This window comes from Streptomyces sp. NPDC001970, assembly GCF_053594115.1.
The window spans coordinates 1-88548 of sequence record NZ_JBSFDW010000037.1; the positions used below are offsets into that span (position 1 = coordinate 1).

Annotated in this window: 78 protein-coding genes and 1 pseudogene; 32 read left to right on the top strand and 47 right to left on the bottom strand. The window is 71.4% G+C overall.

The genetic code is table 11. The annotated features are described in order from the left end of the window. Window positions 1–118: 118 nt before the first annotated feature. The 5 genes from ACWCP0_RS33095 to ACWCP0_RS33115 all read right to left on the bottom strand — a co-directional run bounded on the left by ACWCP0_RS33095 (window position 119) and on the right by ACWCP0_RS33115 (window position 5977). Window positions 119–2647, bottom strand: coding sequence for a Pls/PosA family non-ribosomal peptide synthetase (locus ACWCP0_RS33095; RefSeq protein ID WP_451082446.1), 2529 nt, complete (start codon window positions 2645–2647; stop codon window positions 119–121). A gap of 456 nt (window positions 2648–3103) precedes the next feature. Beyond that, on the bottom strand, window positions 3104–3268 hold the full coding sequence (locus ACWCP0_RS33100) for a hypothetical protein (RefSeq protein WP_451082447.1): 165 nt from the start codon (window positions 3266–3268) through the stop codon (window positions 3104–3106). Window positions 3269–3327: 59 nt separating this feature from the next. Beyond that, window positions 3328–3726, bottom strand: coding sequence for a hypothetical protein (locus ACWCP0_RS33105; protein ID WP_451082448.1), 399 nt, complete (start codon window positions 3724–3726; stop codon window positions 3328–3330). A gap of 56 nt (window positions 3727–3782) precedes the next feature. Further along, window positions 3783–5270 carry a sensor histidine kinase gene (locus ACWCP0_RS33110; RefSeq protein WP_451082449.1) on the bottom strand — a complete coding sequence of 496 codons (1488 nt, stop codon included), beginning with the start codon at window positions 5268–5270 and terminating at the stop codon, window positions 3783–3785. Then, window positions 5267–5977 carry a response regulator transcription factor gene (locus tag ACWCP0_RS33115; RefSeq protein WP_451082450.1) on the bottom strand — a complete coding sequence of 237 codons (711 nt, stop codon included), beginning with the start codon at window positions 5975–5977 and terminating at the stop codon, window positions 5267–5269. Before ACWCP0_RS33115 ends, ACWCP0_RS33110 begins: the two co-directional genes overlap by 4 nt. A gap of 360 nt (window positions 5978–6337) precedes the next feature. On the opposite strand from ACWCP0_RS33115, the gene ACWCP0_RS33120 reads away from it, so the two are divergent. The 5 genes from ACWCP0_RS33120 to ACWCP0_RS33140 all read left to right on the top strand — a co-directional run bounded on the left by ACWCP0_RS33120 (window position 6338) and on the right by ACWCP0_RS33140 (window position 11318). Then, window positions 6338–8134, top strand: a complete 1797-nt coding sequence (locus tag ACWCP0_RS33120; protein ID WP_451082451.1) for a pectate lyase — start codon at window positions 6338–6340, stop codon at window positions 8132–8134. 119 nt (window positions 8135–8253) lie between these two features. After that, window positions 8254–8790 carry a hypothetical protein gene (locus tag ACWCP0_RS33125; protein WP_451082452.1) on the top strand — a complete coding sequence of 179 codons (537 nt, stop codon included), beginning with the start codon at window positions 8254–8256 and terminating at the stop codon, window positions 8788–8790. 124 nt (window positions 8791–8914) lie between these two features. Beyond that, on the top strand, window positions 8915–9361 hold the full coding sequence (locus tag ACWCP0_RS33130; protein WP_451082453.1) for a DUF7144 family membrane protein: 447 nt from the start codon (window positions 8915–8917) through the stop codon (window positions 9359–9361). 11 nt (window positions 9362–9372) lie between these two features. Next, a complete protein-coding gene (locus ACWCP0_RS33135; RefSeq protein ID WP_451082454.1) occupies window positions 9373–10803 on the top strand; it encodes a gluconokinase, GntK/IdnK-type in 1431 nt (476 codons plus the stop codon). A gap of 161 nt (window positions 10804–10964) precedes the next feature. Beyond that, window positions 10965–11318, top strand: a complete 354-nt coding sequence (locus ACWCP0_RS33140; protein WP_451082455.1) for a hypothetical protein — start codon at window positions 10965–10967, stop codon at window positions 11316–11318. Window positions 11319–11363: 45 nt separating this feature from the next. Here the strand turns inward: ACWCP0_RS33140 and ACWCP0_RS33145 are convergent, their stop codons facing one another. The 7 genes from ACWCP0_RS33145 to ACWCP0_RS33175 form a co-directional block, all read right to left on the bottom strand. After that, window positions 11364–12719, bottom strand: coding sequence for an LLM class flavin-dependent oxidoreductase (locus ACWCP0_RS33145; RefSeq protein ID WP_451082456.1), 1356 nt, complete (start codon window positions 12717–12719; stop codon window positions 11364–11366). Between the two features lie 82 nt (window positions 12720–12801). Continuing rightward, window positions 12802–13758 carry an ABC transporter permease gene (locus ACWCP0_RS33150; protein WP_451082457.1) on the bottom strand — a complete coding sequence of 319 codons (957 nt, stop codon included), beginning with the start codon at window positions 13756–13758 and terminating at the stop codon, window positions 12802–12804. A gap of 14 nt (window positions 13759–13772) precedes the next feature. Continuing rightward, window positions 13773–14609, bottom strand: a complete 837-nt coding sequence (locus ACWCP0_RS33155) for an ABC transporter ATP-binding protein (RefSeq protein WP_451082458.1) — start codon at window positions 14607–14609, stop codon at window positions 13773–13775. A gap of 4 nt (window positions 14610–14613) precedes the next feature. Next, window positions 14614–15648: an ABC transporter substrate-binding protein gene (locus ACWCP0_RS33160; RefSeq protein WP_451082459.1), complete on the bottom strand. Its 1035-nt coding sequence runs from the start codon at window positions 15646–15648 to the stop codon at window positions 14614–14616. Between the two features lie 50 nt (window positions 15649–15698). Beyond that, window positions 15699–16271, bottom strand: coding sequence for an NADPH-dependent FMN reductase (ssuE, locus tag ACWCP0_RS33165; protein WP_451082460.1), 573 nt, complete (start codon window positions 16269–16271; stop codon window positions 15699–15701). Window positions 16272–16353: 82 nt separating this feature from the next. Continuing rightward, complete coding sequence (locus ACWCP0_RS33170) at window positions 16354–17307, bottom strand: TauD/TfdA dioxygenase family protein (protein WP_451082461.1); 954 nt, start codon at window positions 17305–17307, stop codon at window positions 16354–16356. Between the two features lie 654 nt (window positions 17308–17961). Next, window positions 17962–19248 (bottom strand): MFS transporter, encoded by a 1287-nt coding sequence (locus ACWCP0_RS33175; protein WP_451082462.1) that lies wholly within the window; start codon window positions 19246–19248, stop codon window positions 17962–17964. A 55-nt stretch (window positions 19249–19303) separates the two neighbouring features. Between ACWCP0_RS33175 and ACWCP0_RS33180 the strand changes: the two genes are divergently transcribed. Continuing rightward, window positions 19304–20278, top strand: coding sequence for an ArsR/SmtB family transcription factor (locus ACWCP0_RS33180; protein WP_451082463.1), 975 nt, complete (start codon window positions 19304–19306; stop codon window positions 20276–20278). A gap of 109 nt (window positions 20279–20387) precedes the next feature. On the opposite strand, the gene ACWCP0_RS33185 is transcribed toward ACWCP0_RS33180, so the two are convergent. Both ACWCP0_RS33185 and ACWCP0_RS33190 read right to left on the bottom strand, forming a co-directional pair. Then, window positions 20388–22871 (bottom strand): SpoIIE family protein phosphatase, encoded by a 2484-nt coding sequence (locus ACWCP0_RS33185; RefSeq protein WP_451082464.1) that lies wholly within the window; start codon window positions 22869–22871, stop codon window positions 20388–20390. 2 nt (window positions 22872–22873) lie between these two features. After that, on the bottom strand, window positions 22874–25039 hold the full coding sequence (locus ACWCP0_RS33190) for a SpoIIE family protein phosphatase (RefSeq protein ID WP_451082465.1): 2166 nt from the start codon (window positions 25037–25039) through the stop codon (window positions 22874–22876). 696 nt (window positions 25040–25735) lie between these two features. On the opposite strand from ACWCP0_RS33190, the gene ACWCP0_RS33195 reads away from it, so the two are divergent. Continuing rightward, window positions 25736–26257: a hypothetical protein gene (locus ACWCP0_RS33195; protein WP_451082466.1), complete on the top strand. Its 522-nt coding sequence runs from the start codon at window positions 25736–25738 to the stop codon at window positions 26255–26257. Between the two features lie 25 nt (window positions 26258–26282). Here ACWCP0_RS33195 and ACWCP0_RS33200 read toward each other — a convergent pair whose 3' ends face one another. Next, the gene (locus tag ACWCP0_RS33200) at window positions 26283–27032 is read right to left on the bottom strand and encodes an AAA family ATPase (protein WP_451082467.1); all 750 of its coding nucleotides are present in this window, start codon (window positions 27030–27032) and stop codon (window positions 26283–26285) included. 197 nt (window positions 27033–27229) lie between these two features. Between ACWCP0_RS33200 and ACWCP0_RS33205 the strand changes: the two genes are divergently transcribed. Next, on the top strand, window positions 27230–27556 hold the full coding sequence (locus tag ACWCP0_RS33205) for a hypothetical protein (RefSeq protein WP_451082468.1): 327 nt from the start codon (window positions 27230–27232) through the stop codon (window positions 27554–27556). On the opposite strand, the gene ACWCP0_RS33210 is transcribed toward ACWCP0_RS33205, so the two are convergent. From ACWCP0_RS33210 to ACWCP0_RS33225, 4 genes are read right to left on the bottom strand one after another with little or no spacing between them, the layout of a single operon-like run. Next, window positions 27546–28769, bottom strand: coding sequence for a type III PLP-dependent enzyme (locus tag ACWCP0_RS33210; protein ID WP_451082469.1), 1224 nt, complete (start codon window positions 28767–28769; stop codon window positions 27546–27548). The genes ACWCP0_RS33205 and ACWCP0_RS33210 overlap by 11 nt on opposite strands. Next, window positions 28766–30742 (bottom strand): IucA/IucC family protein, encoded by a 1977-nt coding sequence (locus ACWCP0_RS33215; protein WP_451082470.1) that lies wholly within the window; start codon window positions 30740–30742, stop codon window positions 28766–28768. Before ACWCP0_RS33215 ends, ACWCP0_RS33210 begins: the two co-directional genes overlap by 4 nt. 6 nt (window positions 30743–30748) lie before the next feature. After that, entirely contained in the window at window positions 30749–32521 is a 1773-nt protein-coding gene (locus tag ACWCP0_RS33220) for an IucA/IucC family protein (RefSeq protein ID WP_451082471.1), read from the bottom strand. Beyond that, complete coding sequence (locus ACWCP0_RS33225) at window positions 32518–33741, bottom strand: ATP-grasp domain-containing protein (protein ID WP_451082472.1); 1224 nt, start codon at window positions 33739–33741, stop codon at window positions 32518–32520. The genes ACWCP0_RS33220 and ACWCP0_RS33225 overlap by 4 nt, the downstream gene beginning before the upstream one ends. A gap of 187 nt (window positions 33742–33928) precedes the next feature. On the opposite strand from ACWCP0_RS33225, the gene ACWCP0_RS33230 reads away from it, so the two are divergent. Together ACWCP0_RS33230 and ACWCP0_RS33235 are read left to right on the top strand one after the other, a co-directional pair. Next, window positions 33929–34807, top strand: coding sequence for a (2Fe-2S)-binding protein (locus ACWCP0_RS33230; RefSeq protein WP_451082473.1), 879 nt, complete (start codon window positions 33929–33931; stop codon window positions 34805–34807). Between the two features lie 595 nt (window positions 34808–35402). After that, window positions 35403–35555, top strand: coding sequence for a hypothetical protein (locus tag ACWCP0_RS33235; protein ID WP_451082474.1), 153 nt, complete (start codon window positions 35403–35405; stop codon window positions 35553–35555). A 217-nt stretch (window positions 35556–35772) separates the two neighbouring features. On the opposite strand, the gene ACWCP0_RS33240 is transcribed toward ACWCP0_RS33235, so the two are convergent. The 3 genes from ACWCP0_RS33240 to ACWCP0_RS33250 all read right to left on the bottom strand — a co-directional run bounded on the left by ACWCP0_RS33240 (window position 35773) and on the right by ACWCP0_RS33250 (window position 39130). Further along, window positions 35773–38214 (bottom strand): SpoIIE family protein phosphatase, encoded by a 2442-nt coding sequence (locus tag ACWCP0_RS33240; RefSeq protein ID WP_451082475.1) that lies wholly within the window; start codon window positions 38212–38214, stop codon window positions 35773–35775. A 198-nt stretch (window positions 38215–38412) separates the two neighbouring features. Further along, window positions 38413–38772, bottom strand: coding sequence for a hypothetical protein (locus ACWCP0_RS33245; RefSeq protein ID WP_451082476.1), 360 nt, complete (start codon window positions 38770–38772; stop codon window positions 38413–38415). A 190-nt stretch (window positions 38773–38962) separates the two neighbouring features. Continuing rightward, window positions 38963–39130 (bottom strand): hypothetical protein, encoded by a 168-nt coding sequence (locus tag ACWCP0_RS33250; protein ID WP_451082477.1) that lies wholly within the window; start codon window positions 39128–39130, stop codon window positions 38963–38965. Between the two features lie 226 nt (window positions 39131–39356). On the opposite strand from ACWCP0_RS33250, the gene ACWCP0_RS33255 reads away from it, so the two are divergent. Continuing rightward, the gene (locus ACWCP0_RS33255; RefSeq protein WP_451082478.1) at window positions 39357–39521 is read left to right on the top strand and encodes a hypothetical protein; all 165 of its coding nucleotides are present in this window, start codon (window positions 39357–39359) and stop codon (window positions 39519–39521) included. 358 nt (window positions 39522–39879) lie between these two features. Here ACWCP0_RS33255 and ACWCP0_RS33260 read toward each other — a convergent pair whose 3' ends face one another. The 3 genes from ACWCP0_RS33260 to ACWCP0_RS33270 form a co-directional block, all read right to left on the bottom strand. Then, window positions 39880–40566 carry a hypothetical protein gene (locus ACWCP0_RS33260; RefSeq protein ID WP_451082479.1) on the bottom strand — a complete coding sequence of 229 codons (687 nt, stop codon included), beginning with the start codon at window positions 40564–40566 and terminating at the stop codon, window positions 39880–39882. 533 nt (window positions 40567–41099) lie between these two features. Further along, window positions 41100–42461, bottom strand: coding sequence for a sensor histidine kinase (locus ACWCP0_RS33265; protein ID WP_451082480.1), 1362 nt, complete (start codon window positions 42459–42461; stop codon window positions 41100–41102). Window positions 42462–42517: 56 nt separating this feature from the next. Next, a complete protein-coding gene (locus ACWCP0_RS33270) occupies window positions 42518–43204 on the bottom strand; it encodes a response regulator transcription factor (protein WP_451082481.1) in 687 nt (228 codons plus the stop codon). Window positions 43205–43568: 364 nt separating this feature from the next. Between ACWCP0_RS33270 and ACWCP0_RS33275 the strand changes: the two genes are divergently transcribed. The 3 genes from ACWCP0_RS33275 (at window position 43569) to ACWCP0_RS33285 (ending at window position 45609) form a co-directional block, all read left to right on the top strand. Next, entirely contained in the window at window positions 43569–43946 is a 378-nt protein-coding gene (locus ACWCP0_RS33275) for a hypothetical protein (RefSeq protein WP_451082482.1), read from the top strand. 490 nt (window positions 43947–44436) lie between these two features. Then, complete coding sequence (locus ACWCP0_RS33280) at window positions 44437–44709, top strand: ribosomal protein L7/L12 (RefSeq protein ID WP_451082483.1); 273 nt, start codon at window positions 44437–44439, stop codon at window positions 44707–44709. 96 nt (window positions 44710–44805) lie between these two features. Further along, on the top strand, window positions 44806–45609 hold the full coding sequence (locus ACWCP0_RS33285; RefSeq protein ID WP_451082484.1) for a VOC family protein: 804 nt from the start codon (window positions 44806–44808) through the stop codon (window positions 45607–45609). A 92-nt stretch (window positions 45610–45701) separates the two neighbouring features. Here ACWCP0_RS33285 and ACWCP0_RS33290 read toward each other — a convergent pair whose 3' ends face one another. The 5 genes from ACWCP0_RS33290 to ACWCP0_RS33310 all read right to left on the bottom strand — a co-directional run bounded on the left by ACWCP0_RS33290 (window position 45702) and on the right by ACWCP0_RS33310 (window position 49064). After that, complete coding sequence (locus tag ACWCP0_RS33290; RefSeq protein ID WP_451082485.1) at window positions 45702–45890, bottom strand: hypothetical protein; 189 nt, start codon at window positions 45888–45890, stop codon at window positions 45702–45704. A 122-nt stretch (window positions 45891–46012) separates the two neighbouring features. Next, window positions 46013–46336: a plasmid stabilization protein gene (locus ACWCP0_RS33295; protein ID WP_451082486.1), complete on the bottom strand. Its 324-nt coding sequence runs from the start codon at window positions 46334–46336 to the stop codon at window positions 46013–46015. 84 nt (window positions 46337–46420) lie between these two features. Next, window positions 46421–47446, bottom strand: coding sequence for an NAD(P)/FAD-dependent oxidoreductase (locus tag ACWCP0_RS33300; protein ID WP_451082487.1), 1026 nt, complete (start codon window positions 47444–47446; stop codon window positions 46421–46423). After that, complete coding sequence (locus ACWCP0_RS33305) at window positions 47443–47994, bottom strand: isoprenylcysteine carboxyl methyltransferase family protein (protein WP_451082521.1); 552 nt, start codon at window positions 47992–47994, stop codon at window positions 47443–47445. Before ACWCP0_RS33305 ends, ACWCP0_RS33300 begins: the two co-directional genes overlap by 4 nt. 8 nt (window positions 47995–48002) lie before the next feature. Beyond that, a complete protein-coding gene (locus ACWCP0_RS33310; RefSeq protein WP_451082488.1) occupies window positions 48003–49064 on the bottom strand; it encodes a type III polyketide synthase in 1062 nt (353 codons plus the stop codon). Between the two features lie 77 nt (window positions 49065–49141). Between ACWCP0_RS33310 and ACWCP0_RS33315 the strand changes: the two genes are divergently transcribed. The 5 genes and pseudogenes from ACWCP0_RS33315 (at window position 49142) to ACWCP0_RS33335 (ending at window position 53978) form a co-directional block, all read left to right on the top strand. After that, entirely contained in the window at window positions 49142–50059 is a 918-nt protein-coding gene (locus tag ACWCP0_RS33315) for a UbiA family prenyltransferase (protein ID WP_451082489.1), read from the top strand. Window positions 50060–50159: 100 nt separating this feature from the next. Next, a complete protein-coding gene (locus ACWCP0_RS33320; protein WP_451082490.1) occupies window positions 50160–50489 on the top strand; it encodes a hypothetical protein in 330 nt (109 codons plus the stop codon). 101 nt (window positions 50490–50590) lie between these two features. Next, window positions 50591–51699 (top strand): annotated as a pseudogene (locus tag ACWCP0_RS33325) (hypothetical protein). Window positions 51700–51802: 103 nt separating this feature from the next. Then, window positions 51803–52882: a right-handed parallel beta-helix repeat-containing protein gene (locus ACWCP0_RS33330; protein ID WP_451082491.1), complete on the top strand. Its 1080-nt coding sequence runs from the start codon at window positions 51803–51805 to the stop codon at window positions 52880–52882. Between the two features lie 49 nt (window positions 52883–52931). Beyond that, the gene (locus ACWCP0_RS33335) at window positions 52932–53978 is read left to right on the top strand and encodes a methyltransferase (RefSeq protein WP_451082492.1); all 1047 of its coding nucleotides are present in this window, start codon (window positions 52932–52934) and stop codon (window positions 53976–53978) included. A gap of 102 nt (window positions 53979–54080) precedes the next feature. Here the strand turns inward: ACWCP0_RS33335 and ACWCP0_RS33340 are convergent, their stop codons facing one another. The 7 genes from ACWCP0_RS33340 to ACWCP0_RS33370 form a co-directional block, all read right to left on the bottom strand. Beyond that, complete coding sequence (locus ACWCP0_RS33340) at window positions 54081–54407, bottom strand: TcmI family type II polyketide cyclase (RefSeq protein WP_451082493.1); 327 nt, start codon at window positions 54405–54407, stop codon at window positions 54081–54083. Window positions 54408–54434: 27 nt separating this feature from the next. Continuing rightward, the gene (locus ACWCP0_RS33345; RefSeq protein WP_451082494.1) at window positions 54435–54914 is read right to left on the bottom strand and encodes an SRPBCC family protein; all 480 of its coding nucleotides are present in this window, start codon (window positions 54912–54914) and stop codon (window positions 54435–54437) included. A gap of 1 nt (window position 54915) precedes the next feature. Beyond that, window positions 54916–55182 carry an acyl carrier protein gene (locus ACWCP0_RS33350; protein WP_351224768.1) on the bottom strand — a complete coding sequence of 89 codons (267 nt, stop codon included), beginning with the start codon at window positions 55180–55182 and terminating at the stop codon, window positions 54916–54918. A gap of 15 nt (window positions 55183–55197) precedes the next feature. Further along, window positions 55198–56448, bottom strand: coding sequence for a ketosynthase chain-length factor (locus ACWCP0_RS33355; RefSeq protein ID WP_451082495.1), 1251 nt, complete (start codon window positions 56446–56448; stop codon window positions 55198–55200). Continuing rightward, window positions 56445–57713 (bottom strand): beta-ketoacyl-[acyl-carrier-protein] synthase family protein, encoded by a 1269-nt coding sequence (locus tag ACWCP0_RS33360; protein ID WP_451082496.1) that lies wholly within the window; start codon window positions 57711–57713, stop codon window positions 56445–56447. The genes ACWCP0_RS33355 and ACWCP0_RS33360 overlap by 4 nt, the downstream gene beginning before the upstream one ends. After that, on the bottom strand, window positions 57710–58150 hold the full coding sequence (locus tag ACWCP0_RS33365) for a cupin domain-containing protein (RefSeq protein ID WP_451082497.1): 441 nt from the start codon (window positions 58148–58150) through the stop codon (window positions 57710–57712). The genes ACWCP0_RS33360 and ACWCP0_RS33365 overlap by 4 nt, the downstream gene beginning before the upstream one ends. Before the next feature lie 150 nt (window positions 58151–58300). Continuing rightward, complete coding sequence (locus ACWCP0_RS33370; RefSeq protein WP_451082498.1) at window positions 58301–59416, bottom strand: SchA/CurD-like domain-containing protein; 1116 nt, start codon at window positions 59414–59416, stop codon at window positions 58301–58303. Window positions 59417–59678: 262 nt separating this feature from the next. Here ACWCP0_RS33370 and ACWCP0_RS33375 point away from each other — a divergent pair, with 262 nt between their 5' ends. After that, window positions 59679–61322 (top strand): FAD-dependent oxidoreductase, encoded by a 1644-nt coding sequence (locus ACWCP0_RS33375; RefSeq protein WP_451082499.1) that lies wholly within the window; start codon window positions 59679–59681, stop codon window positions 61320–61322. 80 nt (window positions 61323–61402) lie between these two features. Here ACWCP0_RS33375 and ACWCP0_RS33380 read toward each other — a convergent pair whose 3' ends face one another. The 5 genes from ACWCP0_RS33380 to ACWCP0_RS33400 form a co-directional block, all read right to left on the bottom strand. Next, a complete protein-coding gene (locus tag ACWCP0_RS33380) occupies window positions 61403–62242 on the bottom strand; it encodes a carbohydrate ABC transporter permease (RefSeq protein ID WP_451082500.1) in 840 nt (279 codons plus the stop codon). After that, entirely contained in the window at window positions 62239–63615 is a 1377-nt protein-coding gene (locus ACWCP0_RS33385; RefSeq protein ID WP_451082501.1) for a carbohydrate ABC transporter permease, read from the bottom strand. Before ACWCP0_RS33385 ends, ACWCP0_RS33380 begins: the two co-directional genes overlap by 4 nt. Before the next feature lie 6 nt (window positions 63616–63621). Continuing rightward, the gene (locus ACWCP0_RS33390) at window positions 63622–64947 is read right to left on the bottom strand and encodes an ABC transporter substrate-binding protein (RefSeq protein ID WP_451082502.1); all 1326 of its coding nucleotides are present in this window, start codon (window positions 64945–64947) and stop codon (window positions 63622–63624) included. A gap of 87 nt (window positions 64948–65034) precedes the next feature. Beyond that, window positions 65035–66720, bottom strand: a complete 1686-nt coding sequence (locus ACWCP0_RS33395) for a glycoside hydrolase family 13 protein (protein WP_451082503.1) — start codon at window positions 66718–66720, stop codon at window positions 65035–65037. A 231-nt stretch (window positions 66721–66951) separates the two neighbouring features. Continuing rightward, window positions 66952–68238, bottom strand: coding sequence for an ABC transporter substrate-binding protein (locus ACWCP0_RS33400; protein WP_451082504.1), 1287 nt, complete (start codon window positions 68236–68238; stop codon window positions 66952–66954). Between the two features lie 120 nt (window positions 68239–68358). On the opposite strand from ACWCP0_RS33400, the gene ACWCP0_RS33405 reads away from it, so the two are divergent. The 3 genes from ACWCP0_RS33405 to ACWCP0_RS33415 are packed head-to-tail and all read left to right on the top strand — an operon-like array spanning window position 68359 to window position 71948. Continuing rightward, entirely contained in the window at window positions 68359–68874 is a 516-nt protein-coding gene (locus ACWCP0_RS33405) for a PadR family transcriptional regulator (RefSeq protein WP_451082505.1), read from the top strand. Beyond that, window positions 68871–69641: an ABC transporter ATP-binding protein gene (locus ACWCP0_RS33410; protein ID WP_451082506.1), complete on the top strand. Its 771-nt coding sequence runs from the start codon at window positions 68871–68873 to the stop codon at window positions 69639–69641. Before ACWCP0_RS33405 ends, ACWCP0_RS33410 begins: the two co-directional genes overlap by 4 nt. Before the next feature lie 3 nt (window positions 69642–69644). Beyond that, window positions 69645–71948: an FtsX-like permease family protein gene (locus ACWCP0_RS33415; protein WP_451082507.1), complete on the top strand. Its 2304-nt coding sequence runs from the start codon at window positions 69645–69647 to the stop codon at window positions 71946–71948. A 298-nt stretch (window positions 71949–72246) separates the two neighbouring features. Here ACWCP0_RS33415 and ACWCP0_RS33420 read toward each other — a convergent pair whose 3' ends face one another. Then, a complete protein-coding gene (locus ACWCP0_RS33420) occupies window positions 72247–73029 on the bottom strand; it encodes a class E sortase (protein ID WP_451082508.1) in 783 nt (260 codons plus the stop codon). A gap of 218 nt (window positions 73030–73247) precedes the next feature. Between ACWCP0_RS33420 and polX the strand changes: the two genes are divergently transcribed. The 7 genes from polX (at window position 73248) to ACWCP0_RS33455 (ending at window position 82253) form a co-directional block, all read left to right on the top strand. Continuing rightward, window positions 73248–74969 (top strand): DNA polymerase/3'-5' exonuclease PolX, encoded by a 1722-nt coding sequence (gene polX / locus ACWCP0_RS33425; RefSeq protein WP_451082509.1) that lies wholly within the window; start codon window positions 73248–73250, stop codon window positions 74967–74969. Between the two features lie 141 nt (window positions 74970–75110). Beyond that, entirely contained in the window at window positions 75111–77138 is a 2028-nt protein-coding gene (locus tag ACWCP0_RS33430; protein WP_451082510.1) for a SpoIIE family protein phosphatase, read from the top strand. A gap of 290 nt (window positions 77139–77428) precedes the next feature. Beyond that, a complete protein-coding gene (locus ACWCP0_RS33435; protein ID WP_451082522.1) occupies window positions 77429–78178 on the top strand; it encodes an amino acid ABC transporter ATP-binding protein in 750 nt (249 codons plus the stop codon). Window positions 78179–78189: 11 nt separating this feature from the next. Next, a complete protein-coding gene (locus ACWCP0_RS33440; protein WP_451082511.1) occupies window positions 78190–79032 on the top strand; it encodes a glutamate ABC transporter substrate-binding protein in 843 nt (280 codons plus the stop codon). Window positions 79033–79057: 25 nt separating this feature from the next. Beyond that, a complete protein-coding gene (locus ACWCP0_RS33445) occupies window positions 79058–79723 on the top strand; it encodes an amino acid ABC transporter permease (protein ID WP_451082512.1) in 666 nt (221 codons plus the stop codon). Then, window positions 79720–80613, top strand: coding sequence for an amino acid ABC transporter permease (locus tag ACWCP0_RS33450; protein ID WP_451082513.1), 894 nt, complete (start codon window positions 79720–79722; stop codon window positions 80611–80613). Before ACWCP0_RS33445 ends, ACWCP0_RS33450 begins: the two co-directional genes overlap by 4 nt. A gap of 143 nt (window positions 80614–80756) precedes the next feature. Beyond that, window positions 80757–82253, top strand: a complete 1497-nt coding sequence (locus ACWCP0_RS33455; RefSeq protein ID WP_451082514.1) for a DUF6056 family protein — start codon at window positions 80757–80759, stop codon at window positions 82251–82253. Here ACWCP0_RS33455 and ACWCP0_RS33460 read toward each other — a convergent pair. Both ACWCP0_RS33460 and ACWCP0_RS33465 read right to left on the bottom strand, forming a co-directional pair. Further along, the gene (locus tag ACWCP0_RS33460; protein WP_451082515.1) at window positions 82228–82686 is read right to left on the bottom strand and encodes a GtrA family protein; all 459 of its coding nucleotides are present in this window, start codon (window positions 82684–82686) and stop codon (window positions 82228–82230) included. The two genes, ACWCP0_RS33455 and ACWCP0_RS33460, sit on opposite strands and share 26 nt — an antisense overlap. Next, a complete protein-coding gene (locus tag ACWCP0_RS33465) occupies window positions 82683–83669 on the bottom strand; it encodes a glycosyltransferase family 2 protein (RefSeq protein WP_451082516.1) in 987 nt (328 codons plus the stop codon). Before ACWCP0_RS33465 ends, ACWCP0_RS33460 begins: the two co-directional genes overlap by 4 nt. Window positions 83670–83806: 137 nt before the next feature. Between ACWCP0_RS33465 and ACWCP0_RS33470 the strand changes: the two genes are divergently transcribed. Continuing rightward, entirely contained in the window at window positions 83807–84166 is a 360-nt protein-coding gene (locus tag ACWCP0_RS33470) for an ArsR/SmtB family transcription factor (protein ID WP_451082517.1), read from the top strand. After that, a complete protein-coding gene (locus ACWCP0_RS33475) occupies window positions 84166–84804 on the top strand; it encodes an SRPBCC family protein (RefSeq protein WP_451082518.1) in 639 nt (212 codons plus the stop codon). Before ACWCP0_RS33470 ends, ACWCP0_RS33475 begins: the two co-directional genes overlap by 1 nt. A 124-nt stretch (window positions 84805–84928) precedes the next feature. On the opposite strand, the gene ACWCP0_RS33480 is transcribed toward ACWCP0_RS33475, so the two are convergent. Beyond that, on the bottom strand, window positions 84929–87670 hold the full coding sequence (locus ACWCP0_RS33480; protein WP_451082519.1) for a SpoIIE family protein phosphatase: 2742 nt from the start codon (window positions 87668–87670) through the stop codon (window positions 84929–84931). Between the two features lie 426 nt (window positions 87671–88096). Further along, window positions 88097–88444: a hypothetical protein gene (locus ACWCP0_RS33485; RefSeq protein WP_451082520.1), complete on the bottom strand. Its 348-nt coding sequence runs from the start codon at window positions 88442–88444 to the stop codon at window positions 88097–88099. Window positions 88445–88548: the final 104 nt, after the last annotated feature.

Consider the following 88548-nt stretch of genomic DNA (forward strand, 5'->3'; position numbering starts at 1 on the left):
CGGATCAACCACCCACCGCGGGACCGGCGCGAAACCACCACCCAACAGCACACCCCGCCAGAACTCCCGACCGGCATCCAAACCGCTCACATGCGCTCCCATCGGATCCACCCCTTTCTCACCGCTCTGCTATCGCAGGCTGATAGGGGGCATCTCGCAATTCCGTGGCCGGGTTTCCGCCCCACCGTGCGTGCTGAGGCATTTCCTCGCCCTTCATGAGGAAGGAGTCCGCGGCGAGTACCGAACCGTCGCCCATGGTCACGCCGTAATGGACGTGTGCCTGTACGCCGAGGGTGCAGCCGGTACCGATCGTGCTGTACGCGGACTTGAACGTGCCGTCCTCCTGCGAGTGGCACTGGACCTTGCTCGACAGATTCAGGGTGCAGTCGTCCCCGATCGTGGTGAGCGTCCGTTCCGTCAGGGCGCATCCGTCGTCGAAGACCCGCTTGCCGAGCCGGACTCCCAGCATTCGCCAGACGAGATTCTTGAACGGAGTTCCGTTGAATGCGGCGAGGTATTCGTCAGGGACCTTCCAGAGGCGCTCGTGCCACCAGAAGTACGGATCGTAGATGGAGCACAACTGCGGTTCGAGCCGGCGGAACCCCGTGATGAGGCGCTCCACCAGGGTGAAGTAGACCGCGGTGAATGCAAGGGCGATTGCCAGGTAGAAGGCAATCATCAGCAGCCCGAATACTCCGTACATATCGACGGTGGCGAGGCCGAGGAGTGTGAGTCCGAAGACGTGCATCCAGCGCACGAACAGCCAGAATCCCATCGTGCGGATGTTGTAACGGTTCTTGGCGGCGAGGTGACGGTGCAGTTCACCCTCTGACCTGAGATGGTCGAAACGGGAGTCGCGCTCCACCGATCGGGGAATCTCGAAGCATGGCGAGCCGAGCAGGCCCACACCCTCGCGGACGTCGCCGTCGAGCGGAATCATCACCTTCGTGGCGAGCAGACAGTTCTCGCCGGTCCTGCCTCCCGAAGGATAGGCAATGTTGTTCCCGAGGAAATTGTGCGGACCGATCGATGTCCGAGAAACCCGGAAGGACGTGCTCGAGAAGTCGGCATTCATGATGGACAGCCCGTCGGCCACCATCGTCCCGCTGCCGACCGCACTCAGATACGGAGACTCCTGCAGAACCCTGGAACCGAAATTTGATCCGGTCTGCTCGACCCGGGACAAGTCGTATCCGAGAGCCTGCAAATAATGGACGATGTAGGAACTGTCACCGAAGAGCCATATGAAGATCTTGACGTTGGTCATACGGGAAATCGCCCGGTGCAGCGAGTACTGCAGGCCGTACAGCGGATAGGCCTTGTCCGGCTTGATCGCCAGATGCATGAGGCGCGGAGCGGTGAGCAACACGACGAGGCCCAGAACGAGGGAGCCGAAGAACAGGACGAAGGACAGGGCCAGCGCGTCCACGTAGATTCCGGCCGCCGTGAATTCCACCATTCCCGGGCCCAGTACCCTTTTGAGGGCCGGAATCTCGGTCAGCACCATGTAGGCGCCCCCGATGGTCAGCGGCAGGTAGAAGACGAACAGCTGGAGCACGGTCACCAGGCCGTAGCCCGCCCGCCGCAGCGTGCCGCACTGCGCGGGTGCGACCCGCACGTAGTCGACGTCCGCGGACTGGGCCGGGGAACCGTGCCAGCGCTGACCGGCCGGCACCGTCTGACCGCTGTACAGCGCGGACGTGTGGCCGAGTTGGGAACCGTCGCCCATCGACGAGTGGATGTCGAGCACGGTCTTCTCGCCGATGAAGACATCCCGGCCGAGGGTGACCCGGTCGGTCTGGATACGTCCGGCGTGCGCCCGGTAGCACAGGAAGTGCGCCTCTTTGCGGATCACCGTGCCGGCGCCGATCGTGAGCAGATCGGTACAGACAGGAGTGGTGCGGGAGAGGATCGTGACACCCTTGCCGATCCGCGCCCCGAGAGCCCGCAGGTACAGGACGTACAGCGGATTTCCGGGGAAGAAGATCATCGGGTTGGCGTGGATGAGTACCTTGACGGTCCAGAAGCGCAGATAGGTGAGACCCCAGACCGGGAATTCACGAGTCTGCCACCGGCCGATGAGTACCCATTTGGCCGCGATCGGGAAGACGCACATGGCCACGAAGCCGGTGCCGCCGAAAACAACCGCCCGCAGGTAGGTGTCGACCAGACCATTCGCTTCGGACACCCACTCGTAGCCCTGGTCGGCGACAACTCCGGCGAGGGAGCAATAGCCGAGAAAAATCGCGAACTGCGCCGCTCCGCAGAGGACGAACCGCACGGTGCTGCCCGGTGGCACTTCCTCGGCAGGCGTCGGCACCTGTGAATCCACGGACGTGGCGGCCGTGTCGACGAGCGCCGTCGCCAGGCTCCGGATCGTCGGGTGGTGATAGATGTCCTTGATCGACACCGACGGCAGGTCGTCCCGCTTCCTGACCCGTGCACAGAATTGGGCCATTACCAGGGAGTTAGCACACAGGTCCTCGAAGAAGTCGCTGTTGACCGATACTCGCTTCACAGCCACGACGTCAGCCAGCACCTCGGCAAGATTCTTCTCGGTGCTCGTCGCAGGGCCCGCATACCCGCGATCCGCAATCGCGGGTTCATCCGGCCCCGGCGTCACCACCTCGACAGATTTTTCCGCCATGCGAGCTCCTTGAGGAGATGTCGGCCACCGTCGTCCGGCAGGGCCGGCATCCGGTGTCCTCGCGCTCCGGCGGCGGGCGGAGCCGGCAATCCCGAAGCCGCGAGGTCGTGAGCCCTTGTTGGGTCACAAAACGACGATCTCCAGTCTCCGCCGTCCACCGTCGGGTTGCCACTCGGACTCGATCGTTCGGGGGATGGGGTGGCTGTCGCCCGCGCCGGGGCGCCCGCTGGGCCGGACGACGCCTCGGCAGAGGGCGTCCGGCGGCGTGGGGCCGACCCGGCAGTAACCCGGGCGTGAGCCGACCAGAATGCACACAACCATGATCAACGTCGAATTCGGGACCCCTATTCCCCGCCGCTGTCGACCTCGGCAGGAAAATTAGTGCAAAGTTTGCGACGATCCTCGAACACGCGGTCCCGACTTATCCCCTGAGGGGAATTTCCTGAATCCGATTTCTCAGTCGTCATCGCGCGCTGCGGATTCCGCAGCGGCGGCGGCCGATTCCGCGGCATCCACCAGTTCCTGCATCTCCGCGACCTCGGCCGGATCGGTGGTCGCCGAGTCACCGGCCGGCCCGCTGCTCTTTCCGCCGCCGCCCTGCTCGCAGGCGGTGATGCCCATGAGGCCGGTGAGACAGACGGCGGCAGTCGCCACGGCGATGGCGGTGCGCCGGACGGCCGTCACTTTCCGGCCCCGTCGCTGTTCGCCTCGCACCAGGACTTCACCGCGGCCAGGTCCTTCCGGCGCTTCTCGAGCGTCGGGACGAGCGCACGGCGGGAGGTGAGCTTGCCATTGAGGTAGGTCTCGATCTCGGTGTGACCGGCCTTCCCGGCGTTCTCGACGCGCTTCTCCAGCCGGCTGATGGAACCGCGCTGCGTCGCGTCGCCGCCCAGCCGGTCCAGGGCCCGCTCCAGCCGCTTCTCGATCTTCGGCACCCGCTTGCACAGCGCCTTCGCTCCGTCACCGGTCGGCGTGCTCGCCGGCGACGGTGTCCCGGTGTCGGCCGAGGCCGCTCCCGTGGTGGCGAGCAGGGCCGCGACGGCGGTGAAGGCCAGAGCGGCGGTCTTTGCGGTCGTCATGGCGGTCTCCCTTCTGAACGGCGGCGAAGCCCGTGTGCCCGCCGCCCGGCCAGAAGTTAGGACCCGATTTTGTGGAAACCTTGTGGGTGCTGAGCCATTCCGATCAGCCAGTCCCGATCGGCCGGCAGCGACGGCACGGTTTCCCCGCGCACCGGGAGCCTGACCTCGAGCCGGGTGCCGTCGCCCGACGGCCGGTCCTGAACCCGGACGCTGCCGCGGTGCAGGGCCGTCTGCTGTGCGACGAGGGTGAGGCCGAGTCCGGAGCCCGGGCTGTCCGGTCCGCGCGTGAAGCGGTGGAACACCGCCTCGCGCCGCGAGGGCGGGATGCCGGGGCCGCGGTCGTCCACCGTCAGGACGGCGACCGGTTGCGAAGGGCTCCCGCCCGCTCTCAGCCCCAGCTCGATGCGCGCCCGACCGTCGGCGCTCCGCCCGTGGACGAGGGCATTGGCCAGGAGGTTGTCGACGAGCGTACGCAGCCCGGGCTCCCATCCGTGCACGCTCGGTCGCGGCACCTCCAGGATCACGATCTCCGCCTCGGGATGCCTGCGCCGGGCATCGGCGACCGCGGCGTCGATCACCTCCGCGAGGTCCACCGGGCCGAAGGCGTCGGCCTCGACCAGGTCGCCCCGTCCGAGTTCGCGCAGCATCACCAGCAGGCCCAGCATCCGCGTGTGCTCGCTGTGCAGGTCCGCCAGTACCTCCGTCCGTTCCTGCGCTCCGAGGTCCGGGTGCTCGGTGAGGATCTCCAGGTTCGTCTGCATACTCATCAGGGGGGTGCGCAACTCGTGCGCCGCGGCGGCGGCGAACGACCGTGCGGTGGCCAGGGCGCCCGTGGTTCTGGCGGCCTGCTCGTCGTACCGGGCGAGCACCGTCTGCAGGGTCCTGGCGAGGTCGTCGACCTCGGTGACACCGGTCGGAGCGTGCTCGAGCCTCGCCGCATCGGCCGTCGGGTCGAGTCCGCTGGTGCGCTGCTGCAGCCGGCGCAGCGGGCGGGCCGCGCGGGAGGCGACAGCCAGGCCCAGCAGCCCGGCCACGGGAGCGGCCAGCAGGGCCACGGTCACCACGCGCCTGCGGACGAGTTTCAGCTGGGCCCGGCTCGCGGTGTCGGGTGAGAACAGCCACAGCGTGCCGTCCACACCCGGCCGGGCGCCGCGTACGCGGACCGACAGGACGCGCCAGCTGTCGTTCCCGTCCTCCACGGTGACCGGCCCGGGTGCGCCGGCCGGGAGGGGTAGGGAAGCGCTGGGCTGAGGGCCGCCCGACACGGTTCCCTGGGGCCCGGTCAACCGGATGCCGACGTCCAGCGCGGAGGCGTACAGCTGCCGCTCACGCGCCTGCTCGACCGCCGAGGGCCGGTCGGCCGCCGTGACCCGCAGCAGCCGGCGGGCATCCGCCGCGACCAGTGCCGCCCGCTCCCGCAGATGGGCGTCCTGCTCCGCGTGCAGATCGCGCGCGACCAGCTGGAGAATCACCCAGCCGGCCGCGAGGACCAGCAGCGGCACGGTGATGCCGACTGCGAGCGCGATACGGGTGGACAGTTTCATGCGCTCTGCCCCCTGTCGTCCCAGCGCAGGACGAAGCCGACTCCCCGCACCGTGTGGAGGCACCGTGGGCGGTCGCCGCTCTCCAGCTTGCGCCGCAGATAACTGACGAAGGTGTCGACGGCGTCCGTGCGCACCCCGAAGTCGTATCCCCAGACGCGGTCGAGCAGCTGGTCCCTGGTGAGCACGATTCCCGCATTGCGCGCGAGGACCTCCAGCAGCTCGAACTCCCGCCGGGTCAGCGACAGCAGCTCCCCGCCCAGGCGGGCCTCGCGGGCAGCCGGATCGAGCACGAGCGGACCGACACGCACCACGTCCGTGTCCCTCGCCGGCCGCCGGCGGAGCAGCGCCTCCAGTCGTAGCACCAGCTCCTGCAACGCGAACGGCTTGACCAGATAGTCGTCGCCACCTGCCTGCAGTCCCGCGATCCGGTCCGCCGTCTCATCCAGCGCGGACAGCATCAGGACGGGCACGTCGTTGCCGTCGTCACGCAGGGTTCGGCACACCTGGATGCCGTCGATGTCCGGCATGGATATGTCCAGTACGAGGACATCGGCCGGCCGGCGCCGTACGTGGGCCAGGGCGGGTCCTCCTCCTTCGGCGAGCGAGACGGCGAAACCGGCCAGCCGGAGCCCTCGCTCCAGCGAACGCCGGATCGCCGGATCGTCGTCCACGACCAGCACGCGCCCCCGGCCGACGTCACCGTCCATCCGCTCGCTCCCGCCCTCGGCTGTCCTGCGTCCTCGCAGCCTCGGGGTCTCCGGGGCCGGCCCGTCGGCATCGTAGTGGCCGCCGCGCGGCAGGTCGGGCCGGGTTCGGACGGTGCGCTCCGGAGCCCCTCGCAGTTCAGGTACATGAACCAAAGTCGCCTTGGACCGGCCTTACGGTTCGTATGGATCAGGTATCTGAACAAGATTCATCTGTGCGAACTCTTGAGTCTCGCGAACGACGGGTGATAGGCCTGAGCCCGACGCCGATCCCACCCCCCGCGAACCGTTCCGTCATGCCTGGAGGCGACCTCCTTGAGACCTACCGGAACCGCTGGATCCGCCGGACCGACCGGCACCGCCATGTCCCGCCGCTCTTTCGCCCGGCTCGCCGCAGCGCCCCTCCTCGCCTCCCTGGCCGGCGGCCTGCAGTCCGGCCGGGCGCAGGCCGCGGAGCTGCAGCAGGCGGGCCCCGCGAGTGCCGGCACCGGCACCGTCCCGGCCGCCATGAGGCGCGCGGCCGTCTTCATGGACGAGCACGTGTCGTACCGGGGTGCGTACGTGTGGAGCTACCTGCCCGATCTCTCCACCACCTGGGGCGAGATGGAGGCTCGGCGCACCATGTGCTGGGTCCAGCCGCCCGGCACCCCGACCGTCGGCCACAGCATGCTCGACGCCTACCACGCCACCGGCGACGAGGCGTTCTACCGCGCGGCAGAGCGCACCGGTCTCGCCCTCGCCGACGCCCAACTGCCCGTCGGCGGCTGGAACTACATCCACGACTTCGCCGGCGAGGCCTCACTGCGCCGGTGGTACGACACCATCGGGGCCAACGGATGGCGCCTCGAGGAGTTCCAGCACTACTACGGCAACGCCACCTTCGACGACGCGGGCACCTCCACCGCCGCACAGCTGATCCTGCGCCTGTACATCGAGCGCCGGCACCCGAGGTTCAAGGCCTCGCTGAACCGCGTCATCGACTTCATGCTCAAGGCCCAGCTGCGCGGCGGCCCCGCGGACGGCGGCTGGCCGCAGCGGTTCCCGGCGTTCTCGGGCGCGGTCGACGAGATGCCCTGGCCCGCCGACCGGCCCTCCTGGCTCGCGCCCGACGTCGGCCACGGCATGGAGGACGGCGACTACACCCGCCACGTCACCTTCAACGACGACGTGCTGGGCGAGAACATCAAGTTCCTGCTCATGTGCGCCTCGACGCTCGGTCGACGGGACCTGAACCGGCCCGTACTGCGCGCGTTGGCCTGCCTGCACCGGCTGCAGCAGCCCGGTCCGCAGGCCGGATGGGGACTCCAGCACCTCGCGTACCGCGTGGGCGGCCGCCCCGCGGGCGCACCCGCCGGGGCCCGGTCCTACGAGCCCCGGGCCCTGACCACGCACACCACCCAGGCCAATGTGCGCCAGCTGTTCCACTACTTCCGGCTGACCGGCGACCACGCGTACCTCCGCCGCGTGCCCGAGGCCATCGCCTGGCTCGAGAGCTGCGCCCTCACCAGCCGGCAGAAGGAGGAGAACCCGCGGCTGATGAGCTCCACGCATCCGACGTTCGTCGAACTGGGCACCAACCGGGCCCGCTTCGTCCACCGGTTCGGATCCAACATCCGCAACGGTGCCTACTACTGCGACCACGACCACCGGAACACCCTGAGCCACTACTCCGGCGGGCGCTCGATCGACATCGCGGGGCTCAAGGCCACGTACGACGAGCTCATGTCGCTGAGCCCCGCCGAGGTCGCCGACCTGCGCGCCCGGTCCCCGCTCACACCCGGCCGGCTCCGCGAGCTGCCCCCGTACTTCAGCATCCGTGATCTCGACCTGACCGACCTGTTCCGGGACGCCCCCCTGCCCCTGCCCCCGGTGACCGAAGCCGAGGCGAGCGCCCTGGTCGACGACCTCGGCACCAAGGACCACTGGCTGACCCGCATCGGCAACGCCACCAACCCCTACCGGGGACCGGCTCCCGCAACTCCGTACGACGGCACGGCCTACATGAGCAAGCATGTCGGCGACACGTACGACACATCGCCCTACAACCCGCTCGACGTGCCGGGGGAGCCGCCCTACCGGCCGCAGGAGAGCGCACTCGGGATCACCTCCTCGGCCTTCACCGGGAACATGGCCAAACTGATCGCCCACGTCTCCGGCTGACGGCGCTTGCCGAATCGCTTCCTGCACGAACGCATGCTCGGGCATCCTCGTTGCGGAAACTGCGCGTTGCGGGCGCGGCGCGTGCCGTCGATGCGGTGCAGGGGAAGCAGGGTGGGGGCATGAGACGTGGGCCGGGCGCCACCGGGCTGCTGACAGCGGTTCTGTTGCTGTCGGGGTGCAGTTGGACGGACGCGGCGACGGACGAAGGGCACGGCACCGCGAGCAGTCCGCCGACGACCGCGTCCCCGCCGCCGCCTCCGTCCCGGCCTCCGTCGTCCGAGCCGCCGTCGGCGTCACCTTCGCCCACCGCCGCGCTCACCGGCAAGGAGGAACAACTGGTCGCCGCGACCCTGACGGGCGGCATCGACGGCCGCCACGAAAGTGTCGTCGTGAGCGGTGACGGCTCGTACACCCGCTTGATCCGCGGCAGGACCGTGGCGTCCGGCCGCATGGAACCGGTCGAACTCGCCGCGCTCCGCACGGCGCTGGCGGACGCCGACTTCCCGCATCTGCCCCGGATCTCCATGGGCGAGCCGGTCCTGGACGGACGCGTGTACGCGATCATCCACGGCGGCCGTGAGGTCGTGACCGGTGACCCGGCGCCGCCGCCCGCGCTGAGCAAGGTGATTGCGGCGCTGCCCTTCGAAGCCGGCTGATTACGTTCGGTGCGTCAGGGCGGTGCTCGAGGTGCGATCCGCGCCGCCGTGGCCGAGATTGGAGGTATCCGAACGTCCGCTCGCGTCCCGCCGGCAACCGGCGGGACGCGCGGAAGGAGCGACCATGGCCAGTCATGTGAGCGGAAGCCAACAAGGCAGCGCACAAGGCGGCGCAGCGCCCACTCCCCGGGGGAACGGCTTCGCGACGGGGTGGATGGTGTTCGCCGCGGTCCTGATGGTCTTCGGCGGATTCATGGCCCTCTTCGCGGGCATATCGGCCATCGCCAACGACGATGTGTTCTTCGCCACCCGCAACTACGTCTTCAGGTTCAACCTGACGAGCTGGGGCTGGATCCATCTCATACTCGGGATCGTCCTCATCGTCGCGGGGCTCGCGCTGTTCAAGGGCGCCACCTGGGCGAGGGCCGTCGGTGTCGTGCTCGCCGGACTGGCCATGCTCGCGAACTTCATGTGGCTGCCCTACACGCCGTTCTGGGCACTCGTCCTCATCGCGATCGACGCCTTCATCATCTGGGCGCTCTGCGCGGCTCCCCGCCCGTCGGGGACCTGACACCGAACGCCGTGACGCCACCCCTCGCGCTTCTCGTCGTCGGTGTGTCGGGATCGGGAAAGTCCACCGTCGGGCGCATGCTCGCGGACCGGCTCCGGTGGTCGTTCCTGGAGGGGGACGACCTCCATCCCCCGCCGAACCGGGCCAAGATGGCTGCCGGCGTGCCCCTGACCGACGAGGACCGCCTGCCGTGGCTCCACACCATTGCCGGGCGGATCGACGAGGCGGTCGCCGCGCGGCGCCCCGTCGTGGTGACATGCTCCGCGCTCAAACGCGCCTACCGGGACTACCTGCTCACCGGCCGCCCCCGCACACGCGTGGTGTACCTGAAGGGTTCGCGGGAACTCCTGCGCTCCCGCATGGCCGCCAGGCAAGGACACTTCTTCCCCGCCGAACTGCTGGACAGCCAGTTCGCCGACCTCGAGGAGCCCACCCCCGACGAAGATGTGTGGGTGGTGCCGGTGGACCGGCCGCCGGAGGCCGTCGTCGAAGCCGTCGTCCCGCTCCTGCGCCAGGCCGCGGCATACGCCACCGGCGAGCAGTGGGAACTGCGCCATGGCCCCCAAACGGCCGTCGTGGCACAGCTGGGAAGCGCCCTGCGGCACTACTCGGTGGGCGGGCGGCCCGTGCTGGCCGGTTTCGACGCCGACACACCGATCACCGGCGGCCGCGGCCAACTCCTCGTACCCTGGCCCAACAGAGTGGGCGGCGGCCGCTACACCTGGAACGGCCTGGACCTCCAACTCCCCCTGACGGAGCCGACGAGGAACAACGCCATCCACGGCCTGCTCCGCTGGACCCCCTGGAACCTGCTGGAGCACGGTGAGGACGTGGTGCGTGCGGGCACCACGCTCTTCCCCCAGCCCGGCTACCCCTTCCTGCTCCGCATCACCGCCGAGTACCGGCTCGGCCCCGGAGGACTCGCCGTCACCGTCACCGCGGCGAACCTCGGGGAGACCGTGGCGCCGTACGGAGCGGGTCAGCACCCCTACCTCACGGTCGGCACCGACCTGGTGGACGAGGCGGTGCTGACCGTGCCCGCACGACAGTGGCTGCGCACCGACGAGCGGGGCCTGCCGGTCGGCAGCGAGCCGGTCGAGGGCACGGCCTATGACTTCCGTACCGCCAGGCCCATCGGCGACCTGGCCCTGGACACGGCGTTCGCGGGGCTCGACCGGGACTCCTCCGGCCGGGTCGCCGTCCGGCTGGCGCATCCCTCCGGGCAGCACGGCGTCGAGCTGTGGCTCGGTGAAGGCGCCGAGTACGTGCAGGTGTTCACCGGGGACACGCTTCCGGAGGCCGAACGCCGCCGCAGCGTCGCCGTCGAGGCCATGTCCTGCCCTCCCGACGCCTTCCGCAGCGGCACGGCGGTCGCCGCCCTCGCCCCCGGTTCCCGGCACGTGCTCCGCTGGGGACTGACGCCGTGGGGGACCTCGACCTGAGGCCGCCCGGCCCGCGAGGAGGAACAGGGCCGGCCTTCTGCGGAAACCGGGCCGCACCGAACCGGTGAGCGTCCGCAGCCATGGCGCCGCGGCGGAGACAGCGGCGTGTCCCATGTGTGCCGTGACGCGACGGTGACTCCGCTACGGCGGCGCACCTCGCCGTGGTCCCGCTCTCCGCCGGCCGGAACACCGCCCCGGCCTCGATCGCGGTGCATCCCAGTGGTCTGCTGGACGTGTTGATCGCGTACTTCGAGGCCGCGTGGGAACGCGTGTACCCGCTGTCTCCGAACGCGGCGGGCGAAGGCGTCAGCGAGACCCCGACCGGCGACATCGACGAACTCGATCTCCGCCTCCTGACCCTGATGCTCACCGGGCTGACCGACCACACGGGGGCCGGCCGGCTGGGCATTTCGCGTCGCACGTACCAGCGCCGTATCGGAGACCTCATGGCCGAGGCAGGGGTCGGCACACGGGTCCAGCTGGGCCGGCACGCCGCCCGCCTGGGCCGGGCGTGAACCGGACGACCCATGCCCCGGTCAACCGGACGACCGTCACCCCGGTCAACCGGCGCGACCCCGCACGCCGGCCGGTGTCCTGCTGAACCGGTTCGCGGGCCTGGCCAGGCCGTAGTGCTCGCGCAGGGTGCGTCCGGTGTAGTCGGTACGGAAGAGGCGCCGGCGCTGCAGCTCCGGCACCACCTGGTCCACGAAGTGCACGAGCCCGCTCGGCAGCAGCGGCGGCATGATGTTGAAGCCGTCGGCGGCGCCCTGTGTGAACCACTCCTCCAACTGGTCGGCGATCTGCTCCGGTGTGCCCGCGAAGACACGATGGCCACGGCCGCCGCCGAGCCGGGCGATGAGCTGCCGGAGGGTCAGGCCGTCGCGGCGCGCGAGCTCGGCGACCAGGGTGAAGCGGCTCTTGTTGCCGTTGATGTCCCGCTCGTCGGGCAGCTCGGGCAGCGGGCCGTCCAGCGGCAGCCCGCCGAGGTCCACGCCTAGCATGCCGGAGAGCTGCGCGAGCCCGTACTCCGGTACCTGGAGCTCGGTCAGCTCCGCCTCCAGGGCGCGGGCCTCGGCCTCCGTGGAGCCGATCACCGGGCAGATCCCGGGAAGGATCTTCAACTCGTCCTCGGCCCGGCCGTACCTGGTCAGCCGGGACTTGAGGTCCTTGTAGAAGGCCTGGCCGTCGGCGAGGCTCTGCTGGGCGGTGAAAACGGCCTCGGCGTACTCCGCGGCGAACTCCTTGCCGTCCTCGGATGAGCCGGCCTGCACCAGCAGCGGATGGCCCTGCGGCGCGCGCGGCACGTTCAGCGGCCCTCGTACGCCGAAGTACTCGCCGCGGTGGTCGATCCGCCGCACCTTGTCGGTGTCCGCGTAGATGCCGCCCGCCCGGTCGAGCACGACGGCGTCGTCCTCCCAGCTGTCCCACAGCTTCGTCGCCACCTCGACGAACTCGCGCGCCCGCCGGTAGCGCAGGCTGTGCTCCAGGTGCTCCTCCTGCCCGAAGTTGCGGGCCTCGTCGACGGTGCCGGAGGTGACGATGTTCCAGCCTGCCCGTCCGCCGCTGAGATGGTCCAGGGAGGCGAACTTGCGGGCGGTGTGGAAGGGCTCGTTGAAGGTGGTGGAGACGGTGGCGATCAGGCCCACGTGCTCGGTCACGGCGGCCAGCGCCGACAGCAGGGTGAGCGGTTCGAAGCCGCCGAGCGCGTTGTGCCGGACCTTGCCCCACAGGGCGAGGCCGTCGGCCAGGAAGATCGAGTCGAGTTTGCCGCGCTCGGCGGTGCGCGCGAGCTCCTGGAAGTAACGCAGGTCGGTGACCCGTTCGGGCTGGGTACGGGGGTGCCGCCAGGCGGCGTCGTGGTGACCGGTGTTCATCAGGAAGGCGTTGAGATGCAGGTGGCGTGGGTGTGACGGCATGGGATTCCTCGGTAGGAGCGGAGACGGAAGGGGGTGGGGAGGTGAGGCCCCGGAGTCGGTCCGGAGCCGGGGCGGCACGGGATCAGCCCGAGGCCGGCACCCGCCAGGAGCTGAGCCGCCGTTCGAGGGCCACCAGTACCTGGTTGAAGATCACTCCGATCGCGGAGATCGTGATGATGCCCGCGTACATCTGCGGGATCGCGAAGTTGTACTGCGAGGCGTTGATCAGATAGCCGAGCCCCGCCTTGGCGCCGATCATCTCGGCGGCCACCAGCACCAGGATGGACACCGCCCCGGCAAGCCGGATGCCGGTGAAGATCGCGGGCACGGATGACGGCAGGATCACCTTCTGGAACATCCGTGGCGCGGACAGATCCATCGACCTCGCCAGCTTCACCAGCGTCGGATCGGCGTTGCGGACCGCGCTGATCGTGTTGAGCAGGATCGGCCAGGTGCACGCGTACACCACGATGGAGATCTTGGAGGTCTCCCCGATTCCCAGCAGCAGGACGAAGACCGGCAGCAGAGCCAGCGCCGCGGTGTTGCGGAACACCTCCAGCAGCGGCCCCAGCAGATCCGCCACCGGCCGGTACCAGCCGATCAGCAGCCCCAGCGGTACGGCGACGGCGACCGCCAGGCCGAATCCGCTGAACGAGCGCACCAGGCTGGCCCGTACGTCGTCGGCGAGCTGCCCGTCGGACAGCAGCTCCCACCAGGCGACGGCCACGTCGCTGAACGGCGGGAGAAAGGTCGCGTCGACGAGACCGAGCCTGGGCGCGGTCTCCCACATGAGGAGCAGCGCCACGACCGCGGCCGACCTGGTGGCGGCGGACAGCAGCAGCCGGAGCGGTCGGCGCAGGGGACGGGGGATCCGGCCGGCGCGGTGCCCCGATCCGCCTGGTGACACAGCGTTGACGTCGGACGGCCGCTCCGCGGCCTTCTCCGGCGCGGTCGTTGCGGTGGTGGCAGGGGGCGCGGTGGTGACAGCGGTTGCGGTGGCACCTCGCGCCGCCGTACGCGTGTCGGCTGCGGGACTCACGGGACTCACGGGACTCATACGGCAGCGCCTTCCTTCTCCAACTGCTGGGCCCTGGCCACCTCGTCGTGCAGCAGCTCCCAGATCCGGTGCCGGTAGTGCGCGAACTCCGGGCTCGACCGCAGATCGTCCGTCGCGCCGCGGGAGGCGAACGAGATGGGTACGACCTCCTTGACGCGCCCCGGCCGGGAGGTCAGGACCGCCACCCGCTGACCCAGGTAGACGGCCTCCTCGATGCCATGGGTGATGAACACGACCGTCTTGCCGGTGCGCTGCCAGATCCGCAGCAGCTCGTCCTGCAGGGACTCCCTGGTCTGGGCGTCCAGGGCCGCGAACGGCTCGTCCATCAGCAGCACATCGGGGTCGTACGCGAGACTGCGGGCGATGGCGACCCGCTGACGCATGCCGCCCGACAGCTCGTGCGGATGCCGGTCCTCGAAGCCGGACAGGCCCACGAGATCCAGATGGGCCCTGGCCCGCTCCGCGCGCTCCCGGCGCGGCACGCCCGTCGCCTCCAGCCCGAACTCGACGTTGCCCTGTGCCGTGCGCCAGGGCAGCAGCGCGTACTGCTGGAAGACGATGCCCCGGTCGACGCCGGGTCCGGTGACCGGCACACCGTCCAGCAGGATCCGCCCGGACGTGACCGGAGCCAGGCCGCCCAGGAGATCCAGCAGCGTCGACTTGCCGCAGCCGCTGGGGCCGACGACGACCACGAACTCGCCGGCCCCGATCCGCAGGTCGATGCCGTCGAGCGCGGTGAACCCGGTGGTCTGCCGTGCGCCCGTACGGTCCTTGACGGGAAACGTCTTGTGCACGCGCTCGAAGACGATCTTCGGTGTGGTGGACCCGCTCATGCCCTCAGCTCCCGCTTCCCTTGCCGTACGCGTTGAACTCGTTGGTGTAGAGGTCGGACGCCGTGATCCGGCCCTTGGCGATGTCGCCGCGCTCGCCCAGCCAGTCGATCCACAGCTGGAACTGCTCGTCCGTGATCCGTCCTGCCGTCTCGGCGACGCCGTAGGAGCGCCAGTACTTCAGCGATGCCGTGTCCTCGTTGCGGCCCCGCTTGTTCACGATCTCCGTCATCCGGGCCACCACCTCCTCGCGCGGAGTGGTGCGGGACCACTCGATCGCCCTGGCCACGGCGGTGACGAAGGTCCGGGCCGTGTCGGGGTTGCGTTTGATGAAGCGGTCGGTCATGACGTACGTCCCCGCGCTGAAGGCGCCGAGCAGCTGATGGTCGGTGAACAGCGGGCGGATGCCCCCGGTCGCCAGGGCCCTGTCGCGCAGGATGCCGCCGAGGACGGCGACGTCGATCTGCCGCCGGCGCAGCGACTGCTCGGTGTTGACGGGCGGCACCACGAGCGGCTCGACCTTGTCGATGTCCGCAGGGGACAGTCCGTTGCGCTGCAGATAGATTGTGAGCATCGCCTCGGCATGGGCCCCGAGCGTGTTCATCCCGACCTTCTTGCCGATCAGATCACGGGCCGAACGGATCGGGCTGTCGTCCAGGACGTAGTAGCCGCTGTACGCGTGGCGGTCGGATCCGTAATAGCTGACGACGGCCTTGATGGGGGCCTTGCTCGCGGCCAGTTTGACGACCGCGCCGTTGAACGCCCCGCCGAAGTCGGTCTGGCCGGTGGCGGCCGACTGGATGTCCTGCGGGCCGCTGATCGTGTTGCCGATCCACTGGAGTGTCACGTCCCCGAGGAATCCGAGGTCCTCGGCCAGTTCCGGCAGTGTGACCTGGCCTGCCGCTCCCTGGTATCGCAGGGTTTTCGTCCGAGCCGAGCCGGCGGCGTCCCCGGCGGTCGCCCGGCCGCAGCTCACCGCGGCCGCCGAGATGCCGAGCAGGGTGAGGAACTGGCGTCGGGATGTCGCTGTCAACGTGGGCATGGGTGGTTCCCTTTTCGAGGCGGGGCGGGAGCACGGCAGTTCGTGCCGTGCTAGGAGGCGGCGCTGAGGGCGGAATCGGCGCCGAGGGAGGATGCGGCGGGCAGCGCGTCGACGAAGTCCTCGACCGCCCGGAACAGTTCCCCCTCCGCCTCGGGCTGGACACGGACGCCGCCGCCGGGCCGGAGCTCGATCGCCGTGTCGAGGAGGAACCGCCCGGCGACGACATGCCGCGCACCGAGGGCGGACAGCACCGGGCGCAGGGCGTAGTCGATGGTCAGGACGTGAGCCGGACTGCCGCCGGTCGCGAGGGGCAGCACCGTCTTGCCGGCGAGCCCGGCCTGCGGCAGCAGGTCCAGGAACGCCTTGAGCAGGCCTGTGTACGAGGCCTTGTAGACCGGTGTGGCGATGATGAGGCCGTCGGCGGCCTCCACGTCGTGCAGCGCCCGGCGCAGCGCGGCGTGGTCGGTCCGGCCCGCCAGCAGCTCCGCCGGCGGAAGGTCCCGTACGGCCAGGTGTGCTGCGTCGAGACCGGCGCGCGACAGCCGCCGGACGATGTGCTCCAGCACCAGGGCGGTGCGTGAGGTGGCGGACGGGCTTCCGGAAATGGCGAGCAGCCTGGACAACGCGGTCTCCTTCAACGGGCGTTCGGTGTGTGGTTGGAGCGGATCGCGGAGGGCCGGTGCCGCGGCACCGGTCCGCGTCCGGTCAGGCGCCGTGCGACGCGCCCGACGGGACGCCGAAGGCCGGCTCCGGCACGCTGTCCGGCTCCAGCAGCTGCGAGGCGCGGCCGTCGGTCCCGACCGGGACATCGCCGTCGATGGTCACGCGGCGCAGCTTGCGCTCGTGGTCGTCGGAGTCGTCCACGCCGTAGTGCTGGGTGGCACGGTTGTCCCAGATGGCGACGTCGCCTTCCCGCCACTGCCAGCGCACGGTGTTCTCAGGGCGCTCGATGTGCGACTGGAAGAGGTCCACGAGGGCCCGCGAGTCGGTGCCGGGAAGACCGCTGATGCGCTGCACGAAGTTGCCGAGCAGCAGGGTGCGTTCGCCGGTCTCCGGGTGCACCCGGACGACCGGGTGCTCGGTGCGGAACGTGGTGGACGTGAAGACCTCGCGGTACTGGGCGAGCGCCTCGGGCAGCGCGTCGGGGCGCAGCGCCACGTAGTCGTAGTCGTTGGAGTGCACGGCGCGCAGGCTGTCGGCGAGCGTGCGCAGGGGAGCGGGGAGATTCTCGTACGCGGTGGCCGTGTTGGCCCACAGGGTGTCGCCTCCGTAGGGCGGGATCGTCACGGCCCGCAGGATGGAGAACGCCGGGTAGGCGGGCACGAACGTGACGTCGGTGTGCCACTGGTTGGCGCGCCCGCCGTGGTCGGAGTCGATGCCCAGGGAGTAACGCCCGTCGGCGGACGGCACGGTGGGGTGGGCGACCGGCGTGCCCAGCAGGCGGGCGAACCCCTCGTGGCTCTCCTCGTCGAGGTGGTCCTGGCCGCGGAAGAAGACGACCTTGTGGGCGAGCAGCGCGGCCCGCACGGCCGCGACCGTCTCGGCAGCGAGGTCGGGGCCGAGGCGGACCCCGGAGATCACGGCGCCGAGCCGGCCTCCGACCTTCTCCACGGTCGGCTCCCGGGTGGTGCGGACGCCGGTGGTGATCGCTGAAGTCATGGTGTGCTCCTCTCTCAACCCCTCCGTGGCGGCCTGTTCGGGCGCTGCCCGGGGCGACGGGAAGGGGGTGCTGCAGGAAGGGGGATGGATTCGTTCACAGGGGAGTCATGCGGTCCGGGAGCGTTCCGCAGTACGCAGTACGCAGCAGGTGAAGCCGGACCGGCGGGGCGCGGTGCTCAGACGCGCGGCATGGCCGTACAGCGGCTCGTACACGCCTCCGACGCAGGGCGTCGGCACAGGTCGTGGAGCCGCACAACGGGAATGCTCGTCGCGGACATGGCCCGGAGCGTGGCAGCGGCCCGCCGCACCGGTCAAGGGCGGTCGGAGGCCGGTCCGGTGGGTCGCCACTGGTGGAATCGGGGCCGGCGCCGCCGACCGTGCGGTGCTCATCCGAGGGCTGTCGAACCGTCCCTGACCTGCGGCTTCACCTGTCAGGACGGCTGCGCGCCGCGACAGGCTCAGGACCGGCCGAAGCCCGCGCTCCGGACACCGACGATTTCACGCCACCGCAACGCGTCGGCCACGACCGGCAACAGCGCGGAAGGAAGCCCGTGACGCTCGCCCGGCCCGGCCTGCGTCGCATGAGCACTTCAGTGCCCGCGTTCGGGTGTCGGGGGCCCTCCGCCTCGACGTGCACCCGGAGGCGACGACGCCTCAGGCCTGAGCCTTTGCCGCACCGCCGACACCGGGCACTGCGGCCGGCTGCCGCGGCAGCTCGCGCCGCGTGCGTACCGGGGAGAGGAAGACGGGCAGAAAGGCCAGCGTCAGACAGCCGCCGCCCACCCACAGCGCGGTGCGCACTCCGGCGAACTCACCGATCAGGCCGGCCAGGGCCGAGCCGACGGCCAGCGCACCGGTGAGCATGAAACGGAAGGTCGCGTTCATACGGCCGAGGAGCGGATCGGGCGTCAGGCCCTGGCGCAGGCTGACCCCGAGCACGTTGTCGATGCCCATCTTGAAGGTGGCGAGCAGCCAGCCGGCCGCCGCGAGCCAGAGCCACGGGCCCCGGTCGACGAGCGGGATGACCAGCGCCACCGGAGCCATGCAGAGACCGACCAGGCCCAGCGCGCGGCCGTGACCCAGTCGGCGGGCGACGGGGCGGGCGCAGCGCGCGCCGAGGAAGATGCCGACCCCGCCGAACGCCCAGTACAGGCCCAGCACGCCGGCGGACAGCCCCAGTTCACGGGTGAACAGCAGAGGAAGCAGGGTGTTGACGAGCTGCGCGCCGAGGTTGTTCAGGGACGCGGTGAGCGCGAGCGCCCGCAGCTCCCTGTTGCCGAGGACATGACGCAGCCCCTCGGCGATCTGTGCCCTCAGGCCGGCCGGCGGCCGCGCGGGCCCGGACCCCGCCGACGCCGGCTGCGCCCGGCCGACCCCGCCGAGCCGAAGCGCCGAGGCGAGGTGGAGCACGCCCACGCTCACCACGGCCACCGGTGCCGTCAGCAGCTGCACGAGCCCGCCGCCCGCGCCCCTGCCGGCCACATTGCCCGCCGCCTGGAGGCTCACCACCGCGGCGTTCGCCCGCACCAGCCCTTCGCGGCCGACCAGCTGCGGCAGCACGCTCTGCGAGCCCACGTCGAAGAAGACCGTGGCGCAGCCGTTCAGCAGGACGACCGCGTACAACTGGCCGAGCGTCAGTGCGTCCAGCGACCAGGCCACCGGCACGGAGGCGAAGAGCCCGGCCCTTGCCAGCTCCGCGGCGATCAGCACCCGGCGATGGCGCATCCGGTCCACCCATGCCCCCGCCGGCAGGCCGATGACGAGGAAGGCCACCGTGCTGAGGGTGGCCAGCAGCCCCACCTGGGCCGGGCTCGCGTGGAGAGCGGAGACGGCGATCAACGGGACGGCGACGTAACCGATGTTGGTACCCAGCTGGCTGAGCGCGGTGGCCGTGAACAGGGTGCGGAAGCCGGGTGTCCGCCAGGGGTTCTCCGTAAGCATGATCGGTACGGTGCCGGGGGCGCACGCCGCGTACCAATGATTTAGCCTCGGCCGAATGCTGGTGGAAATCGAGTTCTCCGCCGAGGACGTGGCCCGCACGCGCTTCGCCGTCTCCCCGCTGTGGGAGGTGGTGGCGAGCGTGCGGGTGCTCAAGGGCGCCGACCTGCAGGGCATGCACCGGCGCTGGGCCGAGCAGGTGCGCCCGCGGCTCGCGGCGGCGAAGCTGGACCTTGCGCCGCTGTTCGGACTGATCGCCGTGCCGACCGTGGGCATCCCCGGGTTCCTGGTGCCGCCTCCGACCACCCCGCAGCCCTCGCTCGACGTGGAACTCGCCGCGCTGCGGGCCACATCGCACGCTCTGCTCCGTACGACCTCTCCCGGCGCCGAGGCGGCTGTCGCCGCGCTGCGCGAGGATCCGGAGCGCGGACTCGGCCGGCTCGCGGACGTGATCAGCGCGTACTGGGAGGTGGCGCTCGCGCCGTACTGGCCGCGCATCCTCACCCTCTTCGAGGGCGACATCCTGCACCGCGCCGGGCACTTCGCCGAGGGCGGCGCGCGGCGCCTCTTCGACGACCTCGACCCGCAGCTGGCCTGGGAGTCGGGCACCCTGCAGATGAACCACGGCTGCACCGGCGGGGTGCGCCGGCTGGACGGCCGGGGGCTGCTGCTCGTGCCCTCGGCCTTCACCTGGCCGCGGATCTTCTCGACGCTCGGCAGCCCGGACTGGCAGCCCACTCTGCGCTACCCGCCACGCGGCGTCGGCACGCTGTGGGAGCAGCGTGCGCAGCCGTGCTCCGACGCCCTGTCCGGCGTGCTCGGCCGCACCCGCGCCCTGCTGCTTGCCGAGCTGGCCGCCCCCGCCTCCACCACAGACCTGGCCCGCCGCATCAACCACTCCCCGGGAGGCGTGTCCCAGCACCTCACGGCACTGCGTGCGGCGGGCCTCGTGCGCGCCCACCGCACGGGGCGGGTGGTGCTCTATGCGCGCACGAGTGTGGGAGAGGCGCTGATACGGGGGAGTGGCGACTGATCCCGCCGGATCGGCTCCCGCCGGATCGGCTTTCCGACCGGTCGGCTGCCATATGACGACTTCGGTCCCGTCGGCTCCCGTCCGGTCGTCGGGACGGGACCGGGACCTACTACGTGGGGTCCAGGGGCTGTTCGGCCCAGATGGTCTTGCCGTCGCGCGTGTACCGGGTGCCCCAGCGCTCGGTGAGCTGTGCCACCAGGAAGAGCCCGCGGCCGCCCTCGTCCGTGGTCCGGGCCCGGCGCAGGTGCGGGGAGGTGCTGCTGGTGTCGGACACCTCGCAGATCAGCCGGCGGTCGCGGACGAGCCGCAGACCGATCGGGCCGCCGCCGTACCGGATGGCGTTGGTGACGAGCTCACTGACGATCAGTTCGGTGGTGAAGACCAGCTCCTCCAGTCCCCACTCGGCCAGTTGGGCGGCCGCCAGCGTCCGGGCCTCGGCAGCGGCGGTGGCCTCCACGGGCAGCTCCCACACGGCCACCTTCTCGGTCGCCAGCACGCGCGTTCGGGCGAGGAGCAGGGCCACGTCGTCGGCGACGTCATCGGTCGGCCGGTCGTGCAGCAACCTGCCCTCGACCGTCCTGCAGACGTCCTCCAACGAGTCCGCAGGCATGGCCAGTGCGCCGCACAGATCCGCCAGGCTCTCGTCGACGTCCCGCTTGCGGGCCTGGATGAGTCCGTCGGTGTAGAGGGCCAGGAGGCTGCCTTCCGCCAGCTCCAGCTCCGCGGTCTCGAACGGCAGCCCGCCCAGACCCAGCGGCGGACCCGCGGGCACGTCGAGGAGGTGCACCTCTCCGTCCGGGGTCACCACGACCGGCGGCGGATGCCCGGCGCGGGCCAGGGCGCAGTTCCGCGAGACCGGGTCGTACACCGCGTACAGACAGGTCGCGCCCACGATCTGGGGACGGCGTGGGCCGGACCCGTCGGGCTCCCCCGCCCCGTGGGCGGGCTCCTGCTCGGCGGCCAGACGGTCCACGAGATCGTCGAGGTGAGAGAGGACCTCGTCCGGCGCGAGGTCGAGATTGGCCAGGGTGTGCACGGCGGTGCGCAGCCGGCCCATGGTGGCGGCGGCGTGGATGCCGCGACCGACCACATCGCCGACCACGAGCGCGACACGCAGCCCGGAGAGCGGGATGACGTCGAACCAGTCACCGCCGACGCCCGTCGTGGCGTCGGCCGGCACGTAGCGGTGGGCGACTTCGACCGCGGGGTGCCCCGGCACCTCGTGCGGGAGCAGGCTGTGCTGCAGCGTGAGGGCCGCCAACTGCTGCTGGGTGTAGCGGCGTGCGTTGTCGATGCAGACCGCGGCACGGGACGCGAACTCCTCTGCGAGCCTGAGGTCGTCCTCCTCGAACGGCTCGGTCCGGTGCCACCGCCACAGACTCAGGATGCCGAGCCCGAGTCCCCGCGCGATCAGCGGTACCACCATCAGCGAAGGAGTACCGAGGCTCCGGACGCGCACGGCCCGCTCCGGGTCGCCGACCAGCCACCTGACGATGCTTTCGAGCTCTGTGTCGAGGACCGGACGTCGTGCGGCCAGGCTTCGCGCCTGCGTGCTCTCCGGCGGGATGTCGATCGTGCGGCCCACCGGATACATCGCCCTCCCGCCGTCCGGCAGGATGCTGAGGACCGCCGCCCGCTGCACCGTGGTGAACGGCCCCTGCACCGGCTCCTCACCGCGGATCACCGGCTCCTGCAGATCCACGGAGACACATTCGGCCAGGTCCGGGACCGCCACCTCGGTCAGCTCCCTTGCGGTTCTCCCCACGTCCAGCGTGGTCCCGATGTGGGCGCTGGCCTTGTTGAGCAGGGCGAGCCGACGCCTCGCCCGATGGCGCTCGGTCACGTCCACGATCGTCTCGGTCACGCCGAGGATCCGTCCGGAGGCGTCCTCCATCCGGAACGCCGACACCGAGACGAACAGGTCCTGGACGGGACCGTGTCGCGTACGGCAGTGCTGCTCGGCGAAGACCGAGGACCGGCCCGTCTCCAGTACCTTCCGCAGTTCCCGCTCCACCGTTTCCGTGTCCTCCGGGATCAGGAAGTCGCCGATGCGCAGTCCGCGGTGCTGCTCGACCGGGAGCCCGCTGAAACGGGCGAGCGCCCGGTTCACCCGCAGGATGGTCAGGTCCGGCGCGTGGACGGCCACGCCGATCGGGCAGCGGCTGAACACCCCGTCGAGTACGGAGCGGTCCGTCTCCCACTGGATCACCTCTTCGGCGGGCGCGGCGACGAGAAACCACTCGTGGTACGAGTCGTGCATGCCCCGGGAGCCGCCCTTCGTGAGCACCCGGGCCCGGCAGCCCACCGCGATCCGGTGGCCGTCGCGGTGCCGCACGGGGACGACTCCGAACCACCCGCGGTCGTGCCTGCAGGCGGCCACCGCGTCCATGACGACGTCGCGGTCGCGGGGATGGACCAGGAAACCGCACGCCGGACGCCCGAGCGCCTCCTCGGGCGGGTAGCCGAACAGCGCCTCGGCCCGCTCGCTCCAGCCGACGAGGTTCCCGCGGTCGTCCAGCACCGCCGAGGCCGCCAGCCGCACCGCGAACGGGTCGTCCGGGCTCTCGTGGAACGCCGTCAGGGGTGCGCCCATGGTTACCACCGTTGCCCTTGCGCGTTCCGGGCGGGATCGTGCGGATCCCGCCGCCCGGGATGGGTCGTGACCGAGCCCGGAAGGGGCAGTGCTCTGGCGAGCAGGACGGCCACGTCGTCCCGCGCCGTGGCGGGCAGCAATCTGTCGAGGACGCCTTCGCAGATCTCCTCCAGCGGGCGGTCGAGGTGCCGCAGCGCCTGGGCGAGTTCGTGCATGCCCTGGTCGAGGTCCCGGTGACGTGTCTCGATGAGGCCGTCGGTGTACAGCGCCAGCAGACTGCCGGGGGGCAGCAGCACCTGCTCGGTCCGGAAGTCCTGACCGCCCGCTCCCAGCGGTGTTCCCGAGGGGCCGTCGAGGAAGGCGATCGTCCCGCGGGCGTCGGCGACGGCCGGGGGCGGATGGCCGGCCCTGGCGAGCAGACAGCGGCCGGCGGCCGGGTCGTGGACCGCGTAGACGCACGTCGCCATTTCGTTCTCGCCCAGGTCGGCCACGGCGGCGTCGAGGGAGTGCAGCATCCGGTCCGGGGGGACGTCGTGACGTGCCAGCGTGCGGACCGCTGTGCGCAGCTGACCCATGACGGCTGCCGCATGGATCCCGTGCCCCATCACGTCACCGATGACCAGCCCGGTGCGGCCGCCGGGCAGGGCGATGGCATCGAACCAGTCGCCGCCGACCTCGTGGTCGCTGGCGGGGAGGTAGCGTCCGGTGAGTTCCAGGCCGGTCACGTCGGGCAGTAGATTGTCCGACAGGCTGCGCTGCAGGGTCAGGGCCGCGGCGCGCTGGCCGGTGTACATGCGCGCGTTGTCGATGTACAGCGCCGCGCGGGCGACGAGCTCGTCGATGAGCACGAAGTCCTGCTCGTCGAACGGCTCGCGGCCGCGGGTGCGCGCCAGCACCACGGCGCCGAGCACCTTGCCGCGGGCGACGAGCGGAACCAGTCGCCCGCAGCTCATGCGGGCACCCAGGTACTCGCGCAGCGGCTCGGCGTGCGGCCCGGGCATCAGGGCCGGAAGGTCCGCCAGGGAGAGGTTCATCGGCAGCCCTTCGGCGATGACCCGCTCGTACACGGAGCCGAGGGGGACCTGGAAGGTCTGGCCGGCCACGAGCTGTGCGGTGGGTGCGGACGGATCGGGGAAGGTGGCCGCCAGACGGCGCACCACGCCCTGTGCGCAGGCGGTGGCCTCGTCGGGATCGAGCACCTCCGCCAGCACCTGCACATCGGCCGAGTCGGCCACCCGGGGTACCAGCACCTGCACCACCTCCTCGGCCGTCTGCCGCAGGTCCAGGGTGGTTCCGATCCGGGTGCCCGCCTCGGCCAGCAGGGCGAAGCGCCACCGCGCCTCTTCGGCGGCGGTCTGCGCCTGCTGTCGGTCGGTGATGTCGATCAGGGAGGCGATCAGCCCCAGCTGCCTCCCGGTGCGGTCGACGAGCGGCGCGCACGAGCAGGACCAGGTCCGGTCGGAATCGGGCTCCGGGGCGATACCGGATCGGGATCCGGGACCGGAACGGGGACGACTCGTGCGGCGTACGTCGACCACGGCCTCACCGCCCTCCATGACCTGCCGCATCACCGCCTCCAGCGCCGTGGCGTTGACGCCCGGCGCGACCTCCGTGGGGCGCTTGCCGACGTGCTCGGCGGCAGGCACCCGGTTCATCCGTGCCAGCGCGTCGTTGACCCGGATGAACCGCAGATCGGGGTCCACCATGGCCAGACCGATGGGGGACTGGGTGAACAGGCCCTCCAGGGCGGCCAGCGAATCCCGCATACGCATCACCACGGAGGTCTCCACGGCGATGATGAGCATCCCCTTGTCTCCCTGCGCACCGGGAGCCGGGCAGATCCACATCTCCATGTGCACCGGGTGCCCGTCGCGGTGCCGCGCCGGGAGGGCTCCGACGACCGCCTCGCCGGCCAGGACCTGCTCCTTCAGCTCCTCGGCCAGCTGCCAGTTGGCCTCGGGCACCAGAACCGCGAGCGCGTCCCTGCCCAGCACCTGGTCCGGTGACCAGCCGAGCAGGTCCTGGGCGGCGAGCGACCACTCCGCGATGCGCCCCTGCGCGTCGACCCTCCACAGCGCGATGGGAAGCAGCTCGCTGAGCACTCCCGCGTACCCGACCACCGACAAGGGCTGGTCCGGCACATCGCTCGTCGGCTTGTGTGTGTCCAACGCAACGACCTAACCCCGGGGCGCTGTGCCCGACGGCCGCTCCCGGGCGACGCGTTTGACCGGGTGCATTTCCTATCAAAACACCCTATCCGAGCCGCTGCGGTCGGCGAGCGGAGCGTACGGGGTGTGAGCCACCTGCCACCTGCGGCCCTGCCGCGCGGGGCCCGGCGCGCCGGCCGCAGGGTCCCGGATCACGGTCCGTCGGGTGGGGGTTGCCGCCCTCCGCCCTGATCGTTTCGGTGCAGTGGTGAGCGGAGCGGAGCGGACGGCGGCGACCCCGGTGTTCCCTGCCGGTACGCCATGTGCGCGACGGCGACGGCGGCCGGCACCGTTCCCATGGCGCCGGCGCCCACCGTCCGTGAATCCGGCGCCACCGTGGTGAGCGACGCCCCGTCGTCGGGGCGGCGCAGACGCATCCGCGTCTTCGTTCCCTTCACGCCGATGCGCACGAGGTGGAAGTCGGCATGCGGGCGACCGGCGTCCGTGATCGTCCCTCCGATTCCCCGACGGCGGAGTCGACGGCACACACGTTGATGCCGCAGGAGTGGAGTGGCACCGGGGGGCACCGTGAGAAGCCGTCCTGCCGACGACGGCATCCCTGTGTCCGGTCGGCTACGTTGTGTCACTGGAGTGGGTGGTCGGGCTCGCTGGAGTGGACGCTCCGGCACAGTGGCATCGCCGCGGAAGGGCGCACATATGACCTCGCAGCCGAGCACCGCCGCAACGGCGGCTCGGGCCGGTGACACCGCAGCCGCACGGCTCAAGGAACGGATCTACGCGACCATCACTCTGACCGCCGTCGTGGTCGCACTCGCCGAGACGGACGAACCCGACCACGTCGAGGCGGCACTCACCGTGGCCGTGACGGCGCTCGGGATCTGGCTGGCCACGCTCGTCGCAGACGAGCAGTCGCACCGAGCGGTGAGCGGGCGCGGCGCCACCCGGCGGGAGATCCGGACGGCGCTGCACGTCTCCAGTCCCTTGCTGCTCACCGCCGTCGGGCCGCTGGTGCTGATCGCCCTGTCGGCGCTCGGGGCCATGGGCCTGGTCACCGCCCTGCTGATCGGTGCCGGCGTGGAGGTGGCCACCCTGTTCCTGTGGGGCTGGCGGACCGGTCTGAGGATGGGCAACGGGCCGGTCAGTGCACTGATCTCCGGTCTGCTGGACACCGCGATCGGCGTAGGGGTCGTCGCCGTGAAGCTCCTCGCAGGCCACTGACCAGGGACCGTACGCGGGAGGCGGATCAGGCCCCGGAGGATCCGGAGGACTCCTCGTCGGCACCGAGCGGCCCCAGCACGTGCCGCAGATAGGCCTGCGGGTCGGCGAGGTACCGCCGCCAGTGGTCCACGAGGCCGAGGTCGCGCCACTCGACCCGGCGCATGCCGTGCTCGCCCACCTCGATGACGTCCGCACCGGGCAGGGCGGTCAGCAGCGGTGAGTGGGTCGCGCAGACGATCTGGCTGCCGTTCTTCGCCAACTGGTCCATGTGGCCGATCAGCTCGAGACAGGACGAGAAGGAGAGCGCCGCTTCGGGCTCGTCCATCACATAGAGCCCGGTCTGCAGGAATTTCCCGCGGAACGCCGCCAGGAACCCTTCACCGTGGCTGACCGTGTCCGGCGCGAAGCCCTCGCGGTCCAGGGCGTCCATGGCGGTCTCCGCCCGCAGGAAGAAGCCCTTGCGCGCCGACCAGCTGCCGACCATGCGGCGCCCGCGTGGTGCGGAGTCGAAGCGGATGCGCTCGCCCAGCACCGACTTGCTGCGGTGCGAGGCGTACTTCCAGTCGTGCGAGCCACCGTAGGAGTCCAGCCCGAACCCTTCCGCCAGGGCCTCGACCAGCGTCGACTTCCCGGAGCCGTTCTCGCCGACCAGGAAGGTCACGGGCGCCGTGAACAGCAGCCCCTCGCCCAGGAGTTGCCTGACGCACGGCACCGACCAGGGCCATGCGTCCGCGTCGTACGAGGAGAGGTGGGCGTACGCACGTTCGATAATCACCCGCCCGATTGTATCCGTCGGAGAGCCGCACGCATCCGCCCGCGGGCAACTCGGGTGATCCCGGGGCCGATTTCCGGGGCAGCGGTCCGGGGCCGAACCAGCGCGCTCGGGCCCGCTGACCAGCAGCTTTCCCGCCCCGGCATGCGCCCCCCGGCGCGCCGGGGCACGCTGGTCTGGGGCCGTCGGCCGTCCGGCCGATGGTCGTCGAGGGAAGGGGTGCTGCGATGTTCGCGAGACTGAGCACCTATCAGGGATCACCCGTGCCGGCCGAGGGCGACCTGTCGGCGACTTCGGAAGCGGTTGTCAAACAGATCCAGGACGTGCCCGGCTTCGTCGGCGTCTACTACCTCGTCGACCGGTCCACCGGAAAGGCGGTGTCCATGACTCTCTGGGAGGACGAACCGTCGATGGAGGCCAGTGAGGAGAGAGCCGGCCAGATCCGTGAGGAGACCGCACGGAGAGAAGGCCAGCGGGTCCTCTCCGTCGAGGGGTTCGAGGTGGGCTTCAGCCACTTCAACCGCTGACGGCACCACCCAGGAAGTGGAAGCCGGGCCGGGGATGCATCAGAAAGTCGTGGTGCGAGATGTTCCACGCGTACGCACCCGCGAGCGCGAACACCACGCGGTCCCCGGCCCGCAACCCCCTCGCAGGGACACGGCGGGCGAGGACGTCCTTGGGGGTGCAGAGCTGGCCCGTCAGCGTGATCAGATCCTGCCGGGACGCGGCCCGCGGCCAGGGATGGGGCCAGGTGTCCACGGGCAGAAGCGCGCAGGGCTGGTCGTGGCCCTTCGTCACGGGCGTGCGCAGATGGTGCGTGCCCCCGCGTACGACGGCGAACTCCTCGCCCAGACTCCGCTTCACGTCCAGGACCTCGGTGGCGTACCAGCCGCAGTACGCGGTCAGGGCCCGGCCCGGCTCGATTCGCAGCAGCAGCCCGGGGTGGGCGGCCGTGAGGCGGGCGAGGCCCGCACCGTAGGCCGCCCAGTCGAACAGGGCGCCGGGATCGTCGTAGTCCACGGTCATTCCGCCACCGACGTTCACCTCCTGCAGCGTGATGCCATGGCGGTCGGCGAGGCGCACCGCCCAGGTCACGACGGACTCGGCGACGGCGAGCTGCGCCGGGGCGCCGAGACCGCTGGCGAGATGGGCGTGAATGCCCCGCAGCTCAAGGTGCGGATGGCTGCCGCCCGTGACCAGGCGGATCATGGCGTCGGCCTCGGACGGGTCGAGGCCGAAGGGCGTCGGCCGGCCGCCCATGGACAGCGCGCTCGCCTTCAACGTGCCGTCGGCGAGCGGCAGGTTGAAGCGGAGCAGGACCGCGATCCGCGCCCCGGGCACCACGCGGGAGGCGAGGTCCGCCAGCATGCGCAGTTCGTGAGCGCTCTCCACATGGAACCGCTCCACACCCGCAGCAAGCGCCGCCGCCGTCTCGTCGGGAGTCTTCCCGGGGCCGCCGAACGCCAGCGGACGACCGGGAACGGCCCTGGCGACATGGGCGAGTTCGCCGCCCGACGAGACCTCGAAGCCGTCCACGAACGGCGCGAGCGCGGTCAGGATCTCCGGCTCGGGGTTGGCCTTGGCGGCGTAGTACAGCTCGACGCGCTCCGGCAGCGCCGACCGGACGGACGCGGCGTGCTCGCGCAGCGCGGCCAGGTCGTACAGATAGGCGGGCAGCTCACCGGACGCGAGGGACAGCGCCCGTTCGCGGACCGGAGGAGTGAGGACGGTGGTGGTCAACGGGCGTTCCAGGCGTCGATGTCGTCGAATTCGGCCATGCTGTCGGAGTTGTCGGAGTTGTCGGCGCTGTGGGTGCTGTCGGCGCTGTGGGTGCGGCTCGCGCCGGACAACACGGCCGAGGCCAGCGGCGAGGGCAGGCGCACATAGCGCGCCTCGCGGTCGGCCGTGCGCGCCCAGCGGGTGAGCAGATTGGCCTTGGCGGGCAGTGGCTCACCCGCGAGCAGGGCGCCCAGGCGGGGCGGGCAGCCGTGCTCGCCCGCGTGCCTCCGGAGCGTGCGGTGGACCTCGGACCACAGCGCGGGTTCGGACCCCGGATGCAGATCGGCGAGGGCGGCCAGCATCTCGGCGACGTGGTTCACGACCAGGCAGTACACCACCCGGTCCCAGCCGCGCCCGGCGTCGTAGGTCAACGAGCCCGCGACCTCGTCGGGAAGAGCCGCGAGCGTGCCGGCATGGTGTGCGGGGAGGAGCTTGGTGCCCTCCAGGTCGCGGAAGAGGACCCGGGCGGGCCTGCGGTCGGCGTCCACGCAGACGAGCACGTTCTGCAGATGGGGCTCGAGGACCACACCGTGGTCGAAGTACGCAGCCAGGACGGGCGGAACGAGCAGCTCCAGGTACGCGCGCCACCACGACAGAGCCGCGCCGGCGTCCGCGCCGGCCAGCAGACGGGAGAGATGGCCGGGCCCGGTGGGGTACTCGTCGGCGACGGCCGCGGCGAGGAGCGGGGTGACCCCGGTACGAAGGTGGCGGGCGAGCCCTTCGCGCACGATCACGCCGAAGCCCTCGAGGAGGGCCAGGACGGGGCTGCCGTCGGGACCGGGCAGGGCGAGGCTGCGGTAGGCGGGCTCGCGGAGCAGGCCGGTGCCCGGGAAGCGGGCGGCCAGATCGGCGAGTACGGGGCGGAGCAGGCGGGTGAGGGCGACCGCGCCGCCGAGCTCGTAACGCGCGTTCTTGCGGAGACAGTTGGTGATGCGCACATTCAGGCTGAACTTCAGGAAGGTGTCACCGTCGTACAGGGTGCGCACCGAAGCAGTGGCGGTGAAGGGCGTTCCGCCCGGGCCGAGATCGAGGACATCGCCCCGGCGGAGGGCGTCCCGCAGGGCCGGGTGGTCCTGCAGCAGCGTGTACTGCCACGGGTGTGCGGGCAGCAGCCGGTATCCCTCGGGCACCGGTCCCAGCCGGTCCAGCGGCCGGGCGGCGCCGGGTTCGGCCGACTCCTCGGCGATCAGGTGGTCGCGGACGGCGAGCAGCCGCAGCGGGAAGGAGGCTGCGGCCTCGGGCGCGTACGCGGACCAGGCGGCGGGGTCGCCGCCGCGGGCCTTCGGCGTGGGGTGGAAGCGGTGGCCGAGGGCGAGGGACTGCTCGGAGGCGAGGTAGACGGTGAGCGGATCCGCGTCCCCCACGCGGACCGCCGGCGCGTCCGAGGCGGTCCCTTTCACGGCCGCCCCCTGCACGGCCGCTCCCTTCACGGCTGCCCCGTCCGCCGCCGCCCCGCGCGCGGCGAGGGCAGCGGCAACTCCCCGACGGCTGGCGGCGATCTGGACCAGGAACTCGTCGTTCGCCGTACCGGTGCGGAGGGAGAGCTCCTCATGGATGTGCTCCGCGAGGCGCCGCCAGCCGAGTTCGGTCCAGCCGTCGGCCGTCTCCTCGGCGACCGGGCCGGAGAAACGGTGCGCGCCGAGGAGCGATCGCCGGCGCAGGGCCACCCGGAGCAGGACCCCGCGTCGGGGCAGGCGCAGCAGCAGATGGCCGTCGATGACGGCGGTCTGGTGCTCGGGTCCCGACACCTCACGGAGCAGGCAGTTGAGCAGCGTGTGGACCACGGCCTCGTCGGCGGTGGGCAGCCCGGCCGTGGCGGAGCGCTCGGCCGGGACCTGAGCCGGGAGCCGGTCCGGGAGCCGGTCCGGGAGATCGGCAGAGGACCCGGAAGGCCGGGATGATCGAGAGGATGGAGAGGGACGAGTGGACGTCATCGCCGGTCACACTCCCCGCAGCAGATAGTTGGGACCGGATGTGTAGTGCTTGTTGATGTCGGACGCTCCTGAGCGTTCCTTGGTGAGCAGGGTTCCCGCGGAGACCATCGCCTTGACGGGCAGCCGCGGCGCATCGAGGACGTGTGCGCGCAGGACGGCACCGGGCTCTCCCGGCCGGGTGCCGAGGCGCTCCACCGCCTCGGCGAGCCGCTCCCGTACGAGCCCGAGCAGCCGCTCCAGCGGGACTCGGCCCAGCCGGGCGAGCCCGAACGCGTAGGCCCCCGCGCACAGATGGACGGTGATGGTGGTGAACAGGTCGACGACCGGATCGTCGCTGTCACCGCATATCCGTGCATCCTCGAACGACGACGGGTACGGAGCGTCGGCTCCGAGGGCCTCGCGCAGCCGGACGCGGTTGACGCGCGGGCCGTCGTTGTCCTTGAGCAGCAGTCGCAGTCGCGGCCGGCCGGCTCGTTCGTCCAGCACCAGCGACACGTTCTGCTGGTGGGACTCCAGGGCGATCCCGTACGCGAAGAGTGTGGTCTGCCAGTCGAACAGCAGCGTGAGCACGGCGTCGAGGAGGGCGAGCGGGTCGCCGCCGAAGAAGCGGTCGGCGAGATGGTCGACGACCAGCCGGCCACCGGGTGCCCGGCTCAGCAGCCCGGCCATCGGTACGACGACGGCATCGTCCAGTCCGGCGGGGAAGCGGCGTACGAGCACGGCGAGAAGCTCGTGCCCGGCATGGGCGTACGACGTCTCGTCGGCGTGCAGAACGTTGTCCCGGAAGCGGGGCTCGCGGGCGGTCACCGACTGCAGCAGGTGCTGGGCCGCCGCGCCGTCGACGAGGGTGCCGGGCTTGATGGTGCGCCGGTTGAGCCTGCCCAGGGTGGAGGTGGCCAGCGGTACCTTGAGATGGACCCCGGGGTCGTCGGCGAGTGCCACCGTCCGCATGGACAGGGTCGGCACGACGTCGAGGTGCGGACTCCGTGCCAGGACGGCGCGGCCGCCGAGCCCGGCGGCGCGCACGGCCTCGTGCAGAGGTCCGGCCACGGTCAGCGGATGGACGGGGAGGGCGAGATGGCTGTCGTCGAGTCCGGGGAGCCCGAGCGCCGAGGGCAGCGGTGCGGGGATCGGACCCTGGCCGGTGACCACGGTGACCGCGTCCCTGGGCAGGGCGAGCCAGCGCAGGGCGAAAAGGGGATGGAACTCGGGCGCGTACGCCCGCAGCCCACCGGCCGTGAGCCCGGAGCGGCCGCGTGCGGTCGGATACACGGGGTGGTCGAGCCGGGCGGCGAGGGTGTCATGGGCCAGTCCGCCCGAGAGCCCCGTCCAGTACGCCGGGTCGGCGCCGTTCCGCGCCGCCAGCCTGGCATGGACCTCGTCCGCCGAATCGATGTGCAGCTGGAGGGTGGTACGGGTCTGGCGGCACTCGTCGGCGAACGCGTCGAAGCCTGCGCGGTCCTCGGGAGGGGCGAGTGCCCGCAGCGCGGTGAGGACATCGTCGCAGGTGGTCAGGTCCGTCCCGGAGGGTCCCGCCGACTCCCGGCGCAGCAGGGGCTCGCGGGCGGCCCACTCGCACTGGAAGCCGTCCTCGCGCACGGGCAGCAGCAACGCGTCCGCCCCGGGGGTCTCCAGCCGTAGCCATGTCCCGTCGGGGCGCTCCACGAGAGCACTGCGGGTGCGCAGTCCCACCACGTCCTCGCGCAGCAGGGCGCTCAGCACACGAAGGAGCAGGTCCGCCTCCGTCGTGCCGGCGGCTCCGGCAGCCGGCAGCGTCACGGGGTGATCTCCCAGCGCTGCGCGGCCAGGAACTCGGCCACGGCCCGGTCCACCCGCACCTGGTCCGTGCCGGTGGCGCGGACGACTCCCAGGAAGTCGCGGTTGGTGCGGTGGAGCTCGTGGCGCTCGCCGATCCCGCGCAGCGGCCGGTACGTCAGCTTCACGTCGCCGTACTCCAGATCGGTTGCGCCGGGTCCCGAGGTCAGAGTCCCGGCCCGGTCCGCGCACGGATAGTCGAGCCGCGCCGCGACGTTCGTGCGCACACCCAGGTCCGGCGGCAGCGGCTCACCGAGATGGGTACGGAGGACGTGCTCGAAAAGCGGGATGTCCAGCAGCTGGGCGAGCAGCAGATCGCACTGGTCGCCGATGGCGCGGTAGTTGACCTCGATGATCCGTGCGCGCCCTTCGTGCACCACGAACTCGGTGTGGCAGGCGCCGAACCCGACTCCGAGCGCGTCCAGCTGGGAAAGGACCTGGTCCACCACGGGCTCGGGGTGGACCGGTACGTACGTCAGCCGCTCCTCGACGAAGTGCGGGGGAGGGGACAGCTCGGTACGGAACCCGCCCAGCACATGACGGACACGGCCGTCGCCGAGCGTCTCCAGGGTGTACAGCTCACCGGGGAGGTACTCCTCGACGACCAGCGCCGCCCCCGGCCGGCGCGCCTGGATCTCCTCGCAGCGCCGCACGAGCTCCTGAGGTCCCTCGACGAGGACGACGTCCTCGCTCGCCACCCCCTCACGCGGCTTGACCACACACGGGTACGGCATGCCGAGGGCGGCGGTGACCGCGGACGGGTCCTGGCCGGAGGAGAGTTCCACCGACCGGACGGCGTCGGCACCGGCGGCGGCCAGACGACGGCGCATCTCCGCCTTGTCCTTGGTGCGCAGCGCGGCCCGCCAGCTCTTGGTGGGCAGGCCGAAGTAGTCCGCGGCCAGGGCGGTCTGGGTCTGCAGATGGTCGCTGTTGCTGAAGACCGCGTCCGGGGCACGGTGGGCCGAGATCCGGGCGATCACGGCGCGGAAGTCGCGCACGTCGCACTTCAGGACCTCGACCTCGACCTCGACCTCGCCCCCGACCTCGAGGTCCACGACGACGGCCCGGTGCGCCTCGGGCTGGTCGGTGAGCACGGTGACAGCGAGGCCGAGCCGCAGGGCGGCGGGGAGGAATCCCTCGGTGACCGAGTCGGTCGGGTTCAGGGCAAGCAGGTACAGCTGCATGAGGGATCACTTCCGTGCAGGGAGTCGCGTGGCCCCAGACGTCGGGGAACACGAGGCGAGAGCCTAGGTTAGGCACACCTAACCCTGTCAATTCGCCGCGACACGACCCCGGTTGACTCGGATGGATCTTCGTGTGGTTAAGGTGAGCCTTACCTCTCTCGTGTTCGCTGTTGTTCAGGAGCGCCCCGTGACCCTGGCCCCGGCATGCCCATCGGCCGGACCCGCCGTCAGCTGCCCTGCCCTGCTCGCCTCGAGCTATCGACGGCTCACCGCGATCTGCCGGCCGTGGCGGGCGGACATCGCGGAGCCGGGCACGCCGGCCGGCCAAGGGTGGGCCGACGGGGCGGAACTGGCGTTCCGTCCGGACCTCCTCGACGCCTATCTCGACTCCGAGGCACTGAGCATCCAGGACCGGTACACGCACACCGCCCGGCCCGACGTCGTCGCCTCCCGCGCGCTGCACGACTACCTCTGGTCCGTCTGTCTCCTGATGAGCGGCCCCTGGTACCTCGAACGGCGCGTGCCGCGGATCCGTCCGCAGGACGTCAGGGTCAGCCTGACGACGGGGGAGTTCGCCGTCGTGCCCGGCGGGTTCGCGTGCCTGCCCGACGATCCGGCCGCCGCACTGCCCGGCGCACGCGCGCTGGCGCACGAGGACGCGCTGCGGGCCGAGCTGCGCGCGGCGGTCGCCGACCACGTACGGCCGCTGCTGGCCGCGATCGGCCCCCGGGTGCGGCGCGGGCCACGGGCGCTGTGGGGCATGGTGGGAGACGATCTGGTCTCCGGCATCTGGTACCTCGGCCGGATGCTCGGGCAGGAGGAGCAGGGCGTACGGGCGGCCGGTGAGGTGCTGCCGGGGCCCGTGGGGCCGTTCCCGGGTGGCGCGGACTTCCGCCGCCTCGCGGGCCGTGACGGCCAGTCGTACCCGACCCGTACGCGCCTCGGCTGCTGCCTGTACTACACGATCCGCCCGGCCGAGGCGTGCGCCACCTGCCCCCGGACCTGCGACGCCGAGCGGCTGGCCCGTCTCGAGGGTGACGCGGAGACCGGCGCGGCGTCGGAGTGACGCCGTGGCGGACGTGGACCCTCCGCTTCTGCTGTTGGACTCCTGTGCCGCATCGCGGCCGCGTGTCCTACGTCTGCGCGGCGCCTGGCCGACGCCAACGCAACGCCGGACGCGAACTCGACGGTGTACGTGGGCTGCACCCGCGTCTGGCAGGAGCGGCGCCCGGTGGCGCCCGCGGCGGGCTTTGTCCCCGCCCCGCCCCTTCCCGAGCCGGGGCTCCGCCGTCGGACCCCGCGCCTCATACTCCCCTACGCCCTGGCGGGCGTGGGGCGCCCCCCAGCGAGGCTGGATCCTCAGGGCTCTGCCCCGGCCCCCGCGCCCCGAACTTCCCCATACGCCCTGGCGGGCGCGGGGAGTGGGGCTCCCTTCGGAGCCCGTCCCGGCGCGACCCTCCGGTGCCGGGCTGCACTTCCCGCCTGTCCGGCGCGTGAGGATGAACAACGAGGCCCGCCTGCGGTGCGGGGTGCACCTCCGGCCCGTCCGGCGTTTGCGCCTCCGGCGTCGGGGTGCGCTTCGAGCCTGTTCGGTGTGAGAACCAGGCGTCGGGACCGAGGACGCGAAAACGAGAAACGGCCGGATCGAGCGCGCCACGTACATGACCGCTCGGAGCCGCGGCGGTGTGCTGGAGGAAGTCGACCACTTCGGCCGTGACGACCTCGCCCGGCAGCACGTTCGGACCAGGCGGATAGGCCGCCAGGGTGTGCGCCGAGATCATGCCGACGGCTTCGGCGGCCGGTACGACACGTGACGGGCTGAGGAAGGCCTCGCGCGCCGTGAGCCGGGACGGGCCGGGAGCCTCAGCCGGGGCGCGGTGTCCGTACCGGTGCCGCCGGTCAGCGGGGAAGGGAGGCAGCGCAGGGCTTCGATGAAGCGGTCCGTGTCGGGAGCGGCGCGGGAGCCTGCCCAGGTACGCGTCCGGTCGCCGGGTGCCTCCTCGCCGGCCCGCCGTTCACCTCGAGTGCCGTTCACCTCGACTGCCGTTCTCGTGCCGCCAGCGGGATCTCGGCCCACACTTGCTTGCCGCCACTGAGCGGCACGGAACCCCAGGACGCCGCCGTCGCCTCGACGATGAGCAGGCCGCGGCCACCGGTCGACTCCCAGTCGACGTCCGCCGGCTTGACGGGAGTGCGGGGCGACGTGTCGTTCGCGGCGATCCGCAGGCGGTCCGCGGACAGGGTCAGGTCCAGCCGCACCTCTCCCTGCGTGTGCGCGATGGCGTTCGTGACCAGTTCGGACACCACGAGCAGGGCGGCGTCGAGTTCGTCCACCACGTGCCACGAGCGCAGCGTGCGCGCGGTGAAGCGGCGGGCGTGCTGAACGGCGTTGGGCAGCCGCCACACCGTCCAGTGGGTCCGCATCGGCCGGATGCGCGTGCCGTCGTAGCGCAGCAGCAGCAACGCCACGTCGTCGTCGCGCCGCGGCACGCCGCCGAGCAGCTCGTCGGCCACCCGTCCGGAATCGCTCGGGTCGACCGCGCTGAGCACGTCGCGCACGCGGCGCAGGCCGTCCTCCAGGTGGAGGGTCGACGACTCCACCAGACCGTCCGTCAGCAGCGCGAGGATGGTGCCGGGTACCAGACCGGCCTCGGTCATGGGGAACTCCGCGTTGGCGAGCACGCCCAGCGGGGGCCCGCCCTCGACCGCCAGCTCCTGGGTGGTGCCGTCGGGGTGGCGGACGACCGGAGGCAGATGCCCGGCCCGTACGAGCCGGGCGATGCCCTCCTCCATGTCCAGGTCCACGTAGAGGCAGGTGGCGAACAGATCGGTCTCCATGCCGACGAGCAGCAGATTGGCGCGGGAGACCACGACATCGGGCGGATGGCCCTCCACCGCGTAGGCCCTGACGGCCGTGCGCATCTGGCCCATGATGGTGGCGGCTCCGGCGCTGTGGCCCTGCACGTCCCCGATCACGAGGGCCACGTGGGCGTCGCCGAGCGGTATGACGTCGTACCAGTCGCCGCCCACGGCGAGCCCCACCGTCGCCGGCAGATACCGCGCCACGGCCTCTCCTCCGGGCAGCTCCGGGAGCTTGCGGGGCAGCAGGCTGCGCTGGAGCATCCTGGCCAGTTCGTGACCGGCGTTGAGCGCATGGGCGCGCGTCAGGGCCTGCCCGACGAGAGCGGCCGTCGCGGTCAGCAGCGACCGCTCCTCGGGCCCGAACAGGTGCTCGTCGTCCCAGCCGACCATGCACACCCCGACCATCCGGCCGTCGGCCGGCAGCGGCAGCACCGCGAGACCACCGGGTCCGATGCCCGCGAGGCCGGGTTCGAGGTTCGCCCCCGGGGGCCACAGGCTCACATGGCCTTCGCGCAGCGCACTCTGCAGGGTGGGCAGGTCGTGGGTGGAGCTTTCCGGCCATTCGGACCGCCATTCGGACCGCCACACCGGCCAGGCGTCGGGCTCAGGGGGGTCCAGGAAGGTGACCACGAGCCGGTCGCCCTCCAGCTCCGCGACCGCGACACGGCTGGCGTTGAGCGGCTCGCGCAGCGAGGCGACCACCACCTGGCTGACGTCACGGATGGTCGTGGCACCGGCCAGCCTGGCGGACAGCCGCTGCACGACGGAGACCTCGTCGGCGCTGGGGCGCAGGTAGGAGGCGTCGGCGACCACGCCGAGCACGCGCTCCGGCTCGCCGTCGGCGTCCAGCCCCACGCGACACCGCAGTCCCAGCCACCGCAGCTCGCCATTGGGCCGGCGGATGCGGAACGCCAGCTGCTGCCCGTCGGCGGACAGCCGGTCCGGCTCCACGATCGCCATCAGCGCGGGCATGTCGTCCGGTACGGCGCAGGCGAGCAGGCTCTCCACACGCCCGTCGAAGTCCTCAGGAGGAATGCCGAGCAGATCCAGCACGTCCGCGTGCGCCTCCATACGGCCGGTGCGCAGCTCGAGGATGAAGGCGCCGCCCTGGACCGGCATCAGTGAGTGCCCGAGCGGCGGCCGTGGTGTCGCCACTGCCCGCTCCGGGAGCGCGGCCACCGATTCGAGCCCCGCGGCCACCTGATCGGCGTAGAGCTCCAGAAGGCTGCGGCGGTCGAGGCTGAACCCGTCAGGGACCTCTCCGGCGACGATCAGGCAGCCCAGCTCCTTGGGGCCGTGCCCCAGCGGCAGGGCGCCCAGCGAGATCTTGGCCTCGGTCGCCGAGCTCTGCCGGAGAACCCGGCCCGCGAAGTGGTGGGGATCGCTCTCCACGTACGCGGCGAGCTCATCGGGACTCAGCCACAGCGGCGTGCCGACGCGGAAGGCCTCCGCGGCAGGGGAGTGGCCCTCCACGGCAAGGATCGCCGGCAGCCCGTACAGCACGCCCCTGCCTCCGGCCAGCTCGGCGAGATGAAGCTCTTTGCCGCCTTCGGCGAGGACGTAGACAGCGGCCAGCTCGGCCCCGCAGAACGCAAAGCCTGGCCTGGTCACAGTCCGTAACCACCTCCCTGCCCGGGCAGCCACCGTCGACCGACCCACCTCCATGCTGTCGCGCCTTGGACCCTGGGGGCGAGTCAGGAACGGACGGCGGCGAGCTCTGTGTGGGAAGCAGCGGGTCGGCGAAGACCCTACTGGGAGGGTAGGGGCTGAGGCCATGGGCCGGCGCAGGGTGTGCGCCGGCCCGCCCGTTCAGGCGGCGAGACCCCAGCGCGTGCCCGGGTCGGGGTGCCGGACGGCCGCGACGGCGAGGTCCGGCATCTCCCCATCGGGGTGGATCAGGGCCTCACCCCCGCGCTCGAGCGACATGCCGATCCTGCCGCCGCCCAGGTCGGTCCAGGGCAGCGGCCGCCCCCGGCCGTCCACCACGGCCGGCCGCCCCGTCAGGTCCGTCTCGACAACGCACGGCTCTCCGGCCTCGCTGTACAGCCGGACCCAGCGGGTCCGGCCGCCCCGGCGTACGGCGCTGAGCAGGAAGGCGCCCTGGGTGCGGAAGTCGTGCACCGTGAGGTCCTGCCAGGCGCCGGGGGTCGCGGGGAAGACCCGGATCACCCCGCCCCAGCCTCTGGCAGACCATGTCGTGCAGGGACTGGGCCGCGGAGAGCAGGGTCTCTATGACCGGGCCGGACTCCTCGTACAGGGTGTTGGCCTTCACGAAGCGGTCGAGGAGCCGGGTGAGGTGGTCCAGGGCGGCGTCACCCCGTCGCATCTGGGCGCAGATGGAGGCCGCCCCGGTGAAGCTTTAGCCCCGCAGCGCGCCCACGAAGCCGATCCGGTGGTGGAGGGAGGCCTTGATGAGGGCGCGCCTGTCCGGGTCCTCCCAGGTGATCTCGACGTACAGCGGGTAGATCACGAGCAGATGGGAGTAGTGCCGGTGCGACCGGTCGAAGGGCACTCCCGCGCCGATCATCAGGCCGTTTCCGTCCACCGGGTACGGGACCAGGTCCCCGCCGGCGCGGCGCCAGCGGGTCGTCGATGCCGAGGGCGTCGGCGGAATCGAGCAGCGGGCTGGAGCCCCAGCGCAGCAACTGCAGGTCGTCGTTGCAGTCGGGGGCGTCGACCCTGTATTCGGGGGACGAGGTCGCGGGCGTAGTCGGCGTAGGGGAGACCTCGCCGCCGTAGAAGGACCAGGGCTGATGCTCGCCATGGACCCCGCCCTGGAGCCGCGGCCGCTCGCCGCCCGCACCCGTGACGCGCTGCGCCGGATCGCCGATCCGGTGCCGGACTTCGCCGTCGGCGACTTCTCCCGGCCCGAGGTCGCCGAGGCGCTGCGCGACACCGACGTCCTGTTCACCGGCTGACGGCCCCAGCTACCGACCGAACAAACGCCCCAAGAACCCCACCGAACGGCCCGAGAAGCGGCAGGTCACCTGGCAACTCCGGGCCCCTCATCCCGCGTGTCAGTGGAGGCTGAGATCATCTCGGTCTGTCTGTCACGAAGTGGATTTGGGGGATCGGGTGTCGCCAGAGGGGTCGTCTCAGCGGTCGTGGGAACGACTGGATCAGTGGCTGACGGTAATGGCGCCGGAGAGCCGGGTAGCCCTGCTGACCGGAATCAACCCGCCAACAAGGTAAGGAGCGCTTCAACCGGCCGGCGTGTGTTCGATCGACTAAGTGAAGCGCCTTGGTTTTCCCGGGCAGGTTGATGGCGACGCTCGCTCACGAGTCCGGCAGGAGGAGCCAGACTTCGGAGAAGGTGAGGCCGTGCTCGCTGGTCACCAGCCCGCACGGGCAGCCCAGTGTGATCAGGCGCCAGTCGCAGGCCACTGTCCAAGGACCGTCCGCACTCGCGCACCCGGGGCAGTGGACGGTGTCGGCCGTCCACACGCCGGGGGCGGGCCTACCGTAATGCCGGAACCGACCCGCGTACCGGACCTCCCACGGCACGGCCCGGGGCGTGAGCGCAGCGGTCCCGGACGGGCCCGGGGCGGCCAGGGCGGCGAACAGCGCGGTCAGGTCGGGGAGCAGTGCTTCGCCCGCCTCGGCCGGCGGGACCGGCAAGCCGCCCGCCGTGTCCTGGGGAACCAGGTAGCGCGGAGCCGCCGCAGCGGCCGGCGGGTTCGGGGCGGCGTACCAAGGCAGGAGGGCGCGAGCGACAGCGGCCAGAAGGGCGGCGGCCGGCGCACTGACGGCACCTGCATCGAGGTGATGGACTGTGGTGCGCCAGATCCGCTGGAGCCGTCGGTCCCGGTCCGTGGCCCGCGCCCGTGCGCTGCCGGCTCCGCGGGCGGGGAGTGGGGCGGTGAGGCGGGCCAGGACCCGGGCCGCCGCGTCGGCGTCCGCATCGGTGGGGCGCCATCCCCCGGCAGTCAGTACCTGCCGGGCTCGGCCTGACTCTCGAGTCAAGGCGCGCGTCAGCAGCTGTTGGGTACCGGAGGCCGTCACGGGAGTGTCCTGCCCGCTCGACATGGCGCCCCCGTCCAGCTGTCCCGTCCCCGTATCCGTCGCGTTGTGCCCGCGCGCCCGCCCTGAGCGGCAGGAGACATCACATCACACGATGATGCTGGCGCTAACGCATACGTGGCGGCTTCCAGCCCGGCAGTCTCACTCAGCGCATTCCATCACCTCGGGAACGGTATTCGTCGGGTTCCCCCCGCCCGCGGGGATGGTCCCATCAAGGCCATCGAACGGCAGACGCCTCCCTCTGCTCCCCGCGCCCGCGGGGGTGGTCCCAGGGCGGCCAGGACCCACGGATAGGCCGTGGCCTGTTCCCCGCGTCTGCGGGGATGGTCCCCACCAGGTCTGCAGAGGAGACCGAAATGGCTGCTGCTCCGCGCGCCCGCGGGGATGGTCCCCGCCCGCAGATGCCGCCCCCACAGCTGACCGGCTGACCCCCGCGCCCGGTGGGCAAAATCGCCGACGTGTCATTGCGGACCGCGTCAGGGAAGGGAGGCAGGAAGGCGAAGCGTGAAGCGCGCTCCGCGGATGCTTGGAGTGATCTTGAGGGTGCCGTTGTGTGTGGTGGTGATGCGGTGGGCTATGGCGAGGCCGAGTCCCGCGCCGCCGGCGTCACGGGTGCGGGCGTCGTCGAGGCGGGTGAAACGCTCGAAAATCCTTTGGTGATGCTCGGGAGGGATGCCCGGGCCGTCGTCTTCGACGTCGAGAACAACTTCGCCGCCGTCGGCATCGCGAGTCAGGCGGACAGTGACGGTGCTGGTCGCATGACGTTCGGCGTTGTCGAGTAGGTTGCCCAGCACTCGGGACAGCAGCAATGGCTGCCCGCGCACGGTGAGGGGATGGGGCCCGACCCGCACGTCGATGGTGAGGTGCCGGCGCGGGTGGCGCCGGGCGGTCTCCTCACGGACGACGTCGGTGATGTCCACCGTCTCGTATCGCCCTTGGCCGGCGTCCTCAGCGTCAAGTCGTGCCAGGAACAGCAAGTCGCTCGCGAGGTTCTGCAGATGTATCGCGTCGCCGAGAGCGTCGTGGACCACTTGCGGCCAGTCGGCGGTGTCGGGGCGGTTGTGGGCGAGTTCGAGTTCGGTGCGCAGGCAGGCGAGCGGGGTTCGCAGTTCGTGGGAGGCGTCGGCGACGAATTGCCGCTGACGCTCGACGGCGGTCTGCAGACGGTCCAGGGTGGCATTCATCGTGGCGGCAAGGCGGGCGATCTCGTTGCCGGCCCGGGGAACGGACACCCGCCCGTCGAGGTGATGGACACTGAGCTCGGCGAACTCGGCACGGATCGCCTCGACAGGCCGCAGCACGCGGCCGACGGCTATCCAGGTACTGCCGGCGATCAGTCCGGTCAGTGCCAACGCGCCGCCGACCACCGACCACACAATGACGTTCAGCCGGGCCTGCGCGGCCTCTGCCGAGTAGATCAGAACGACGAAGCCGTCGAGGTTGGCGTAGGCGTTGGGCCTGCGAACCGGCGTCGGGCCGTCGGCCGGATCGGTCCAGGGCTTCAGGGACAGATCACCTTGGCTGCTCAGCGAGTCGTGCACCGACGGCCGCCCCGGCAGCGACGGACCGGCGAGACTCAGGTCGTAAGGGAACAGGCAGAAACTCACCTGTTGGCCGTCGAGCGGCATCGGGGAGGTTGAGCCGCACTCCGACACGGGCTTGCCGTCATGGACCACGCGCCCATTTCCTTCCACGACCACGCGGAACCACGGCTCTGGTTCGGCACTGCGCTGCCGGGCCTCCTGCAGGATCGCGCCCCGGGCCGCCAGCGCGACACCGGCGGCCGCCGCCGCCAGCGGGACCACGGCGATCACTGCGGCCAGCAGGGTCAGCCGCATGCGCAGGGTGACGGGCCCCAGCCGACGCAGCAGCAACAGCGTGCGGACAATCCATCTCACTGGTGTCCCCCTTCGCCGGCGTCCAGGCGGTATCCGGCACCGCGGATGGTGCGGATAGTGCTACGTTGAAATGGTTTGTCGAGTTTGCGGCGCAGGGCGCTGATGTAGACCTCGACGATGTTGACGTCGCCGTCGAAGCGGTCGTCCCACACGTGTTCGAGGACCTCGCATTTGGAGACGGTCTCCCCGTTGCGGTGGACGAGGTACTCCAGGACGGCGAACTCGCGGGCCGTCAGCGCAACGTCGGTGCTGCCCCGGCGGCAGCGGCGGGCAGCAGGGTCGATCTCCAGGTCCCCGATGCGCAGGACGGCGGGCCGCTGAGGGCGGCCCCGGCGGATCAGGGCACGCAGCCGCGCGGCCAGCGCGATGAAGGAAAACGGCTTGGTGACGTAGTCGTCCGCGCCGGTGTCCAGGCCTTCGGCCTGGTCGTACTCGCCGTCCTTGGCGGTGAGCATCATCACCGGCGTCCATAAGCCGGCTTCACGCAGGCGTGCGCACAGCCGGAAGCCGTTCAGGTGGGGCAGCATCACGTCCAGCACGAGCGCGTCATAGTCGTTCTCGAGCGCCAGCTCCAGCCCTTGCCGCCCGTCGTGCGCGAGATCGACGGCGTAGCCCTCACCGGCCAGCCCCCGGCGCAGCAGTTCCGCCATGCGCCAGTCGTCCTCGACTACCAGTATCCGCATGCCCACCAGGATGACGTCTCGGTCCTGTGGGGAACCTGAAGGTTCCTGAAGAGCCTTCAGGAACCTTCAGGTTCCCCACAGTCCAGGCATGTCACTGTCCTTTCACAGCCCGCCGCGGTGGGGATCCGCGGATTCGGGACAGGGGGAGCGGGGTTCCGGGAGCCCGGGATCGGGGGCTTGGTGTACTCCCGGAACTCCGCACACTGCCCCCGTGCAGTACTGGGCTTGAGACCCATCCGTGGGGCCGCCGGCGGTGGCCACCACGCAGAACCACGAAGAGGCCCAAGCGGTAGCGGTGTGTGGATCGATTTCGATACACCGTGCCCCGCTCGAGCACAGATCCGACGGAAAGGAACAGTCAACCATGCATCGTTTCGCCACATCCGTTCTGGCCACCGGAGCACTTCTCTTCTCCGGTCTGGCCCTTGCTCCGACTGCCCATGCCGCGAGCTGTGATGTGCAGATCGGCAGGACCTACAAGAGCGGCAACTACATCGTCGGGTACGGCAGTCTCAGCAACTGTGCGAGCACGTCGACCGCAAGGCTGATCATCCAGCGTTGGACCGGCCTGTACTGGAAGGACTACGCGACGGGCACTGCCCACCAGGGGTACGACACCTACGTCAGCCAGAACTGCAGCGGTACGGGCACCCAGACCTGGCGGACGCTTATCTCCGGAAGGACGGTCGGCGGCGAGACCCGGATCAAGGCGTCCAACGAACTGCGGGTGTATTGCGGGTGATCACTGTCCTCGCGATTTGGTAGTCGAAGGTTCGCTGCGAGGCCGCCGGGAATCCCGGCGGCCTCCGCCCCTTTCGTACAGTGGCCCCATATGCTGGGACGGGGTGCCCGGCTTTCCGTAGCGCGCGCCCCTCGTACGAAGCCTGGCCTCTTTCCCCCGTCAGGTCTCGTCCCGCGAGCATACGAAGGCGGCCTGTGCCCCGTGCGGGGTGGGCCGCAGCGCGCAAGGCGACCATCGGTACGGGAGGTCGCGGGCCCGGAGGATCCGCCGTCCGAGACCCCCCAGACGCTATGCCGGACCGGGCTCCCACGGGTGGGCCCCTCACCATCACTGGTCCGTTCTCACCCTGCGGTGACCGTGGCACGTCCAGGGCGGCGCCTCGCCACGGGCCCGGCGTGCCGAAGCGCCGGGGATCCGGGCTTCGGCGACATCCCTCGCTGGACCCGGAACGCACCGGAGCGCGGCATGGACGGCGCTACGATCGTGGAACATGGACATAGCCGTGTATCTCCTCATCCCGCTGATCGGCCTGCTGGGCGCGGTCGTTGAGAACCGCATCAGCCGACTGGACCGCCGGATCGGCGCGATCGAGCGCAAGGTCGATCTGGTGCTGGAACACCTGGGCATCCGCGACACCGGCCCCGAACTGGCCCGGGTGGCCGGGCTCGTGCGCGAAGGCAGGAAGATCGAGGCCATCAAGGTCTACCGACAGCTCACCGGTGCCGGTCTGAAGGAGGCCAAGGAGGCGGTCGAGCGGATGTAGACACGACGCCGGCCACCTCGCCGGGTGGCTCGGCCGGACCGGGCCGGGGCGGCGGTACCGTGGGACGGTTCCGCTTTGCGAGTGCGATGGATGGGGATGGCTGCCGTGTCGACGTCGAATGCCGTGCTGGTCGGCGCCCCGTGCTGGGTCAGCCTGGTGGCCCCTGACATCGGTTCGGCGCAGCGTTTCTACAGCGCAGTCTTCGGATGGGAATTTCGCACCTGCCCGCCTGGTGAGGAGTTCTCCGTCGCGTACCACCAGGGCGCCCCGGTGGCCGGCATCGGGGTCCTGGCAGGGAACGCTGTTCCCGTGGCCTGGACTCCCTACTTCGCGGTCGCCGACGCCGACGTGGCGGCCACGCGGATCAGTGAGCGCTGTGCCACCGTCGCGGTCGGGCCCCTCTCCTTCGGCACCGGCCGCGCGGTGCTCGCCGCGGACCGCGACGGAGCGATCTTCGGGGTCTGGGAGGGGGAGCTGGTCCGCGGCTGGACCGTGGGGCGCGACACGGCGCTGGCCTGGCTGGAGCTGCACACCAGGGACGCCTTCGACGCCGCCATCTTCTACGCCGAGGTCCTCGACTGGGCCGCGGACCGCGAAGGCAGCTGCCAGGTCGCGTACGAGGACGAGTACGTCGTCCTGCGACAGGAGGGGGAGCAGGTCGCACGCCTGCACGGCGGCGCGGTCGAAGCGGCCCCCGACCCCCACGTGCGACCGCGCTGGGACGTCCACTTCTGGGTGAGCGACCTCCACGAAGCCGTGGCCACGGCCACCCGGCTCGGCGGTGGCGTCGTTCCGCCCGTGGACACCGACGCGCTGCGCTCATCGGTCACCCTGCGTGACCCGGATGGAGTCCTCTTCACGGTGAGGGAACGAATCGGCCGGTACGTCCACCCCGGCTGAGCGGCTCCGTCCGGAGGGCGGCCGCGACCCTGCCACGGCCTCCCCCCGGAGCGACGGTTCCCACCGCGGCGCGCCCCGCGCCAGGGCGTCCGCTACCGGTCGCTTTCCTCGGTGCGCCTGCTCTCCTGGGCTCGCAGCCCCGTGGTGACGGCCTCGCCCGCCCCGCCGCGGAGCCCTCGAGGCCCGGGCGGTGTCAGCTCCAGCTCGGCGTCCATGATCTCCCGCTTGAGCTCTTCGCCTGCCGGCGGAGCGGGCTTGCCGTGCTGCCTGGCTCGCTTCATGGCGATCTCCTTTCCGTGCCTTCCGGTCCGTGCCGCCCGGCTACCCGGATCGTGCCGCCATCACTCGTCCGTCCCTCGTCCGTCCCCCGTACGAGCGAGACCGGCGGCCTCGTCCGCGCCGATCAGTGGCCGAGTGACCGCTTGAGTTCCGCCTTGTTCATCGAAGACCGGCCGTGGATGTCGCGGCGCCGGGCCTCCGCGTACAGCTGGTCGTACGTCGGGCCCTCGGATCCGTTGCCCGAGCGCCGACCGCCGTGCTTCGAGGGGGACATGTCCTGGGTGGAGGCCCTGCTCGCGGTGCGGGACTCGCCCGAGCGGGCCCGCTCCTTGTTCACCGTACGGGCGGCGATCTCCTTGGCCCGACGCGGGCTCTCACCGCGCTCCTCCGCGCTCTCCTCGACGTGTTCGTACTGGCGCTCCCGCTTGGGGCTCGATCCCCGGGGCATGGTGACTCCTTCGAACTTCCGTATCCCTGCGTAGGTCCTCCGTGCCACCCTGCGCCGGGGTGGGCGCGCCCGCAAATCCGGACGTCAGGCGAGCAGGTTCACGCCCTCCCGGAACACCCGGGGCAGCCGGGAGGCGAGCGGCACGATGTGCGGGGCGAGCAACGGGTGCTCGCGGGCCCAGAGCAGGGAGCCGGTGAGGAGCCGGTAGCTGCGGGAGAGCCGGAGCCAGGCCCGTTCGTAGGCCTCGGGGCGTCCGGCCCGCACACACCGGACCAGCTCGCCGGCGGCGGTCAGGGCGAGCGTGAGGCCCTCACCGGTCAGCGCGTCGGTGTAGCCCGCGGCATCGCCGACCAGCAGCACCCGGCCCGCGACGCGCGACCGCACCCCCTGACGCAGCGGCCCTGCGCCGCGCACGGGGCTACCCGGGGCAGAGGGCAGCCGCCCGGCCAGGAGCGGGAAGCGCGCCAGCTGCGCGTCGAACGGTGCACGGTCCGAGGTGAGTACGGCGACGCCGACGAGACCGGGTGCGAGGGGCGTGACGTACGCCTCCGAGCGCGCCGACCAGTGGACCTCCACGAGGTCGCTCCACGGCTCGACGGTGTAGTGGCGGCGCAGCCCGTAGCGCGCGGCCCGGCGAGGATCAGAAGGCGCGCACAGTCCGAGCGCGCGCCGGGTGGGGGAGTGCAGACCGTCGGCGGCGACGAGATAACGGGCTGTCAGCCCGCCGGCCGTCACGCCGCGCCCGTCCTGCCGCACCGGGCCGAGGCGCCGGGGCACCGTCCGCACGCCCAGCTCGGCGGCTCGCTCGGCGAGTGCCGCATGCAGACCGGTGCGTCGCACACCGAGTCCACGGCCTTCACGGAAGCGCGCCTCGGCCGTGCGTCCGGTGACGCCTTCCACGTAACGGATGCCGTTGAAGGGCCTGCCCGCGACCGTGACGCCGAGCTCGCCCAGGGCCCGCACGGCCCCCGGCATCAGGCCCTCGCCGCACGCCTTGTCGACGGGTGTGGGGCGCGGTTCGGCGACGACGACCTCGAGTCCGGACAGTGCGCCGTGGATGGCCGTGGCCAGACCGGCCGGGCCGCCGCCGGCGACGAGCAGATCGATCACCGCACCGCGCCCGCCATGCGCGCGGTCCGGCCGTCGGCCAGGGCCTCCTCCTCGCAGCGGACCCGTACGGTGAGCAGCGCCAGGTTCAGCGCGGTGAAGCAGAGCGCGGTCACCCAGGCCGTGTGCACCAGCGGCAGTGCCAGCCCTTCCAGGACCACGGCCAGGTAGTTGGGGTGTCTGAGCCACGACCACCGGTACGGGCCGGTCGTGACCAGCGGGAGATCCGGGACCACCACGACCCGGGTGTTCCAGCGTGGGCCCAGGGCGGCGATGCACCACCAGCGCAGCGCCTGCGCGGCGACGGCCAGCGCCAGCATCGTCCAGCCGAGCCGGGGGATGAACGGGCGGTCCGCGGCCCATGGTTCGACGACACACCCGAGCAGCAGCCCGGTGTGCAGGGCGACCATTGCCGGGTAGTGGCCGCGTCCGTACTCCCGGCCGCCGCGCAGCCGGCTCCACACGGAGTTGCGGCGTGCCACGACGAGCTCGGCCAGCCGTTCCCCCGCGACCAGCAGGACGAGGACGAGGAATGCCGCGTACGCATCCATGCGCGACGTCACCAGCGCAGCAGTACGAGTTCGGAGGAGACGCCGGGCCCGAACGCGAGCAGCAGCCCGGCGGACCCGGGTTCCGGCGGCCCGGCGGTCAGGGTGTCGCGCAGCACGTGCAGGACGGACGCCGAGGAGAGGTTGCCGGCCTGGGCCAGCGAGCGCCGGCTCCGCTCGAAGGCCTGCCAGGGCAGTCCGAGGCCGTCGGCCAGGACGTCGAGGACCTTCGGTCCACCCGGGTGGCAGACCCAGGCCCCGAGGTCCAGCGGCTTGAGATCGTGCCCGCCCAGGAAGGACGTGATCTCCTCGCACACGTTCAGCCTGATCACGTCGGGCAGGTCGCTGCCGAGCACCATGCGGAAGCCCCACTCGCCGACGTCCCAGCCGAGGAGATGCTCCGTGCCCGGATACAGGCGGCTGCGGCTGTCGACGACCAGGGGGCCGGATGCGTCACCGTGACGCGGATGGTCCCTGCCGACGGCCAGCAGAGCCGCGGCTCCGTCACCGAAGAGCGCGCCGGCCACCAGGTTCGCCATCGAGGTGTCCGACGGCTGCAGCGTGAGCGAGCACAACTCGGCGGAGAGCAGCAGCGCGACCTGGTCCGGTCGGCCGGTGAGATAGTCGTGGACGCGTGCAACCCCCGCGGCACCACCGGCGCAGCCGAGGCCGAAGAGGGGGACGCGCCTGACGTCGCGGCGCAGCCCGACGGTGGCGGCCAGCCGGGCCTCCAGGGACGGCGTGGCGACACCGGTCACGGACGTGGACACCACCAGGTCGATCTCGTCGGCGGTCATGCCGGCCTCGGCGAGCGCGAGTTCGAGAGCCTTGACGCCGAGGTCGAACGCCGCCTCGAGATAGGCGTTGTTGGACCGGCCGAAGCCGCCCAGGTGCCCGTAGTCGTCGAGCGGGAGGGCGAGATGCCGTGTGTCGACCTGGACGGAGGAGTGGACGCGGCGCAGCAGACCGGAATCCGATCCCGACGGCAGACAACGGGCGAGCGCATCCGTGATGTCCGCCTGTGGATAGCGGTGGGGCGGGAACACGGTACTCACCGCCAGGACACGTGTCATCGCCCCAACATAGAAAGGTTCTGACACAACATAATGAAATTGGACATGTCGGGCGCGTCGTGACCTAGCGTGGGGTCGTGACGCCGAGCAGGACAGCCCGCAGCGACCCGCACGACAGCCCCGATGCCCCGGCTGCGCCGGCCACGGTGCCGTGCGCCTCGCCGGGCCGGTCGGTGAGCGGCCTGCTCGCGGCGTGCCACCCCGCCCCCGCCGCGGCAGTCACCGTCCTCACCGCGGCGCTGGTCGCAGCCGTCGGCGGACGCGACCTCCTCGGCGGTGCGACGACGGTGTGCGCGGTGGCCGCCGGGCAGTTGTCGGTCGGCTGGTGCAACGACCGGGTCGACCTGGGGCGTGACCGTACGGCCCGGCGCGCGGACAAGCCGCTCGCCACGGGTCGGACCTCGCCCCGGGCGGTGGCCACGGCCGCGGGGGCGGCCCTGGCCGTCTGCGTACCGCTGTCGCTGGCCTGCGGACTGCTTGCGGGCTGCGTCCATCTCGTGAGCGTGGCTGCGGCCTGGGCGTACAACCTCCGGCTGAAGCGTACGGTCGCGTCCTGGGTTCCGTATGCGCTCGCGTTCGGTCTGCTTCCCGCGTTCGTCACGCTCGGTCTGCCCGGGGCTCCCTGGCCGCCGCTGTGGCTGACGGCCGCCGCCGCGCTGCTCGGTACGGGTGCCCACTTCGCCAACGTGCTGCCGGACATCGACCACGACCTCGCGGCGGGCGTGAACGGCCTGCCGCAGCGGCTCGGCGGAAGACGGTCGGCGCCGGTGGCGGCCTTCCTCGTCCTCGCCGCCTCTTTCGTCCTGGTGTTCGCGCCCGCGGGACCGGTCTCCGCCTCGGGCCGGGCGGTGGCTGCGGTCACGGCGCTGCTGTGCCTCGTCGCCGTGGCCCGCCCCTCCGGCAGGGCCGGTGGACGGGTCCCGTTCCTGGCCACGATGGGCATCGCCGCTATCGATGTCACCCAACTCCTGCTGCGCGGCGCCGAACTCGGGTGAGCCGCCGTACGGCCGTCCGGGTGGTAAGCGGCCCCGTCCGCAACTGGACCGGGCCGTGCGCGACTCCTACCCGCCGGAGACACCAATCGAGGAGGCTCTCATGGCTGCTTGGCAGGATTCCGCATTCTCGACGATGACGACCGACCGGGCCGCGTCGACGGTGACGGCGACAGCGCCGGAGACGGGTTCGACGGCCGACCCGTACCGCTGTTCCGGTGCCGGCGACTTTCTGCTGGCCGCACCGGAGCCGGAGAGGCGGGTGCCCATGCAACTGAGCCCGATGGACAGGCGGCGCCTCGACCTGCATGCCGCTCTCACCACTGCGGGGATTCCGCCGCTGCCCGGCGATCTCGAGGCCATCGAGGCTCTCTGCCTGCTCGACGACAGGACGAACGCGACGCTCCAGCGCTGGATCACCAGCACACCGTGAGTCGTTCGCGGTCCCGGTGGGGGCGGCGGACCCGGGATCCGCGACGGGCGCCCGGTCGTGATACCAGCGAACAGGAAGCCGAAGAAAGGGAGGAGTCCGCCATGGCCACGAATGCCGTGCGGATCGACGGCACCAGCCTGCTGCTGGGCAGTGGTGTGCGCGTCCGCTTCGTTCGCACCCTGCGCCTGCCCGAGTCCGGGACGCATGCGCTGCCTCCGGGTCTCGGTGACTTCCCGGTCAGGCGCGTCGAGGACTACCCCGCCACCGCGCCGCCGCACTGGCCGGCACGGGGCGGGGTGATGCCGCCGGTGTATCTGCGGGAGGCGATGTGGCTGAGCTTCGGGGGCAGCCAGGAACCCGCCGCGCTCCAGGTCGGCGTCGGGAAGGTGTGCGCCGTCTCCGGCGAGCGGTGGACCGGCAGGCTCGCCCGGCGGCCGCAGAACCATGTGGTGCTGCCCCGGCAACCGTGGCTGGACGGCATCAACTCGGGCCGGGGGACGGTGCGTCAGTTCGTCGCGGTCCCGCTGGGGCTCGGTGCCACGGTGGAGGGTCAGGTCACGGGCGAGGAGACCCGGGGCGGCATCCGGCTCCAGGCGTACGCACTGTCCGGGCCCGCACTGCACGCCTGGTGCGAGGAGCAGCGCGTCCGTGCCGAGCGGGAGGAACGCGCCAGGCGGGCAGCCGCCCACGCGCCGCCGCCCTGGGGGGCCGGCGGCCGCGTCCGGTGCGCCGCCCGCACCGCCCGGCGGCTACGGGGCGGCATTCCCGGCGGCCATGGCCGCGCCCTCGGCGCCTCCCGCGCCGGGCGGGCCGCCCCTGGTGGCCGCCGCGATGGGGCCGGGTGCGGGCGGTGCCATGAAGCAGGAGGTCTACCGGGACGACCGGCCCCTTTCCGACTGGGCCGACGAGCCTTCCGGCCGGGTGTTCGCCCACCTGGACCCCGCCCGAGTGGCGGCGCATCACCGGTGAGGGGCCACCGCCGTCCCCCGTCGACCGCGCGGCGCACACGCGGGCGGGGCTGCCCTGGTTCGACTACTACGACGAGAACGGCACGGATCTCGCGCCTGCGGACCCGCTGAGCGGGGTCAAGCCGGTCGGCGACTGGCTGGGTGACGACGACAGCCCGTGGGTGCCGCCCGGTGCGCACCAGATCAAGCCGCTCGGCGAAGCGCCACAGCCCGGCCGACCGGTGGCGGACGGGGACTGGTGAGCGAAGCGGGCGTCGCGCCGTCCGCCCGCCTCCGCCCACGACACGTACGCCGGTACCGCATGGTATGTGGCGATTCGTCTCTTTTGAGTCCTACCGTCGGCTCATGACGAAACGACAGATCACGTACCTCGGATGCGTTGCCCTCCTGGTCGCCTCGGGGGTGGGCGCCGCCGGGCCCACCCAGGCCTCGCCCGCGCACGCCCATGGCGCGGCCGCATACGACGTCCGTCCGGGGGAATCGATCCAGGCGGCGGTGGACGCCGCCGCGCCGGGCGCCGTCGTCGACATCGCGCCCGGGATCTACTACGGAAGCGTGACGGTCACCAAGCCGGGCCTGGTCCTGCGCGGGGCGGGACCGCGGACCGTCATCGCGCCGGGCGCCGTCGCGGGGCAGGGCGCCTGTGCCAAGGCCGGCAACGGGATCTGTGTGACCGGGACGGACGCGAAGCACGTCGACAACGTGCGGATCGAGTCGCTGACGGTGCGGGCGTTCAAGAAGAACGGCATCTGGGCCTCGCGCACCGACCGGCTGCGCGTGCTGGACGTGACCTCCGAGCAGAACGGCAACTGGGGCATCGCCCAGGAGCGTTCCACCAGCGGGGAGTTCCGGGGCAACACGGCCCGGGGCAACGCCGAGTCCGGCATCTTCCTGTCGAACACGACCGACACCGAGGCCGGTGCTCAGGACACCCGGGGCGCCCTGGTCACCGGGAACCGCCTCGAGCACAACAGGATCGGGGTCACCATCAGGCGGCTCAGGAACCTCGTCGTCGAGCACAACGCCATCCTCGGCAACTGCGCCGGCGTGTTCGTCGTCGGCGACGAGGGCGTGCCGCGGACCGGTGCCCTGTCCGTGCGGCGCAACCATGTCGGCCAGAACAACAAGTTCTGCCCGAAGACCGCCCGGCTGCCGCAGATCCAGGGCGCCGGGATCGTCCTCACCGGCGTCGAGAAGACGGTCATCGAGCGCAACCTGGTCTGGGGCCACTCCGGCACGTCGCCCTTCGCCGGCGGCATCGTGCTCTTCAAGAGCATCGTCGGCTCTCCCAACACCCGCAACGTCATCAGGAACAACGTACTGGCGCTCAACAGCTCGCCCGACCTCGCCAACCGGGACACCGGCGCAGGCAACGCCTTCGGCGGAAACTTCTGCAGCGTGTCCGAGCCCGCGGGCATGTGCTGACGCGGGCCCGCACGCCCGGTTCCCCCCACACCACGAGAAACGAGGCGGTATGACGACCGTAAGCACCACCACTCCGCAGGAGGCGGCCACTCCGCCGTCCATGCGGCTGCGGGAGCTCGTGTTCGGGGCGGCCTGCGCCGCCGCCGTGCGCGCCGCGGCCAGGCTCGGCGTCGCCGACGCGCTCGGGGAAGCCCCGGCCACCGCGGAGGAACTGGCGGCCGCCGTGCGGACCGACCCGCGGGCGCTGCGGCGGATGCTGCGCGCCCTGTCCTGCTACGGGATCTTCGAGGAGCGGGCCGACGGCCGCTTCGCCCACACCGAGATGTCCCGGATGCTGCGCGAGGACGACCCGCAGAGCCTGAAGTACATCTCCCTCTGGTGCACCGAGCCCTGGACCTGGGACGCCTGGCCGCTCCTCGACGAGGCGGTGCGGTCGGGGAAGAGCGTCTTCGACCGGCTGTACGGCAAGGGGTTCTTCCAGTACCTGCACGAGGACGCGCCCGAATCGGCCCATGTCTTCAACCAGGCGATGACCACGTCCAGCATGCAGTCGGCACGTGACGTCGCCGAACTCCTCGACCTCACCGGGGTGTCGACGGTCGCCGACATCGGCGGCGGTCAGGGGCACGTCCTGGCAAGCCTGCTGGAGAAGTACAGCGACATGCGCGGGACCCTGCTCGACCTCCCTCGCGTGGTGGCCAACGCCGACCCGCGGCTGCGCGACGGCGGCTCGCTCGCCGACCGTGTCACGATCGTCCCCGGCGACTGCCGGGAGGCCATCCCCGTCGATGCCGACGTCTACATCATCAAGAACATCCTGGAGTGGGACGACGAGAGCACGCGCAGGACCCTGCGCAACGTCGTCCAGGCGGCCCGGCCGGGATCCAGGGTGGTGGTCATCGAGAACCTCGTCGACGACACCCCGTCGATGAAGTTCACCACCTCGATGGACCTGCTCCTGCTCCTCAACGTCGGTGGCGCGAAGCACACCACGGAGAGCATGGTCGGCCGGATGTCGGAAGCCGGCCTCATCGTCGGCGACGTCCGTCCCGTCAACGCGTATCTGCACGCGTTCGAGAGCATCACCCCCGCCTGACGGGCGGGTCTCCCCCATCCCCTTCCCTCTTCCCCCTCGCCGGCTCCGCGTTCCTCGCGCGGGGCCGGCGACTCGTCGTGGGCGGTCATGCCGGGCGACGGATCACGCGCCGCGCTCCCAGCGATAGAACTCCTGGGCCATCGCGTCCTTCGGGCTCCGCCACGTCTGCGGGTCGTAGGCGCTCACAAACGCGGAGAGTTTGTCGCTGATGTCCCGGAACTCCGGGTGGTCAGCCACCTTGGCGACGGCGGGTCCGGGCGGCCGGTCGGCCTCGATCAGGTGCAGGTACACGTCGCCGAACTGGAAGAGCGTACGCCGGGTCACCCCGACGAGGCCCGGCAGTTCGCCCCGGTCGGAGGCCGCGAACACCTTCGCGATGTCCGAGGCCGAGTCCGGTGCCATACGGGCGACGATCAGAGCCTGGTGCATCAGGGGGAGTCCCTTCGGTCGGTGGGGTCAGTCGGTGGCGACCGCGACGGTCTCGCGCTCGCGGGCCCGCTGCTCGATCTTGTCCCTGATGAGCTCCATCTGGACGCGGGAGTTCCGGTTGATGTTGTCGGTCATCCAGTCGTCGTCGACCGGGGCGTCCGGCTTCATCGCGAAGTCCTGCGTCCACTTCATCTGGACGCCTTGCGGGGTCTGCCGGTACTCCCAGCGGATGTCCATGTGCTGGAAGGGGCCCGTCTCGACGCGGCGGGCACGGACCGTGAGCGCCGTGCGGTCGGTCACCCGCTCCGACACCCAGCTCCACACCTTCCCGTTCTCGTCGGGGTGCATGGTCAGTCGGAACGTGGTCGCCTCGTTCGCGCGCTCCAGGATCTCGACGGACGCGTACTCGCTGAACAGCCGGGGCCAGTTCTCGATGTCGTTGGTCATGTCCCAGACGAGATCGAGCGGCGCGTTGACGGTGATCTGGTTTTCGGTGTGCCCTGACACTTCAGGCTCCTGCCATGAGGGAGTTGTTGACGAGGTCGAGGAACTCGCGGGGGGTCTTGCAGCGGTCGGCGTCGGCGGGCAGGGCCCGGCCGTACCGGTTCTCCAGCTCGCCCACGATGCCCAGCAGACCGAGCGAGTCGAGGCCGTACTCGTCGAACCGTGCCTCGGGCCGACCGCCCATCTCCGCGGGGTCGACGGTGATACCGGCGCCTTTCTTCATCAGAGCTGCCAGCTCTTCGATGGTCAGTTTCGTGATCTGTGTGGTCATGAGAGATCCTCCTTCTCACGAGGGGTTGTCGGCGCCGTGCCGCAGCACGAGCGCCGCGTTCGAGCCCATGAGTCCTCGGCTCAGCACCAAGGCCGTGCGCAGCTCGGCGGGGCGGGCCCTGCCGGTCACCACCTCAAGGTCGTGGCACACGTCGGAGACATTGGGCGTGGGCGGGACGAGACCGTCCTGCAGGGCGAGCACCGCGGCGGCCGTGTCCAGCACCGGTGCTCCGCAGTACGCCCGGCCCGTACCGGTCTTGGGTGCCGTCACCGGCACACGGGTGCAGTGCGGGCCCAGGGCGTCGGCGATCGCCAGCGCCTCGGCCCGGTCGGCCTCCGGGATGCCGAGCGCGTCGGCGAACACGACGTCGATCTCCTCGGGGGCGCACTCGGCGTCCGCCAGGGCGCCGCGGATCGCGTGGGCCAGCCCCTCGCGGGACTGCTCCCACCGGGAGGCCCCGGTGAACGTCGCGGCGTGGCCCGCCACGACGGCCCGCACCGGAACGCCACGGCGGTGCGCCGCCGCCTCGTCCTCGACGACCAGCATCGCCCCGCCCTCGGCGGGCACGAAACCGCAGGCCTCCGAGGTGAAGGGCCGGTACGCGAGCTCCGGTTCCTCGAGCGTGCTGAGCTCCCGGTAGCCGAGCTGGCAGACCAGCGAGTACGGCGCGAGCGGTGCCTCCGCCGCGCCGATGACGACGGCGTCGGTGCCCCGCCCGATGACCCGGGCGGCGTGCGCGAAGGCGTCCAGACCGCCCGCCTCGTCACTGGCCACGACACCGCAGGGGCCCTTGAACCCGCCGCGGATCGAGATCTGGCCGGTGCTCGCCGCGTAGAACCAGGCGATGGACTGGTACGGGCCCACATAGCGCGAGCCCTGTCCCCACAGCCGCTGCAGCTCACGCTGCCCGAACTCGCCGCCGCCCGAACCCGCGGCGGTGACCACGCCCACGGCGAAGGGCGAGTCACTGAAGTCGCCGGGGGCGATCCGCGCATCGGCCAGGGCCATGTCGGCGGCGGCCATCGCGAAATGCGTGAACCGGTCGGTCTGGACGAGATAGCGCTCCTCGACCAGTGACTCGGGAGCGAAGCCGCGGACCTCTCCGGCGACACGGACCGGCAGATGCTCGCAGCCCTCTCGGGTGATGTGGTCGAGGACACTGACGCCCTCGCGAGTGGACTTCCAGAAGGCGTCGGTGCCGACCCCGTTGGGGGCGACGACACCGATGCCGGTGACGGCTGGACGCCGGTCCTGCCGAGGACTCATCGTGTCCTCCCTCCTGGCCGGGTCAGGACCACGGCGGACTGGAATCCGCCGAAGCCGCTGCCGACCGAGAGCACGTTGCGCAGCTTGCGGGTGCGCGCGGTGCGTGGCACATAGTCGAGATCGCACTCGGGGTCGGGGGTTTCGTAGTTCGCCGTCGGCGGCACGACCTGGTTGGCCATGGCCAGCACGCAGGCGACGATCTCTATCGCCCCGATGGCGCCGAGCGAGTGACCCACCATGGACTTGATGGAACTCATCGGCACCTCGTACGCGTGCGATCCGAGAGACTCCTTGACCGCGGCGGTCTCGTGCCGGTCGTTCTGCTGCGTGCCCGAGCCGTGCGCGTTGACGTAGTCGATGTCCGACCCGTCGATACGGGCGTGGTCGAGTGCGCTGTTGATCGCGCGGGCCATTTCCAGGCCCTCCCGGGTGAGACCGGTCATGTGGTATGCGTTGCCGAAGGTGGCGTAGCCGCCGATCTCGCAGTACACCCGGGCGCCGCGGGCACGCGCGTGTTCGAGCTCCTCCAGGACGAGTACGGCTCCGCCCTCGCCCATCACGAATCCGTCGCGGTTCGCGTCGAAGGGGCGGGAGGCGTGGGCCGGGTCGTCGTTGTTCGGGGACGTCGCCTTGATCGCGTCGAAGCAGGCGACCGTGATCGGGGATATCGGAGAGTCCGACGCGCCCGCTATGCAGACGTCCACCCGGCCCTCCTCGATCGCGTGGAACGCGTAACCGATCGCGTCGAGACCGGACGTGCAGCCCGTGGATACGGTCTGCACCGGTCCGTGGGCGCCGGTCTGTTCGGCCACCTCGGAGGCGAGCGCGCTGGGCGAGAACGCCCGGTGCAGATGCGGCTCCGCCTCACTGTGGTCCACGTCCCAGCGCCGGCCCGAACTGCTGACCTTCACGTAGTCGTGCTCCAGGCGGGTGGTGCCGCCCACCGCGGTGCCCAGGGACACCCCGATCCGCCACGGGTCCTCGTGCTCCGGGTCGAGCCCCGCGTCGCGCAGGGCCTCCCCGGCGGCGACCATCGCGAACTGGACGTACCGGTCCGCGCGCTGGATCTGCTCGGAGCCGAGGCCGTGGGCCGCCGCATCGAAGTCGCACTCGGCGGCGATGCGGGAGCGGAACCCTGTCGGGTCGAACAGCGTGATGCCGCGCGTCGCGGTACGGCCGTTCGACAGCAGGTCCCAGAACGCCGGTATGCCCACGCCTCCCGGCGCCACTATGCCGACGCCGGTTACGGCTACTCGCCGGGTCATGAAGCCGTCCTTGTCGGTTCCGGCGGCCGGTGCTGTGCGGCGCCTTCCATGGCTGGGGTCTCCTCGGTGTCGACGTGGCCGAGCTCCGGCCGGGGTGCCAGCGGGCCCAGGTGGAAGACCATCCGGGCCTCGGTGCTGCCCACGTTCCGGAAGCGGTGCCGTACGTACGGGGGGATGAACAGCCCCTGGTCCGGCCGGATCGGGAACGTCTCGTCGTCCAGGTCCACTTCGAGTGCGCCGCTGACGACGTACACGAACTCCTCGGAGTACGGGTGGTAGTGCTCACCGATGCGGTCGCCGGGCTCCACGATCGCCAGGCCCATGAAGCCGCTCGTGGCGCCCACCGCGGTGGGCGTGAGCATGGCGCGCAGATCGCCTCCGCGCCTGCGATTGGGCTGGGTCTCGCTGAGGTCGACGATGCGATGGGGTGTGGTCATGACTGGTTCCTCCACGTGGCCGTGTGGCGTGGTGCCGGCGTGCGGGCCGGCGGTGCGGTGTGCGCGTGGTGCGGTGTGCGTGTGGTGCGGTGTGCGCGCACCGCACCGCCTGGCGCCGGACGAGCGGTTCGGGGCCCCGGAAGTCGCGGTTCAGGGGGCCCGGCGGTCGGTGATCAGGCGCATGTCGGCCTTCTTGAGGAAGAGCGCCATGTCCTCCTCCGAGGCCTGCGAGCCCCGGCCGACCGCGTCGTCGTCGAGCAGCCGCGCCAGCATGGCCGCCTTGCGCGGACCGTGCGCGCCGAGTGCCAGCAGTGGGTCGGAGTCGATGGAGCCGCGCACGTCGACCAGCCGTACGACGATGTCGTCACGCTGGAAGACGGTGCTGCTGTCGACGCACGCCGACGGGTCGTCCGCCGCGGCCTCGTCCTGCTGGGCGAGCAGCCGGGCCAGCGCCATGCCGCAGCCCGGCTTGGCCGGGTACAACAGCGCGTGCCGCTTGACGTCCGGGTGCCCCTCGCCGGCGGTGGCCAGGTGGTGCACCGCCGGGAGCGCGGCCCGGGTGAAGAACACCCGTGCGGAATCCGGGTCGTTGAGGTCCCGGTCCTGCTCCAGGTAAGGGTTGATGGCCTCCTCGACGGCCCGGACCTCGGGCTGCCGGGCCACGTGGCGCAGCGCCGCGAGCAGGTCGCCCTGCACCTCCACGGCGCGTACGACCCGGTTCCCGTGCATGAAGAGCGTGGTGCGGCGCAGCCGCGTGTGCTCGTCGACCTTCGCATCCGGGGAGGTGTAGCCCGCGAGGATCTCCGCGACGATCGGCTCGCTGCCGGGCTTGACCGTGAAGGTGAGCGCGTGGCGCACCACACCGTCACCCACTCGGGGGAAGGGCTGCAGGCCACCGCTGACCGGCGCGGCCACGGTGTGGAGCCTGCCGGTCTCGCGCAGAACACTGAAGCGCAGCGACCGGGTGTCCCGCACGCAGTTGTGCAGCGGCCGGACCGTCTCCACATGCTCCTCACTGTTCACCCAGTCGAGGAACGGCGGCGCACTCTCCCATTCGCTGGTGATCAGCCACTGGGAGGGGTTCTCGATCGACTGGCACAGCTGGTCGCTGATGTGCCCGGGGACCGACGCCACCTGGTTGCGCATGTGCTCGTACGCCTCGAGAAAGCGCTGCTGGGCGCCGTCGTGGAGGTCCAGCAGGAGGACGACCCGCAGCCTGGAGCCGTCGAAGGCCGACTGAGATATACGTTCGGACAGCGTAGTCATGTTCCACACATCTCCTTCGAGACAGTGAAGCCGCGCCACTCGTGTGGCACGGAGCCGGCTCTCCGCGGTTCGGAGTGAGAGATCCGACGGATCGGACGGCCTGTCACCGCTGACACGATGGGGCTGTCCGGCTTCGATCTTCGGCCGGTACCACGGGTGGCGCGAGATGTGTGAACCAAGCGGGTGAAGGGGCGATCGAGGCCCTCCCGCAAGGGCATGGAAACTCCATTCCCCTTACCGGCGGCTGGAGCTGGAGCTACTGATGGAAGAACACGTCGACGACCGCGTGCCGGTCCTGATCGTGGGCGGATCCCTGGTGGGTCTGTCCACATCGCTGTTCCTGGGTCGCCTCGGCGTCGGGCACATGCTCGTCGAGCGGCACGCCGGCACCTCGAGACACCCCCGCGGACGCGGCAACAACGTGCGCACCATGGAGCTGTTCCGGGTCGCCGGTGCCGAACCGCTCATCCACGACGCCGCGTCCCTTCTCGCCGGCAACCACGGCATTCTCCAGACGCCGTCACTCGTGGGCGACGAGGGCGAGTGGCTGCTCAAGGAGATCGACCCCGGCGGCGGGGTGGCCCGGTTCAGCCCGACCGGGTGGTGCGTGTGCAGCCAGAACGACCTGGAGCCGGTGCTGCTGGACTGCGCCCGCAAGAACGGCGGCGACCTGCGGTACTCCACCGAGCTCAAGTCCTTCGAGCAGGACGCCAGGGGCGTCACCGCCGTCATCGAGAGCCGTGACACCGGACAGCGCCGCACGGTGCGCGCGGACTATCTGGTCGCGGCCGACGGACCCCGCAGCCCCATCCGCGAGAAGCTCGGCATCGGCCAGACCGGCCCGGGCGACCTGTTCCACAACGTGAGCATCACGTTCCGCTCGCGCAGGCTCGCGGACGTCGTCGGCGGCCGGCGCTTCATCGTGTGCTACCTCACCGCCCCCGAGGCGGACGGCGCCCTGCTGCCGGTGGACAACGTGGAGAACTGGGTCTTCCACACGCCGTGGCAGCCCGACCGCGGCGAGGCCCTGGAGGACTTCACCGACGAGCGCTGCATCGCCCACATCCGCAAGGCGACCGGCGCCCCCGACATCGACGTCGAGATCACCGGCAAGGCCCCGTGGCACGCCGCCGAGCGGGTCGCCGAACGGTACGCCGACGGCCGGGTCTTCCTCGCGGGCGACTCCGCCCACGAGATGTCGCCGACCGGCGCGTTCGGCTCCAACACCGGCATCCAGGACGCGCACAACCTCGCCTGGAAGCTCGCCCTGGCGCTGGACGGCTCCGCCGGGCCCGGTCTCCTCGGCACGTACGAGGCCGAGCGCAAGCCGGTGGCCCAGGCCACGAGCGCCCGCGCATCGGCCCGCTCGGTGGAGCACAGCCACCCGGGCTACGCCCCCGGCCCGGACATGCCCGGCGGCAGGCAGAGCGGGATGCTCACCGTCGCCATGGGCTACCGCTACCCGCGCGGCGCGGTCCTGGGCGTCGACCCCGAACTCTCCGTGATGCCCCTGCGGATGGAGATCACCGGCGAGCCCGGAAGCCGCGCCCCGCACATGTGGCTGCACCGGCCCGGCAGCGTCCGGCAGGTGTCCACCGTGGACCTGTACGAGCGTACGTTCGTCCTGCTGTGCGGATCCGACGGCGATCAGGCCTGGTACGAGGCCGCGGCGCACGTCGCCGACCGGCTGTCCCTCACGTTCCCGGCGTACCGGATCGGCGAGGGACCGGACGCCGATCTCGTCCCCGAGAAGGGCGTCGACTGGGCCGAGCTGCACGGCACGACGGCCGACGGCGCCGTGGTCGTACGCCCGGACGGCTTCGTGGCCTGGCGGTCGGCCGACGCGGTGCCCGATGCCGAGGCCACGCTGCTGGCGGCCATGAGGTCACTGCTGCACCGCTCCTGACCACCGTCGCCACGCCGCCCTGCCGGTCCGCCCGCTCGTGCGGGCGACCGGCAGGGCGGCGTGCTGTCATGGCGTGGCGGCTACTTCACCGAGCCCGCCATCACCCCCTGGACGAAGTGCCGCTGGAAGGCGAAGAAGACCACCACCGGCACGATCAGGGACAGAAAGGCACCCGGCGCCAGGACGTCGATGTTGCTGCCGAACTGCCTGACCTGCGACTGCAGTTCCACCGTGAGCGGCTGGGACGAACTGTCCGCGAACAGCAGGGCCACGAGCATGTCGTTCCACACCCACAGGAACTGGAAGATCGCCAGACTGGCGATCGCCGGCCGCCCCACCGGCAGCACCAGCCGGGTGAAGATCCGCCACTCGCTGCCCCCGTCCATCCGCGCGGCCTCCAGCATTTCGCGCGGGATGTCGGCGAAGTAGTTGCGCAGGAGGAAGATGGCGAACGGCAACCCGTAGGCGACATGGAAGAGCACCACGCCCGGGATCGTGCCGAACAGCCCCAACTGGCCGAAGAGCTTCGCGACCGGCAGCAGACCGACCTGGACCGGTACCACCAGCAGCGCCACCACCAGCAGGAACAGCCAGTCCCTGGCGGGAAACTCCAGCCAGGCGAAGGCGTATCCGGCGAGCGCCGCGACGACGATGACCAGGGCGGTCGTCGGCACCGAGATCAGCACGGTGTTCCAGAACGCCTGCGTGATCCCGGCATTGCCGAGCAGCGCCGAGTAGTTGTCGAAGGACAGCTGTCCCGGGCTCGTCAGGGTCGTCCACCAGCCGCTGCCCGCGTTGTCCTGTGCCGAGCGCATCGAGGAGAGGAGGAGGCCGGCGAGCGGAGTGATCCACACGAGCCCGATGACCACCAGGAACGCCTGGACCAGGCCATGGCCCAGCCAGCTGCCGAGCCGGTTCATGACTGACTCCTGCGGAATCGGCGGACGTTGAACACCATGGCCGGGATCACCAGCAGCAGGAGCAGCACACCGAGCGCGCTGCCCAGCCCCTGGTTGTTGCCGCCGCCGAAGGAGACCAGCCACATCTGGGTGGCCAGCACGGTGGCGTCCTCCTGCACCGGCCCCGGTGCGATGATGTAGACGAGGTCGAAAACCTTCATCACATTGATCACCAGGGTCACGAAGACCACGGTCAGGATGGGCGCGAGCAGGGGCACGGTGATCCTGCGGAACACCTGCCACTCGTTGGCGCCGTCCATCCGCGCCGCCTCCAGCGTGTCGCGCGGCAGCGAGGACAGGCCCGCACCGATCAGCACCATCGCGAAGCCGGTCCAGATCCACAGATAGGCGCCGATGATCGCCGGAGTGACGAGCGCCGGCCCGAGCCAGGAGACGCCCTCGTAGGGCTGGGCGAAGTTCGCCGCGGGCAGCCGCACGGTGTACGAGCCGGGGTCCAGGTCCGTGAAGCGGAAGGAGCCGTCGGCGGCGGTCGTCGCGGCGGCGATCGCCTTCCCGTCGCGCACCGCCTCGACCGTCATCCTCGGCAGGCCGCTCTCGGCCTTGTCGGCCTTCCCCTGCTCACCGCCGCCGCCCGGGGTGAAGTCCAGGTAGACGACGCCGAGCAGCTCGCGCGCAGCCGCCTGCCGGGCGGCCGCCGCGTGGGCGGGCCTCGCCTCGGCGGGCAGCTCCTTGGGCGGTACGCCGACGAGGCCGAGGCTGATGCTGCGCCCTCCCGGGGACACCGCCTCGGCCGTCGCGTACGACCCGTCCGCGGCCTTCGTCAGGCCCTGACCCTCCCGGGCGCGGGCGTTCGGATACGAGGACGTGCCCTCGAAGGCGTCGTGCACTCCGACGACGGCCGCGTTCAGCACGCCCTTGTCGGGGTCCTCGTCGTACGCGAGCCGGAAGATGATGCCCGCGGCGAGGAAGGACACCGCCATCGGCATGAACAGCAGCAGCTTGAACGCCGTGGCCCAGCGGACCTTCTCCACCAGCACGGCGAGGATCAGGCCGAGGCCGGTGAGCAGTGTCGGGGCGACGACCACCCAGATGGCGCTGTTGCGGATGGCCTTGAGCGTGGCCGGGTCGCGGAACATCTCGGTGTAGTTCTCGCCGCCGACGAAGCGGGTGCCGCCGGCGTCGAAGAAGCTCCGGCCGACCGAGAACAGCACCGGGTAGACGACGAGCGCACCGAGCAGCAACAGCGCCGGCAGGACGAAGGCCACGGCGATGATCCGCAGGCGCCGCTGCGCGCGGCGCCGGGGATCCGCGGCCCCGGAGAGCGGGGGAGGTCCCGCCGCTTCCGGGGCGGAGGAGGTGACAGCGGTGGTCATGACCGATCAGCCCTGGTACGCCTTGGCCGCCGCGGCCTCGAGCTTCGCCGCGGTGGCCTTGGCGTCCGACGGGTCGCGCAGGAAGTCCTGGAGCAGCTTCCACTCGCCCGCGCCCTTGGTGCCGCCGAACGCCGCGGGTGCCTGGTCGGACATGTCGAAGCGGACGGAGTCGCCGGCCTCGATCAGCGACTTGGCCGTCTGCCGGGTGGTGTCGTCGCCGTACGAGGCGAGGTCGAGCGTCTTGTTCGGGGACAGGAAGCCGCCGGCCTCGGCCCAGACGGCGGCCGCCTCGGGAGTCGTGAGGTACTCCAGGAACGCCATGGCCGCCTTCTGGTTCTTGCCGTCCTTGAGGACGACGGCGGCGTCACCGCCGCTGACGACGGGTGCCTTGCCCCCGTCGACCGCGGGGAACGGGAAGAAGGCGGCGTCCTCGCCGATCTTCTTGCCGAACTGGTCCTTGGCGACACCGGCGACGAAGTCGCCCTCGTAGACGAGGCCGGCCTCCGGGTCGGGTCCGAACACCTTCTCGACCGAGCCGGGGAAGTCGGTGCTCAGGGCGCCCTTCTGACCGCCGGCGATCAGCTCCTTGTCGGCGAACAGCGCGCCGAGGGTCGTCAGCGCCTTGACGACGCTCGGGTCGGTCCACTCGAGCGTGTGGGCGGCGAGCATGTCGTACTTCTCGGGCCCGGCCTGCGAGAGGTAGATGTTCTCGAACCAGTCGGTGAGGGTCCAGCCGTCCTCGCCGGCGACCGCGAAGGCGGGCAGCCCGGAGTCGGAGACGGCCCGCCCGGCGTCGAGCATCTCCGCGTACGTCTTCGGCGCCTTCACACCCGCCTGGTCGAGGGCGTCGGGGCTGTACCAGACGGTCGACTTGTGGGCGGCCTTGAAGTACAGGCCGTAGAAGGTGTTGTCGACGGTGCCGTACGCCTTCCACACGCTCGCGAAGTTGGTCTCGGCGGCCTTCTCGGCGGTCTTGGAGAGCGGCTTGAGCCAGCCCTGCTTGGCGAACTGCTGGAGGACGCCGACCTGCGGGACCATCACCACGTCGGGGGCGTTGCCGCCCTCGATCTTGCTGCCGACGACCGTGGAGACGTTGTCACCGGTGGAGACGAACTGGGTCTTGGCCCCGGTCTTGGCCGTGAAGGCGTCGAGGACCTTCTGGAAGTTCTTCTGCTCGGCGCCGGACCAGACGCCCGCGACGGTGATGGTCTGGCCGTCGAGCGACTTGTCGCCGCCGCTCGCGGTGGTGACGGGGCCGCCGCCGCAGGCGGTCGCGCCGAGGGCGAGGGTCAGGGCCGTGCAGCTTGCGAGCAGAATGCGTTGTGACGTCATCGTTGATGTCCTTCTGGAGCAGGGGAAGGGGCGGGAGGGAAGGAGCGGGATTGCGGGGTTGCGGGAGTTCGGGGAGCCGTGTCGGGGTCAGGGGCCGGTGCAGTCGCTGATCCACCAGGCGGCCGTGGATCCGGGCAGTACGCCGGTGGGGCAGGGCCCGCTGGACAGCAGCGGGGCACCGGAGACCGGGGCGGGCACGGGCGCGGTGCCGAAGTTGACGGCGCAGACGAGCCCGTCGCCCCGGACGAAGGCGAGGACCCCGGGTGCGGAGTCGAGCCAGCGCAGGGTGCCCTCGCCCAGCTGCGGCAGACCGCGGCGCAACTGCAGGCCGTCGCGGTACAGGTGCCAGAACGAGCGGGTGTCGGCGAGCGCGCGGTCGGTGGCGTGCTCGGCGAACCAGCCCGGCTGCGGAAGCCACGGCTTGGCGCCGTCGGCCCCCGAGGTGAAGCCGAACGGTGACGCGTGGCCCGACCACGGCAGCGGCACCCGGCAGCCGTCGCGGATGCGTGCCCTGCTGCCCGTGCGCCGGAAGATCGGGTCGGTGAGCACCTCGTCCGGCAGGTCCACGACCTCCGGCAGGCCCAGCTCCTCGCCCTGGTAGATGTACGCGGCACCCGGCAGGGCCAGCATCAGCAGCGCAGCCGCCCGCGCCCGGGCCGCGCCGAGTCCGCTGCCCTCGGTGCCGGACTCCCCGTACCGCGTGACGGTCCTGACCTGGTCGTGGTTGTTGAGGACCCAGGTGACCGTGGACCCGGTGCCCGCGATGTCCTGCATCGCCTCGGCTATCACCTTGCGGAACATGTCGGCGTCCCACGGGGCGCCGAGCAGGTCGAAGAAGAAGGCCTGGTGCAGCTCGTCCGGGCGCACGTACTGGGCGTGTTCGCGTGCCGTCGGCACCGACACCTCACCGACCAGCAGCCGCTCTCGGCCGTCCCGTGTCGTGTACTCCTCGCACACCGCCCGCCAGTGGCGCCACACCTCGTGCACCTCGGGCTGGTTCCAGGCGAGCGGGTTGACCGAGTCCCGGGTGCGGGAGTCGGCCTCCGGGTCGGGGGAGTCCGGGAGCTCCGGGTGCTTGAACAGTCCGGCGGCCACGTCGATGCGGAAACCGTCGACGCCGCGGTCGAGCCAGAAGCGCAGGACATGGTCGAAGTGGGCCGCGGTCTCGGGGTTGCGCCAGTTCAGGTCGGGCTGTTCGGGCGTGAACATGTGCAGGTACCACTGGCCCGGGGTGCCGTCCGGCTCGGTGACCCGGCTCCAGGCGGGCCCGCCGAACATCGCGTGCCAGTTGTTCGGCGGCACGTCACCCCCGGGGCCGCGGCCCTCGGCGAAGTGGAACCGGGCGCGCGCCTCGCTGCCCCGCCCCGTGGCGAGGGCCTCGCGGAACCACGCGTGCTCGCTGGAGCAGTGGTTGGGGACGATGTCGAGGAGCACCTTGATGCCGAGCCGGTGCGCGTCGGCGATCAGCCGGCCGAACTCGGCGAGGTCGCCGAAGACCGGGTCCACGTCGCAGTAGTCGGCGACGTCGTAGCCGTGGTCGTGCTGCGGCGAGGGGTAGAACGGGCTCAGCCAGATTCCGTCGACGCCGAGCTTCTTGAGGTACGGGAGCCCGGCGCGGACCCCGGCGAGATCGCCGATGCCGTCGCCGGTGCTGTCCAGGAAGCTGCGGACGTACACCTGATAGATCACCGCTTCGCGCCACCAGTGGTGGTCCGTGCGGAGAGCCGCGCCGCGGCATGAGAGGCCGTCGCCGGCCGGAACTGTGAGCGTCACCCGTTGACCTGTTTCTGCATGAAGGGGTGTCCGCGGCCGAGATGCTGGGCCAGCGGTTATGCATGCATGTTAAGTAGGTATGACAAGAAGGTGTCAACGGTCCTGCGTAAAACATAGGGGAGTTGGGGGCTATTGCCCGTATTTTCTGGTCCCTCAACGCCCCTCGAGGCGTCGTGAAGATACCTAACGAGTAGGTAGGAGACGGGCTTCGAGGTGGCGGCGCTGCCGGGCTCAGCCGCGGCGCGACGCGACGGCGACCAGTTCTCTGGTCAGCCTGCGCACGGCGGTATCGGGCTCCTGGTGCTGCGCCATCGCGTCGTGCACGACCGCTTGAACCGCCAGGCTCACCTGCTCGTAGCGCGCGCTCTTCGGGCGCGGCGCGGCCGTCAGCACGCTCTCGCGCAGCGTCGGCAGATACGGATAGTCCCGCGCGAGTTCGGGATCCTCGTACACCCCCGCCCGCACGGGTGGCAGCGCGCCCTCCGTGAGCACCTTCCGCTGCACGGGGTCGCTGGTGAGATAGGCGATCAGGTCGCCCGCCGACTCCGGGTGCCGTGCGCCCGTGCTGACCGCGAGATTCGATCCGCCGAGCACGCTCGTGCCCGGCCCCCCGGGTCCCGGCAGCGGCACCGCGCCGAACTTCCCCGCGACCTTGGAGTCCTTGCCGGAGGCGCCGGCGTACGCGTAGGGCCAGTTGCGCAGGAAGAGCAGCCGGCCGTCCTGGAAGGCCTGCCGGGACTCCTCCTCCTTGTACGTCAGCGCTTCCTTCGGGATCCAGCCGTCCCGCACCCCGCGGGCGAGGAAACCGATCCCGGTGCGGGCCGCGGCCGGATCCAGGGTGACCCGTCCGTCGTCGCCGAGGATCGTGCCGCCCGCCGAGTAGACCGCCTCGGTGGCGTTGACGGTGAGGCCCTCGTACGGGAGGAACTGGCCTGCGTAGCCGCCGATGCCGTACGCGGGGGCGATCGTCCTCGCCTGGCGCTCGAGCTCCGCCCAGGTGCGCGGCGGCCGTTCGCCCTCCCGGTCGAGGATGTCCTTGCGGTAGTAGAGCATTCCGGCATTCGTGACATACGGGACGGCGTACAGCTTTCCGTCGTACGTCGCCGTGTCCACGACCGGAGGCAGCAGGCCGTCGAGGTCGAACCGGCGTGACTCCAACGGGGCTATCCAGCCCGCGGCGGCGAACTCCGAGGTCCACGCGACGTCTATGTTGAGGATGTCGAACCGGCCGCCTCCCGACCGCAGTTCGGTGGTCATCTGGGCGCGGGTCTCGTCGGCCGAGTCCGGCAGTTCGACGAGGGTGACCTTCTCGCCGGGGTGGCTGCGGTTCCAGCCTTCGAGCAGCGGGCCGAGATAGCCGGTGAGATCACCCGCCGTCGCCAGCGTCATCGGGCCGCGCCCGCCGTGGTGCGCCGCTCCCGGCGGCCGGTCGCCCGTCTGCGCGCCCGAGGAGACGTACCCGCTCAGGACGACGGCGGCGACCAGGAGACCCCTACCCGCGGCACGTATCCACCGCATAGGTTCCTCCCAGTACATCGGCGCCGGGCACCCTTGTCCGACGTCAGGGGCATGTATACCCGTTAGGCATGGGCGATACTAGGCCCCTATCGGATTTCGGACAGATGAGGAGGAGAGCGCGTGCGCCTGCCTCTCCTGGCCCTCCTGTCCAGGGGCCCGGCCCATGGCTATGAACTCAAGCAGGACCTTGAGCAACTGCTGGGTGCCGCGTACCCTCAGCCGAACGTCGGCCAGATCTACGTCACGCTCGGCCGGCTGGAGAAGTCGGGGCTGATCGAGGGCGAGGAGGTCGCCCAGTCCAACAGGCCCAACAAGAAGATCTACCGACTCACCGGCGCGGGGACGGAAGCGCTGCGTGCCTGGTTCGAGGAGACGGCGGACGAGCCGCGGGTGCGCGACGAGTTCTTCATGAAGCTCGCGCTCGCACCGCAGACCGGTCTCGCCGACCAGATCGCCCTCATCAACAAACAGCGACGCGAGTACCTCAACACCATGCGCAATCTGTCCAAGCTGTCCGCGACCGAGGCCCGGGAGAACCGCATCGCCCACCTGCTGATCGAGGGAGCCATGCTGCATCTGCAGGCCGATCTCGACTGGCTGGAGCGCTGCCAGGAGGAGCTGGAGGGGCCGGAATGAGCCAGCCCGCCGACCACGCCGACTCCGGCCCCGTTCCGCTGCTGCGGGCCGAGGGCCTCGTCAAGACCCACCACGGCGAGGGCGCGCCGGCCCACGCCGTGCGCGGGGTGGATCTGTCCGTACGGCACGGCGAGTTCGTGGCCGTCAGCGGCCCTTCGGGTGCCGGGAAGTCGACCCTGCTGCATCTCCTCGGCGGGCTGCAGCGCCCGGACAGCGGCAGCATCTGGCTGGACGGCGAGTGCACCGACGCGTACAGCGAGGCGCGCTGGGCGATGGAGCGCCGACGCCGGATCGGCATCGTCTTCCAGTTCTTCAACCTCGTGTCCAACCTGACGGTCGCCGACAACGTCGAGCTGCCCGCGCTCCTCGCCGGCACCGGCCCCAGACAGGCCCGCGCCGAGAGGGAGAAGCTGCTGGCCGAGCTGGGCCTGGAGGGCAAGGCGCGCAGCATGCCGGGCGAGTTGTCCGGAGGCGAGCAGCAGCGCGTCGCGCTGGCGCGCGCGCTCGTCAACCATCCGCAGCTGCTGCTGGCCGACGAGCCCGCGGGCAGCCTCGACAGCAAGGGCACGCGCGAGGTGATGCGGCTGCTGTCCCGCTTCCACCAGCGCGGGCAGACCATCCTGCTCGTCACCCATGACGCACGGCTCGCCAGTGCCGCCGACCGCGTCATCAGCTTCTTCGACGGGCGCATAGCCGACGACGCCGAGCTGGGCGGCACGCCGGCCCGCGGCATCGGTCTGGCCGGCGTCCTCGAGCTGAAGGACTGACGCGTGCGGGCCACCCTGCGCTGGGCGCACGCCGATCTGCGCACGCACCGCGGCGAAGCGCTGTTCCTCGTCTCCGCCACCGCAGGAATCGTCGCCGCGCTGCTTCTGGCCGCCGCGCTGTTCGGTTACGCGACCAACCCCTGGCAGCGCGTCTTCGCCCAGTCCCACGGGGCGCACGTCTGGATCCGCACCGGACCGGCCGCCGACCTGGGCGGGCTCGCGGCCCTGGACGGTGTCAGAGCCGTGTCGGGGCCGTACCGCACCGCCACCGCGACCGTGGAGTCGCGCGGTGCACGGGCCACCGCGGAACTGCGGGGCGCGGGTCAGGAGCCGCCGACGACCGGCCGCCCGCTGCTCACGTCCGGCCGGTGGCTCGGCCCCGGCACCCCCGACGGCGTCGTCCTGGAGAGCAGTCTCGCCCGGGCGCTGGTCGCCGGGCCCGGCGACAGCCTCACCCTGCCCGGCACCGGCCGCACCTTCACCGTCCTCGGCATCGCGGACAGCGCCGAGCCCCGCTACCGCCCCGGCGAACGCCCCGGCACCGTCTGGGCACTGCCTTCCGCCGTACAGGCGGTGCGGGGCACCGTCGACCGCCCGGGGCAGGTCGTCGGGCTGCTCCTCGCCGACCCCGACGACACCGACTACGCCGTGCAGCGCGCCGTCACCCGGCTCGGCGCCGGGGCCGTCACCGACGTGTCCAACTGGCAGGAGGCGCGCGCCGAGGCCCAGGGCGACACCCGGCTGCTCGGCCAGGTGCTGGGACTCTTCGGGCTCGGTGCGCTGCTCGCCGCGGCGCTGGCCGTGTACGGCGCGATCAGCACCCGGGTCCGGGGCCATCTGCGGGACATCTCCGTGCTGAAGGCCATCGGCTTCACCCCGGGCCAGGTCGTACGGGTCTTCCTCGTCCAGCACCTCGCGTTCGCCGTGCTCGGCGCGGTCGTCGCCACGACGCTCATCGAAACGCTCGGCAGCCGTGTGCCCGGCCGGCTCGGCGAGGCCGTCGGCGTGTGGCAGGAACTGCCCGCGCACACCGCAGCGCTGCTCGCCGTGCCGGTCGCCGCGGTGCTGTTCATCGGCGCCACGACCTGTCTCGCCGCGTGGCGGGCGGGCCGGGTGCCGCCCGTACCGGTGCTGCCGGCCGCGCCCGGCGTGGGCGGACCGCTGAGCGGCCCGGCCCGCCGCGCCCTGGGGCTAGGGGTGCCGCCTGCGCTCGTCCTCGGCTTCCACCGGGCGTTCGCGCGCGGTCCGCAGGGCCCGGCCACGGTCGCCCGTCTGGCCCTGCCGCTCCTGCTGATCACCGTGGCCCTCAGCGCCTGGACGACCATCGGCCGCTTCGACAGCAGGCCCGAGGAGCTCGGCCTCGCAGCCGCCCTCACCGCGCGGGCCGACCCGAGCCTGGGCCCGCGCGAGGCGCAGGCCCTCCTCGAAGCCGACGACCGCGTGGCCGCCGCCCACCCGGGCGTGGAGGTCGCGGCCCTCGTCCCCGGCCAGACCGGCACCCTCGCGCTGCGCGGGCTCGGCACCCGGCAGCAGCCCTATCCGTACACGGTCGTCGAGGGCCGGACCCCCCATGGGCCGGACGAGGCGGTGGCGGGCCAGGGCCTGCTGGACCTGCTCGGCGTACGCGTCGGCGACTGGGTCCGGATGACGGTCGGCGGGCACCCGCAGGTCCTGCACATCGTCGGCCGCAGCATCGAGCCCGAGAACGGCGGCCGGACCGTCTCCACCTCGCTCGACACCCTGCGCGAGAACGACCCGGCGCTGCGCGCGACGCTCTACCGGCTCCAGCTGCGCCCGGGAGCGGATCCCGGCGAGGTGCGCACGGCGCTCGCGGAGGCCTCACGCGGACGACTGGACATCCACGAGGTCACCAGCCCGGCGGACCGGCTCTCGCCGATGCGCGGGGTCGTGGTCGGGCTGATCGCCGTGCTGGCCCTGATCGGCCTCACCGAACTGTCGACGGCGATCGGCGGGACCGTACGCGAAGGCGAGCGCGACCTGCTGGCGTTGAAGGCGATCGGGCTGTCCCCGCGCCAGATCACGGCGGTCACGGTGACGGCCGTCGGCTGCACCGCGTTGGCCGCCGCCGTGGCGGGCGCGGCGCTGGGCGTGCCCCTCGCGCACTGGCTGATCGACGCCGAGGGCCGCTCCAGCGGCATCGGCGCCGGTATCGCCCATGCGCCGTCCCCGGGGCTCCTGCTGGCGGTGGCGGCCGCGGCCGTGCTGGGGGCGGTCGCGCTCTCGGTGCTGCCTGCCGCGCGTGCTGCCCGGCGCAGGCTGGTGGACACGCTGGCCGCGGCCGCCTGACGGCCGCCGGCCACCGGCGCTCGGTCACTCGGAGGACTCGGCCGCTGCCGTCGAGCGCGTTCCTGGGTGGGGCCGCGGGGCGCACCCGGGCGATGGCGGCCCCGGCCGCCTCCGTCCCGCGCGAAGGCGTCGAGCATCGACGAAGTCGTGGATGGTGCCTGTAACGCTGCCGGTCACCGGTACGCGGGGTCGGCGAGCCGTTCACGTGCGCCTCGCTCTCGTCCGGGGCGGATCGGAGAGCTGTTGCCGGGGCGGCGCGCCGCGGGGACGCGGTGACCTCGGCGCGCGCCTCTGCGCTCTACGGAGCGGTGCCGGCGCCCGCCGAGTCCCGCACCGCGGTGAGCACGCCGACCCGGTCGATGCGGTGCTCGGGGTTGCCCCTGTCGTCGCGCCAGTAGTTCCCGGCCGCGTTGTCCTCCGGTGTGGCGCAGGTCGAGAGCGTGATCATCGCCTTGGTGGGCTGCTTGCCCGGGGAGCCCGGGACCGCCGCACGCTGCTCGGCGAGCGAGCGCTCGGAGCGGAAGGAGGTCTTGCGGTTCTCGATGACCGTGTACTCGTAGATCGTGCCGCGGGAGGTGACCAGGACCTTGTCGCCGACGCCGACGGACGGGAGCTCGCGCAGGGGCCCGCCGGCGGAGAGGCGGTGGGCCGTGACCAGGTAGTTCCCGACCTCGCCCGGGCCGACGCCGCCGTGCTCGCCGTACGGACTGGCGGCGACGCCGCCGTTCTGGATCCGCGTGCCCGGCAGGTCGTCGGTCGTCCCCTCGTACGGGACCACGCCCAAGCCCTCGATGCCGATCGAAGGGATGGAGAGCGACGCCGGCTCCGTCCGGGCGCCGGTCTCGCCGGGAGCGGGGGGCGTCGTGGGCGTCGTGGTCGGCGCGGCGGCCGGCGGAGCCGCGGGTGTCGCCGTCGTCACGCCCGACCGTGGTGCCGTGCCCACGGGCGCCGCCTTGTCGGCCGCGCCGGCGCCGCTCCCGGTGGAGCAGCCGACGAGCACGGCGACGACGGCACCGGCGAGCGCGGCGGTGGCGGTCGCCCCACGCCGCAGGGCGAAGGGGGAGGTTCGCGAACGGAACATGGATCTCCGAAGGGGTGGCCAGGGCGCTGTCGGGCAGAGCACGTCGACGACGGACGCCTTCCGAGCGAGAACGCCACGGCTCGATCAGGTGTTCCCGATTCACGCAGTCGGATCCCTGACCTGCCGCTTCGCGAGGCTGCCCCTGCCCGGGCCACCTCGGGGGATGTCGTGTACGCACCAGCCGGGCGCGCTGCCGGACACCGTGTGACGCTGGAGTCATGCCCAGGGCGAACGAAGAGATCGAGGCGCTCCTCCAGGAGTACGCCGACCTCATCGCGATCACCGGTGGCGACGCCTTCCGGGCCCGGTCCTACGAGAAGGCCGCCCGCGCCATCGGCGGCTACCACGCCGACGTCTCGAAACTCGACGCCAAGGGGCTGCAGGAGATCCCCAACGTCGGGAAGTCCATCGCCGACAAGGTCGTCGAGTACCTGACGACCGGGCAGATCTCCGCCGTCGAGGACCGCAGGCGGTCCGTCCCGTCCGGCGTCCGCGAGCTGATGACGATCCCCATGCTCGGACCGAAGAAGGCCATGCTGCTCTACCAGGAGCTGGAGATCTCCTCCGTGGACCAGCTCCTCGACGCCATCCACGAGGAGAGGCTGCGCGATCTGAAGGGGTTCGGTGAGAAGACCGAGGCGAACCTCCTCCACGGCATCGCCCTCATGCAGAAGGCCGGCAACCGCATCCTCCTCAACGCGGCGATGGACTCCGCCGAGCAGATCGTCGCCGAGCTGTCCCGGATCGAGGGCTGCGAAGGATGCACGTACGCCGGGTCGCTGCGCCGCATGCGCGAGACCATCGGGGACATCGACATCCTGGTCGCCGCGGAGAAGTCGGCGCCCTTCATGGAGGCGCTCGGGAGCCTCCCGTACACGGCCGAAGTCATCGCGCACGGCGAGAAGAAGACCTCCATCCGCACCTCCCGGGGCCTCCAGGTCGATCTGCGGGTCCTGCCGCCCGACTCCTGGGGCGCGGGGCTTCAGTACTTCACCGGCTCCAAGGCGCACAACATCCGCACCCGCGAGATCGCGGTCCGGCACAAGCTCAAACTGTCCGAGTACGGGCTCTTCGACGCCAAGAGCGGCAAGAAGATCACTTCCGGGACCGAGGAGGGGATCTACGACCGCCTCGGACTGCCGTGGATCCCGCCGACCCTGCGCGAGGACCGCGGTGAGATCGCCGCCGGGCTGCGCGGCGAACTCCCGGACCTGGTCACCGAGAAGGACATCCGAGGCGACCTGCACACCCACACCGACCTCACCGACGGCCTCGCCCCGCTGGAGGACATGATCGCCGCGGCCGCCGAGCGCGGATACGCCTACTACGCGGTCACCGACCACGCACCCGATCTCGCCATGCAGCGCATGACCAAGGAGAAGATGCTCGCGCAGCGCGAACGCGTCCGCGCGCTCGACCGGAAGCACCGGGGGATGCGGCTGCTGCACGGCACGGAGCTCAACATCGGGCCGGAGGGCGATGTGGACTGGCCCGACGACTTCCTCGCGGACTTCGACATCTGCGTCGCCTCGATCCATTCGCACTTCAACCAGAGCCGGCAGAAGCTCACCCGCCGCCTCGTCCGCGCCTGCGAGAACCCGTACGTCGCGATCATCGGCCACCCCACCACCCGCCGCATCGGCAAGCGCCCCGGCATCGACGCCGATTTCGACGCGGTCTTCGAGGCCTGTGCCAGAACCGGCACCGCTCTGGAGATCAACGCCCATCCCGAGCGGCTCGACCTCTGCGACGAGGACATCCTGCGCGCGAAGCGTTACGGGGTGAAGTTCGCCGTGAACTCGGACTCCCACTCCGTCACCCACCTGCCCTACATGCGCTACGGAGTGGGCACGGCGCAGCGCGGCTGGCTGACCAAGCACGACATCATCAACACCTGGACCCTGGCGAAACTGCGGCGATTCCTGCGCCCGAACGCCTGACCTCGCGACGCCGGGCGCGCCACTCGCAGGAGATGCGGGACGCATCACGCTGCGGGTCAATGGAGGGCGAGGTGTGCGCCGGACACCGCACGACACGGGGTGTGCGCCCGGCGCCGTACGAGAGAGGAGGTCCCGCACGGGATGGACCCCGAATACGGTGCGGCCCTGCTGCACGCACTGTTCACCAACTCCCGGATCGGGCTGCACGTGCTGGATCCGGAGCTGCGGATCGTGCGGTTCAGCACTGTCGCGCCCGGCGCGCAGGGCATGGATCCCAGCGATGTACTGGGCCGTACCTGGAGGGACCTGGGATTCGTCGCGGGCGATGCGGAGCGCATGCTCCGAGGGGTGCTGGACACCGGCCGGCCCGTCGACGACTTCCGGTACCGAGGACGCCTGCCGAACCGCGACGAGGAATGGACGCTGTCCATCTCCGCGTTCCGCTTCGACAACGCCGAAGGACGCCCTCTCGGCGTTGCCGTCATGGTGGTCGACGTCACCGAGCGGGACCGCGCCGAGCGACGCCTGGAGGCCGTCTACCGGGCCGGTGAGACCATCGGCACCACGCTGGACGTCTTCCGTACGGCACAGGAACTCGCCGACGCCGCCACGCGCGGGCTCGCCGATGTGGCGGTGGTCGACATCCTGGACGCCGTACTGCACGGCGAGGCCCCCGCCCCCGGGCCGCCGCTCGACCAGGTCACCGTGCGCCGGGCGGGCTTCCGGGTCTCCGCCGCGATCGCGGTGCCGGGCCTGTACGAGATCGGGGACGTCAACGTGCTGCGCTTCGGCACCCCCTACGCCCAGGCCCTGTCCGATCTGCGGCCCCGGCTCGTTCGCCACCTCGACAACGATGACGCATGGCTGGTCCGGGACCCGGCCAGGGCCGAACTGCTGCGGGAAGCGGGCGCGCACTCGCTCATGGCCATCCCGCTCACCGCCCGCGGTGTGCTGCTCGGCATGACGGCCTTCTACCGCACGCGAGGCTCCCCGCCCTTCGAGGACGACGATCTCCTGCTCGCCCGCGACGTCGTCACGCGGGCCGCGGTCTGCGTCGACAACGCCCGCCAGTACACGCGCGAGCACACCCTCGCCCGCCTCACCCAGCGCGCACTCGTGCCGTCCCGGCTGCCCGTGCACACGGCCGTGGAGACCGCGTACACCTATCTGCCGGTGGCCTCCAGCGGCGTCTGGTACGACGTCCTTCCGCTGTCCGGGGCGCGTGTCGCGCTCGTGGCGGGCGATGTGTCAGGACACGGCATGCGTACGGTGACGACCATGGGCCGGCTGCGCACGGCGGTGAGTGCCTTCGCCGCCATGGAGCTGCAGCCCGACGAACTCCTCGAACGACTCCACGACGTGACCGGCGACCTCGCACAGGAGTACCCGGCGGACGATCCCGGCCAGCCACCCCTGACCGCGACGTGCCTCTACATCGTCTACAACCCGGCCACCCGCAGCTGTGTCCTCGCCCGGGCCGGCCACCCTCCGCCCGTACTCGCCCGGCCCGACGGCACGGTCGGATTCGTCGACTGCCCGCAGGGACCGGTCCTGGGGCGTGGCCTGCCCTCGTACACGAACACCGAGCTGGAGCTCCCCGAGGGCAGCATCCTCACCCTCCAGAACACGGGACTCCTCCACGGCGGCACCGACGGCCGGCTCGATCTCTACCGCGAGGTGTTGGGCGACCCCACCGGCAGCGTGCGGGAGCTGTGCGACGCCCTGGTGACCGCGATGCTCACCGAGCGCCCCGACGACGACGTCCTGCTGCTCCTGGCACGCACCCGCGTACTCGGCGCGGACCGGCTCGGTTCCTGGACGCTGCCGAACGAGCCGGCGAGCGCCGCCTCGGCCCGTCGGCTGGTCGGCGGCAGACTGGCGGACTGGGACCTGCGGGATCTCGCCTTCAGCACCGAGCTCATCGCCAGTGAACTGGTCACCAATGCCGTCCGCTACTCCTCTGGTCCCGTCGGGCTGCGGCTGATCCGCGACACGACCCTGACCTGCGAGGTCTCCGACACCAGCAGCGCCGCCCCCCATCTGCGCCATGCCGAGGACGACGACGAGGGCGGCCGGGGGCTGGACCTCGTGGCCCACTTCACCCAGCACTGGGGCACCCGCCGCAGCGCAAGCGGAAAGACCATCTGGACGCAGCAGCCGCTTCCCTGACCGCCCCCGCCCCGGCGACACCGCGGTGCGGCCCGCCTCGCGACCGCCGACCGGCACAGCCTCCGGCGTGCGGCCGACCCGGCGAGGACGGGCGACACCGCGGTGCGGCCCGCATCGCGACCGCCGACCGGCACAGCCTCCGGGGTGCGGCCGACCCGGCGAGGACGGGCGACACGGTGGTGCGGCTCGCCTCGCGACCGCCGACCGGCACAGCCTCCGGCGTGCGGCCGACCCGGCGAGGACGGAGCATGAAGCCGAGGAGCGGAGCGACAGTGACGTACAACCCTGCCATGGCGGGCACGGACGGTGCCCTGGTCGTGCTGCACAAGGTCAACAAGCACTTCGGCGCGCTGCACGTGCTCCGGGACATCGACCTGCGGATCGACCGCGGTGAGGTCGTCGTCGTGATCGGTCCCTCCGGCGGCGGCAAGTCCACGCTCTGCCGTGCCATCAACCGGCTGGAGACCATCGACTCCGGTGAGATCTTCATCGACGGAAAGCCGCTGCCCGCCGAGGGCAAGGAGCTGGCCCGGCTGCGCGCGGACGTCGGCATGGTCTTCCAGTCCTTCAACCTCTTCGCGCACAAGACCGTGCTGCAGAACGTGACGCTCGGACAGATCAAGGTCCGCAGGACGGAGAAGAAGGCCGCGGAGAAGCGGGCCCGCTCCCTGCTCGACCGGGTGGGTGTCGCCTCCCAGGCCGCCAAGTACCCCGCCCAGCTCTCCGGCGGCCAGCAACAGCGCGTCGCCATCGCGAGGGCGCTGGCGATGGATCCGAAGATCATGCTCTTCGACGAGCCCACGTCGGCGCTCGACCCCGAGATGATCAACGAGGTGCTGGAGGTCATGCAGCAGCTCGCCCGGGACGGCATGACCATGGTCGTCGTCACGCACGAGATGGGCTTCGCCCGTTCGGCCGCCAACCGCGTGGTCTTCATGGCGGACGGCCGGATCGTGGAGGAGACGACGCCCGACACATTCTTCACCAACCCCCGCAGCGACCGTGCCAAGGACTTCCTGTCGAAGATCCTTCACCACTGAGGATGATCACCATGAAGCTTCAGAAGGCCACCGCGGCGGCCGCCGTCGCGCTCGCGCTGTCCCTGACCGCCGCGGGCTGCGGATCGGACGGGGGAGGCGACACCGGCGCGGACAGCGACGGGAAGAAGATCACCATCGGCATCAAGTACGACCAGCCGGGCATCGGCCTGAAGACGCCGGACGGCAACTTCACCGGCTTCGACGTCGACGTGGCGACCTATGTGGCCAGGCAACTGGGCTACGACTCGGCCGACATCGTGTGGAAGGAGGCCAAGAGCGCCGACCGCGAGACGCTGCTCCAGCGCGGCGACGTCGACTTCATCGTCGCCTCGTACTCCATCAACGACGAGCGGAAGAAGAAGGTCGACTTCGCGGGACCGTACCTCCTGGCGCACCAGGACGTCCTGGTGCGGGCGGACGACAACTCCATCACCAAGCCCTCCGACCTGAACAACAAGAAGCTCTGCTCGGTCGCCGGCTCCACATCGGCGCAGAACGTCAAGACGAAACTCGCGCCCCAGGCCCAGCTCCAGGAGTACGGCGGCTACTCGGAGTGCCTGACCGGTCTCGAGAACAAGGTCATCGACGCCCTGACCACCGACGACTCGATCCTCGCCGGCTACGCGGCGCAGGACCAGTTCAAGGGCAAGTTCAAACTGGGCGGCTTCAAGCTGAGCGACGAGAACTACGGCATCGGTGTGCAGAAGGGCGACACCGAACTCAAGAACAAGATCGACGCGGCTCTGGAGAAGATGGTCGCCGACGGCTCCTGGCAGAAGGCCGTGGAGGCCAACTTCGGTCCGGCCGGCTACAAGAACGAGCCCCCGCCGAAGATCGGCGTCATCGTCAACTGAGGCCACTGGACAGGTGCATCGGACCGTGTTCGACTTCCTCGAGGGCTACGACCTGCTGGGGGCCTTCTGGGCGACCGTGCAGCTGACGCTCTACTCCTCCGTCGGCGCACTCGTCTGGGGGACCGTGCTGGCCGCGATGCGGGTCAGCCCCGTGCCCCTGATGCGCGGCTTCGGCACCGCGTACGTCAACGTGGTGCGGAACATCCCGCTGACGGTCATCATCCTCTTCACCTCGCTGGGCCTGTTCCAGACGCTCGGAGTCAGCCTCGGCGCGGACACGTTCGAGGGGATCAACTTCCGGCTCGCCGTGCTCGGACTCATCGCCTACACCGCCGCGTTCGTCTGCGAGGCGCTGAGGTCCGGCATCAACACGGTGCCCGTCGGCCAGGTCGAGGCGGCGCGCGCCATCGGCCTGAGCTTCACCCAGGTGCTGACGCTGATCGTCCTTCCGCAGGCCTTCCGCTCGGTGGTGGGGCCGCTCGCCAATGTGCTGATCGCGCTGACCAAGAACACCACCGTGGCGGCCGCGATCGGGGTCGCCGAGGCCGCCCTGCTGATGCGGGAGATGATCGAGAACGAGGCCCAGCTCATCCTCATCTCCGCCATCTTCGCGGTCGGTTTCCTCTGCCTCACCCTCCCCACCGGGCTGTTCCTCGGCTGGGTGAGCAAGAAGGTGGCGGTGAGGCGATGACCTCCGTCCTCTACGACGTCCCCGGGCCGCGCGCCAGGCGGCGCAACGCCCTGTACACGGTCGCCTTCCTGGTCGCCCTCGGCGCGCTGCTGTGGTGGGTGGTCCAGAGCCTCGCGGACAAGAACCAGCTGGACTGGGCCAAATGGGAGCCGTTCTTCACCGACCCGCGCATCTGGAGCACCTACATCTGGCCGGGGCTCGAGAACACCCTGATCGCCGCCTCCCTCGCCATGGTCATCGCCCTGCCCCTCGGAGCGCTCTTCGGCATCGCCCGGCTCTCCGACCACAGGTGGGTGTGCGCCGCCGCCGGCGCGTTCGTGGAGTTCTTCCGCGCCATCCCTGTGCTCATCCTGATGCTGTTCGCCAACGCGGCGTACTCCGAGTTCACCGACGTCAGTCCCGACAGCCGCCCGCTCTACGCGGTCGTCACCGGGCTCGTCCTCTACAACGCCTCGGTGCTCGCCGAGGTCGTACGGGCGGGAATCCTGTCCCTGCCCCGGGGCCAGACGGACGCGGCCAAGGCGATCGGCATGCGCAAGGGCCAGACCATGCGGTGCGTACTGCTGCCACAGGCGGTCACGGCGATGCTGCCCGCGATCGTCAGCCAGCTCGTGGTCATCGTGAAGGACACGGCACTCGGCGGTGCGCTGCTCGGCTTCTCCGAGCTGCTGGCATCGGTGCGGCCCATGAGCGCCAACTACGGGGCGAACACCATCGCCAGCTTCACGGTCGTCGCCGTGGTCTTCGTCGTCCTGAACTTCGCCCTCACCACCTTCGCCGCCTGGCTGGAGGGGCGGCTGCGGCGCGGCAAGAAGTCCACCGGAGCGGTGGTAGGCGTCGATGCGGTCGCAGAGGCGGCGGCGCCGGGCGATCACATCGTTCCGAAGTGACACGGTTCACGCCCTGCTCCGCGGCAGGCCGCGGTTGCTCCGTCCGACCGCCGCCGGTTGCGGGCGGCGACGACCTGACGTCGAGTGGGAAGGGCCCGCCGGGCGCCCGGCGGTGAAGGGGGTGTCCGAGAGGCAGTGCGACCATGGCCGTCGGCGCGAAGAGCGTCACCGTCCCGCCGGATGGGGGCGGGCCCCCCGTGCCGCGTTCACGGCTGCTGTCCTGGACCGTGGCGATGTCCCTGCTGCCTCTCGGGCTGCTGGCGTACGCCGCCTGGCTCGGACGCCATGTCAGGCCCAGCGCCGACGAATGGTGCTTCCTGCCCGTCGTGCGCGACCACGGAATCGGGGGTCTGATCGGGAAGTTCTACGTCACCGACAACGGCCGGATCGGCAACGGCCTGCTCGTCGGGCTCTACGCGCAGTTCCCGGTTGCCGGGCACCAGTGGTTCGCCCTGGCCGGCGGGGTCCTCGTCCTCGCGCTGCTCTGGTCCCTCACCGTGCTCCTGCTGCGCCGGGCGGGCCTGGTGACGCCGCGTGGAGTACCGCTGCTCGTGGCGGCCATGGTCACCGCGGTGTTCCTCCTCGCCACGCCCAACACGTACAAGACGTACTACTGGCCCGCCGCCTCCGTCTCGCACACGCTCGCCCCCGTGCTCGCCTGCGCGGCGGTCGTTCCGCTGCTGCGCGCCCGGAGCCGCCGGGGCAGGATCGCCGCCCTGGCCGTCGTCCTGGTGGCGGGGATCTTCGTGGGCACGCTCTCCGAGGAGACCTCGGTCGTCGCGCTCGTGGTGCTCGGCGCGGTCCTTCTGCTCAGCGGCCGCATCGTCACCGCGCGGATGCGGGCCCACGTCCGGCGCTGGGCCCTGCTCGGCATCGCGGGCGTCGCCGTCGGCACGGCCGTACTGGTGACCTCGCCGGGATCGCGCCGGCGCCGCGAACGGTTCGGCGCCGAGACCGCCTCCATGGTCGCCCCCGACACCCTGCTCGCCGCAGCGCGGGCCTATGTGCGCATCCTGGAGACCGTCCTGACGACCTGGCAGTATGCGGGAGCCGTCGCCGCCGGCGTGCTGCTGGGGCTGCTGTGGCGGCCGAGGACGCCCGGTCCCGGGCCTGCCGCACCCGGGATCCTGCGCCCTGCCGGGCGGTTGCTGCTGTGCTCGGGCGCGCTCGCCTTCCTCGTCTCCGGTTACCTCTGCACCGTCGTCACCTATCCCGTCTTCGGCCCCCGTGTGGTGTCCGCCGAACGGACCTGGAACGACTACCTCCTGCTGTACGTCCTGCTCCTGGTGGCGGCGGGCGCCTTCCTGGGGCGTGCACTGCGTACCCGTACGCCCGAGCGGTGGGCGGGCGTGGCGACGGCAGCGGCCGCGGTGGTGTACGCCATCACCGTGGTGGGGTTCGCGGTTCCGCTCCACCAGCTGGGCCAGGACATGCGCGTCCGGGCGCAGCAGTGGGACCGGCAGGACGCGTGGCTGCGCGCCGGGGCCGCCGGCGGCGCGACGGTCCTCCCGTACACCCCGCTGCCGGTGAGCGGCATGCTCGAACCCTTCCGCGCCCAGGGGCGCCTCCCGTGGCCGGCGCGGTGTGTCGCCGACTACTACCGCCTGGACCGGGTCACCTACTCGACGCGCCTTCCGTGACGCGCTCGTTCGTGCCGGAGGTGATGGCCCATCGGGCGAGCAGGAACGAGAGCGGGGTGACGAGCACACCCGCGGCCAGCGCGGCGAGATGCTCGTCCATGCCCAGCCTCGTCACCGCGAGATGGAGCAGGACCCCGCTCCCCACGAGATTGGCCAGGCCCGACAGGGGATACCGGACGAAGGCACGCCAGGTCGGCCTGGTCCGGAGGGTGATGTACGAGTTGAGCAGGAACGAGCCGGTGAGGCTCACCGCGTAGCCCACGGCGTGGGCGGCCAGATAGGGCAGCCAGATGTTCAGCACGGCGTACACGGCGAAGTACACGCCGGTGTTGGCGAGTCCGATCGCGGCGAAAAGGGCGAACTGGAAGAGGGTGAACCGCCACAGGCCGGAAACCCTGGTCCTGGCCGCGGGCGTCCCGTCACGCGCCGTCACGGCTCCGGCCGCACGCGTGCGACGGCCGACGGCGGCAGTCCGGCCGTGCCGCGGGCGGGGCCCGACCGGTCCGTCTCGCGCACCACATAGTGCGGTCGCCGCTTCGCCTCGTGGTGGATCCGCCCGACGTACTCGCCGATGACGCCGAGCGTGGCGAGCTGGATTCCGCTGAGCGCGACGACGGCGGTGATGAGGGTCGCGTATCCCGGTGTCTCGACCCCGTTCAGGACGGTGTTGGCGACGATCCACAGTGCGTAGAGGACGGCGGACAGGAACAGCCAGAGACCGGTGTGGATCGCGAGGCGCAGGGGACGGCTGTTGAAGGACAGCAGTCCGTCGATGCCGTAGTTGATCAGTCGTCGGCCGCCCCACTTGGAGCGCCCACCGGCACGCCGGACGTTCGGGTACGTGAAGCTGACCGTGTCGAAGCCGACCCACGAGAAGAGTCCCTTGGAGAAGCGATTGCCCTCGGGCAGGGACAGCACGGCGTTCACGGCGCGGCGTGACAGCAGCCGGAAGTCGCCGGCGCCGTCCTCGATCTCGACGTCCGTGAAGTGGCGCACGAGGCGGTAGTAGGCGTGGCTGAGCACGGTCCGCACGATGCCCTCTCCCGTGCGGTCGCGGCGCGCGACGACCTGGTCGTAGCCGTGCCGGTGCAGCTGCAGCATGCGGGGGACGAGCTCGGGCGGGTGCTGCAGATCGGCGTCCATGAGGACGACCACGGCGCCCCGGGACATGCGCATCCCGGCGAGCATGGCCGCCTCCTTGCCGAAGTTCCGGCTGAAGGAGGTGTAGCGCACCTGCGGAGCGGCCGCGGCCAGGTCCCGCAGGCGCTCCACGGTGCCGTCGGTGCTGCCGTCGTCGACGTAGCAGATCTCGAAGCGCTCCCCGGTCCGCTCCAGCGCGGCGGTCAGCGCGTTGTGGAAGGCGCCGAGCACCTCGCTCTCGTCGAAGCACGGGACGACGACCGAAATCACTGGCATCTCCCCAGTGGAACGCGGGGAGCGCGACGGGGCTGCCGCACGTACTCCGCCCGGGTGTGCGGGCGGTCCGCGGCACCGGGCGCGCAGCGTATTGTTAAGCGTTGACTTATATAAGCGGCACATGTCATAGTCGGGCCGTGCACGCCTTCGATGTACTGGGGGATCCGGTACGGCGCCGGATATTGGAGCTGCTGGCCGACGGCGAGCAGTCATCGGGCACGGTCAGCTCCGTCATCCGGGACGAGTTCGGGATCTCGCAGCCCGCCGTGTCCCAGCACCTGCGCGTCCTGCGCGAATCCGGCTTCGCGTCGGTGCGTGCCGAGGGCACCCGGCGGCTCTACGCCGTGGACTCCGCGCCCCTGCGTGAGGTGGACGCCTGGCTCGACCGGTTCCGCGGCTTCTGGGAGCAGCGGCTGGACGCGCTCGGTACCGAGCTCGCGCGAGGCAGGCGCGAGCGCCGCAGACGCAACGACGACGAGAACCGGGAAGAGCAGTGATGAGCGACATCGTCGACCAGATCAACGACATCCACCGCGAGGTCGGCCGGCGGCCGGTGGCCGAGGGAGAGGCCCGCACGGTCCTGCTGCGCCGCACCTACGACGCCACGGCCGAGGACGTGTGGGACGCGTGCACCGATCCCGAGCGGATCAGGCGCTGGTTCCTCCCGGTCAGCGGCGAGTTCGAACTGGGCGGCCACTACCGGCTGGAGGGCAACGCGAGCGGGGAGATCCTGCGCTGCGAGCCGCCCAAGCTGCTCAAGGTGAGCTGGCTGTTCGGCGAGAACCCCGGGTTCAGCGAGGTGGAGGTGCGGCTGACGCCGGAGGGCGACGAGCGGACGGTGTTCGAGCTGGAGCATGTCGCGGTCGTCCCGCCGGAGATGTGGGACCAGTTCGGCCCCGGCGCGGTCGGCGTCGGCTGGGATCTGAGCGTTCTCGGGCTCGGACTGCATCTGCGGGGCGGCTCGATCGGCGACCCGTCGGAGTGGGAGGCGTCCGACGAGGCCCGGGAGTGCATGGCCCGAAGCAGCGAGGCATGGGGTGCCGCGTACGGGGCGTCGGGTGCACCGGCCGATGTGGTGGCCGCGGCGGTGCAGGCGACCACGGCGTTCTACGCACCTCCGAAGCCGGAGCAGTGACCGGGCGGCAGCGAGCTCCTCGGGTCTGACGAGGCGGTTGTGACGAGCCGGTGAGGCGAGCCGGCCGTGCTCGGGCGCCGCACGCCGACGAGGGTCTGTCCCTCGCGGCGGCGGCCGCACCGGCTCAGAGGAGTTCGCTGTCCGTGAAGCCGAGCAGCGCCGCCGCCTCCATGTGGGGCGGGGCGCCGTGCAGGGACTGCTCCGCCCAGATGATCTTTCCGTCGGGGGTGTAGCGCACGCCCCAGCGCTCGGCCATCTGGGCCACCAGGAACAGTCCGCGGCCTCCCTCGTCCGTCGTGGCCGCGTACCGCAGATGGGGGGACGTGCTGCTGCCGTCGGCCACCTCGCAGGTCAGGCACTGGTCGTGGATCAGCCGTACCCGGATCGGCCCAGAGCCGTAGCGGATGGCGTTGGTGAGGAGCTCGCTGAGGATCAGCTCGGTTCCGAAGGCCACCTCGGACAGGCCCCAGTCCTCGAGGGTCCGCACGGCCTCGGCGCGCACGCCCGAGACCGCGCTGGGGTCGGACGGCACCTCCCACTCGGCGACCCGGTCGGGGCCGAGGACCCGGGTGCGGGCGATGAGCAGGGCCACGTCGTCCTTCGGACGGGCGGGCAGCAGGGCGCCCAGCACGTCCTGGCAGGTCTCCTCCGGTGTGCGGTCGGCGCGGGCGAGAGTCCGGCGCAGCAGTTCGATCCCGACGTCGATGTCCCGGCTGCGGTCCTCGATCAGGCCGTCGGTGTAGAAGACGAGCCGACTGCCCTCGGCGATGTCCAGTTCCGCGGTCTCGAAGGGCATGCCGCCCAGCCCCAGCGGCGGCCCGGCCGGGAGCTCGGGGAACTCGACCGTGCCGTCGGGGTGGACGAGCGCGGGCAGCGGATGTCCGGCCCGGGCCATGGCACAGCGGCGGGAGACGGGGTCGTAGACCGCGTAGAGGCAGGTGGCACCCGTCATCGACGGCCCGCCCTCGGAGACGCTGTCTGCGCCCTGCTCGTCCTGGTCGATGCGCCCGACCAGATCGTCGAGATGGCCGAGGAGCTCGTCCGGCGGCAGGTCGAGGGTGGAGAAGTTGTGCACCGCCGTGCGCAGCCGGCCCATCGTCGCGGCCGCGTGCAGCCCGTGACCGACGACGTCGCCGACCACCAGCGCCACACGGCTGCCCGGCAGCGGAATCACGTCGAACCAGTCCCCGCCGACCCCGGACTGCGCGGGCAGGTAGCGGTGCGCCACCTCGACCGCGCTCTGCTCGGGCAGGGCACGCGGCAGAAGGCTGCGCTGCAGCGTCACGGCCAGGGCGTGTTCGCGCGTGTACCGGCGGGCGTTGTCGATGGACACGGCGGCGCGGGCGACCAGCTCCTCGGCCAGCGAGACGTCGTCCTCGTCGAACGGCTCGGGCTTCTCCGAGCGCCAGAAGTTGGCCACGCCCAGGATGACACCGCGGGCCTGCAGCGGCACCGTGATCAGCGAGTGGATGCCGTACTCGACGATGTCCCGCGTCCGCACCGGGTCCTGGGCCTGCCAGCCCGGCGCGTCGGCCAGGTCGGGCACCAGCGCTGCCCGTCCGCTGCCGAGCCCGATGGCCTGCGGTGTCGACGGGAGGAAGGCGATCAGCGTGCCGCGCTCGTAGAGCGGTTGGCCGTCACGGATGCCGGAGACGGCGGTGCGCCGCACGGCCGAGGTCGACCCGTTCGGCTCCTCGCCCTGCAGGACCGGGTCGGCGAGGTCGACGGTCACGAAGTCCGAGAACCGGGGGACCGCGACCTCGGCCAGCTCCTCGGCCGTACGGGTGACGTCGAGCGTGGTACCGATGCACACCCCGGCGTCGTACAGGAGCTGGAGGCGCTTGCGGGCCACGTCCGCCTTGCCTGTCAGCGCCTGGAGCTCCGTGGAGTCCCGAATGGTCGCGACCGTGCCCAGGGGGCCGCCGGGGCCGTCGGTGGGCCGCTGGTTCACCACGAGGAGCCGGTTCCCCGCCGTGTGCACCTCGTCCGTCGCCGTGCGGCCGGAGGCCAGCAGCTCGGTGGTGTCCGGGTCGAGCCCTGCCAGTTCCGTGACGGCCTTGCCCTCGCCGTCGGGGCCCAGCCCCAGGAGCCGCTTGGCCTCGTCGTTCGCGAGCAGCAGCCGGCCGTCGCCGCTGACGATGACGACTCCCTCCCGCACGGCGTGCAGGACGGCGTCGTGGTGTTCGTACATACGGGTCATCTCGGTCGGCCCGAGGCCGTGCGTCTGCCGTTTCAGCCGCCGGGTCACCAGCCCGGTACCGGCGGTGGCCAGGGCGAGGCCCGCGGCGCCGGCGCCGAGAATGACCGGTAGCTGGCGGTTCACCGCGCCGGTCACGTTCTTGACCGTGAGGCCGGCGGAGACGAGGGCCACGACCCGGTCCTGCCGGTCGGTGACGGGGACCACCGCCTGCACTTCCTGGCCCAGCGGCCCCTGGACGCTTTCGAGCAGGACCTCGCCTCTCAGCGACGGTTCGATGGTGCCGACGAAGCGCTGTCCGATCCGGTCCGGCTGTGGATGCGTGTAGCGGATCCCGTTGGTGTTCATCACCACGATGAAGTCCACGCCCGCCGCCCGGCGGGTCTCCTCGGTGATCGGCTGGAGCACCCGGGAGGGATCCGGCAGTTTCAGGGTGGCCAGCAGCCCCGGGCCATGCGCAAACGTTTCCGCGACGGCGACCGAGCGGTTCCGGGCCTCGCGCTCGGTGTCGCTCCGGGTCTGCAGCACGAGGGCGAGGATCGCCCCGAGCACAAGCAGGACCACGACCGCCACCTGGAGGACAAAGACCTGCCCGGCGACGCTCCTGGGGCGCTTGCCGATCAGTGGCCGAACCGATACGCCCCGGAATCGGTCGAAGCGCCTGATCACGGTGTTCTTTCTAGCACCGGTGTGCCCGATGGGGCTATACGGGCAGGCCGCCCTCTGGGCGAGACCCGGCGCAGAGCCCGCGCCATGGGCCTGTGAGATGGCTCACATGGCGCATGCTCGCCTGGTTGAGGGCCGACGGGGTGACGCAGCGGTCTGTCCTCGTGACGGAGCGGCGCGCCTTCCTGGGGCTGCTGAGTGACTGCTCCGAGCGGGGCTGCGATCTGGTCGGGGTCGATCTGGTGGGGGTCGATCTGCTGGAGTTCGTGCGCCTTGCCTCCGACAGCAGCCGAGGGCCGCGACGGCCCCGCGCTGTCGCCGGACGGCCGGTGCTGCGCCGCCCTCCGCGGCGTGGCGAACCGGCTGTGCGGGTCGGTCGTGGCCGCGACACGGCGGCTGGCGGTCGGAACCGTGCCCCGCAGACGTGCCTCACGCGCGCGCCGCCGCCGACACCTCGCCCGAACCGGTGATCATGCGGTGCAGCAGGTCCGCGGCGGTGCGGCCGAACGAGGGGTCGTTGATGTGGGTACCCGCCTCCCGGACCTCGACGGCGCTGTCCCGCAGCCCCTCCCGCAGCGCCGTGAAGAGCGCTTCGTCGGCGGCGGGATCGTGGTACGGCCCGTCCGGGGCTCCCAGCGTGGAGAGCCCCCTCAGCGGGACGCACACGGCCGCCGGACCGGTGGCGGCGCGGAGCTTCGCGGCCACGCGCCGGCCGAGTTCCGCGCACTCGGCGGCGGTCGTGCGGATGACGGTGATGGACGGGTTGTGCACCCGCACATGGCGGTCCTCCGTAAGTTGTTAGGCGGCCCGGGAGGGCCGGGTGTGGCTGATGGCAGCTTGTCTCGTGTGACTCGGCAGGAGTGGCCGCCCGGCTCTTCGGG

Bases quoted from the DNA above. Each gene is read 5' to 3' on its own strand.
- ACWCP0_RS33095 (WP_451082446.1), bottom strand. From the start codon at position 2,647: ATGGCGGAAAAATCTGTCGAGGTGGTGACGCCGGGGCCGGATGAACCC.
- ACWCP0_RS33100 (WP_451082447.1), bottom strand. From the start codon at position 3,268: ATGGGCATCACCGCCTGCGAGCAGGGCGGCGGCGGAAAGAGCAGCGGG.
- ACWCP0_RS33105 (WP_451082448.1), bottom strand. From the start codon at position 3,726: ATGACGACCGCAAAGACCGCCGCTCTGGCCTTCACCGCCGTCGCGGCC.
- ACWCP0_RS33110 (WP_451082449.1), bottom strand. From the start codon at position 5,270: ATGAAACTGTCCACCCGTATCGCGCTCGCAGTCGGCATCACCGTGCCG.
- ACWCP0_RS33115 (WP_451082450.1), bottom strand. From the start codon at position 5,977: ATGGACGGTGACGTCGGCCGGGGGCGCGTGCTGGTCGTGGACGACGAT.
- ACWCP0_RS33120 (WP_451082451.1), top strand. From the start codon at position 6,338: ATGTCCCGCCGCTCTTTCGCCCGGCTCGCCGCAGCGCCCCTCCTCGCC.
- ACWCP0_RS33125 (WP_451082452.1), top strand. From the start codon at position 8,254: ATGAGACGTGGGCCGGGCGCCACCGGGCTGCTGACAGCGGTTCTGTTG.
- ACWCP0_RS33130 (WP_451082453.1), top strand. From the start codon at position 8,915: ATGGCCAGTCATGTGAGCGGAAGCCAACAAGGCAGCGCACAAGGCGGC.
- ACWCP0_RS33145 (WP_451082456.1), bottom strand. From the start codon at position 12,719: ATGCCGTCACACCCACGCCACCTGCATCTCAACGCCTTCCTGATGAAC.
- ACWCP0_RS33155 (WP_451082458.1), bottom strand. From the start codon at position 14,609: ATGAGCGGGTCCACCACACCGAAGATCGTCTTCGAGCGCGTGCACAAG.
- ACWCP0_RS33160 (WP_451082459.1), bottom strand. From the start codon at position 15,648: ATGCCCACGTTGACAGCGACATCCCGACGCCAGTTCCTCACCCTGCTC.
- ACWCP0_RS33170 (WP_451082461.1), bottom strand. From the start codon at position 17,307: ATGACTTCAGCGATCACCACCGGCGTCCGCACCACCCGGGAGCCGACC.
- ACWCP0_RS33175 (WP_451082462.1), bottom strand. From the start codon at position 19,248: ATGCTTACGGAGAACCCCTGGCGGACACCCGGCTTCCGCACCCTGTTC.
- ACWCP0_RS33180 (WP_451082463.1), top strand. From the start codon at position 19,304: ATGCTGGTGGAAATCGAGTTCTCCGCCGAGGACGTGGCCCGCACGCGC.
- ACWCP0_RS33185 (WP_451082464.1), bottom strand. From the start codon at position 22,871: ATGGGCGCACCCCTGACGGCGTTCCACGAGAGCCCGGACGACCCGTTC.
- ACWCP0_RS33195 (WP_451082466.1), top strand. From the start codon at position 25,736: ATGACCTCGCAGCCGAGCACCGCCGCAACGGCGGCTCGGGCCGGTGAC.
- ACWCP0_RS33205 (WP_451082468.1), top strand. From the start codon at position 27,230: ATGGTCGTCGAGGGAAGGGGTGCTGCGATGTTCGCGAGACTGAGCACC.
- ACWCP0_RS33215 (WP_451082470.1), bottom strand. From the start codon at position 30,742: ATGACGTCCACTCGTCCCTCTCCATCCTCTCGATCATCCCGGCCTTCC.
- ACWCP0_RS33225 (WP_451082472.1), bottom strand. From the start codon at position 33,741: ATGCAGCTGTACCTGCTTGCCCTGAACCCGACCGACTCGGTCACCGAG.
- ACWCP0_RS33235 (WP_451082474.1), top strand. From the start codon at position 35,403: ATGACCGCTCGGAGCCGCGGCGGTGTGCTGGAGGAAGTCGACCACTTC.
- ACWCP0_RS33250 (WP_451082477.1), bottom strand. From the start codon at position 39,130: ATGATCGGCGCGGGAGTGCCCTTCGACCGGTCGCACCGGCACTACTCC.
- ACWCP0_RS33255 (WP_451082478.1), top strand. From the start codon at position 39,357: ATGCTCGCCATGGACCCCGCCCTGGAGCCGCGGCCGCTCGCCGCCCGC.
- ACWCP0_RS33265 (WP_451082480.1), bottom strand. From the start codon at position 42,461: ATGCGGCTGACCCTGCTGGCCGCAGTGATCGCCGTGGTCCCGCTGGCG.
- ACWCP0_RS33270 (WP_451082481.1), bottom strand. From the start codon at position 43,204: ATGCGGATACTGGTAGTCGAGGACGACTGGCGCATGGCGGAACTGCTG.
- ACWCP0_RS33275 (WP_451082482.1), top strand. From the start codon at position 43,569: ATGCATCGTTTCGCCACATCCGTTCTGGCCACCGGAGCACTTCTCTTC.
- ACWCP0_RS33280 (WP_451082483.1), top strand. From the start codon at position 44,437: ATGGACATAGCCGTGTATCTCCTCATCCCGCTGATCGGCCTGCTGGGC.
- ACWCP0_RS33285 (WP_451082484.1), top strand. From the start codon at position 44,806: ATGGCTGCCGTGTCGACGTCGAATGCCGTGCTGGTCGGCGCCCCGTGC.
- ACWCP0_RS33290 (WP_451082485.1), bottom strand. From the start codon at position 45,890: ATGAAGCGAGCCAGGCAGCACGGCAAGCCCGCTCCGCCGGCAGGCGAA.
- ACWCP0_RS33295 (WP_451082486.1), bottom strand. From the start codon at position 46,336: ATGCCCCGGGGATCGAGCCCCAAGCGGGAGCGCCAGTACGAACACGTC.
- ACWCP0_RS33305 (WP_451082521.1), bottom strand. From the start codon at position 47,994: ATGGATGCGTACGCGGCATTCCTCGTCCTCGTCCTGCTGGTCGCGGGG.
- ACWCP0_RS33310 (WP_451082488.1), bottom strand. From the start codon at position 49,064: ATGACACGTGTCCTGGCGGTGAGTACCGTGTTCCCGCCCCACCGCTAT.
- ACWCP0_RS33320 (WP_451082490.1), top strand. From the start codon at position 50,160: ATGGCTGCTTGGCAGGATTCCGCATTCTCGACGATGACGACCGACCGG.
- ACWCP0_RS33330 (WP_451082491.1), top strand. From the start codon at position 51,803: ATGACGAAACGACAGATCACGTACCTCGGATGCGTTGCCCTCCTGGTC.
- ACWCP0_RS33335 (WP_451082492.1), top strand. From the start codon at position 52,932: ATGACGACCGTAAGCACCACCACTCCGCAGGAGGCGGCCACTCCGCCG.
- ACWCP0_RS33340 (WP_451082493.1), bottom strand. From the start codon at position 54,407: ATGCACCAGGCTCTGATCGTCGCCCGTATGGCACCGGACTCGGCCTCG.
- ACWCP0_RS33350 (WP_351224768.1), bottom strand. From the start codon at position 55,182: ATGACCACACAGATCACGAAACTGACCATCGAAGAGCTGGCAGCTCTG.
- ACWCP0_RS33355 (WP_451082495.1), bottom strand. From the start codon at position 56,448: ATGAGTCCTCGGCAGGACCGGCGTCCAGCCGTCACCGGCATCGGTGTC.
- ACWCP0_RS33360 (WP_451082496.1), bottom strand. From the start codon at position 57,713: ATGACCCGGCGAGTAGCCGTAACCGGCGTCGGCATAGTGGCGCCGGGA.
- ACWCP0_RS33365 (WP_451082497.1), bottom strand. From the start codon at position 58,150: ATGACCACACCCCATCGCATCGTCGACCTCAGCGAGACCCAGCCCAAT.
- ACWCP0_RS33370 (WP_451082498.1), bottom strand. From the start codon at position 59,416: ATGACTACGCTGTCCGAACGTATATCTCAGTCGGCCTTCGACGGCTCC.
- ACWCP0_RS33375 (WP_451082499.1), top strand. From the start codon at position 59,679: ATGGAAGAACACGTCGACGACCGCGTGCCGGTCCTGATCGTGGGCGGA.
- ACWCP0_RS33380 (WP_451082500.1), bottom strand. From the start codon at position 62,242: ATGAACCGGCTCGGCAGCTGGCTGGGCCATGGCCTGGTCCAGGCGTTC.
- ACWCP0_RS33385 (WP_451082501.1), bottom strand. From the start codon at position 63,615: ATGACCACCGCTGTCACCTCCTCCGCCCCGGAAGCGGCGGGACCTCCC.
- ACWCP0_RS33390 (WP_451082502.1), bottom strand. From the start codon at position 64,947: ATGACGTCACAACGCATTCTGCTCGCAAGCTGCACGGCCCTGACCCTC.
- ACWCP0_RS33400 (WP_451082504.1), bottom strand. From the start codon at position 68,238: ATGCGGTGGATACGTGCCGCGGGTAGGGGTCTCCTGGTCGCCGCCGTC.
- ACWCP0_RS33410 (WP_451082506.1), top strand. From the start codon at position 68,871: ATGAGCCAGCCCGCCGACCACGCCGACTCCGGCCCCGTTCCGCTGCTG.
- ACWCP0_RS33420 (WP_451082508.1), bottom strand. From the start codon at position 73,029: ATGTTCCGTTCGCGAACCTCCCCCTTCGCCCTGCGGCGTGGGGCGACC.
- polX (WP_451082509.1), top strand. From the start codon at position 73,248: ATGCCCAGGGCGAACGAAGAGATCGAGGCGCTCCTCCAGGAGTACGCC.
- ACWCP0_RS33430 (WP_451082510.1), top strand. From the start codon at position 75,111: ATGGACCCCGAATACGGTGCGGCCCTGCTGCACGCACTGTTCACCAAC.
- ACWCP0_RS33435 (WP_451082522.1), top strand. From the start codon at position 77,429: ATGGCGGGCACGGACGGTGCCCTGGTCGTGCTGCACAAGGTCAACAAG.
- ACWCP0_RS33440 (WP_451082511.1), top strand. From the start codon at position 78,190: ATGAAGCTTCAGAAGGCCACCGCGGCGGCCGCCGTCGCGCTCGCGCTG.
- ACWCP0_RS33450 (WP_451082513.1), top strand. From the start codon at position 79,720: ATGACCTCCGTCCTCTACGACGTCCCCGGGCCGCGCGCCAGGCGGCGC.
- ACWCP0_RS33455 (WP_451082514.1), top strand. From the start codon at position 80,757: ATGGCCGTCGGCGCGAAGAGCGTCACCGTCCCGCCGGATGGGGGCGGG.
- ACWCP0_RS33465 (WP_451082516.1), bottom strand. From the start codon at position 83,669: ATGCCAGTGATTTCGGTCGTCGTCCCGTGCTTCGACGAGAGCGAGGTG.
- ACWCP0_RS33475 (WP_451082518.1), top strand. From the start codon at position 84,166: ATGAGCGACATCGTCGACCAGATCAACGACATCCACCGCGAGGTCGGC.